Raw genomic sequence first — 112,127 nt, 5'->3', positions numbered from 1 at the left:
ACCCGAAACCCCTTGAAGTGGACCGCAGATTGCGGATTGCTGGATTGGCTGGAACCTACTCCCCCGCCACGGTCATGCGCCCGACCTTCACCGTGGGCGCGGCCACCGGACTCTGCGGGCGGAGGTCGTTGCCGACCATCTCGATCCGGCTCAGCATGTCGTTGAGGTTGCCGGCGATGGTGAGTTCTGAGACGGGGTAGGCGAGCTCGCCGTTCTCGATCCAGATGCCGGCGGCGCCCCTGGAGTAGTTGCCGGTGACGGCGTTGAAACCGAAGCCCATGAGCTCGGTGACGTAGAAGCCGTCCTCCACCGAGGCGATGATGTCCTCGGGGCCGTGTTCGCCGGGGATGAGGTGGAGGTTCATGGGGGAAACCGCCGAGGGTTGCCCCACGCCCCGCGCGGCGTTGCCGGTGGATTTGCCGCCGAGCTTGCGCGCGCTGTAGGCGTCCAGGAGGTAGCTTCGCAGGACGCCGGCCTCGACCACGTCCTTGCGCTGGACGCCGACGCCCTCGGCGTCGAACGGGCGCGACCCCAGGGCCCGCGGAATCGTGCCGTCGTCGACGATGTGGACGAGGTCGGACGCCACGCGCTCCCCGAGCCGGTCGCACAGGAAGGAAGCGCGCTGATAGAGGACGTAGCCGGAAATTGCCTGGGCCACGTGCCGCACCAGGGTGCCGGCGATGGACGCGTCGAAGACCACCGGCACCTCGCGGCTGCGCACCTTGCGGGCGCCCAGCCGCCGGACCACGCGGCGGCCGGCCTCCCGGCCTACCTCCTCCGGAGAATCCAGCGCGTCGCGGCGGCGCGCGGCCGTGTACCAGTGGTCCCGCTCCATGGAGCCGTTGGACGTCGCCACCGGGGCCAGGGAGAGATGAAAGCCGGACGTGGCGTACTCGCCGGCAAAGCCCTGTGAATTGGCGTGGATGACGCGGTTGAACGAACTTGCAAACTCGGCGCCCTCGGAGTTGGTCACCCGCGGGTCGTATTGCAGCGCGTGCTCCTCCGCCGTGCGAGCGGCATCGATGCCGTCCTCGATGGGGAGCCCCTGGGACTCCTGGTCCAGCAGGTCCAGGTCCGGCACCTCGGCGGCCATCTCGCCGGCTTCCGGCAGGCCGCCGAATTCGTCCCGTGCCGTGGCCCGGGCCATGGCGCAGGTCTCGTCAACCAGGCGGTCCAGCGAGGCGCGCGACAGGTCGGAGGTGGAGGTGGCGGCGGCGCTCTGACCGAAGAAGAGGCGCAGCCCGAGGCGCATCTCGTGCGCCTGGCTCACGGTCTCCACCTCGCCGAGCCGCACCTTCACCTGCACGCCCTCTCGCTCGATCAGCGTCACGTCGCCCTGGGAGGCGCCCTTGTCCTTCGCCCGCGCCAGCAGCCCCAGCGCCAGCTCCCGATCCATCGGCAAACGCTCCATGTCCGTCCTCAGCCTTGAAAGCCGCTCGGCCCGCGCACCGACGTGCCGCCCACCACGAGCTGGTCCACCCGGATGGTGGGCAGGCCCACGCCCACGGGCACGCCCTGGCCGTCCTTGCCGCAGGTGCCGATGCCGTCGTCCAGCGCCAGGTCCGCTCCCACCCGGCTGACCCGCGTGAGCACGTCCGGCCCGTTGCCGATGAGGGTGGCGTCGCGCACCGGGTGGGTCACCTTGCCGCCTTCGATGCGGTACGCCTCGTTGGCGGAGAAGACGAACTTGCCGCTGGTGATGTCCACCTGTCCGCCGCCGAAGGAGACCGCGTAGATGCCGTCCTTGACCGAGCGAATGATGTCCTCGGGGTCCTCCTCCCCCGCCAGCATGAAGGTGTTGGTCATGCGCGGCATGGGGACGTGGGCGTAGCTCTCGCGCCGGCCGTTGCCGGTGAGCTCCATGCCCAGCAGGGCGGCGTTCAGGCGGTCGTGCATGTACCCGCGCAGGATGCCCTTCTCGATCAGCATCGTGCGCCGGGTGGGCGTGCCCTCGTCGTCCACGTTGAGGGAACCGCGCCGCCAAGGGATGGTGCCGTCGTCCACCACCGTGCACAGCTCGGTGGCCACGCGCTCGCCGATGCGCCCGGAGAAGGCCGAGGTCTTGCGCCGGTTGAAGTCCGCCTCGAGACCGTGCCCGATGGCCTCGTGCAGCAGGATGCCGGGCCAGCCCGGACCCAGCACGACATCCATGGGGCCCGCGGGCGCGGCCACCGCGTCGAGGTTCACCAACGCCCGGCGCACGGCCTCCCGGGCGCTTGCTTCGCAGCGCTCCGCGTCGACGCAGTCGTCCAGCGCCATGCGCCCGCCCCAGCCGAAGTAGCCGGCCTGGCGGTTGCCCTTGTCCTCCACGATGCAGCGGACGTTGCAGCGCACCAGCGGCTGGAAGTCTCCCAGCACCCAGCCCTGCGACGACGCGACGAGCACCACCTTGTTCTCCAGCGACAGGGTGGCGAAAACGCCCTTGACGCGTGCATCGGCCTTGCGCGCGAACCGGTCCAGGTCCTGCAGGACGGCGATCTTGCGCTCCAGGGGGACGCCGGAGAAGGAGTGGGGCACGGGATAGAGGTCGTGGCGCGGGGCGGCGGGCGCGGGAACCCGCGCCGGGCGGTCGGAACCCCGGTCGTTGGCGATGACGTTGGCCGTCCGCACCGCCGTGTCCAGGTTCTTGATGGTCACGTCGTCGGTGAACGCGTATCCGGTCCTGGCCTCGGCGAGCACGCGCGCGCCGACGCCGTTGGCGGTGGATACCGACGCATGCTTGACCAGTCCCTCTTCCAGGTGGACCTGGTCGTGGGTGCGGTACTCGAAATAGAGGTCGGCGTAGTCCGCCTGCCGGGCCATGGCCCGTCCCAGCACCCGGTCCAGGTCCCGCGCCGTCACGCCGAACCGCTCGTCGAAGAACGCCGCCGGCGAGAACGCGGGCGGACTCCCTTGGCTCTTGTCCAAGACCGTTCCCTTTCCTTATATCGGACTTGCCTGTATGCTATGAGATCCGGTGCCGTCGCTCCCCTCCGCGGCCGGCACAAGAACAGTGTAACGGCAACACGCACAACATGAAAGGATGCGGGGAGCGGCCGGACACGGTTGCGAGGAGTCGATCCGATGGACCAGAAAATCGTTCACGTTGTCGGCACGGGGACCATAGGCGAGCCGCTCATCGGTATCCTGGCGAGCTTCAGGGAAGCCTTCGGTATCGACGAGGTGACGTTCAACAAGCAGACCCCGCGGGTCACCGACCGCTCCAAGATCACGGCGCTCCAGGGCAAGGGCGCCAGGCTGAGCGTGGACAAGGACCACTGGGACGAGTTCGCCAAGCTCGAAATGAAACCGTCGTTCGACTCCGAAGCCGCCATCGAGCGGGCCTCGGTGGTCATCGATTGCACGCCCGTGGGGAACCAGAACAAGGAAAAGTACTATCAGCACTACGCCGGCAAGAACGGCAAGGGGTTCATCGCCCAGGGCAGCGAGTTCGGGTTCGGGAAGATGTACGCCCGCGGCATCAACGACGCCGCCCTCGACCGGGAGGAGGACCGCTTCGTCCAGGTGGTGAGCTGCAACACCCACAACCTCGCGGTGCTCATCGACACCCTGGCCCTGGGGCCGGAGAAGGAAGACAACCTGGAGGCGGGACGGTTCGTGTGCATGCGCCGGGCCAACGACATCAGCCAGGAGGGGGACTTCATCCCCGCCCCGGAGGTGGGGCGCCATGACGACGAAAGGTTCGGCACCCACCAGGGGCGCGACGCCTACTACCTCTTCAAGTCGATGGGATTCGACCTCGACATCTACTCGTCCGCGCTCAAGATCAACACCCAGTACATGCACACCATCCACTTCAACCTGATACTGAAGCGGGCCATCGACATGGAGCAGATCATGCAGCGCATCCGCTCCAACCGCCGCATCGCCGTCACCAACAAGAAGTCCTCGGCGTCGGTGTTCTCCTTCGGGCGGGACCACGGGCTGTTCGGGCGCATCCTGAACCACACGGCCATCGTCACCCAGAGCATCGCCCTGCGCGGGGAGCGCGAGGTGGTGGGCATGTGCTTCACCTCCCAGGACGGGAACTCGCTCCTGAGCAGCATCGCCGCCACCCTGTGGCTGCTGAATCCGGACACCTACGAGGAGCGGCTCCAGCCCATCCGGCCGTACTTCTTCCGGGAGATCTGACCCGGGCCGGCCATCGCCGCCCCGTCCCCGCCACGGCCGCTGTCTACGGCAGCCGCTCGAAGCGGCCCACGTCGCCCACCGCGATCTGGTTGCGACGCGCCACGCCGGCGCGAACCTCCAGCACGTAACGGCTTGCAACCCCGACGCTGACGGAACGGGTGGAGAACGGCACGGTGTCGTGGATGATCCCCACCACCCGCCGGCGCCCGTCCATGAAGATCATGTCCAGGGACAGGGGCGTATTCTTCATCCAGAAGGAATGGTCCCTTTCCTCGGGGAAGACGAACAGCATGCCCTCGTCGTCCCCCAACTCCTGCCGGTACATCAAGCCCCAGCGCCGTTTCTCCGGAGTATCGGCCACCTCCACGCTGAAGGTTGCCTTGACTCCGCCCGCGCCTTCGAAACTGACCGAGGGGACGCGCTCGCACGCGGCTTGCAGACAAAGCAGCAGCACCCAGACCGGCCACAGCCGCCGCACATGACCCACAACTGAGTTGCTGATTCGCATGATCATCGGCGACAGACCTGTCAATTCGGCCGCCCTGGTTGCCGGTACATTAGCGCTGTGCGCTGGTTTCGGCTAAGTTAGGCGGCTGGAGTCGAAAACACCCTCGGAGCCTCCCCAACACCCTCTATATCCAGTCATGATCCAACCTTCGTACCGCGAGTTCGCGGCACTCGCCAAGCGCGGAAACGTCGTTCCGGTGTACGAGGAAACCCTCATGGATTTCGAGACGCCGGTGTCGTTCTACAACCGCCTGAAGAAGAGCCGGCACTCGTTCCTGCTGGAAAGCGTGGAAGGGAGCGAGCGCTGGGCGCGCTATTCGTTCCTGGGCACCGAGCCCGAGCTGGTGTTCAAGGCCTGGGGGCGCGAGGTGGAGGTGACGGAGGGGCGAAGGAAGAAGAAATGGACCTGCGATGATCCGCTGAAGGCGCTCACGGAACTTCTCGGAGAGTACCGGCCCGCCAACACGATTCCGGATCTGCCGTTCACCGGCGGCGCCCTGGGATACGTGGCCTACGACGCGGTGGAACGGCTGCACGGGGTGGCCAATCCGGACCGGAGCGCCAACCGCTATCCCGACGTCTATTTCCTGCTGGTGCGCACGCTGGTGAGCTTCGACAACCTCAAGCACACCATCACGATCATCGACAACGTCCACATCGACACCAACAAGAGCCTGCGCGTCCTCTACGGCGAAGCGGTGGCCCGCATCGAGCGCGTGCGAACCTCCCTGCGGAAGTCGCCCGAAGCCCTGGAGGCCAGAAGCCTAACCGGGACCGGTGGCGGCGTCCGGTACCGTTCCAACGTCACGCCGCACACGTTCCGCGCCATGGTGCGCCAGGGGAAAGAGTACATCGCGGCCGGCGACGTCATCCAGGTGGTGCTGTCCCAGCGGCTGGAGGCGAAGACTCGGGCCGAGCCCCTGGAGATCTACCGTGCGCTGCGCTTCACCAACCCGTCTCCCTACATGTTCTACCTGGAGCTGGACGACCTCAAGATCATCGGCTCCTCGCCCGAGATCCTGGTGCGCCTGACCGGAAGCCGGATCGAGCTCCGGCCCATCGCCGGCACGCGCCCGCGGGGCAAGGACGCGCGGGAGGAACGGGAGTTGGAGGAAGATCTTCTCGCGGACCCGAAGGAGCGCGCCGAGCACATCATGCTCGTGGACCTTGGGCGGAACGACGTGGGGCGGGTGGCCGAGGTGGGCTCGGTGGACGTGGACCAGCTCATGGTCGTGGAGCGCTATTCCCACGTCATGCACATCGTCTCCAACATCAAGGCGGAGCTGGCACCGGGAAAGACGCCGCTTGAGCTGTTCGGCTCCTGCTTCCCGGCGGGCACGGTGTCGGGCGCACCGAAGATCCGGGCCATGCAGATCATCAGTGAGCTGGAGCCGGAACGGCGCGGGCTCTACGCCGGCGCGGTAGGGTACCTGAGCTTCAACGGCAACCTCGACACGTGCATCGCCATCCGCACCATCACCCTTCACAACGGCAATGCGGTGATCCAGGCCGGCGCCGGCATCGTCGCCGACTCCGACCCCGAGACGGAGTACGAGGAGACCCTCAACAAGGCCCGCGGCATGCTCAAGGCCATCGAGCTGGCGGAGTCCTGGCGCAAGGAGCGGCAGCAGACGGCATGATCCTGCTCATCGACAACTACGACTCCTTCACCTACAACCTCTACCACTACCTGGCCGAGCTGGGCGCCGATGTGCGCGTGGCCCTCAACGACAAGATCAGCGCCGACGCGGTGGACGAGATGCGCCCGAACGCCATCGTCGTGTCGCCCGGCCCGTGCACGCCCAACGAAGCCGGTGTCTCGTGCGAGGTCATCCAACGCTGCGGCTCCCGCATCCCCATCCTGGGCGTGTGCCTGGGCCATCAATGCATCGGCGCCGCCTACGGCGCCCGCGTGGTGCGCGCCGCCGAGATCATGCACGGCAAGATGTCGGACGTCACCCACGACGCCCGCACCATCTACCGCTCCCAGGCCAACCCCTTTTCCGCCATGCGCTACCACTCCCTCGTGCTCGACCCGGAGAGCCTCCCCGATGAACTCAGCGTCAGCGCCCGCACCGCCGACGGCGTCATCATGGGCGTCCGCCACCAGCGCCACCCGGTGGAGGGCGTCCAGTTCCACCCGGAGTCGATCCTGGCGGAGGGCGGGAAGACGCTGCTGAAGGATTTTCTGGAGTGCTACGCGTGAGATGTTCGAGCCATACGCCCTACCACCCTACTTGGAATGGGATTCGCCTGGACGACGCAGCGACGATGTCGCACACAGTTTTAGCCGGAATCCCGGAGAATTCGCTGATGTTGAAAGCTCTTGCGAAGAGAAGCGGGCTGCTGTAACATAACCTTGGTTACATTAAAGTATGTGGTCTTCCACATTAATTTGTGTGTACGAGCACCGAGATGTCTTATAGGGAGTTCCTAGTAGAACTTGGGAAGGCTGGGTTGAGCGTCCGTGCATTCGCTGGACTCTTGGGTATGAACCCGAACTCAATCTCCAACTATGCGCGCTCAGGCGAAATTCCTACTCATCTCGCTCTCATCACAGTCCTTATTGTCGGGGTCAGCGAGATGGGTGGAGACTATCGACGGATCCTGTCGAAAGTGGAACTCATTCCAAAGAAGCCACGAGGCGGCGCCCGCCAAGGTCATTTCGGGGGCGACCGTCAAAGCAATCTGGCGCTAGATGGGTGATGCGGTGTCGAAAGGAGCTAAGTCGGCGCCGCGTTTGTCGGCCGATCACTCCGAGTTGCAGTTGCGACCGGCGCGCAGGTGAGACCGATGGCCGACGTAGCTTCTTCGCTCATCGACTTTGGCGCTGATCCAACATCTTTGCGTCTGCTCGATGGAGACGGTCCGGAACTCCTTCCTTACGCCACACTGCTGACGGCCCGCCGTAGTGGAAACACCCCGCTGGGTGTGGTGGAGGCCGTCTACGAATGGCAGGGCACGCCCCTGATTTTCTTGGTCGACTCGGATTCCCTGGAAGACGACGAGCAACTCCATCGCGTACGGCGTCTACTCGCCATGCGCGGAGACGCTCCCTATCTTGGTGTAGTCGCCCCCGGACACCTTAGTGTCTACCGCATTGCTCTGGACAAGAAGTCACTACGGCAAGCCCGTGTGGCTTGGCAGTTGGGGGACAGTGCGAGGTCCGTGGCGTTGGCCCGACTCGGCAACATTCGTCCGCAATCGGCCAGCAGGCAACGCGATTGGATTTCCGGCGTTGTCCTCAACTTGCTCACCGGTTCCACAACCGAGATGATCGAGCGATATGCAGTCTCGGACGGAGACGCGGTCTCGCTCGTTGGCCGCGCACTCTTTACGAGGTTCCTTGCGGATCGGAACCTGCTGCCGGACGGCTTTTCCAGTGCCGCTAGTCTCTTCGACACCCGCGAGTTGGCCGAAGTCACATCGAATTGGCTTGATGAGACGTTCAACGGTGACCTGCTACCTCTCTCGGAAAATATCTTCACGACCTTACCTGATGGCGCCTATCGTGCGTTGGGAGACGTGCTTCGGCGGGCACCGGATAGCCAGTTGTTTCTTGGCTGGGAGCAGAAGTGGGACAACCTTGACTTCGCACATATTCCGGTCGGGGTTCTGAGTCAGGCATATGAACTCTATTTGAGAAACCACGCGCCACGTCGGCAAAGGCGCGAAGGAGGTTATTATACACCCAGACTGATCGCGGATCTGATGGTCCGGGCGTCCTTCCGCGCGCTGGGTAGAGAAGGAGTAGGCAAAACCGCTAAGATTCTCGATCCAGCGGCAGGTGGCGGCATTTTCTTGCTGACAGCGTTTCGCGAATTGATCGCGGAGCATTGGAGAGCCGACAAACAGCGGCCCGACACCAATGCGCTCAGGCGAATCCTCTCTAACCAGATCGTGGGTCTTGACACCAACGAAGCCGCACTCCGGTTTGCGGCACTAGGCCTGTATCTCGCGTCAATCGAGCTGGATCCCAATCCCAGACCGGTCGACAAGTTACGGTTCGACAATCTACGCGGAACCGTGCTGCACAGGGTAACGGCCGAAGAGGAAAGTGCGGGACTCGGAAGCCTAGGGCCTTTCGTCGGAGCCGAGCATGTCGGACAGTATGACCTCGTCATAGGCAATCCGCCTTGGGCAAGCGGCACGAAGTTGCCGGATTGGGACCTTGTACGTCAAACGGTGGCTCGCATCGCGGCGGACAGGAAGGTCACAAACGCATCGCCACCCTTGCCGAACGAAGGGCTCGATCTGCCGTTTGTGTGGCGCGCAATGGAATGGGCGAAGCCAAACGGACAGATCGCCTTCGCACTCCATGCCCGTTTGCTCTTCCAACAGGGTGACGGGATGCCGGAAGCGCGCCAAGCTCTCTTTGAAGCGCTTGACGTCACATCGATCATCAATGGAGTGGAACTGAGGCAAACGAAGGTCTGGCCTCAAGTTTCGGCTCCTTTTTGTATCCTGCTCGCTGCCAACCGAACACCAGGTACTGGGGGCGGTTTTCGTTTTGTCACTCCCCGGATAGAAGGTTCCCTGAATGGCGCTGGCAGCATGCGCATCGATGCGCTGAATGCCGAAGTCGTTCCTTCCCGCCAGCTTATCGAGACACCCGATATCTTGAAAATACTGTTCCGCGGAACGAAAGCCGATTTCGCGATCGTCGAACGGATTCGCGCGTCGGGATTCCCAACACTGGGCGCGTTCTGGCGCGAGACGATCGGTGTCACGGAGGGAGGCCAGTTGCGAGGTAGCGGCAACGGGTACCAAGCGCTTAGACCGAGCAGTCGGGTGCGGCAGGGAGGCGACGGTCGGCCCGGTGTCGATGCGAGCTACCTTTGGGAGCGGCCGGAAATTACGGTCGCATCCCTCGCGAGCATCTTCGTCGATAGCGAAATTCTCAATGCTTTTTCGCTTGATCGCATTCACGATCCCCGATCACCAGATTTGTTCGCTGGACCACTAGTCGTCGTACACAAATCCCCACCTGCAACGACAGGGCGCATTGGTGTGGCGATCTCTGAAGAGGGTATCGTTTTCAACGAGACGTTCTACGGATACAGTCCGTGCCAGCATCCTGATGCCAGCATGCTAGTTCGCTATCTCGCACTCGTTCTGGGAAGCAAACTGGTCACTTGGCTGGCACTTGTCACGAGCGGCGAGTTCGGTTTCGAGCGAGAAGTGATAGAGAAGGCAACGCTGGATCGTATTCCCTTGCCGAATTTTCACAAACTCCAACCATACCAGCTTGTTGAGATCGCGAATTTGACCGACGGCCTGAATTCGGGGGCAGTATCCTGGCACGACGTGGATGAATGGGTGATGCGCTTGTATGGCCTTGGTCCGCGCGACATGCAGGTCATTGCCGATACACTGGAATTCAATCTGCCTTTTGCCACAAACCAACGGAACGCCCAGGCTGTCCCCTCTCCGGACGAAAAAAAGCGGTTTTGCGAGATTCTCACAAGAGAATTGACACCCTGGTGCGAACGGTTCGGCTTGACGCTGACCGTGCGCCAGATTCCTTCTCCGGAGATATCGCCGTGGCAAGGCATCGATGTACGGACAACGTTTCGCGGGGAAGGGGAAGCAGCAAAAGCAAGCGATTGGGAAGGGTTGATTAGAGCAGCTGACGAAGCGGCGGCGTCTGAGGTCCTCGTTCGCGACGGAACCGATGGACTTCTGATCGGGCGGCTCGCTCAACGCCGTTATTGGAGCGAGACGCAGGCCCGGTTGCTTGCCCAGCGCATTATCTGGTCACACGTCGATCTGCTGAAAGGGCCTGCTACCAAATGAAGGGCTCAGCAATTCGCCCGCGACCGGATCAAATCGCCGAATTGACTCGCGGCCTTCGGCTTCCACTGCCGGAGATCGCGAAGGTGCACCTCGAAATCATTGCGGAGGGGTTGCTTCGGGCTTTCAATGATATCCGGACACAGAAGCCGGCTACAGTGGCCTCGGGTAACGAGCCGGAGGTAACTGCCTTGATGGAGGCGCGCCTCAATCGGCTGATCGAACAGGACCCCTTCTGGGGTAACCTTGTCCTTTGCGTCGCACGAGGGAAGGAGAGTCTAAGTTTCAATGGTCTACATCTTGAGAAACGTCCCGACCTATCTATTTATCTGTCCGACAGGACACGACGGTTTCCACTCGTCACGGAAGCCAAGATACTGGATGCTGCCACCTCAAAGACGGAAGCCTTGTACTGTGAACATGGCCTTCGTCGCTTTGTGGACGGTGACTATGCGTGGGGCAGCCGCGAAGCATTTATGATCGGCTACGTTCGTGATGGATCGTCGATCAGCGCCAACCTGACACCGTTTTTGTCGAGGGCTGCAACGCAAGATCCTTCGAGTTATCTAGTAGAAGAGTTCCCGGTCGTTGTGGGACTTGGTTCTTCCGATCTGGCGTGTTCACGACATGGCAGGCGTTTTGTTTACAGCATGCAGTCGCCACCCACACATAAGCCGGGACCGATCTCTGTGTGGCATGTTTGGCTGTCATAAGGGAAGGGTTTGGTGCGTGGTGGTAGTTGGACAGCGGCTTTCAAGAGAACGGTCGAATCCTGCGCCGAGGATAGGTGGGCACGCTCACGTGAAAGTCGAACCGAAGCCCGGTGCCGCGTCGAGGACATCTTCGATACGGCCGGTTCTCAGCAACTCAAGAGGTAGCGCAGCGGTGTCTTCAAACGGCCACTCCTGGGTGAGAAACGCCCACGCCAGTTCGGGGTCTCCCACAGCAGCGGCGACATCCGCCAAGCCGGCGACCACCCGTCCGGGGCCGAGAATCTGTGCCGCGGGGATGTTCAGTCCTCGCTTCGTCGACCTCCAGGCAAGAAGAGTTCTCCTTTCCACCCAGTCATAGATAGTGGTCCGGGAGACCTTAAGCCGCGCCGCCGCCTCGGAAACGCTCAGGATGTCCTCGTCACCACGACGAACGACGAACGGGCGCAGCCTTTCCGGTATGTCAACGACAGCGCTTCGTTCTTCGGCCTCGCATTGCGCGGCGGCCGTTTCCAGGGCGACTGCGACCGCGAGATGCGCCTCACGCGGGTGGTCGCGAACAAAATGCCTGGCACTGCTCGACAACCCCGGGAAACCCTCGGCGAGCAATCCCATCGCCTGCTTCATCGATCCGGTAGACTCGGCCATGTCACCCTCACACCCTGTTTCGTAGCCAAGGACAAGGATACGACACAATGTCCAGTTTGTAAAGAATGTAGGCCATGACAGACCGCGCAGGCGCGCACGTTCGGGCGGCGCTTCAAGCCGACGGAACGCCAACAGTGAGATGTCGAGGCGGGTCGGGCCGCCGCCTGAACTCAGACCTGCTGGGCCGCGTAGGCGCGGGCGCACTCTTCGCTGCAGAAGTAGTGGCCGCCGGAGCGGTAGGCTTCGTTCTTGGGGACGTAGCTCTTGCAGTGGGGGTCCAGGACCATGGACTCGCCCTGGGAGGGGTCGGAGGCGCTGCCTTTGCCTTTCTTCTTGATGCTCGAGTAGAGCAGCACCAGGAACAGGTAGACCAGCAAGCCCAGTATCAGAAACTTGAGGAACATGGCGGCGTACCGTCAATGATCGTCGTGGCTCATGCGCCTCCGGGAGAGGTTCCTTCCCGGATCCGTTTGTCGTCGTCCACCCGCGCCAGCAGTCCCCGGACATCGCCGTCCAGGCGCGGGTGCCTGAGATCCGGCGCGATCTCGCACAGCGGAACCAGCACGAACCGGCGACGGTGAAGTTCCGGGTGCGGGATGGTCAACCCGGGTTCTTCCAAAACCATATCATCGAAGAAAAGGATGTCCAGATCAATGACCCGGTCCGCCCAGCGCACCGGGCTGGGCCGGCGGCCCATCCTCGCTTCGAGGGCCTGGCAGTGCCGCAGGAGCGTCTGCGGTTCCAGGCCCGTGTCGACGGCCACGGCTCCGTTGACGTACCATTCCGAGCTGGCGGCGCCCCACGGCTCGGTGGCGAACCAGCTCGACACCTGCCGCAGCCGGGTTTGCGGCATTCCACCGATCTCCCTGACGGCGCGGCGGCAGTTCGCCTCCTTGTCTCCCTGGTTCGAGCCCACCCCGATGTAGGCGCGATGCCGCACGGGACCGCTACAGGCTCACCTGCCGGAGCCGCTCCACGGCCTCCTTGAGCCGCTCGGCCGGGGAGCACAGGGTCATCCGGATGAAGCCCTCGCCGGGATCGCCGAAGCCGTTGCCGGGGGTGGTGACGATGCCGGCCTCGTCGAGGAGCCGGGCCGTGAAGTCCGTGGAGGTCCATCCGCCGGGCACGGGCAGCCAGACGTAGAAGGTCGCCCGCGGCGCCGGCAGCTCGAAGCCGGCGCGGTGGAGGCCGTCGACCACGGTATCGCGCCGTTCCTGGTACACCTCGCGGATGGGGCCCAAGAACTCCTCGGCGTGCTCCAGGGCGAGGATCGCGGCTTCCTGCACGGGCTGGAAGACGCCGGAGTCCACGTTGGACTTCACCTGCGCCAGGGTCCCCACCAGCTCCGCGCAACCCACCGCCATGCCGATGCGCCAGCCGGTCATGTTGAAGGTCTTGGACAGCGAATGGAACTCGATGGCGACTTCCTTGGCGCCGTCCACCTGCAGGATGCTCGGAGCCCAGTAATCGTCGAAGCCGAGCTCGGTGTACGCAGCGTCGTGGCACAGGAGGATCTTGTGCCGGTGGGCGAACTCCACCGCTTCCTTGAAGAAGCTCAGATCGCACACCGCCCCGGTGGGGTTGTTGGGGTAGTTGATCCACAGCATCTTCGCCCGCTCGAGCACGTCGGCGGGGATGCTCGACAGGTCGGGCAGGAAGCCGTTCTCGCGCGTCAAGGGCAGAAAATGGACGTCGCCGCCGTTGAACCGCGTGCCGATGGCATACACCGGATAGGCCGGCGTGGGCACCAGCACCACGTCGCCGGGGTCGACGTAGGCCACCGCCATGTTGGCCACGCCTTCCTTGGAGCCGATAAGCGACACCACCTCGGTGGCGGGGTCCAGGGTCACGCCGAACCGCCGCGTGTACCAGTCCGCCACCGCCTGGCGGAACTCCATCATGCCCGAACTGCTGGGATAGCGGTGGTTGGCGGGCTCGGTGGCGGTTTCCGTGAGCCTCTGGATGATCCTCCCGGGCGTGGGGATGTCGGGGTCTCCGATGCCCAGGTCGATCAGGTCGACCCCCTTGGCCTGGGCGGCGCGCTTCTTCCGGTCGATCTCGGCGAACAGGTACGGTGGCAACTCCTGGATGCGTCTGGCCTTGTTGAACATTACGGGCGACTCGCTTTCTCGGTTGACGGGCGGGCCTCGGGGCCCTCCCCGTGAACCCGTATCCGGGACCAACTTGAACCCGCCAGCTTACAACATTTCCCGCCCGCTAGTGAAACCCCGCGCCGCCACCCCGTTCGCGGCAACGGGTGGAAACAGTTATATCTTGACGTTCCACCTTCAATTTTCTGACGGAGAACCTAACCATGCCGTTTCACATCGTCGTAGACGGCTACAACGTCATCGGCAGCGAACAGGGTCTTCGCGGCGACCTGGAGCACAAGCGCAACGCGCTCGTCAATGAGGTCGCGGCGTACCAGGCGCGCACCGGCCACTCCCTGACCACCGTGTTCGACGGTTGGCGCAACGGCCGGGACGACGAGACGCGCCAGCAGGTGGGCGACGTGACGGTGGTGTTCTCCCGCTACGGCGAGAAGGCCGACGCCGTCATCGAGCGCCTGGCGCGGGAAATCGGCGACACCTGCATCGTGGTGACCTCCGACCGGGACCTGCGCCGCGGCGTGGAGAGCAGCGGCGCCGTGGCCGTCTACGTCGGCGAGTTCCTGGCGAAGATGAGGGTGCATCCGGACATGCCCGATCCCGAGGACGGCGCCGACGACTCGGAACCGCTTCCGCGGGGGCGGGACGGGCGCAAGAAAGGCAACCCTCGGCGGCTCTCCAAGGCCGAGAGGGTGCGCCGGGAACGCCTTGCCAAGTTGTGACGAGGGCGGCCCCTTTCCACCCCTGCGGCGCCCCCCACCCCCACCCCTGGATTCCCGCTTCCGCGGGAATGACGTCAAGAGGGGTCCGTGCTCAACGAGTGTTGGTACAGCCTGTTCGCTGGAATGACGAACTCTGTCTCAACTCGGCCGGATGCCGCGCAGCCGTTCGCCGCGGCGGCGCAACAGCTCGAGGGTCGTCAAGAGGAGTATCGAGACGCAGACGAGAAGCGTGGCTACCGCGAGGATGGTCGGGCGGATCTCTTCGCGGATGCCCGAGAACATCTTCCACGGGATGGTGCGCTGCTCCACGGAACCGACGAAAAGCACCACGACCACTTCGTCGAACGACGTGATGAAGGCGAACAGGGCGCCGGACACCACGCCGGGAAGAATCAGCGGCATCGTCACCTTGAAGAACGTCTGGACGGGATTGGCCCCGAGGGTGGCCGCGACCTGGGGCAGGGAATGATCGAAACCGGCCAGTGTGGCGGTCACCGTGATCAGCACGAACGGCGTGCCCAGCGCCGCGTGGGCGAGGATGACGCCCAGGTGCGTCGACGAGATTCCGATGAGCGCATAGAAGAAGTACATGCCCGTGGCCGAGATGATCAACGGCACGATCATCGGGGATATCAAGAGCGCCATGAAGGCCGTCTTGAACGGCATCTCGGACCGGCTCAGCCCGAGAGCCGCCAATGTTCCGAGAACTGTCGAGATCAGCGTCGCGAAGACGGCTATGACGAGGCTGTTCCACACCGCGTCCTGCCAGGAAGCCTCGGTGAAGAACTCGCGGTACCACTTGGTGCTGTAGCCGGCGGGATCCAGGGACAGCATTTCCGGGGTGAAGGTGAAGTAGGGCAGCTCGTTGAAGCTCAACGGGATGATCACGAAGATGGGGCCGATCAGAAACACGAAGATGACGGCACAGATCACGCGGTACGCGTAGTGCCATGCCCTCTCCAGCGGCGATGCGTATGTCGGCAGCGGCATGGAAAGGCTCAACCAAGCTTCATGTTGTCGACGCCCACGATCCGGTCGTAGATCAGGTAGAGTGCCAAGACCAGACCGAGCAACAGGGCCCCGAGCGCGGCGGCCAGGCCCCAGTTCAGCGTTTCACCGACGTGCAAGGCGATGAAATTGGAGATGAAGGTGCCGGTGCGGCCTCCCACCAGCGCCGGCGTGATGTAGTACCCGATGGAAAGTATGAACACCATGATGCAACCGGCCCCGACGCCCGCCACCGTATTGGGCATGTACACCCTTACAAACGCGGTGAAGGGTGTCGCGCCGAGCGAGCGGGCGGCGCGCATCAAGGACGGAGGAATCGTCTTCATCACGGAGTAGAGCGGCAGGATCATGAACGGCAGCAGGATGTGAACCATCGCCACGACCGTGCCGAACTTGTTGTGGATCATCTGCAGCCGGCCGTCTTCGGACAGGACCCCGGCAAACACCATGATGTCGTTCAGCACGCCCTCGGTCTGCAAGAGCGCGATCCAGGCCGTGGTGCGCACGAGCAGGGACGTCCAGAACGGCAACAGGACAAGGATCATCAGCAGATTGCTGACGCGGAGCGGCAACGTGGCCAGCAGGTAGGAGACGGGGTAGCCTAGCAGCAGGCACAGCACGGTGATCAGCCCGCTCATCCATAGAGTCCGGTAGAACAGCGTCAGGTAGATCCGGCGCGGCTCCGGCTGCCTGACGATGGCGCCGCGCTCACTCAGTTTCAGGTCGACGGCGGCGAGGAAGTAGGCGTTGGTCAACGCGCCCGACTCCCGATGGATCAGGCGCCAGGTGCTCGGGTCTCCCCAACGCTTGTCGATGGCGATCATCCGGTCCCGGTAGGGAGCCCCGGTGATGCGCGCCGCGCGCCTGCCCGATTTCCTGAACAGGCTCGACATGCCGGGCTTCTCGTAGTTCAGCCGGCGGCCGACACGGCCCAGTGTCCTGTCCTTGAAGGCCGTCTGAATGTCGCGCACCAGGGCTTCGAAGACGGCCTCGTCGGGCAACTTCGCTCGATCGGGATCCCAGTCCTGTATGGCCACGGTCGTGCGCGGCAACACGGACCCGACGATCCGGTTGTCGACGCTGCGAAACAGCATGTGGCCGATGGGGAACAGGAAGAAGACCAGCACAAAGGCCAACAGCGGCAGCACGAGCAGCAGCGCTCGCAGCCTGCTGCGTACCAATGCCCTCTGAAGGCTGATCTTCAGCGGCGTGCCGTCCGCGGTACGCATCACATCGTCGGTTGGCGTGGGCATGCGGATCGGCCGTGGGTTGGGTCAAGCGGGAGAAGCTTGCCGGGCGGGAGCACTCCTGGCCCCCGCCCGGCGAGACGATGCCTACTTGGCGAGCCAGGCGTTGAACTTGTCGTTGAGTTCGGCCTGATGGTCCGCCCACCAGACATAGTCGGAAATGAGGACGGTCTTGGAATTTTCGGGGCTCGTGGGCATGTGCGGCTTCATGTCGACGCCGAGCTTCGCGTGCTTGCCCACCAGACCGGCGGAAGAGTGGCGCGCGGGCCCGTAGGAAATGTACTTGGCCTGGTCGGCCAGCCTTTGCGTGTCCGTGGCGAAACGCACGTATTTCTTCACCGCGGCGATATTCCTGCCGCCTTTCGGCACCACCCATCCGTCCAGATCAAAAGCCTGCCAGTCCCACACGATGGCGATCGGCTGCTTCTTTTCAACGATGGCGGAGAACAGCCGGCCGTTGTACGCCGACGCGATCACGACCTCGCCGTCCGCCAGCAACTGCGGCGGCTGAGCCCCCTTTGTCCACCAGACGACCTGGTCCTTGATGGTATCCAGCTTGGCGAACGCGCGGGCCACGCCCTCGTCGGTGCTCAGCATCTTGTAAACGTCCTTGGCCGGAACGCCGTCGGCGACAAGGGCCCATTCCATGTTGTTGTTCGGCCTCTTCTCCAGCGCCCTCTTGCCGGGAAACGCCTTCAAGTCGAACACGTCGAGCAGGCTGGAGGGCTGCTTGCCCTTGAAGGCATCCGTGCGGTAGCCGAAGGTCGTCGAGTAGACGATTTGCGGAATGAAGCAGTTGGTTCCCCCAACCGTGAGGGTGCCGGCAAAGAAGTCCTTGGATGCCGGCGTGCCGTCGGGAGCCGCGGCCAGCCAGGTGTCGGGCTCGATGGGCTCCACCAGCCCTTCGTCACAAGCGACGATGGCATCGGCGGCGGTCATGTCGATGAGGTCCAACGTCACCTTGCCGGATTCGACTTCGGCCCTCAGCTTCGCCAACGCCCCGGACCCCAGATCGTGATTGACGATCTTCACGCCCGGGTTCGCCGCCATGTAAGGGTCGTGGTAGGCCTGCTGCTGGCTGGCCGTATACGCCCCACCCCACGACACGACGTTCAGACTCTGGGCGTGGGCGCTGCCGGCCGCCAGCACGAACGCTGCCGCGATTGCCAAGGAACTCAGTATTCGCTTCATCGATTTCCTCCAATGCTGTTGTCCCTGTCGTTGGTTGACGGGACGTCCCTTGTCTGCCGCTTCCCTTCCGCGGGACGAATCCCCGGGAACCCGGTCACGCGGGAGCGGCCTCCTTCCCGGACGCATCGAGCGCCCTGCAATCCTCGGGGGCCCAGGAGAGTTGAATCCACGTGCCTTTCGAAAGGGAGGCATGGTGAGGAGCGTTGGGCACCTTGACGATGAACTCTTCCTCTCCGGCCACGGTCAGCCGGGCGCGGATGTGGTCCCCCAGATAGATCAACTCCTCCACGCGACCGTTGACGACGTTCTCCTCGGCCTGTCCATTGGGTTCGATGGCGACCCGCTCAGGGCGCAGGGACAGGCAGGTTGACGCCCCTTTGCCGCTCACGTTGACCTTCAGGGCACGAACCGTCGCCCCATCCCGAAGCACCACCTCGCAATAGTCCCCGTCAACGGATGCCACCTTGCCCCGCAGGCGGTTGTTCTCGCCGATGAATTGCGCCACGAAAGCATTCTCCGGCTCTTCGTAGAGAACGCTGGGCGTGGCCAACTGCTGGATGACGCCGTCGTTGAAGACCGCGATACGGCTGGACATGGTCAGCGCCTCGGATTGATCGTGGGTCACGTAGATCACGGTGACGCCGAGATTCTCGTGGATGCGCTTGATCTCGTACTGCATTTCCTCGCGCAGGTTCTTGTCCAGTGCACCGAGAGGCTCATCCATCAAGACCAGCGCCGGCTCGAAAACGAGCGCCCGCGCCACCGCCACGCGCTGCTGCTGGCCGCCGGAGAGCTGCGCGGGCCGGCGGCTCTCGAAGCCGGACAAACGGACCATGTCGAGTATCCGCTCCACCTTGACGCGGATGTCCGGCTTGGGAACCTTGCGCACCTGCAAGGGGAACGCCAGGTTCTCGGCCACCGTCATGTGCGGGAACAACGCGTAGTTCTGGAACACCATGCCGATGCTGCGCCGGTGCGGCGCGACATGGTTGATGGGCTGATCGTTGAGATAGATTTCGCCGTAAGTCGCCGGCTCGAACCCGGCCAGCATCATCAGGCAGGTGGTCTTGCCCGACCCGGAAGGGCCCAACATGGTCAGGAACTCGCCCGCTTCTATGTCCAGATTGAGATCCTTGATGACCAAGGTCTCGCCGTCGTAACTCTTCTGAACGCGTTCGAACCTGACTATCCTGGGCTTGGTCTCAACCATACGAATACGGCGCCCCGGAGGAACGCACGGGCCGAACGGACCCGGCGCGGCGTGACCGGGGAGTCACACTTCGCCAACTCGGTCCGTTGCAATGAAGGAAAAACCATATACCAGGCTTGGCTGAACGACAACCCCGTACCGGACAGGACGACCAGCGACCGAAGGGTGTCCGGTCCCCGTGGTCGCCGCGGCGAGCACGACGCCGGGGCCCGCTTCAACGCCGGCGTATGATGTTGTGCTCCGGCCCGTAGGGAAACCCGGTGATGTCCTCGGAGCCGTCCTCCGTCACCACCAGGATGTCATGTTCCCGGTAGCCGCCGGCGCCGGGCCGGCCCTCGGGTATCATGATCATCGGCTCCATGGACACCACCATGTTGGGCTCCAGCACGGTCGTGACGTCCTCGCGAAGCTCGAGACCGGCCTCGCGGCCGTAGTAGTGGCTCAACACGCCGAAGCTGTGACCGTAGCCGAAGGTGCGGTTTTCGAGCAGACCGTAGCGCTCGTAGATCGTGTTGAGCTCGGCGGCGATGTCGCAGCAACGCACCCCGGGCTTGATGAGACCGATCCCGGCTTCGTGCACCTCGACGTTGATCTTCCACAATCGCAGGTGCGCGTCCGAGCACTCCTCGGCGAACAGCGTACGCTCGAGCGCCGTGTAGTAGCCGGCGGGCATGGGAAAGCAGTTCAGGCTCAGGATGTCGCCGCGCTCGATCTTCCGCGAGGTGACCGGGTTGTGGGCGCCGTCGGTGTTGATGCCCGACTGGAACCAGGTCCACGTATCCATCAGCTCCACGTGAGGCTGACTCCTGCCGATCTCGCGCACCATGGCCTGGGTCGCGTGCAGGGCCACCTCGTACTCCGGCACGCCGACCCCGACGGCTTCGACGCAGGCGCCGCCGCCGATATCCGCGATGCGCGCGCTCCCGCGGATCCAGGCGATCTCCTCGTCCGACTTGACCATGCGCATGCGCATGGCCGGCTTGCTCACGTCCACCAGCTCCGCCGTGGGCAACGCGCCCTGGAGCTTGCGCAGGTTTTCCGCGGTGACGTGGTCGAACTCGATGCCGACCCGGCAGCCGTCCTGAATCAGCCGTTTCACCGCTACGAAGTAGTTGTCCCGGTGCCAGTCCGTATAGACGAGGTTGTCGCCGAACGTGCGCCGCCAGGGTTGACCGGCGTCGATGTTGGCCGAGATCGTGGTCTGGCCCTCGTGCGTGACCACCAGGCCGTAGGGGCGCCCGAAGGAGCAGTAGAGGAAGTCGCTGAAGTAGTGGATGTTGTGGTGCGAGGTGAAGAGGCAGACGTCGATCTGCCTCTCGGCCATGTGGGTGCGCAGGGCCGCCAGCCGGCGATTCATCTCGCTGGCCGAGAAAGTCGGCTGGACCTTCTCCCCGTTGGGGATCGTCTTGAGTTGCTCCATGCTCGTCACCCCCCAACGCCGCGCCGGACTCCGGCTAGATTCGTCCGGCGATCTCCGGCGAATCCGCGGCGTAGCGGTAGGCGCGGAAGACGTAGTTGCCTCCCTTGTAGCTCGGATGCTCTTCGGAGAAATACGGCGAGACGTACTCCCACACGATTTCGCCGGCCGGTGTGACCTCGAAGAACCGCCCCCAGACACCCTCGCAGATCAACGTGTTGCCCGAAGCGAGCCGCTGCGCGCCGCTGATGAACCAACTGAAGAAAGTCCCCGGCGGCGAGCCCTGATACTGCCAGACGATCTCCCTGGTGGCGGGATCCAGCTCGATGACGCGCGACCCCGCGCCCGGCCCGCCGTAGAGCACGTCCGCGCCGTTGGCGAAGAACAGCAGGTTGCCGTTGTCCAGCATGTGCACGTTGTGCTGCTGGCCGTAGGACCAGTCACAGTGTTCCCACTTGAACGCCTTTGTCTCCCGGTCGATGACCGCCATCAGGTGGTTGTACCGGAAGTTCACCAGCAGGTCGCCGTTGTCCAGCGGCCACACGGAGTTGGCATGGCAGAACTCGACGCGCGCGCAGATGGGATTGATGGGATGGCGGTACATCTCCTCGGATGAGGCGGCCTCCCATTCCCATACCGGATTGCCGTCGCGGTCGATCTCGCGCAGCACGTCGCCGTAGATGCCGTCGGCGTGCTCGGACCCCTCGCGTCCACCCTTCACACGCCGCGCCTGCTCGTCGGACATCAGCTTCCACGACGCGTAGACGGTGTTGCCGTTGGCGCGGCGCCGCTGGTCGTGGTGGTGGAACGGGTCCACGTGCTCCCAGACGATGTTTCCGTCCCAGTCGAGTTCCAGAATGTGTCCGGCCTTGCCGCGCAAGCCGCTCGGGCCGTCGGTGGTCTGAACCGCGGCCAGCAGGTTCCCGTTGGGCAACAGGTGGGCGTACAGTCCGGCAAAGCCCGGCAGGCGCCATTCATGGACGACCCGGCCGTGCAAGTCGATCAGGTGTGTGGCCTTCCGTCCGAGGGGGCTGAAGATCGTGTAGCCCGGCGTTGCGCGGGCCTCGTCGAAGATCGTGAGTCCGGTGACAAGGTGCCGCATACCCGCTCCGGAAACAGGAGTTGGAGGTTCAGTTTTCCGAGAACGTCAGGCCGTCGGCATCGTGGTCGAGCTCCCGGGCCATGAAGTCCACCACCAGGGGAAAGGAAAGCTTGGCGGCATGGGGATGGTACCCTTCAGTGCCGGGGTCCACGAAGCCGTGGCCGCCGAAGGGGAAGAAATGCCACTCCAGCGGCTGCCCGTTGGCGAGGAAGCTCTCCCACACCCGCTGCTGGATGGGCACGGTGGAGATGCGGTCGTCGACGCCGTAGAGGATGATGGACGGACACTTGAACTTGCGCGCGTTGTCGCAGGGATGCACCGGCCTGATCTCCGTGGCGGGTTCGTCGCGGATCGTGGGGTAGTAGCCGACGAAGGCCCGCACCTCGGGGGTCTCGGCGACGAAGTGGATGGCGATGCGCCCGCCCATGCAGTACCCGGACACGGCCACGCGGCCAGCGTCCACGTCGCTCCGCGAGGTGAGATAGTCCCAGCCCTGCCGGATGACCCGCACGAATTCCCCGTCCTTGGTGCGCGCCTGGATCTGCCGGCCCGTGTGGATGTGGGTCACGTCGGGATAGCCCAGCATCGAGTACAGGTCCGGGATCACCACGGTGTAGCCCAGGTGGGCGAACTTCAGCGCCTCGATCTTGATGTAGTCGGTGACGCCGGTGTTCTGGTGCGTCATGAGCAGCGCCGGCCCCGGCGTGTCCCGCTCCGGCGCGGCCAGATAACCGTAGATGCCGTCTCTTTCAGGCGTAAGGACGCGTTCGTGTACTTTCATGGCATGACGTGAGTGACGTGAGAGTGTGTGGTGTAGCCCGTGAGCGGCGTGGATGCGGGGGGTGGATTTGAACCACCGACCTCAAGGTTATGAGCCTTGCGAGCTACCGGGCTGCTCCACCCCGCAGGATGGTTGTAGCCCGTTGGTATGGCGGTGTCAACCGGAGCCGGGGCGGGAGCCTGGATCAGGGCCGGTTACGGCCGGGGGAACTTCTCCAGGAGTTGATCGAGCACCACCTCGGGGACGAACGCGGCCACGTCCCCGCCCAGCCCGGCGACCTCCTTGACCAGCCGGGAGCTGATGTAGAAGGACGACTCGCTGGTCATCATGAAGAAGGTCTCGATGTTCGGCTTCAGCCGGCGGTTCATGGTGGCCATCTGGAACTCGTACTCGAAGTCGGAGACGGCGCGCAGCCCCCGGATGACCACCTTGGCGGAGACCGCCTCGGCGTAGTCCACGAGCAGGCCCTGGAAGCTGTCCACGCGCACGCGCTCCTCGGACTCGAAGACCTTGCGCACGGTGGCCATGCGTTCCTCCACCGTGAACAGGGTGCGCCCCTTGTCCTGGTTGTACGCGATGGCGATGATCACCTGGTCGAAGATCCGGAGTGTCCGGCGCACCAGGTCGATGTGTCCGTTGGTGATGGGGTCGAAGGACCCGGGGTAGACCGCTATGCTGGTTTCAGCCATGTGAAGAACCTAACCTTGGTTGTCGATCCCGAAGAAGGACAGCACCGTATCGCCGTATTGCCGGCGGTCCCGGCACGCCAGTGGACCGTATTGCTCTTCCACCCGCTCCCGCGGACTGTGCTCGGCCACGGCGACGCCCTCCGCCTGGAGGGTCCCGGCCCTTGCGACCGCGGCCAGAGTCTTTCCCACCCAACCGCCGTCATAGGGAGGGTCGAGAAAGATCGCGTCGTACGCCGCACCCTCGTCCGCCAGCCGGCTCAACGCCCGCCCCACCGGGTGCTTCCAGATCCGCGCCCGGTCCGCGAAACCCAGCGCATCCACGTTGCGGCGGATCAGCTTCGCCGCCGCCTCCGATTCGTCCACCAGCAGCGCGGACTCGGCGCCCCGGCTGAGGGCCTCCAGGGACAGGCTGCCGCTGCCGGCGAAGAGATCCAGCACCCGCTTCCCGGCGAGATCCCGCGGCAGGATGTTGAACAGCGCCTCCCGCACCCGGTCGGCGGTGGGGCGGATGGCGCTTCCCTTGGGCGCCGCTATTCTTCTGCCGCGCGCGCTGCCGCCGATGATGCGCACAGGCCACTACCCCGGCAACAGGATGATCTTGCCGAACTGCTTTCCGGTCTCCAGCCGGGTCTGTGCCGCGGCCGCTTCGGCCAGGGGGAAGCTCCGGTCGATGACCGGCTCGACCTTCGCGGCTTCGACGAAGCGCAGCACCTGCTCGAACTCTTCGCGGCTCCCCAGGGTCGACCCGAAGATGCTCAGGTGGTTCCAGAAGATCCGGCGGATGTCCGTGGGCGGGGTGGCGCCGGTGGTGGCGCCGCAGGTCACGAGCCGTCCTCCCTTGACGAGGGAGGCGAGACTCTTGGCCCAGCTATCGCCGCCCACGCAGTCCACCACCACGTCCACGCCCCGTTTGCCGGTGACGTCGCGGATCTCGCGGGTGAAGTCGCGCTGGGTGTAGTTCAAGCCGTAGTCCGCCCCCAGGCTCTGGGCGCGCGCGAGCTTCTCGTCGCTGCTCGAGGTCACCGCCACCCAGGCGTTCATGGCCTTGGCGATCTGCAGCGCGGCAATGGCCACGCCGCCGCCGATGCCCAGGATCAGCACCTTTTCTCCAGGCGCGAGGCGCGCGTTGGTCACGAGCATGCGCCACACCGTCACGAACACCAACGGAAACGCCGCGGCGTCCTCGAACCCGTAGCCCTCGGGGATGGGGAAGCAGTTGTCGCCGGGAATCGTCACGTATTCGGCGTACGATCCCTTCATGCCCTCGCCGAGAACGCGCAAGCGCACGCACATGAAGTCCCGGTCCGTGTGACAGAAGTCGCAGGCGCCGCACCCCACCGGGGGATAGAGACACACCGCGTCGCCCTTCCTGGCGTGGGTGACCTCGCTCCCCACCTCCTCCACCACGCCCGCGCCGTCGGCGCCGAGGATGTGCGGGAACTCCACCTTCATCCCGGTCAACCCCTTGCGGTTCCACAGGTCGATGTGGTTCAGGGACGCGGCCCGCAGGCGCACGATCACGTCCCGCGGCGAGCGCAAGACCGGATCCGGCGCGTCCTCGTAGCACAGCTTGTCGGCGCCGCCGTGCTCGTAGATCTGTACCGCTTTCAAGGTGATGACCTCGGAAGACGAATGCCCGGGCCCGAAGAGGTGCGCCGGGCCTTCACGCCGAAAAGGAAGTGCCGCACCCGCAGGTGCCGGTGGCGTTGGGGTTGGTGAAGCGGAAGCTGGCGCCCTGAAGCTCGCTCACGTAGTCGATGACCGTTCCTTCGAGTTGCTGCAGGATGGGCTTCTCCACGAAGACCTGCAGGCCGTCCAGTTCGAGCACCATGTCGTCGGGCTTGGGGCCGTCGTCGAAGTCCAGCTTGTAGGAATAGCCGGAGCAGCCTCCGGGGGTGACGGACACCCGCAGTCCCCGGCCGTCCAGATGTTCCCGCTCGCGAATCTTCTTGACGTGCGCGACTGCGGCGTCGGTCAAACGAAGAGCCTGTCCTTGACTGTCCACAAGTCCGAATCTAAACAACGCCTCCGGCCAAGTCAAGATTCGCGCGCGCCTATCGCCCGGGCGGTCTCCGCGAAGGCTCGGCAGTCACGCCCCCGTCAGCCGGATTCCCGCCCACGCAAGCCCGCAACGACCTTCGCGGGAAGACCCCCGAAGCCGCCGTTGGACATTACCAGCACGACGTCGCCCGCGGTTGCATCGCGGACCATCGCGGCCGCGATGTCGTCGACGCCCGGCAGGTAGGAGGCCGCTTCGTCCCCGTGGCGGCGGTTGATGCCGTCCACGAGTTCCGCGGGCGAGAGCCGCTGGTCTTCCGGGATCTTCTCCGGATGGTAGAGGTCGGGCAGGAGGACGCGGTCGGCCCGGGCCAGCGCCTCCGCGAACTCTTCCAGGAAAACGCGGCGCCGGCTGGTCTGGCTGCGGGGTTCGAACACCGCCCAGAGCCGGCGTCCCGGCCATGCCTCCCGCACCGCGGCGATGGTGTCGGCCACCGCGGTGGGATGGTGCGCGAAGTCGTCGATGACCAGGACCCCGGCCGCCTCGCCGGCGATCTCCTGCCGCCGCCGCACCCCCTGGAAGGACGCCAAGGCGGAGCGGATGCCGGACGCGCTCAAGCCGATCTCGCGCGCCGTGGCGTAGACCGCCAGCGCGTTCTTGGCGTTGTGGCGCCCGATGAGGGGCAGCTCCACCGGACCTTCGGCATCGCCCTTGTAGCACGGCGTGAACACCGTGCGGCCCCGTTCCGTCCGGACGTCGCGCGCCTGCCAGTCCGCGGCTCCGCTCAGCCCATAGGAGAGAACCGGGCAGGCCGCGTCGCGCACGAGTTCCCGGGCATGGACGGCGTCGTCGCACACGAGCAGGCTGCCGCCCGCGGGGATGATCGCCACCAGGCGGCGGAAGGCTTCCTTCACGTGATCGAGGTCCCGGTAGATGTCCGCGTGGTCGAACTCGAGGCTCGTGAGGATCACCCGTTCCGGCTGGTAGTGAAGGAACTTGGGCCCCTTGTCGAAGAAGGCGCTGTCGTACTCGTCGCCCTCCATCACCACCCAGGACCCGTCGCCGGAGCGGAAGCCGCTGGCGAAGTTCACCGGGATTCCGCCGATGAAGAAGCTCGGGTCCAACCCGGCGGCCACCAGCACCCAGGACATCAACGAAGTGGTGGTGGTCTTGCCGTGGGTGCCGGCCACCACCACCGAACGCTTGCCGTCGACGAGGAACCGGCCCAGGGCCTGGGGCAGGGACACGTAGGGGATGCCCTGGCGCAGGACCGCCTCCGCCTCGGGATTGCCCCGGGACACCGCGTTGCCGATGACCACCAGGTCGGGACGCCGGGCGACATGGGCCTCGCTGAAACCGGGCAGGATGTCGATGCCGATGCCTGCCAGGAACGTGCTCATGGGCGGGTAGACGTTCTCGTCCGAGCCGGTGACGCGGTAGCCCCGCTCGTGCAGCAGGCCGGCCAGGGAACCGGTACCGACGCCGCAGACGGCGACGAAATGAACGTGCGCTCCGGGGCTCAGGCGGGGAATCATGAAAACAGCGCGTCCATGGCCGCGTCGTGCACGCGCGGACGGAACTCCCGGATGACGTCGTTGTCGCGCGACGGGTGCACGCGGTTGGTGAGGAGGACGACGTGCACGTCCCGCTCCAGGTCCCACCAGATGGAGGTGCCGGTGAAACCGAGGTGGCCGACGGTCTTGGGAGAAAAGTGGCGGCCGCTGGATGAACCCTCGGGTGAAGGCGTATCCCAGCCAAGCACGTGGGTCTGACCGGTGATGGGTCGCTCCGCCTCAAGGAACTTGCGCACGATGGCGCTAGGCAGGAAGTCCGGCTCGGCGTCGTCACGGCAGTGTCCGAGAAAGCGCAGGAAACGGTGGATATCCGGCGCCGACGAGAACAGTCCGGCGTGGCCGGCCACCCCGCCCATGGCAAAGGCGTTGTCGTCGTGGACCTCGCCGCAGAGGATCTTCCCGCGCCAGGGGCAGTCTTCGGTGGCGGCCAGGGTATGGACGAGAGCAGCCCGCGGCCCGCATGAAGACGGGCTCAGGTCCACGAAGAACGTCGACGAGAGCCCAAGGGCCGTAAAGATTTCTTCGTGGCAGAACCGGTCCAGCCGTCTCCCGGTGAGCCTCTCGACGGCCTCTCCCAGGAGGATGAACCCAAGGTCGCTGTAACAGACCTGCTCCCCCGGGGCGGCCGCCAGCGGCTCCGCATGGACTCGCGCAAAAATGCGGCCGCGACCCTCTCCGTCATTCCCGCGAAAGCGGGAATCCAGGGGTGGCGAGGCGGGGAAACGCCACTGCAATGCCCCACCACCGCCCATGGATTCCCGCTTTCGCGGGAATGACGATCCGTAGGGTCCCTGCCTCACGAGTTTTGACACGGCCTGTTTCGCAGGAATGACGGAGAGTGGGATGGAGGTCTCGTAGTACGGTTTCCACGCCGGCAGGCCCGAGGTGTGGTTCAGGAGTTGGCGGAACGTTACCGCGGACTTGGGGCCTTCGCTGAATTCGGGAACGACGGCGCTCACCGGGTCGTCGAGACCCACCCTTCCGTCCCGCGCCAGCAGCATCATGGCGGTGGTGGCGGCGATGGGTTTCGTGAGGGAGGCTACGTCGAACACGGTGTCGGGCAGCATCGGGAGGCGAGTGGGGACCAGCGCCCGGCTGCCGTAGGCGCGGTGAAAGAGGACTTCCCGGCTGTTGCCTACCAGGATGACCATGCCGGGCGCAACACCCTCCGACACGCCGCGCCGGCCGGTCTGGTCCAGTGCGCGCCAGACCCGCGCGCCGTCCTCGGGCTGGACGTGGCGCGCCGCCGGCATCAACACGCCGCCTGGGTCGCCGGCTCCACCAGCATCAGCACGCCGTTGCGGCCGTCCAGCTCGGCGTCGAGCCCGATGGGAAGCAGGGTGTTCGGGGTGGCGTGGCCGCAGGGCAGACCCGTCACCACCGGGTAGGGGGCTCCGGCGAAGACTTCGGTGAGAACTTCGGTGACGTCCCGGTCGGCGCCGGTCTCGCAGTCGTTGAAAGCGCCGGTCACCACGCCCGCGACACCGTCGAGCTTCCCGGCCATGCGCAGGTGAGTCAGCATGCGTTCGATACGGTAGGGGCGCTCGCCCACGTCCTCCAGGAAAACGATCTTTCCCGCGGTATCGATCTCGTAAGGCGTCCCCAGGGTGGTCACCAGCACCGAGAGGCACCCGCCGGCCAACGGTCCCCGCGCCGGACCGTTGCCGCCGCGGAGCACGCCGGTGCCCTTGATCTGCCAGATCCGCCGCTTCCCGGTGAGCGCGTCCCAGAACCCGCTGGTGACTCCGCCTTCGAGCTCCCCGGCGAACTCGACGGCAACCATGGGCCCGTGGAAGGCGACGATCCCGCAGCTCTGCGACATCCAGTTGAGCAGGGCCGTAACGTCGCTGAATCCGACGAATATCTTCGGATGGGTGCGAATGAGCCCGGCGTCGAGAGCCGGAAGAAGCTGGATCGAACCGAACCCTCCGCGGGCGCAGAAGATGGCCGCGATGTCGTCCCGCAGGAAGAAGCGTTCCAGCGTTTCCGCGCGCTGCCGCTCGCTCCCGGCCAGGTAGCCCTTGCGCGCGAGGATTCCCTCGGCGAGGAGCACGCGGAATCCGCGCGCCTCCAACGCGCGGACGCCCTTGGCAAGGAGGTCCCCGTACACGGCTCCGGCCGGGGCGATGACCCCGATGGTGTCACCGGGCCTGAGGGGCGGCGGTTTGAGGAGTTTCATGGCGTCTTTACAGGATGTTGCACGCCATTCTGTCAAGTTTCCGTGGGTACGGCAAACAGCGGAAAGGCGCCGCCGGAACCGCGGCGACGTCCGTTTTCCGACAAAAGTTATCCACACCCCTTGACAGTGCCGGGACCGTGCTTAGATTTACCGCCGCACCTCGTGGTGCGCGTCTATCAGTGTATCGGGTGTATCGAAAATCTCGCAGGCGATACTTGAAAAAGGAGGAGCGAACATGAGCATCAGGCCCTTACAGGACCGGGTCATCGTCAAGCGGATCGAGGAAGAGGAAAAGACCGCGGGCGGCATCATCATCCCCGACACGGCGAAGGAAAAGCCCCAGGAGGGCCAGGTCGTCGCGGTGGGCAAGGGCAAGGCCGACGACGGCGGCAAGGTGACTCCGCTGGACGTGAAGGTGAACGACCGGGTGCTGTTCGGCAAGTACGCCGGCACCGAGATCACCCTGGACGGCGAAGAGCACATCATCATGCGCGAGGACGACATCCTCGGCATCGTCCAGAAGTAACCCGCACGCACTTAACCACGCACACTTTGTCAAGGAGGATTCAATGGCAGCGAAAATCGTCAAGTTCGATCAGGATGCAAGGGAGTCCATCGTCCGCGGTGTCAATATTCTGGCAGACGCGGTGACCGTGACTCTCGGACCCAAGGGCCGCAACGTCGTCATCGACAAGTCCTTCGGCGCTCCCAACGTGACCAAGGACGGCGTCACCGTGGCGAAGGAAGTGGAGCTGGAGGACAAGTTCGAGAACATGGGCGCCCAGATGGTCAAGGAAGTCGCCAGCAAGACGTCCGACGTGGCCGGCGACGGCACCACCACGGCCACCGTGCTGGCGCGCCAGATCTTCGCCGAGGGGCTGAAGATGGTGGTGGCCGGACACGATCCCATGTCGTTGAAGCGGGGCATCGAGCGGGCCGTGGAGGCAGTCACCGAATCTCTCAAGAAGATGTCCAAGGACACCAAGGACCCCAAGGAGATCGCCCAGGTCGGCACCATCGCGGCCAACAACGACGAGACCATCGGCGAAGTCATCGCCGAGGCCATGAACAAGGTGGGCAAGGAAGGCGTCATCACGGTGGAGGAGGCCAAGGGGCTGGAGACCTCCCTGGAGGTGGTCGAGGGCATGCAGTTCGACCGCGGCTACCTGTCCCCCTACTTCGTCACCGATCCGGAGCGCATGGAGTGCATCCTGGACGACTGTTACCTGCTCATCCACGAGAAGAAGCTCTCCAACATGAAGGACCTGCTGCCGGTGCTGGAGCAGATCGCCAAGACCGGCAAGCCTTTCGTGATCCTGGCGGAAGACGTCGAGGGCGAGGCGCTGGCCACCCTGGTGGTCAACAAGATCCGCGGCACCCTGCACTGCGTGGCGGTGAAGGCGCCGGGCTTCGGCGACCGCAGGAAGGCCATGCTCGAGGACATCGCCGTCCTGACCGGCGGCAAGCTCATCGCCGAGGAGCTGGGTATCAAGCTGGAGAACGTCTCGCTGCAGGATCTCGGCCAGGCCAAGCGCGTGGTGGTGGACAAGGAAAACTCCACCATCGTCGACGGCGCCGGCTCCAAGGCCGACATCGAGGGCCGCATCAAGCAGATCCGCGCGCAGATCGAGGAGACCACGTCGGACTACGACCGTGAGAAGCTCCAGGAGCGCCTGGCCAAGCTGGTGGGGGGCGTCGCCGTCATCAACGTCGGCGCGGCCACCGAGATCGAGATGAAGGAGAAGAAGGCCCGGGTGGAGGACGCCCTGCACGCGACGCGGGCGGCGGTGGAGGAAGGCATCGTGCCGGGCGGCGGCGTGGCGCTGCTGCGCTCCGTTCCCGCGCTCGAGAAGCTCAAGGTGGAGGACGAAGAGCAGGTGGGCGTGAACATCGTCAAGCGCTGCCTCGAAGAGCCACTGCGCCGGATCGCCACCAACGCCGGCATCGACGGCTCCATCGCCCTGCAGCAGGTCAGGAACAGCAAGGGCAACGTCGGCCTCAACGCGGCCACGGAGACCTACGAGGACCTGTTGGCGGCGGGCATCATCGATCCCACCAAGGTGGTGCGGACGGCGCTGCAGAACGCCTCGTCCATCGCCAGCCTGCTGCTCACCACCGAAGCCATGGTGGCCGAGAAGCCCGAGGACAAGCCCGCCATGCCCCCGATGCCTCCGGGCGGCGGCATGGGTGGAATGGGCGGCATGGGTGGAATGGGCGGCATGATGTAACCCTGCCGTTGCGGCAATTCAAGGGCCTGGAGTCTCCGTAGAGAGGCTCCAGGCCCTTTTCTGTGCACGTGCTGACAAAGCGTGGAGACCCTTGTGCACCGGAACCACCTTGAAACGCGTATACCGTTGGCTTATAATTAATCCCTAAAGGGGATCGAATTATGTCGGCAGCACCTGATATCACCATTCGCGAAGCGGCTGAACTGGCCGGCGTCACGAGAACAACCGTGGAAAAGGCTGTGGAGGCGGACATTATCCAAACCTTCAACGGTCCCGCACGCTTGCGCGGAGGTGCGACACGCTATCTGCCATTGTCCGCGGTAGCGTACTTTGCAGCGTTAAAGCAAGCAAACCTCGTGGATCTCCCGATACGTCACAAAAAGGCGCTTTGGGCCAAGCTCGCCCGCCTCGAGCCCCTGGCTCTCACGGCAATCGAGTTTTCGCCCGGGACCTTCGTGCACTTGGACGAACTGGCGGGCGGACCTTTCCAGACGGCGTTGCGCTACAAGGAATCGCGTGACGCTCACATCGTGTCCGATCCGGACATCCTCGGCGGCACCCCCGTGATACGGGGGACGCGGATGACCGTCTACTCGGTGCTGGGACGTTTGCAGGACGGTGACAGCATCGACGATCTCATGGCGGACAACCCCGATATCCCTCGCGAAGCTTTTGAAGCGGCGGCCATCTTTGCTCGGGCACATCCCCTGCGAGGCCGACCGAGCGGACGTCCATGGCGCAACGTGCCGTGACGAAAGCCGTCACGTTCCATGCGCCTGTTCATTGACGAATGCCTGTCGCCACGGCTTGCCCGCATCTTGAATCAGAGCGGCAAACACGTCGCTCAGCACCCCTTGGACTTCGGTGGCCGTGGAGTGCCCGACCACCGTGTGTTGGAACGATGCATCGCTCAAGAACTGGTAATCGTTACGGCTAATGCACGCGATTTTCGCACACTAATCCAAACCGAAGACATCCACCCAGGACTCATTGTCTTGCCTTGTGTCGGCCGACAACGCTCCGTCGCCCTTCTTCATGCGGCAATCGAGTATCTCGAAGACATGGGGAACCCCATGGACGCCATGGTCAACCATGTCCTTGAATTCGATAACGCGGGAGCCTTTCGCCATTACCCCTTGTCAAGGAGGCACCCATGATTCACGACCGGTGAATCTGGTGCGCGGCTATTCCCGGCCCCGTAATCTCGTGCACCACCTCAGGTGCTGGAAGATTTGACCTGCACCACGAAACTGGCATATTGAAGCGATCAAGGTAACCATGTTCGAGAACCTCACCGACAAGCTGGAGCAGACTTTCAAGCGGCTGCGGGGGCACGGGCGGATCACCGAGGCCAACGTGGCGGAGTCGTTGCGCGAGGTGCGTACGGCGCTGCTGGAGGCGGACGTCAACTTCCAGGTGGTGAAGAGCTTCACGGACTCGGTGCGGTCCCAGGCCATGGGGCAGGACGTGCTCCAGAGCCTGACGCCGGACCAGCAGCTCATCAAGATCGTCCGCGAGGAACTGATCAAGATTCTCGGCGGCGAGGCCGCGGGCGTGGACCTCAAGGGGCGGCAGCCGGTGGTGCTGATGCTGGTGGGGCTCCAGGGGTCGGGCAAGACCACCACCGCGGTGAAGCTGGCGCTGCACCTGAAAAAGCAGCAGAAGCGCACGCCCTACCTGGTGTCGGCGGACGTGTACCGGCCGGGAGCGCGGGAGCAACTGCGCACGCTGTGCGACGACAACGGGCTGCCGGTGTACGACTCGGGCGACAGCGACGCGCCCCTGGAAATCTGTCGGGCCGCCGTCGACAAGGCGAACCAGCGGCTGTGCGACGTGTTGATCGTGGACACCGCCGGGCGGCTGCAGATCGACGAGGAGATGATGCAGGAGCTCGTGGCCATGCGCGCCGCGTTGGAGCCGCGCAACATCATCCTGACCGTCGACGCCATGATCGGGCAGGACGCGGTCAACCAGGCTCAGGGCTTCAACGACGCCCTCGACCTCACCGGAACGATCCTGACCAAGATGGACGGCGACGCCCGCGGCGGCGCCGCGCTCTCGGTGCGCTCGGTGGTGGGCAAGCCGGTGCTCTATGTCGGTGTGGGGGAGAAGGCGGACGCGCTGGAGCCCTTTTTCCCGGACCGCATGGCGTCGCGCATCCTCGGCATGGGCGACGTCCTTTCGCTGATCGAGAAGGCGGAGCAGGCCGTCGACAGGAAGGCCGCGCCCAAGCTCGAACAGCGCATGCGCAAGGGCGAGTTCACCCTGGAGGACTTCCAGACCCAGATGCAGGCCATCAAGAAGATGGGCTCCATCGGCGGCCTGCTGGACATGGTGCCAGGGGGCCGCAAGCTGACCCAGCAGGTGGACATGGGCCAGGCGGAGAAGGAACTCAAGCGGGTGGAGGCCATCATCAATTCCATGACGCTCAAGGAGCGGCGCAACCCCGCGCTGCTGAACGGCAGCCGCCGGCGGCGCATCGCCGACGGAAGCGGCACCACCGTGACGGACGTCAACCGGCTGATGAAGCAGTACATGGAGATGAGGAAGATGATGCAGCGGATGAAGAAGTCCGGCGGCAAGCGCCGCGGGCTCTTGAACCGGTTGTCAACGCCGTTCTAATGAACTAAAAAGGTTGGTTTGCAGAAAGGACCGTGAGGAAGAAAACCGTATGAGCGTAAAGATCAGACTCAGCCGGCACGGCGCGAAGAAGCGGCCTTACTACCGCATCGTGGTGGCGGACGCGCGCGACCCGCGCGACGGAAGATTCATCGAGCAGGTGGGCACCTACGACCCGCGGACTCCGGCGGCCACCCTGAAACTGGACCAGGCCAAGGTCGGTGACTGGATCAGGAAGGGAGCGCAGCCGACCCAGACGGTGCGAAACCTCATAAAGCGGGCGGCCAAGGAAACAGGCGCGGTCGCGGAGACTGCCGAGGCCGCAGCCGGGCGCGCGGAGGCGGCGGAAAGCGCGGCGGTCGCCGAAATCCCGGCGGTGACGGAAGACGTGGCCGTGACGGCGGAGGACGTGGCGGCGGATAGCTCGACCGAAACGGAGAGTCCGGCCGCGACGGAGAGCGTAGCCCCGGCGGAGAGCACGGCTGAAGCGGCAGAGGTGACCCCGGCGGACAGCCCGACCGTAGCCGAGACCGTGGCCCCCGCGGACAGCGCGACCCAGGCGGAAGACGTCGCTCCGGCGGAGAACCCCACCGAAACGGAGACTCCGGCCGAAGCGGAAACCCCGCCCGAAGCGGAAACCGCGGAGGCGCCGAAGGAATAGGCCCGTCCCGGACAACGCTTGCCCACGGCCCCGCCAACGTCCACGCTCCAGGAGACAGGCTTCTTGAAGGAACTGGTACAGTATCTGGCGGAGTCCATCGTGAACCGCCCCGAGGCCGTGGAAGTCACGGAGACGCAGGAAGACGATGCCTCCGTGCTGGAGCTCAAGGTCGCGAAGGAAGACTTGGGGCGAGTCATAGGCAAACAGGGCCGCACCGCCAAGTCCCTCCGAACGATACTGAACGCCGCGGCCGCGCGGACGCACCGGAAGGTCGTTCTCGAGATCGTCGACGAGCAGTAGCCGTCCCCTTCCCTTTGTCCATTCAGCAGATCGCCCTGGGCGACATCGTGGCCACGCACGGCGTGGCCGGCTGGGTGCGCCTGCGGCTGTTCAACCCCGAGGGCCGTACGCTCTATTCGAGCGCACGGGCGGAGTTGACGCGCGGGGAGGGCCGGCTCACCGTTGACGTGGAGCAGGCCAAGCCCCACCGGGGGTTCGCGCTCGTGAAGCTCCGGGGCATCGACGACATGGACGCGGCCCGAGAACTGGTGGGGTACCGGCTGTCGGTGCCCGGCGAACGGCTCGCTCCGCTCGGCTCGTCCGAGTATTACTACGCGGAAGTGGTGGGTTTCGAGGTGCGGGACGCCGGCGGCGAACGCGTCGGCACGGTATCCCGGATATGGGCGAAGCAGGGCGGCGACCTGCTGGTGGTGGCCGGCGCCGAGCGGGAACATCTCGTTCCCGCGGTGCGGGAGGTGATCAGGCAAATCGACGTCGTCGAAAGAACCATCACCATCGACCCGCCCGACGGGCTCCTGGACCTCTGACCGTCCACGCATGAAGCGGGCGGGCGAGGAAACATTCCCATGCATTTCTCCGTCATCACGCTCTTCCCGGGCATCTTCGAGTCGCCTCTGGCGCACAGCATCCTGAAGCGGGCTCGGGAAAAGAACCTCGTGTCCATCGACCTGGTGGACCTGCGCCAATACGCACGAGACCGCCACCGGGTCACCGACGACTACCCCTACGGCGGCGGCCAAGGCATGGTGCTCAAGCCAGAGCCAGTCATCGAGGCCATCGAGGACTGCCGCAGCCGGCTGAAGAAGCCCCGGGTGGTGCTGCTTTCCCCGCGCGGACGCGTCTTCGACCAGGCCGCCGCCGCGCGACTCCTGGAAGACCGGGAGGTGATCCTGGTTTGCGGCCGCTACGAGGGGTTTGACGAGAGAGTGAGGGCCTACACCGACGACATGGTGTCCATCGGCGACTACACCTTGAGCGGCGGCGAGATCCCCGCCCTGGCCGTCATCGACGCGGTCACGCGGCTGGTTCCGGGCGTGCTGGGGAACGAGGAGTCCGCGCGCGACGACTCCTTTGTCGAGGGGCTTCTGGAGTATCCGCAGTACACCCGCCCCGCGGAGTACCGGGGCATGAAGGTGCCGGAGGTGCTGCTCTCGGGGGACCACGAGATGATCCGGCGCTGGCGCCGTCGCATGAGCGTGGAAACCACCGCGCGGACGCGGCCGGACCTGCTGGCGAAGGCCCCGGCGGCGGCCGGGATACCCCTGGCGGACGTCTACGTGGCGCTGCTGCACCACCCCGTGTCCGACCGCCGCGGCGACACGGTGACCTCGTCCATCACCAACCTGGACATCCACGACATCGCCCGCACCTGCCGCACCTACGGTGTGAAGGCCTTCTACGTCGTGAACCCGGTGAAGACGCTCCAGTTGCTGGCCGCCAGGATCATCGACCACTGGGAGCGCGGCTACGGCGGCGCCTACAACAGCACGCGCAGGGAAGCGCTCTCCCTGGCGCGAGTGTGCGACACCCTGGACGACGCGGTGGCGCAAGTGCGGGCGGAATGCGGCACCGCCCCCCGGCTGGTGGCGACCTCGGCGCGGCCCGTCGCCGGCAGGGAACGCACAACTTTTGGAAAAATGCGGGAAATGCTAATAATGGACGATGTCCCTTGCATGATCCTGCTGGGAACGGGCTGGGGGCTGGCGGATGCCGTCTTTGCCCGTTCGGACCTGATCCTCGAGCCCGTCGCGGGCCGGGACGACTACAATCATCTTTCCGTACGAGCCGCCTCCGCCATCATGCTGGATCGTATACTGGGACGGTTGAAGGGAGTGTTCAATGAACGTCATTGACCAGATCGAACAGGAGCACACGCGGGAGATGCCGGCGCTCAAGCCCGGGCAACGCGTGCGCGTGCACGTGCGCATCATCGAGGGCGAAAAAGAGCGCATCCAGGTCTTCGAGGGCGTCGTCATCGCCATCTCCGGGAGCGGCAACCGCGAAACCTTTGTCGTGCGCAAGACCTCCTACGGGGTCGGCGTCGAACGCATCTTCCCGCTCCACTCGCCGCGCATCGAGAAGGTCGAGGTGGTCACCCAGGGCCGGGTGCGCCGCGCCAAGCTGTACTACCTGAGGAACCTCTCGGGCAAACGAGCCCGCCTGGAGGAAGACCGCCGCCCGCGGGCGTCGCGCTGACCGTCCACGGGCACACCGCCCGTTGACGTACGAACTCGCCGCCGGGATCAGGCCGCCGACTTCGCGCCCGCTTCCACCAACGCACCCCTCCCGCCGCCCGCGCGGCACGGACCGTAAGAGTGGATCTTTTCGACACCGTGAGTCCCCGCTCAGCCGGTGACGGCAACACGCCGCTGGCCGAGCGCATGCGTCCGGCCCGGCTGGACGAGGTGCTGGGGCAGGAACACCTGTTGGGCCCCGGCAAGCTGCTGCGCGGCATGGCGGACAGCGGCCGCCTCCAGTCCATTATCCTGTGGGGGCCGCCGGGCTGCGGCAAGACCACCCTGGCCCGCCTCCTGGCGGATGCCTGCGGGGCGCACTGCATCCATTTCTCCGCCGTCAGCTCCGGCACCCGCGACCTCAAGAAGATCCTCCCCGACGCCCGGCGCCTGCAGCGCGGCGCCGTTCCGGTGGTGCTCCTGGTGGACGAGATCCACCACTTCAACAAGTCGCAGCAGGACACCTTTCTGCCGCACGTCGAGGCGGGGCTCCTGACCCTCATCGGCGCCACCACCGAGAACCCGTCCTTCGAGCTCATCTCGCCGCTGCTGTCCCGTTGCCGCGTATGCGTGCTCCATCCCCTGACCGAGGACACCCTCGACCAGATCATCACCCGCGCCCTGGCCGAGCGCGGCCGCGGGCTATGGGACGGAGACATGGAGATGGATCCCGCGGCGCGCGCCTTGCTGGTGCAGCGGGCGCAGGGTGACGCACGGGTGGCCCTCAACGGGTTGGAGGGGGCGGTCACGCTGGCCCGAGCCGGCGGCGACGCGAAGCGTATCGAGTTGAGCCACGCGGAGCAGGCCCTGCAGGTCTCGCCGCTCCAGTACGACAAGGCCGGCGAGGAACACTACAACCTGATCTCGGCCTTCATCAAGAGCCTGCGGGGCAGCGACCCGGACGCCGCCGTCTACTGGATGGTGCGCATGATCGAGGCCGGCGAGGAGCCGCTCTTCATTTGCCGGCGCATGGTCATCTTCGCCGCCGAGGACGTGGGCAACGCCGATCCGCGCGCCCTCCAGGTGGCCGTGGCCGCCAAGGACGCCGTTCACTTCGTCGGCCTGCCGGAGGGGCGCATCCCCATGAGCCAGGCGGCCACCTACCTGGCCACCGCGCCCAAGTCCAACGCCGCGTACCGCGCGCTGCTGGAGGCCACCCGCGACGTGCGCGAGCACGGCACGCTGCCCACCCCGCTCCACCTGCGCAACGCCCCCACCGGGCTCATGAAGGCCCTGGGCTACGGCGCGGACTACCGTTATCCGCACGACGAACCCGGCCACGTCACGGAACAGGAGCACCTGCCGTCCGAGCTCCAGGGCCGCCGCTACTACGAGCCCGGCGACCAGGGGTATGAACGGGTCATCCGGGAGCGCCTCGAAGCCTGGACCGCATTGAGGAAACGGAGCACCACCCGCGGCTAAGCCCTTCTTCGTCATTCCCGCGAAAGCGGGAACGACGCTTCAGGGTGCTTGGCGGCTCTCCAGTTCACGGCGGACGGCCCGCACCTTGTCCAGAAATCGTTCCGTCACTGCCTCGCCTTCCTCCTGATTGCGAATGACACGGGGGGTTATCAGGATGACCAGCTCGGTTCGGTCCGAGCGTTCCAGGTCGGTACGGAAGAGTTGCCCCAGCACGGGGACATCCATCAGCAGGGGAATGCCGACCCGCGTCTTGCGCCGGTTGTCGGTGATGATGCCGCCGATGACCAGGGTCTGTCCGTCCTGAAGCACGGCGGTGGTCTCCGCGTCCCGTATGTTGAAGGCATTGAATGTCTGGTTCCCTACCGCGACCCGTTCGCCGACGTCGCTGACTTCGACCCGCACCTGGAGGTTCACCATGCCGGCATCGCTGACCCGCGGGACGATGGTCAGTATCCGCCCGACGTTCCTGAACTGGATGGTGGTGGTGACGGCCTGCGCCTCTTGCGACACCACGGTCCCGGTGGCCACGGGCTGCTCGCTGCCCACGCGGATCCGCGCCGGCCGGTTGTCCAGCGCCAGCAGATGCGGGGACGACAGCACCTTCACCCGCGTGTCCTGCATGAGCGCGTTGACGAACACCCGGAATTCGCGGCCCGCGTCGACAATGGACGTGAACCCGGATTCGAGGGCCTGAAAACCGGCGCCCGAGGGCGCGCCGGCGGTATTCCCCTCCGCCTCGGAGGGCGGGGGAAAGCCCCCTTTCGACAGGGCATGCTCCACCCCCAGCGCGAACTCGTCGGTGAGCGTCACCTCGGCCACCAGCACCTCCATGAGCACTTGGCGGGGAACGGCGTCCAGCTCCGCCAGCACCTCGGCAAGTTGAAGATATTGCCGGCGCGTGGCCAGGATCACGAGCGAGTTGGTGGCGGGCTCCGCCACCACGCGCACGCCGTCGACGTCTCCGTCCGCCTCCGGAGGGGTACCCATTGAGGACTCCGTACCCGCCCCTGCCGAACCGGACCGGAGGCGGAACGCTCCGGCCGGGCCTCCGCCGGCGGGTGAGGCGCCTTCCGGGACAAGAGATTCCCCGGAGCCGGGGCCTCGTTCGAAGCCCGTGGTTCCCGGGGCGTCGTCCGGTTCCCCGCCGCCGGACAAGCCAGGCAGGTCGTCGAGCCGGCGCCGCGCCGACAGGAACTTCGTCTTCCCGGCGGAGCGCTTCCCGGCACCGTACAACCGGTTGAGCACGCGTGCGAGCGCCACCGCGTCGCCGTTCTCCACGGGCCGGATGAACACCTTCCGCCCCGCGGTCCGGCTCGCGACGTCGAGGCGTTCGAGCCAGCGCCGAACGTAGCGCCACGCCGCCTCGCTGTAGGCGACCACCAGGAGCCGGTTGAGCCTGGGCAAGGGCAGGAACCGGGCGGCGAACGCATCGCCCTGCATCTCGGCGGCGGCGAAAAGGCGCATGGCCGCGGACAACTCGCGCGCGAGATCCTGTGCCGCGGCCGCCCTGGGCTCGTACAGGTCCATGCGCGTGCCCGCGAACACCTCGACGTCGATCAACTCCATGATCTCGACCAAACGGCGAATGTTTGACGGCAGGTCGACAATAACCAGATAGTTGCCGCGCGCGTGCTCGAGTATCGTCCCGCCCTCGCCGAGGAACGGCGCGAGAAGCCCCTTCATGGCCGCCGCCGCAAAGAACCGGACGGGCGCGATGCGCATGGCGAATCCCGCATCCCGGCCGCCGGCGGGTGAAGCGGCCCCGAGCCCCCTGGCTACGGTGGTAATCCGGTAAAGGTCGCCGCGCTTGATGGCGACGGCGTCGTGGATGCGCAGCAGTTCGTGGAAGATCGGCAGCAGGTCGGCACGCGCAACAGACCGGCCGCTGAAGATGGTGACGGCGCCCCGAACGTCCGGGTCGATGGTGAAATTGAAGCGCAGGTGGCGCGCGAAGACGTGAATGACCTCGACGAGATCGGCGCCGTCGAAGTTCAGGGTCACCGTGCCGGCGTCATCGGCGCGCTCGCCGCCGGCGTCCCGCGCCACCGCGCCGGACGCTTCCGCCACCGGCTCCGCCGGCTGGCTCCGCGCCGGCCGGTCGTGCAGAAAAACCCCTGTCAGGAGCCATGCGACAATCCACAGTGTCTTGAAGGTCATGGCCCGTTGGAGACGCAAAATACGGGCCGTTCAGGTTCCCAGGCCGAGAAAGGCGAACTTGAAGCCGACGCGTGTCCGGTCCGGTTTGTTGCGTTGCTCCAAGGACAGGGTCAAGGTCCAGCACCGGCACCCGGAGAGATACTTGATCCCCAGCTCGTTTTGCGTCCACCGGCCCGCGGCGCCGTCGTAGTTGCCGTCGTAGAGCAGCAGCACCCGGTCCGTCGCCCGCAGTACGGCGCCGGCGTGGAAGCCGTTCAAGGCATCCCGCGGCATGCATCGCGGGTCCGAGGGGCAGTCCGCCAAAAGATCCAGATTGGCGTGGCGCGCGAGGGGCGACAGGACATTCGCCCGAATGAACCGGTATCCCAAGGACACGCTGCTGGGTCGCTGGAAATCCCGGTCGGGCACACTCGTTTCCACGGGCGCGACGTCGGAAAGCGAGACCTCCAGGGCGGCCCGCCGGAGGTTCCACGGACCGGGTTCCATGCCCATTTCCAGGGACGCGTACAGGCGTTCGACGGGATCCAGTCGCACGCCGAAGCCCACGTCCGCGAGACCGTCCTCACCCGCGCGCGCCTTGTCGATGTCGAGACTGGCCGTGACAGAGGCGCGAGCGAAGGGCGCGACGGCCGGCGGGGACGCGCCCCCGTCGGGTTCCCGGGAGCCGCCGTCGTCCGGAGCCGGCCCTCGCTTCCCCCCGAGTGCGCCCCAGAAGCGGTTGTTCAATGCCACCGTCAGCAGGTTGCGGCGCCGGATACGGTCCACCGGATCCCAGATCGGCAGCTCGTCCTGATCGGTGGCGGGAATGAACAGGTACTCCACCGCGGGCTCCAGCACGTGCCGGACCCGGTTCCAGCCACCCAGACTCCAGCCGTAGGTCCGGCTCAGCGCCGTGGTCAGCCGCCAGCCGAATTCCACCAGCTCGCGCGAACCGTTGCGGACCACGCGGCCGGTGTCGCCGTGGCGCGCGGCGGTGAACCCGCGTTCGATCGAATCGAGCCGGTAGAGGGTCTCGCGCAACGCCACGCGGGTGTCCATGCGGAAGTGGCGCACCGGAGCCGCGCGCCAGGTGAGCTCGGGCCGCACGTCCACCCGCAAGCCGTCCGACCCCTGCTCGCGCAGGTAGTGGATCAACCCCACGTCCCACTCGAGGCCGAGACCGTACCCGAGCCCGCGGCCGCCGGTGAGGGAAAGGTGGGGGACCCGGTGCAGCGCGTGCTCCCGCGGCTGGACGAGGTCCTGGACGTAGTCCACTCCCCCGGTCAGCGCCATGTCCGTCCCGTGCCACCGAAAGCCGAGCCGTGACGCGCTGTACCGGCTCGAACGCAGGACATCTTCCTCTTCCGCGCCGGAGACGAAGAACTCCGCCAGCTCCCGCGGCGCGACGCTGTCGCTGTACAAGGCGATGTCGCTGAACGTCGCCCACCCGGCCGGAAGCCGATGACGGTGGGTCCAGCGCGCGCTCCAGCGGTCCGGAGGAATCGCCGGGTCCGCGATACCGGTGTCGTGAGCGGGCGTCGATCCGCGCATGCGCTCGCTGAAGTAAAGGAGATCCAACCGGCCGGCGGTGTTCCGATCCAGGACGGTGCGATACTGCGCGCTCATGCCGATGCGCGTCCTGGACTCGACGGCGAAGTCGAAGGTGGCGTCGTTGCTCTTGTCCAGCGCCCAGAAGAACGGTTGCCGGTAGAGGAACCCGTCGCGGCGGGACCAGCCGAAGGAAGGTACCAGGAACCCGGTGGTGCGCTCCGTGAGATAGGGGAACGACAGATGGGGCAGGTACAGTACCGGGACGTCGTAGACGTAGAAGGTGGCCTCATCCACCACCGCCTTCGCGCCCTCCTCCAACCGGAACCTGCCGGCGCCGATGCGCCACGGCGAAGCGCCCTCCTCGCACAGGCACGTGGTGAAGCGTCCGTCGCGGATCTCGTAGGTCTGCCCCGTGAATTTCTCTACCCGGCTTCCGCCGAGACGGATGCCCCCCTCCTCGATGAACATCTCGGCGTCGCGTATCGTGGCCGTCTCGTCGTCGAGGTTCATCTCCAGCTCGGCGGCCCGAATCCGGTAACGGGGATCCTCGAGGCGCACCGATCCCTCCGCCCGCAGCGTGCGCCGCGCATGGTCGAGATCCACCGTGTCGGCGCCGAAGACCGTCGCACCCCGCCGGATCTCCACGCTGCCGCGCGCACGGACCGTGTCCCGGGTCGCCTCGATGGACTCTTCCGCCGAGACCTCGATGCGTTCTCCGGCTTCCGGGGACTGGGCGTGAGCGAGCGCGGCGGGGAGGAGGGTGCACCACAGGACGAACGCGCAGGATATCGGCAGGATGGTCAACCTGACACCGTTCGTCCCGAGCGTAGCGAAGCGAAGTCGAAGGACGCCCACAACAGGCCTTGCAACCTTCTACGGCGCAGACGCCCGGCGTGCTACCGCGCGGGGCCTCCCCGAAGTTTGAGCGCCGTCGCGCGCACCGCGCCCACGAGATACAACGACCCGGCCACGAGGATCGGATCGTCGCACCGCCGGTCCGCCATCAGCCTGGAGATGGCCGCGGCGGGGTCTTCCACCAGCGTGACCGGCACACCCGGCGGCACCGCCGCGGAGAGAGCTTCCGGCGCTGCTCCCCGCGGCGACGGGTTGCGGGTCAACACCACCTCCCGGGACACGGTGCAGAGCGCCTCCAGCATGGACGGCCAACCCTTGTCCCCCATGCTGGCGAACAAGAGGCGCACCTTGCCGTTGCCGAGGAGACCGCGGACCTCGCTCACCAGCGCCTCGACCCCGGCCGGGTTGTGGGCTCCGTCCAGCAGCACCGGGGGTCTTCCCGGCAAAAACTCGAAGCGCCCCGGCCAGCGCACCGACGCAAGGCCCGTGCGGACCGCCTTCGCGTCCGCGGGCAGGACCGCGTTCAGGGTTTCCAGCGCCGCCAGCGCGACCCCGGCATTGTGCCGTTGATACCCGCCGCGCAGGGCCGGACGCAAACCTTCCAGGCGCCACTCCCGGCCGTGATAGTCGAACCGGTCCGGTGGACGCGGGACGACCGAGAAATCCTTGCCCCACTCGCGCACGGGCGCGTCCCGTTCGCGCGCGATGCGGTGCAGCATGCGTCTGGCGGCCGGCGGCAAGGCGCCGAGCACCACGGGCACGCCGGTCTTGATGATGCCGCCCTTCTCCCGCGCGATGTCCCCGATGCGCGTACCGAGGAAGTGTTCGTGGTCGCGGGAGATCGTGGTCACCACGCAAACGCTCGGCCGCACGACGTTGGTGGCGTCCAGCCTGCCGCCCAGCCCCACCTCCACCACCGCCGCGTCCACCGCCCGCCGCGCGAAGTGCAGGAAAGCCATGACCGTGACGAACTCGAAGAACGTGAGCGCGATGGAGGCTTGCCGGGTCCTGCCGGCGACCTCCCGCACCAGGGAGGCCACCGCGGCCTGGGTGATGGGCCGCTTGCCGACACGGATCCTTTCGGTGAACGACTCCAGGTGAGGCGAGGTGTAGAGGCCCACGCGGTGTCCCTGGGCGGACAGGACGGCGTGGATCATCGCCGCGGTGGAGCCCTTGCCGTTGGTCCCGGCGACGTGACAGACGCGGAAGCGGTGCTGGGGATTTTCGAAGAGCGCCAGGACCGCGGACACGCGTTCGAGCCGCAGGTCGAAGCGCAGGCCGGTCTCGCGGCCGCTGAGACCGTAAATGAGATCGAGACTCTTCCGGTACGCGTTCACGACGGGCTCACCCCGCCTTGGCTGCCGCGATGAACTCCTTCATGCGCGGGTGGTCCTTGCGGCCCGGAACGGCTTCGACTCCGGTGCACACGTCCACGCCGAAAGGTTTGAGCTCGCGCACCGCCGTGCTCACGTTGTCAACGCCGAGCCCTCCGGCGAGAATGACCGGCCGCGCCAGGGGAACCGTCAGCCAACTCCAGGTGAACGCGGCGCCCGAGCCCCCGAAGCCCTCGCTCCAGGAGTCGAGCAGGTAGAAGTCCGCCGGATACTCGCCGATCCGTGCCAGGGTCTCCGGGTCGCGCACGCGGAACGCCTTGATCACCTTGAGAGGCCAGCGGGCGCAGTAGTCGCGCGCCTCGTCGCCGTGGAACTGCACGGCGGTGAGGCCGGCGCCCCCTCCTGACCGGCATGATCCGAGCACGGCCTTCACGTGTTGGCGCGACTCGTTGACGAACAGGCCGGCGGTGCAGATCCCGGCGGGCAGATCCCGGAGGATCGCGGCGGCGTCTTCCGGCTCGATGTAGCGGGGACTGGGCGGATAGAAGTTGAAGCCCAACGCATCGGCGCCGTACTCCACCGCCTTGAACGCGTCCTCGGCGCTGGTGACGCCGCAGATCTTAACCTTGACCATGGGCGGCGGCGGCCGTTCCCAGAAGCTCCGCGAGCTTGACTCCCGGATCGGGAGCACGCATCAGCGTTTCGCCCACGAGGAACACCCGGCCGCCGGCGGCCTCGATGCGCTCGACGTGGGCCGCATCCTTGATGCCGCTCTCGCATACCGCCAGCACGTCCGGCGGTATCCGGGGCAGGAGCGATTCGGCGACCGCGAGATCCACCTCGAAGGTGCGCAGGTCGCGGTTGTTGATGCCGATGATGGAGGCGCCGATCCTCAGGGCCGTATCCAGCTCCCGCTCCGAGTGCACCTCCACGAGAACGTCCAGGCCCAGGGAACGCGCTTCGGCGTGCAGGGATTCCATGGCGCCGTCGTCGAGCATGGCGGCGATCAGGAGGACGGCGTCCGCGCCGAAGCCGCGGGCCTCCACGAGATGGTAGGGGTCCAGCACGAAGTCCTTTCTGAGGAGGGGCAGGGCGACCTTCTCGCGGATTTCCGAAAGGTACAGCAGAGAGCCGTCGAAGAAGCGCTCCTCGGTGACCACCGAGAGAGCCGTGGCGCCGCCGGCCTGGTAGCGGGTGGCGATGCCGACGGGGTCGAAGTCCTCGCGGATCACCCCTTGGGAGGGCGACGCCCGCTTCACCTCGGCGATGACGTGCCGGGCGGGGCGGGACAGCGCCTCCCGGAAGCCCCGGCGCGGTTCGTGGTAAAGCGCGCGTTCCATCAGCGCCTCGACCGGGAGTTCACGGCGGCGCGAATCGAGCGACCCGCGGACGTGCGCCGCGATCCGTTCGAGAATGTCGTTGCCCGGGTTTTGGGCGCCGTTACGCTTCATTGGTCAGCCGGATCAGGTGTTCGAGCTTTCCCATCGCGGCTCCCGAATCGATACATTCCCGCGCCACGTCGACGCCTTGTGCGATGGTGTCCGCGCGCTCGCTCACGCACAGCGCCGCGCCGCCGTTGAGCAGCACCACGTCCCGCGCCGGTCCCGGTTCCCCCTTGAGGACCGCCGTGACGATGGCGGCGCATTCCGCCGGGTCGGCGGCCGTGAGCCGCCCGGCCGGACACGTCTCGAAGCCGAACTCCTCGGGGTGAAGCGTGTAGCGGGCAACCTCCCCATCCTTCCATTCCGCCACAGACGTGGGACCTCCGAGCGAGATTTCGTCGAGGCCTTCGTCGCCGTGCACCACCATGGCGCGCTCGCTGCCGAGGTTGCCGAGGACTTGCGCCACGGTTTCGATGAGCGCGCCGTCATAGATGCCGAGGAGCTGATGGCTGGCCCTGGCCGGGTTGGTCAGAGGACCCAGGAGGTTGAAGATGGTGCGGATGCCGAGCTCGCGGCGCGGCGCCACGGCGTACTTCATGGCCTCGTGCATCATCGGCGCGAACAGGAAACCCAGCCCGACCTCGCGCATGCAGCGTTCCACCGTTTCCTTGGGAACGTCGATCTTCACCCCGAGCTCGGCCAGGACGTCCGCGCTGCCGGAACCGCTGGAAACCGCCCGGTTCCCATGCTTGGCCACGGTGATGCCCGCGGCCGCCACCACGAACGCCACCGTGGTGGAAATGTTGAAGGTGTTCTTGCCGTCGCCGCCGGTGCCGCAGGTGTCCAGCACACAGCCCGGGCCTGCCTCGACGTGCAACGCCTTCTCGCGCATCACCCGGGCGGCGCCCGTGACCTCCTCGACGGTCTCACCCTGGATACGCAGCGCCGTCAGGAACCCCGCCACCTGAATCGGCGTCGCCTCTCCCGTCATGACCTGGTTCATGACGTCCACCATCTCCGGCTCGGTGAGGTTGGCGCCGTCCACCAGGCGGGCAATGGCTTGCTGGATATTCATTGGGTCCCCATGATCATCGGGTCGTACTTGTCCTTTTTGAGCCGCTGAAGGTCCACCATGGCCTCCTGGCGGTTTCGGTACTTGCCCACCCGGACCCGGTAGAAGGTCTTTCGGTTGAGTTTCCCGGACGTGACGTAGGCCTCGTATCCGCGCTTCTTGAGTTCCGCCGCCATGCTGTCCGCCCGCGCCCGGGTCTCGGCGGCGGCCACCTGCACGGTCCATGGAGTCTTTCCTTCGTCGGCCGGGGGGCTTTGCGCCGGGGCGCCGGTGTTGGGCGGGGCCGGTTTCGTCAACGTGTCGTAGAAGGTCATCTCCTGGTCGTCGCCGGACGCACCCGGGTTGACCGGCACCGTGACGCCGGCGTCGCCCTTGCTCAGGAGCTTGCGCTCCTCGATGCTCTGTCCGATCAGGATGCCGAAGAAGAAGATGACGGCCGCCGCGGCGACAAAAAGCGATGCAACGCCGAAGAGTTGCCCGCGACTGAAGTAGACGCTGCCGCGGTTCGCCGCCTTTCGATGGTTGGCCATAGACACCAATGACCCGCGCGCCTACGGTTGTCCGAAGGATGTGGCCGCGACGCGCGCCGGCGCGGGACCGCTCTCAGGTCCCGCGCGTGGTGGACGATTCGCCGGCCGCGTCGTCCCCCTCCGCGGGCTCGACGGCGGCCTCGCCGGAGGCCGGCATCAACTCGATGATGGACAGCGGTGCGGCGTCGCCACGACGGCGACCCACCTTGACGATGCGGGTGTAGCCTCCGTGACGCTCCTGGAAGCGCGGCCCCAGCTCGTTGAACAAACGCGCCACGACGGCCTTGTCCTGAACGAAGGCCAGCGCCTGGCGCCGGGCGTGGAGGCTTCCGTCCTTGCCGAGCGTGATCAGCCAATCGGCCCACCGCCTGAGCTCCTTGGCCTTGGCGTCCGTGGTCGTGATGCGGTCGTGCCGCAGCAGCGACGTGGCCATGTTGCGCAACAAGGCGTGCCGGTGGCTCGCGCTACGGTTCAGCTTTCTGCCGGTCTTCAAGTGCCGCATGGCCTACGCTGTCTCCTTCTGCTCGGCCTGCTTGCGGGCTTCCAGCTCTTCGCGGCTCGGGAAGTGGTCCAGTTTCATTCCCAGCTCCAGCCCCAGCTCGCCAAGCAACTCCTTGATCTCGTTGAGCGACTTCCGCCCGAAATTCTTCGTTTTGAGCATCTCCTGCTCGGTTTTCTGAACCAACTCGCCGATGTACTTCAAGTTGGCGTTCTGCAGGCAGTTCTGCGCCCGCACGGAGAACTCCAGGTCCTCCACCGCGCGGAAGAGGTTCTCGTTGAGCGTACCGGCCTCCGTCACCGCCTCGACCTCCGCCATCTGCGGCCCCTCGGCGAACTCGGCGAAGATGGAAACCTGGTCCTGCAGAATCCGCGCGGCGTACGCGAGCGCGTCTTCCGGCTTTTCGCTGCCGTCCGTCCACACCTCCAGAACCAGCTTGTCGTAGTCCGTGCGCTGGCCGACCCGTGCATTGGTCACCGTGAAGTTGACCTTGCGAATGGGTGAGAACACGGCATCCATGAAGATCGTGTCGACCGGCAGTTCCTCTTCGCGGTTGCGCTCGGCGGGCACGTATCCCTGACCCGCGCGCACCACCATGTTGGCGTTCAGGCGTCCTTCCTTGGAAAGGAACGCGATGCGGTGCTCCGGGTTGAGCACCTCCACCTGCGCGCTCCGGACGATGTCCCCGGCCAGCACCTCGCTGGGCCCCGTTGCATCGATACGAACGACCTCCCGATCCGTGTCGTGCAGCTTGAGCCGCACCTCCTTCAGGTTCAGGATGATCTCGGACACGTCCTCCGTGGCCCCGGGGATGGTGGAAAACTCATGCAGCGCGTTCTCGATCTGAACGGAAGTGATGGCGGCGCCCCTCAGCGACGAAAGCAGGATGCGGCGCAGACTGTTGCCGATGGTCTGGCCGAAGCCTCGTTCGAAGGGTTCGCCGGCAAACTTCCCATAGGTCGAGCTCAGGCTCTTCTCGTCAACCTCGATGCCTTCCGGCTTGATCAGTTCGCTCCAGTGCTTGGACATGGGATCTCCAACACGGTTCACCGCCGGTTACTTGGAATACAACTCAACGATGAGCTTCTCGTTGATGGGCGTCGTGACGTCGCCGCGGCTCGGGAGCATCCTGACCGTGCCGGAGAAGTTCTCCCGGTCCACCTCGATCCAGTCAGGCACGCCGCGCCGCTGGGCTCCTTCCATGGCCGTGAGCACGCGCTCGGACTTGCGGCTCTTCTCCGCCACCGCCACGACGTCGCCGACGCCCACGCGATAGGAAGGGATGGTCACCCGGCGGCCGTTGACCCGCACGTGGCCGTGCCGGACAAGAAGGCGGGCATCTCCCCGGGAACACGCGAAGCCGAGACGGTAGACGACGTTGTCGAGCCGCCTTTCGAGGATCACCAGCAGGTTCTCGCCGGTGATGCCGCGGGATTTTTCCGCGCTCTCGAAGCTTCCCCTGAACTGCTTTTCGAGCAGCCCGTACATCCGCTTGACCTTCTGCTTCTCCCGGAGCTGGAGGCTGTACTCGGAAAACTTGAGCCGCCTCTGTCCATGCTGCCCTGGAGGGTAGTTGCGCCGCTCGATGGCGCACTTGTCCGTGTAGCACCGCTCTCCTTTGAGAAACAGCTTCAGGTTCTCTCGCCGGCACAGCCGGCATACCGGGCCATGATACCTTGCCACTAAAGATCTCCTCTCAAACGCGCCTGCGCTTGGGCGGCCGGCAGCCGTTATGGGGGATGGGGGTCACGTCCTTGATCAAGCTGACGTTCAACCCCGCCGACTGAAGCGACCGCAACGCCGACTCCCGCGCCGAGCCCGGGCCGCGCACGTACACCTGTATGGAATGCATGCCGTGATCCATGGCCTTGCGCGCCACATTGTCCGCGGCCTGCTGCGCCGCGAACGGCGTCCCCTTGCGCGAGCCCTTGAAGCCGATGGCGCCGGCGCTCGACCATGCCACCACGTTGCCTTGGGTGTCCGTGATGGTTATGATCGTGTTGTTGAAGGTGGAGTGAATGTGCGCCACCCCCTCGGCGATGTTCTTTCGTCCGCGCCGTTTCCTCGGCGCCCGCGCGTCGCGCGCTCTCTTCGCGGCCTGGGCCATGAATGCTCCTGTTCTGTTTCACCCCACCCTTAGAATTCCTAGGGTATAGGGTCAGACCCTCCGGATAATTCTGGTTTCAACCTACCCCTAAAATTCCTCGGGTATCGGTTGGGGGTCCTCCAAGTGATTCTGGTTTCAACCCCACCCTTATACTTCCTCGGGTGTCGGGTCGGGTCCTCCGGGTGATGTTGGGTCCGCCCTCCATCACCCGGAGGACCCGACCCGACACCCGAGCAAAACCACACTACCCCTTGGACGGCGGCTTCTTCTTCCCCGCGATGGTCCGCCGAGGTCCCATCCGGGTGCGTCCGTTGGTATGGGTTCGCTGGCCCCGGACCGGCAGGCCGCGCCGGTGTCTCAGTCCGCGATAGGTACCGATGTCCATGTGGCGCTTGATGTCCGTGGTGACGTCGCGCCTCAGATCACCTTCCACCTTGATCTCCTGGTCGATGATCCGGCGTATCACCACCACTTGATCGTCGGTGAGGTCATCGGACTTGACCTGGAACTCGATCCCCGCTTCCCTGAGGATGTTCCGTGACGTGGTCGCGCCGATGCCGTAGATGTAGGTCAGCGCGATGTCCATGCTCTTGTTCTTGGGCAGGTCTACCCCAGCAATGCGTGCCATGAATCCTCCTGCTAGTGTCCTGTCCGGTTAATTCGCAGCATGATCCGCGGGTCTTCTTTGCCGGCGGCCGGAGCTACCCCTGCCGCTGGGCGTGCTTGCGGGTGACGCAGATGACCCGTACGACCCCGTTGCGCCGCACCACCTTGCACTTGTTGCAGATCTTCTTGACCGATGCTCGTACCTTCACTTCCGATCTCCCTACAGCCGGCTGAGCACGTACGGCCCATCCGCGGTCACCGCGATGGAATGCTCGAAATGAGCCGCGAGGCTCCGGTCCCTGGTGACGGCCGTCCAGCCGTCGTCCAGGATCGCGATTTCCTTCTTCCCCGCGTTCACCATCGGCTCCACCGCCAGGACCATTCCGGCACGCAACCGATGCCCCTTGCCCGCTTCGCCGTAGTTGGGAACCGGCGGCTCCTCGTGCAGCTTCTTGCCGATGCCGTGACCGACAAACTCGCGCACCACCGAGTAGCCCGAACGCTCGGCAATGCCCTGAATGGTGCTGCCCAGGTCTCCCAGCCGGTTGCCCTCGCGCAGCATCTCGATGCCCTCGCTCAACGCGGTCTCGGTGACCCGCATGAGCCGCTCGGCCTCGGGGCTCACCTGGCCCAGCCCCACCGTCACCGCCGAGTCGCCGTAGAACCCCTCGTACACCACGCCGAAGTCCATCCCCAGGATGTCGCCTTCCTTGAGGACGCGCTTGGAGGGAACGCCGTGCACGATCTCTTCGTTGACGGAGGTGCACAGGCTGTGCCTGAACTCCCTGCCGGCGACCCCGTACCCCTTGAACGCGGGCCTGGCTCCCTTCTCAAGGGTCAGCCGCTCCGCCAATTCGTCAAGCTCCAGCGTGGTCATGCCCGGACGCACCGTCTCCTTGAGCACCTCCAGCACCTCCGCCACGATGACGTTGGCGCGGCGCATCTTCTCGATTTCGGCTCGGGACTTGAGATAGATCATGATCGAGCGCCCGCGATTCCCAAACGTCGAGGCCTTGTCCGGCGCGGCAACCGGCCTTTATCCCCTGCGGCCGCGTATGCGGCCCCTCCTCATGAAACCCTCGTAATTGCGCGAGATCATGTGGGTCTCCATCTGCGAAACCGTGTCCAACGCGACCCCTACCACGATCAGCAGCGCGGTCCCGCCAAAGAAAAACGGAACGTTGAACTGCGAGATCAGGATCGTCGGCAGCAACGCCACCAGGGACAGGTAGATCGCCCCGCCCAGGGTGATGCGCGACAGCACCCGGTCGATGAACTCCGCCGTCCTCTTGCCCGGACGGATCCCCGGCACGTAACCGCCGTACTTCCTCATGTTCTCCGCCACGTCCACGGGGTTGAACACGATGGCCGTGTAGAAGAAGCAGAAGAACATGATCAGGCCGATGTACAGAAGGTCGTGCAGCCATTGCCCCGGCGCCATGGAGCCGGCCAGCGTCTGCGCCCACGGGTTCTGCACGAACTGGGCGACCGTCGCCGGGAAGATCAGCACCGACGAAGCGAAAATCACCGGGATGACCCCGGAGGTGTTGATCTTCAACGGCAGGTGCGAGGTCTGTCCCCCGTACTGGCGCCTGCCGACCACGCGCTTGGCGTACTGTACCGGGATGCGCCGCTGTCCCCGCTCCATGAAGATGATGACGCCCACCACCAGCACGACGAAGAGCACCAGCAGGATCACGAAGAAGATGCTCAACTCGCCCTCGCGCACGAACTGGAACGTGGAGGTCACCGCCGACGGGAGCGCCGCCACGATGCCGGCGAAGATGATCAGCGAGATGCCGTTGCCGATGCCCCGCTCCGTGACCTGCTCGCCGAGCCACATGATGAAGGCCGTCCCGGAGGTCAGCGTCAGCACCGTCATGAGGCGGAAGTTCCACCCCGGCTCGAGCACGATGGCTTCGCCGTTGGGCCCCCGTGTTCCCTCCAGCCCGAAGCTGATCATCAGGCCCTGGATGACCGAAAGGATGATGGTGCCGTAGCGCGTGTACTGCGTGATCTTCTTGCGCCCGACGTCGCCTTCCTTCGACAGCCGTTCCAGGTAGGGAAAGACCACCGTCAGAAGCTGCAGGATGATGGAGGCGCTGATGTAGGGCATGATGCCCAGCGAGAACACCGAGAACTGCTCCAGCGCGCCGCCCGAGAAGAGGTTGAACAGTCCGAAGATCGTTCCCTCGACCTGGGCGAAGAACGCCGCCAGCCCGTCGCGGTCGATGCCGGGCGTCGGGATCGCCACGCCGATGCGATAGACCGCCAGCATGGCCAAGGTGAACAGGATGCGTCGCCTCAGCTCCGGGATGCGGCTCGCGCTCTGGAAACCTTCAAGCATGAGAAAGAACTTCGACCGAGCCGCCCGCGGCTTCGATCTTCCGCCTCGCGCTCTGCGAGAAGCCGTGCGCCTTGACGGTCAGCGGCCTGTCGATATCGCCGCGGCCCAGGATCTTCACCAGGCCGCGCTTGAGCAACCCCTTCTCCCGGAGAGTCTCGGGGGAGACCTCCGCCCCGGCCTCGAAGTCGCCGAGCCCGTCGAGGTTCACTGGCGTGTATTCCGTCCGGAACAGGTTGTGGAAACCGCGCTTGGGCACGCGCCGGGTCAGCGGCATCTGACCGCCCTCGAACCCGGGCCTCACGCCCCCGCCGGAGCGGGACCCCTGGCCCTTGTGCCCGCGGCCGCTGGTCTTGCCGGTCCCGGACGCTTCGCCCCGGCCCACGCGCTTCTTGGCGTGTTTCGTCCCCTTCGCGGGGCGCAATTCACTCAAATCCATGAACCTTTCCTCTTACCGAATCTCGGCCAGCGTCTTGCCGCGCAAGTCGGACACCTGTTCCGGAGACTTGAGGCTCTTCAGGGCTTCGAACGTCGCCTTCACCAGGTTGTGCGGGTTGTTGGAACCGATGCACTTGCTCAGGACGTTGGGGATTCCCGCCGCCTCCACCACCGCGCGCACGCCGGCGCCGGCGATGACTCCGGTTCCCGGAGCGGCGGGCTTGAGCAGCACGTGCCCGGCGCCGTAACGGCCCGTGACCTCGTACGGGATGCTGTCGTCCACCAGGGGCACCCGCAGCAGCGTCTTCTTCGCGTGCTCGACACCCTTGCGTATCGCCTCGGGCACCTCGTTGGCCTTGCCCAGTCCGTATCCGACCACCGAGGCTTCGTCGCCTACCACCACCAGCGCGTTGAAGCTGAAGCGCCGCCCGCCCTTGACCACCTTGGCCACGCGGCTGATGTGGATGACCTTCTCCTTGAGCTCCAGGCCCTGCGCATCGACTCGTTCCAAAGCAACCCCCGAATCAGAAGGAAAGGCCGGCCTCGCGCGCGGCTTCCGCCAATGCCTTCACCCGACCGTGAAAAAGAAACCCGTTGCGATCGAAGATCACCTCTTTGATCTGGCGCGCTTCACACAACTCCGCGATCCTGCGTCCCACCTGCTTGGCCGCCTCCACGCCCTTGGCCTCGTCGGCTCCGGGGGCCTCCCCCGACAAGGTCGACGCGCTCGCCAGCGTCACGCCGCGCTCGTCGGAGATGATCTGCGCGTAGATATGCTTGGAGCTGCGAAACACGCAAAGCCGGGGGCGTGCGTCGCTGCCCTTGATGCGCTTGCGCACGCTGTGCTGCCGCCGCTTGCGATCCAGAACCTTCTTGCTTGTCATCGGCATGCGTTCACCCGATCCCGCCGGCTCATCCGGAACCGCCCATGGCCTTGCCGGCCTTCCTCATGACCATCTCGCCCTGATAACGGATCCCCTTGCCCTTGTAGGGCTCGGGAGGCCGGAAACGCCGCACCTCGGCGGCCACCTGGCCCAGCACCTGCTTGTCGTGGCTCTCGAGGGTTATCACCGTCTGGCGTTCCACCGAGGCGCTCACGTCCTCCGGCAGGCGGTACTCGATGGGATGGGAGAACCCCAGTGTCAGGTGCAGCGACTTGTCCTTGAGCTCGGCCCGGTAGCCGACGCCGTTGATCTCGAGCACCTTCCTGAAGCCCTCGCTCACGCCCTGGACCATGTTGGCGAGCAACTTTCGCGTCAACCCGTGGAGAGACCTCACGGCCTTGGTCTCCGCCTTCCGGCTCACCTCGAGCCTGTCGCCGTCCAGGTTGACCTCGATGCCTTGCGGAATGCGGTGCGCCAGCGTCCCCTTGGGGCCCTGCACCCGAATTTCCGCGCCTTCCATGACAACCTTGACGGTTCCGGGCACGACTATCGGCAGTTTTCCTACACGAGACACGAGACAACCTCTCCAGGAGCGGGGCCCGCTAGCTTATCGAGCAGAGCAACTCGCCGCCGACCTTGGCCTTCACGGCCTCCCGATCCACGATGATCCCCTTGGGCGTGGACAGGACATGCGTGCCGAGCCCTCTGTGCAACGGCTGGATGTCCTTGTAGCCGAGATAGACCCGCCGTCCCGGGCGGCTTACCCGCTTCAGGTGGCTCATCACCGGCTGATGATCCCTGTCGTACTTGAGGTGGATGCGCAGCGTGTCCTGCACCTGCCCGTCCACCTGGATGCGCCGGATCTGGCGCACGTACCCCTCCTCCACCAGCACCTTCATGATGTTTTCCTTGAGGCGCGACCATGGAACGTCCACGGTTTCGTGCTTCGCCATCCCGGCGTTGCGCATCCGCGTCAGCAAATCGGCTATGGGATCGGTCATACTCATGCGCGGCAACCCCTCCTACCAGCTTGCCTTGATCACCCCGGGGATCTCGCCCCGGCGCGCGTACAGCCTGAGGCAGACCCTGCACATGCGGAACCGCCGGTAAAACGCCCGGGCCCTGCCGCACAGGGGGCAGCGATTGTACTGGCGGACCTTGAACTTGGGGGTCCTGGCCGCCTTGATGCGCAGACACTTCTTAGCCACTGGTCCTACTCCCATCCGCGGCGAACGGCATTCCGAGACGGCGCAGCAACGCTCTCCCCTCCTCGTCCGTCGCCGCGGTCGTCACGATGGACACCGTCAGCCCGTGGAGCCGTTCCACCGAATCCGGCCTCACCTCCGGAAAGATGATCTGCTCCCGGATGCCCAGCGAATAGTTGCCGCAACCGTCGAACGAGCGGTCCGAGAGCCCCTTGAAGTCCCTGACCTGGGGAAGCGCCACCTGTATGAGCCGGTCCAGGAACTCGTACATGCGCGTGCGCCGCAGCGTGACCATGCACCCGATGGGATTGCCGCGGCGCAGCTTGAAGTTCGAGATGTCCTTCCGCGCCCGAGTCACCACCGGCCGCTGACCGCTGATGGCGCCCAGCTCCGCCACCGCGGCATCCAGCAGCTTGGCGTTCTGCACGGCCTCGCCGACGCACACGTTGATGGACACGTTCTTGAGCCGCGGCACCTGGTGCCTGTTGCGATAGGCGAAGTCCGCCATCATCGCGGGCACGATCTCCTCGTGGTATTTCTGTTCCAGCCTTACCATCATTGAATCCCAAACTGCGGGCCGTCTAGCCGAGCCCCTGGCCGCAACGCCGGCAGATGCGCACTTTCTCTCCATCCTCCAGGAACTTGTAGCCCACGCGCACCGGGGCGTTGCACGGGTCGCACATGAGCATGACGTTGGAGACGTGGATCGAGGCTTCCTTCTCGACGATTCCGCCGGGCTGCTGGGCACTGCGCGGCTTGGTGTGCCGCTTGACGAGATTCACCCGTTCGATGAACACGCGGCTCTTCTTCGGCAGCACCTTGATGACCTTGCCGGTCTTCCCCCGCTCCCTGCCGGTCACCACCATCACGGTGTCATCTTTGCGGACGAACAGGCTCATCGCTACAAGACCTCCGGGGCCAGCGAGACGATCTTCATGAAGCGTTTCGCGCGCAGCTCCCGTGCAACCGGACCGAAGATGCGCGTGCCCACCGGCTCCTTCTGGTTGTCGATCAGGACCGCCGAGTTGTTGTCGAAGCGAATGTAGGAGCCGTCCACGCGGCTGAGCTCCTTCGCGGTCCGCACCACCACCGCTCTGGCCACGTGGCCCTTGGGCACCTTGGAATTGGGCATCGCCTCCTTGACGGACACGACGATGACATCCCCGACGGAGGCGTACTTCCGCCTTGTCCCGCCGAGCACCTTGATGCACTGTACCCGCCGGGCGCCCGAGTTGTCCGCCACGTCCAGCACCGTCCCCACTTGTATCATCGCCTCGACCTCTGTGTTTTGTGTCAGTCCGCCGCCGCGCCCGTCACCGCACGGTTCAGGACCCGGCTCACGCGCCAGCGCTTCTCGCGGCTGAGGGGCCGGCACTCGGTGATCAGGACCCGATCGCCCACCCGGCACTCGTCGCGCTCGTCGTGGGCCTTCACCCGGGTCCGGCGCCGGAGGTATTTCTTGTACCGCGCATGCAGGACGATCCGCTCCAGCTCCACCACCACGGTCTTGGCCATGCGGTCCGTTCTGACGACGCCCTCACGCTGCTTGGTGACACCACGCTCACTCATGATCGTCTTTCTGCGCCGCGGCTTTCCGCTCCGCGGCCCGCCGGAGCTCTCCGATGATCGTCTCCAGGCGCGCCAAGTCGCGGCGCGACTGGCGCAGCTTCATGGGGCTCTCCAACTGCCCCGTGGCGCGCCGCAAGGTCAGGTGAAAGATCTCGTCCTTGAACTCCGCGCGCTTCTGCTGCAACTCGTCGAGACCCATGTCCCGCATTGCCTTGGCGTCCATTGACTTTCTCTCCCAAGCTCAACGTTCCACGAACGCGGTGGCCAGGCCGAGCTTGCGCGAGGCCAGGCGGAACGCTTCCCTGGCGTCGTCCCGCTGAACCCCTTCCATCTCGAACAAGAGTTTCCCTGGCTTGACCACGGCCACCCACGCATGCAGCGGGCCCTTGCCCTTGCCCATGCGCACCTCGGCGGGTTTCTTGGTGATGGGCTTGTCCGGGAACACCCGGATCCACACCTTGCCGTGCCGCTTCAGGTAGCGGGTCAGCGCGATTCGCGCGGCCTCGATCTGGCGCGCCGTGACGTAACCACGGTCGACGGATTTCAGGCCGTAGTCGCCGAAGGACAGCTCCGACCCGCGCCCGGCGGATCCGCCCCTGCGCCCCTTCTGTATCTTCCGGTATTTGACCTTCTTCGGCTCAAGCATGATTTCACGCCCCTATAATCCCAGGGATGCCTTCTGCTGCTCTTCCTGCTTCGTCAGGATCTCGCCCCGGAAGATCCACGCCTTGACGCCGATGACTCCATAGGTGGTCTTCGCCTCGGCCAGGCCGTAACTCACGTCGGCGCGCAGGGTATGCAGCGGCACGCGCCCTTCCCGGTACCATTCCGTGCGCGCGATCTCCTGTCCGCCCAGGCGGCCGCCGCACTGGATGCGGATCCCTTGCGCGCCCATGCGCAAGGCGCGCGAAACGCTCTCCTTCATGGCGCGCCGGAACGCCACGCGGCGCTCAAGCTGCAGCGCGACGTTCTCCGCCACCAACTGCGCGTCGAGATCGGGCCGGCGCACCTCGTGGATGTTGATGAACACCTCCCGCGGCGAGAGCTTGGCCAGCTCTTCCTTGAGCTTCTCGATCTCCGCGCCCTTCTTGCCGATGACGATGCCCGGACGCGCCGTGTGGATGTTGATCTTGGCCTTGTTGGTGGCGCGCTCGATCTCGATCTTCGAGATGCCCGCGTGGTGCAGCCGTCCCTTGAGAAACTGCTTGATCTTGAGGTCCTCGTGCAGCAGCTCGGGGTAGTCGTGTCCGGCGTACCACTTCGAGTCCCACGACTCGATCACACGCATGCGGAAGACCTTGGGGTGCGTTTTCTGTCCCATCCTCAGACCCTTTCATCCACCACGACGGTCAAATGGCTCAGGCGCTTGCGAATCCGGTTGGCGCGGCCCATTCCGCGCGGCATGAAGCGTTTCCACATACCCCCCTGTCCGACTTCGGCGGTCTTGACGTACAAGAGGTCGACGTCGACGCTCTGCGTGTTCTCGGCGTTGGCCACCGCGGAACGCAGGGTCTTGGCGACGATGCCGGCGCAGCCCTTGGGCACGAACTTGAGGATCGTCAGCGCGTCCTCGACGGACCGGCCGCGAACCTGGTCCACCACCAGCCGCATCTTGCGGGGCGAGACCCGGGCGAACTTCGTGACAGCGCGCGCCTCCATCGCCTATCTCCTCACGCCCCTGGCGTCGCCCCGGCGGTCGCCTGCGTGACTGTGAAACGTGCGCGTGGGCGAGAACTCTCCGAGCTTGTGGCCGACCATGTCCTCGGTCACGAACACCGGGAGAAACTTGCGCCCGTTGTGGACCGCGATGGTGTGGCCGATCATGTCCGGGGTGATGGTGGAGCGCCGCGACCACGTCTTGACCACCCGGCGCGCCTGGGCGCGGTTCATCTCCTCGATCTTGCGCATCAGGTGGTCGTCCACGAAAGGACCCTTCTTGATCGAACGCGCCATGCCTACTGTCCCTTTCTGCGCTTCACGATGTACTTGTCCGAGGGCTTGACGCCGCGGGTCCGGTAACCCTTGGTGGGCTTGCCCCAGGGAGTCTGGGGATGGTTGCCCTTGGACTGGCCCTCGCCGCCGCCGTGGGGATGGTCCACGGGGTTCTTGGCGATGCCCCGGGTCACCGGCCGGCGTCCCAGCCAGCGCGAGCGGCCCGCCTTGCCGTAGGTGATGTTCTCGAACTCGCTGTTGCCCACCTCGCCCACGGTGGCGCGGCACTCGGAGCGGACGTTGCGCAGCTCCCCGGACGGGAGCTTGAGCAGCGTGTAGGAGCCCTCCTTGGCCATCACCTGGGCGGAGGCTCCCGCGCTGCGCACGATCTGTCCGCCCTTGCCGGCCTTGAGCTCCACGTTGTGCACCAGGGTGCCGGTGGGGATGTTCTTCAGCGGCAGGGAGTTGCCCGGCTGAATGTCGATGTCCTGGTCTCCGGCGATGATCCGGCCGCCGACCCTGAGCTTTTCGGGCGCGAGAATGTAGCGCCGCTCGCCGTCGAGGTAGCAGATGAGCGCCACCAGGGCCGAGCGGTTCGGATCGTACTCGATGGCCTCGACCCGGCCCGGCACGCCCTTCTTGTCGCGCTTGAAGTCGATGAAGCGGTAGCGCCGCTTGTGCCCGCCGCCGCGATGATCCTTGGTGATGCGGCCGGTGTTGTTCCGTCCGCCGTGTCCCCGGAGCGGGCGCAACAACGGCTTGTGCGGCGCATCCTTGGTGACCTCGTCGAACCCGAAGCCGGAAGCGAAACGGCGCCCGGGAGAAGTCGGGCGGTGGTTCTTGATGGACATGGACTACGACCCCATCCTTAACCGACACCGAAGAAGTCGATGCGGTCACCCTCCTTGAGGGTCACGTATGCCTTCTTCCACAACGGCAGCCGTCCGGTGTTCCTGCCCACGCGGCGCATCTTGCCCAGATAGCGCGCGGTGCGCACGTCCAGCACCGTCACCTTGAACAGCCGCTCCACCTGCTGCCGGATCTCGATCTTGTTGGCATCCGGCCGGACCTTGAAGATCACCTGGTTGGTCGACTCGGCCAGCATCGAGCCCTTTTCGGAGATCAGCGGCCCGAGAACGGCATCGCGAACGCCTCTCATTGCGACAACCTCTCTTCGATCTTCCCGAGCGCGTCCCGGGTCAGCACCAGGTGCTCGAACCGGAGCAGGTCGTAGACGTTCAGCCCCTCCGCCCTCAAGACCTTGACGCGCGGCAGGTTGCGCGCCGACAACTCGATGCGGTCGTCCCTTTCCGCGATGACGATCAGCGCGTTTTCAACCCCCAGCGCGGCCACGGCCTCGGCCATGAGCCGGGTCTTGATCTCCGGCACGTCCGGCGTCTCCACCACCACGACCTTCCCTTCCGAGGACTTCAGGCTGAGGGCCGAGAGCAGCGCCTGGCGGCGTGCCGATTTCGGGATGCGGTACGAATAGTCCCGCGGCAGAGGACCGAACACGGTGCCGCCGCCGACCCAGATGGGCGAGCGCACGCTGCCGGCGCGGGCTCTTCCCGAGCCCTTCTGGCGCCAGGGTTTCCTGCCGCTCCCCTGCACCTTGCCGCGGGTCTTGGTGGAGGCCGTGCCGGCGCGCCGGTTGTTCAACTGCATGACCACCGCCTGGTGCAACAGGTGGGGGCGAACCGGCACGCCGAAGATGGCTTGCGGCAGCTCGGGCTCGATGCGGCGCAGTTCCATGCCCCTATCCCTTGACCGCGCGGCGGATGAGGACCATCCCGCCGTTGGCGCCGGGTACGGCGCCCTTCACCAGGAGAAGGTTCTGCTCGGGACGCACGCCCACCACCCGCAGGTTCTGCACCGACACCCTCTCGTTGCCCCAGTGCCCCGCCATCCGCTTTCCCTTGAACACCTTCCCGGGATAGGCGCAGGCGCCGATGGAGCCGCCGTGGCGAAAATACTCGTGGGTGCCGTGGGTGCGGGAGACACCGCGGAAGTCCCACCGCTTCATGACCCCCGAGAAGCCGCGCCCCTTGGAGGTGCCGGTGACGTCCACCAGGTCTCCGGGCCCGGCGAGATCCGTCACCGTGAGCTCCTGGCCCACCTCGTAGCCCGAGACGTCGTCCACCCGGAACTCGCGCAGGAACCGGAAGGAACCCTTCTCCGCCTTGGCCATGTGGCCGCGCAGAGGGCGGTTCACCCGCTGGTTCTTCTGCCTGCCGAAGCCAAGCTGCAGCGCGTTGTATCCGTCCCTGGCGACGTCCTTCTTCTGCACCACCACGCACGGGCCGGTCTCCACCACGGTCACGGGGATCACGTTGCCCGTGTCGTCGAAGACCTGGCTCATGCCGATCTTTGTTCCCATGAGACCCATCATATTCGTGACCCTATTGAAGCTTGATCTCCACGTCGACGCCCGCGGCCAGGTCGAGCTTGCCCAAGGCGTCGATGGTCTGCTGGGTGGGTTCGAGGATGTCGAGAAGCCGCTTGTGCGTGCGCATTTCGAACTGCTCGCGTGACTTCTTGTCCACGTGCGGCGATCGGTTCACCGTGAACCTCTCGATGCGCGTCGGCAGCGGGATGGGACCGGCGACCCGGCCGCCCGTCCGCTTGACGGTCTCGACGATCTCCCCCACGGACTGGTCCAGGACCCGATAGTCGTAGGCCTTGAGCCGAATACGGATTTTTTCGTTCACGCCCTCACCCCTGTCGCATCGCGTGGCACGGCCGCGTCAGGCGCGCGCCTCCCGGCCGGCCCGGTCGTCCATCACGCCTTCGGGCACTTCCTCGTAGCGCGAGAACTGCATCGTGTAGGTCGCCCGGCCCTGGGTCCGCGACCGCAAATCGGTCGCGTAGCCGAACATCCGCGACAGCGGCACGCGCGCCTCGATCACCTGGGAGTTTCCCTTGGAGGTCATTCCCAGGACCTTTCCCCGGCGCGAGCTGATGTCGCCGATCACGTCGCCCATGAACTCCTCCGGCACCACCACCTCCACGTCCATCACCGGTTCCAGCAGCACCGGCAAGGCCTTGCGCAGCCCCTCCTTGAACGCCATGGAGCCGGCGATGGTGAACGCCATCTCCGAAGAGTCCACCTCGTGGTAGCTGCCGTCGAGCAGCGTGACCTTCACGTCCACCACCGGATATCCCACCAGGCCGCCGTTGCTCATGGCCTGGACGACGCCGTTCTCGACCGCGGGGATATACTCCTGGGGAATGACGCCGCCCTTGATGGCACTGACGAACTCGGACCCGCTGCCCGTGGGCTGGGGCTCCATGCGCAGGAACACGTGGCCGAACTGCCCGCGGCCGCCCGACTGCCGCACGAACCGGCCCTCCTGCTCCACCGCGCGGCGGATCGTCTCCTTGTACGCCACCTGGGGCTTGCCCACGTTGGCGTCCACCTTGAACTCCCGCAGCAGCCGGTCGACGATCACTTCGAGATGCAGCTCGCCCATCCCCGAGATCAGGGTCTGGCCGGTCTCCTGGTCGACGCTCACCCGGAAGGACGGATCCTCCTTGGCCAGCTTCTGCAGGGAGGTGGCCAGCTTTTCCTGGTCGTCGCGGGACTTGGGTTCGATGGCGATGGCGATGACGGGGTCGGGGAAATCGATGGATTCGAGGAGGATGGGGTTGGCTTCGTCGCACAGCGTGTCGCCGGTCTTGGCGCTGCGCAGCCCGACGGCGGCGGCGATGTCCCCGGCGCAGACCTCGTCGATCTCCTCGCGCTTGTTGGCGTGCATCTTGAGAATGCGGCCGAGACGCTCCCGCTGGCCGGTGGAGGCATTGTAGACGAACGCCCCGGAACTCCGGGTCCCGGAATAGACCCGAAAGAAGGTCAACGACCCCACGAACGGATCGGCCATGATCTTGAATGCCAGGGCGGCGAACGGAGCGTCGTCGGAGGTTTCGCGCACGGCTTCGTCGCCACGGCCGGGAACGGTCCCCTGGATCGGCGGCACGTCCAGCGGCGAGGGGAGGTAGTCGATGACCGCGTCCAGCAAGGGCTGCACCCCCTTGTTGCGGAAGGCCGCGCCGCACAGCACCGGGACGATGTCCAGCTTCAGCCCGGCGCCGCGAATGGCCCGGACCAGCCGCTCCTCGGAGATCTCCTCGCCCTGGAGATAGGCGGTCATGATGTCTTCGTCGCAATCGGACAGCGTCTCCAACAGAAGATCGCGGTAGTCGTCCGCCTGGGCGCGCAACTCCTCCGGTATGGGTGCTTCCCGGTAGCTGGCGCCGAGATTCTCGTTGTCCCAGAGCAGGGCCTTCATCCGCACCAGGTCCACCACCCCCTGAAAGTGGTCTTCCGCTCCCACCGGAAGCTGGATGATCAGCGGCCGGGCTCCGAGCCGGTCCTCGATCATCTTCACCACCCGGAAATAGTCGGCGCCGACGCGGTCCATCTTGTTGATGTACGCGATCCGCGGGACGCCGTACTTGTCCGCCTGCCGCCACACGGTTTCGGTCTGGGGCTCCACCCCACCCACCGAGCAGAACACCGCGATGGCTCCGTCCAGCACCCGCAACGAACGCTCCACCTCGATGGTGAAGTCCACGTGGCCGGGGGTGTCGATGATGTTGATCCGGTGGTCGCGCCAGTGACAAGTGGTGGCCGCGGACGTGATGGTGATCCCGCGCTCCTGCTCCTGGACCATCCAGTCCATGGTCGCGGTGCCGTCGTGCACTTCCCCCAGCTTGTAGTTGATGCCGGTGTAGAACAACACGCGTTCCGTCGTGGTGGTCTTGCCGGCATCGATGTGGGCCATGATCCCGATGTTGCGGGTCCGGTCGAGTGGTATCTGTCTGCTCATGGTCGTTGGCGTCTTCTGGACGACGGCAAAAAAAGGAGGCGGTTCAACCGCCTCCTTCACTGACGATGTCTGTTCTGGTGGCTACCAGCGGTAATGGGCGAACGCGCGGTTCGCCTCCGCCATCCTGTGGGTGTCTTCCTTCTTCTTGACGGCGTTTCCGCGCTGGTTGGCCGCGTCCATCAACTCGGCGGCGAGCTTCTCGTCCATGGACTTCTCGCTCCGAGCCCTGGCGGCGCTGATGAGCCAGCGCAGGCTGAGGGACAGCCGCCGGTCCGGACGCACCTCCACCGGCACCTGGTAGGTAGCGCCGCCCACCCGCCGCGACCGGACTTCCACCATCGGCTTGGTGTTGTCCACCGCCCGCTTGAACACTCCCAGCGGCTCCGTCTTGGCCTTGTCCGCGATGATGTCCAGCGAACGGTACAGGATGCCCTCGGCGGTGCTCTTCTTGCCCCGGTTCATCATGTTGTTGACGAACTTCGTGACGAGCTTGTCCCCGTACTTGGGATCGGGCAGCAGCTCTCTCCGCTTTATTTCACCCTTGCGCGGCATGTCTCTACTTCGGCCTCTTGGCCCCGTACTTCGAGCGGCCCTGACGGCGCTCCTGGACCCCGATGGAGTCCAGCGCTCCGCGGATGATGTGGTAGCGCACGCCCGGAAGGTCCTTCACCCGGCCTCCCCTGATCAAGACCACGGAGTGTTCCTGGAGGTTGTGCCCCATGCCGGGAATGTAGGACGTCACTTCGCTGCCGTTGGTCAACCGCACGCGGGCGACCTTGCGCAGCGCCGAGTTGGGCTTTTTCGGGGTCGAGGTGTAGACGCGCGTGCACACGCCCCGCTTCTGCGGGCACCCCTGCAGCGCCGGGGCCGTATTCTTCTTTCTCTGAATCTCGCGCCCCTTGCGCACCAACTGATTGATCGTAGGCATACACGTTTCCCGTGGTGGTCAGGCCACCTGCAATAAACCGCCGATTTTATCGGAACTTCCGTAAGTTGTCAACTATCAGGCCACTTCCACTTCGGAGACGTCGATCTCCTCCAGTTCCTCGTCGGATTCGATGCTCAGGGCGTTGTACTCGGCCAGACCGGTGCCCGCCGGAATCAGCTTCCCCATGATCACGTTTTCCTTCAGCCCGGAAAGCGGATCGAGCCGGCCGTTGATGGCCGCCTCCGTCAGGACCTTGGTGGTTTCCTGGAACGAGGCCGCCGAGATGAAGCTGCCGGTGGACAGCGACGCCTTGGTGATCCCCAGAAGAAGCGGCTCCGCCACCGCCGGCTTGCCGCTTTCCGCCAGCACGCGCTGGTTCTCTTCCTCGAAGCGCCACTTCTCCACCTGATCGCCCACCAGGAACTCGCTGTCGCCGCTCTCCTTGATGCGTACGCGCCGGAGCATCTGCTTGACGATGACCTCGATGTGCTTGTCATTGATGCGCACGCCCTGCAGCCGGTAGATCTCCTGGATCTCGTCCACGAGGTACTTGGCCAGCGCCTTCTCCCCGAGGATCCCCAGGATGTCGTGCGGATTGGAGGAGCCCTGCATCAGCGCCTCGCCCGCGCGCACCCGGTCGCCCTCGTGCACGCTGATGTGTTTCCCCTTGGAAATCAGGTACTCGCGCGGCTCGCCGATGTCGGGCGTGACCACGACCTTGCGCTTTCCCTTGGTGTCGCGGCCGAAGGACACGACGCCGTCGATCTCGCTGATGACCGCGAACTCCTTGGGCTTCCTGGCCTCGAACAGCTCAGCCACCCGCGGCAGTCCGCCGGTGATGTCCTTGGTCTTGGTGGTCTCCCGCGGGATCTTCGCCAGCACGTCGCCCGCGGTCACCTCCTGATGCTCGGCGACGTTGATGTGGGCGCCCACCGGCAGCATGTAGCGCGCTTCCGCGTTGTTCGGGAGCCGGAGCGTCTTGCCGGCGTCGTCCTTGATGGAAACGCGCGGGCGCTTGTCGATGTCCTTGAAGTCCACGATGACCTTGGTGGAGAGACCGGTGCGCTCGTCCACCTTCTCCTCCATGGTGGTCCCTTCGAGGATGTCGCCGAACTTCACGGAACCGGAGATCTCGGTGATGATGGGGATCGTGTACGGGTCCCACTCCGCCAGCAGCTCGCCCGCCTGCACCGCGTCACCGTCGGGTTTCTTGAGCTTGGCGCCGTAGACCAGCGGGTAACGCTCCCGCTCCCGCTCCCGGGACTTGTCCGAGCCTTCGGGGTAGTCGACGATGGCGATCTCGCCGTTCCGGTTCATGACCACCAGCTCGCCGTCCCGGTCCGTGACGGTGCTGACGTTGATGAGCTTCACGTAACCGTCCGTGCGCGGCTCCAGGGTGGTCTGCTCGGCGCGCCGGCTCGCGGTGCCGCCGATGTGGAAGGTGCGCATGGTGAGCTGGGTGCCGGGCTCGCCGATGGACTGCGCCGCGATGACGCCGATGGCCTCGCCGGCGTTCACCATCTCGCCCCGGGCGAGATCGCGGCCGTAGCACATCACGCACACGCCCTTCTTGGACTGGCAGGTCAGCACCGAGCGTATCCAGATGCGCTCCAGGCCCGCGTCCTCGATGCGCTGCACCAGGGCCTCGTCGATCTCCTGGTTCGCCTTGACGATGACGTCGCCGCTGAACGGGTCCTTGATATCCTCGAGCGCCACCCGCCCCAGGACGCGGTCGCCCAGGGGCTCGATCACCTCGCCGCCCTCCATGAGGGGGGCCATCTCGATGCCGTCCAGGGTGCCGCAGTTATCCGAGGTGATGATGGCGTCCTGCGCCACGTCCACGAGCCGCCGCGTCAGGTACCCCGAATTGGCGGTCTTGAGGGCGGTGTCCGCGAGTCCCTTGCGGGCTCCGTGGGTGGAGATGAAGTACTGCAGGACCGTCAGCCCCTCGCGGAAGTTGGCGGTAATGGGCGTCTCGATGATCTCCCCGGAGGGTTTCGCCATCAGGCCGCGCATTCCGGCAAGCTGCCGGATCTGCTGCGCGCTGCCGCGCGCGCCCGAGTCCGCCATCATGAAGATCGGGTTGAAGTTGGGCACCCGCATGGTGCGGCCATCTTCATCCGTGACGGTCTCCGTCCCGAGGTCGCGCAGCATCTCGTCGGATATCCGGTCGGTGACCTCCGCCCATATGTCCACGACCTTGTTGTAGCGCTCGCCGTCGGTGATGAGGCCGTTGTTGTACTGCTCGTCGATCTCCTGGACGCTGCCGTACGCCTGCTTCAGCAGCCGCTCCTTGCTGGCCGGGATCACCATGTCCTTGAGCGCGATGGACGCGCCCGCCTTGGTGGCGTAGCCGTAGCCCGTGTCCTTGAGCTTGTCGGCGAAGATGACCGTGGCCTTGTTGCCCGCGAGCCGGTAGCTCAAGTCGATGAGATTGCCCAGCTCCTTCTTCTTCATCACGTGGTTGACTTCACGGAACGGAATCTGCGGCGGCACGATCTCGTAGAGCAGCACGCGCCCCACCGTGGAATCGTACATCTGGCCTTCGATACGCACGCGAATCCGCGCCTGGAGGTGCACCTCGCCCTGATCGTAGGCGATGCGGACCTCCGCCGGGCTCGCCAGCACCCGGCCCACGCCCTTGACGTTGGGCCGCTCGCGCGTGAGGTAGTAGAGGCCCAGGACGATGTCCTGCGAGGGCACGATGATGGGCTTGCCGTTGGCCGGCGAGAGGATGTTGTTGGTGGACATCATCAAGGCGCGCGCCTCCACCTGCGCCTCCACCGACAACGGCACGTGGACGGCCATCTGGTCGCCGTCGAAGTCCGCGTTGTAGGCGGCGCACACCAGCGGATGCAACTGGACCGCCTTGCCTTCGATCAGCACGGGCTCGAACGCCTGGATGCCCAGCCGGTGCAGCGTCGGCGCGCGGTTGAGCAGCACCGGGTGCTCCTTGATCACGTCGTCCAGGATGTCCCAGACCTCCGGGCGCTCCTTTTCCACGGCCTTCTTGGCGCTCTTGATGGTGGTGACGTAGCCCCGTTCCTCCAGCTTGTTGTAGATGAAGGGCTTGAACAGCTCCAGGGCCATCTTCTTCGGCAGGCCGCACTGGTGCAGCCGCAGCTCGGGACCGACGACGATGACCGAGCGGCCCGAGTAGTCCACGCGCTTGCCCAGCAGGTTCTGGCGGAACCGGCCGGTCTTGCCCTTGAGCATGTCGCTGAGCGACTTGAGCGGCCGCCGGTTGGGCCCGGTGATGGCCCGGCCCCTCCGTCCGTTGTCGAACAGGGCGTCCGCCGCCTCCTGCAGCATGCGCTTCTCGTTGCGGATGATGATGTCGGGCGCGTTCAGCTCCATGAGGCGCTTGAGCCGGTTGTTGCGGTTGATCACCCTGCGGTAGAGGTCGTTCAGATCGGAGGTGGCGAAACGGCCGCCGTCCAGCGGAACGAGAGGACGCAGGTCCGGAGGTATGATCGGAATCACCTCCAGGATCATCCACTCCGGGCGGTTCTTGGAGCTGCGGAAAGCGCTGAGGACCTTGAGCCGCTTGGCCAGCTTTTTGCGCTTGACCTCCGAATTGGCGTCCCTGAGCTCGGCCTTGAGCTCCCCGGACAGCTCCTCGACGTTGATGTGGCCCAGGAGCTCGCGGATCGCCTCGGCCCCCATCTGCGCGGTGAAGTCGGAGCCGTATTCCTCCAGCGCCTTGCGGTAGCGGGCCTCCGTCAGCAACTCCTTGTACTGGAGCTTGGTGGAGCCCGGGTCCAGCACGACGTAGGACTCGAAGTAGAGGACCTTCTCCAGGTCCTTGAGCGACAGGTCCAGCAAGGCGCCGATGCGGCTCGGCAGGCTCTTGAGGAACCAGATGTGGGCGACCGGCGTGGCCAGCTCGATGTGCCCCATGCGCTCGCGGCGCACCTTCGACTGGATCACCTCCACGCCGCATTTCTCGCACACCACCCCACGATGGCGCATGCGCTTGTACTTGCCGCAGTTGCACTCGTAGTCCTTGGTGGGGCCGAAGATCTTGGCGCAGAACAGACCGTCGCGCTCCGGCTTGAAGGTCCGGTAGTTGATGGTCTCCGACTTGCGCACCTCGCCGTGGGACCACGACCGGATCTTCTCCGGGGAGGCGAGGGCAATCTTGATTCCCTGGAAGCTGAGCGGGTTCTTGGGTTTCTCGAAGAGACTGTATACTTCTTCCATGACGCCTCCTTACTCCACCAACTCCAGGTCGAGGCACAGACTCTGCAGTTCCTTGACCATGACATTGAAGGATTCCGGCAAGCCCGGCTCGAGAAAGTGATCGCCCTTGAAGATGCCCTCGTACATGCGCGTGCGCCCGGCCACGTCGTCGGACTTGACCGTCAGCATTTCCTGCAGCGTGTAGGCGGCCCCGTACGCTTCCAGGGCCCAGACCTCCATCTCCCCCAGCCGCTGCCCGCCGAACTGGGCCTTGCCGCCCAACGGCTGCTGGGTCACCAGCGAGTACGGGCCGGTGGAACGCGCGTGGATCTTGTCGTCCACCAAGTGGTGCAGCTTCATCATGTACATGACGCCCACGGTCACCTTTTCGTCGAAAGGCTCGCCGTTGCGCCCGTCGTACAGCGTGACCTGGCCCGTCACCGGCAGGTCCGCCTTCTTCAGGAGGTTGAAGATCTCGCCCTCGCGCGCGCCGTCGAACACGGGCGAGGCCAGATGAACGCCTTGGCGGTACTTGTCCGCCAGACGGCGTACGTCGGTTCCCGGAAGGGAATCGAGGGCGACCTTGTCCGACTCGTCCTGGCCAAGGCAATCCTTCAGCCGGACCGCGAGCTCGGACGACTTCTGGTCGAGCAGCACGTCGATCTGGCGCCCGAGGCTGCGCGCGGCCCAGCCTAGATGGGCTTCCAGGATCTGCCCGACGTTCATGCGGGAGGGAACCCCCAGGGGGTTCAGCACCATGTCCACCGGGGTCCCGTCCTCCAGATACGGCATGTCCTCTTCGGCCAGGATGCACGAGATCACGCCCTTGTTGCCGTGGCGTCCGGCCATCTTGTCGCCCACCTGCAGCTTGCGCTTGATGGCGACGAGGACCTTGACCATCTTGATCATGCCCGGAGGCAGATCGTCTCCGCTGGTGATGCGGCTGATCTTGTCCTCGAAGCGCATCTTGAGAGAGTCCACCTGAGCCGACGTGCTCGCGATGATGCGGCCCGCCTCGCTCTCCAGCTCCGGGTCCTCCAGCTTGAGGTCCGCCAGGAAGGAGAGAGGAATGCTCTGCAGCAACTCCTCCGTCAGCTCGTCTCCCTTGGCGATCAGCACCTTCCGGTTCTCATCGGTCAGGCGCGCGCCGGCACGGCGGCCCACCAGCAACTCCTTCAGGCGCTTGACCGCGTTCTCCTGGACAATGCGGATCTGGTCGTGCTGGTCCTTGCCGAGGCGCGCCACCTCCTCGTTCTCGATGAGCAGGGTGCGTTCGTCCTTGGGCATGCCCTTGCGCGAGAAGATGCGCACGTTGATGACCGTGCCCTCGACGCCGGGAGGAACCTTGAGCGACGAGTCCCGCACCTCTCCCGCCTTCTCGCCGAAGATCGCGCGCAGCAGCTTTTCCTCCGGCGAGAGCTGGGTCTCCCCCTTGGGGGTGATCTTGCCCACGAGCACGTCGCCGGGCTTGACCTCCGCGCCGATGCGGATCACCCCGCTCTCGTCCAGGTCCGCGAGGGCCTCGTCGCCCGCGTTGGGGATGTCCCGGGTGATCTCCTCCGGCCCCAGCTTCGTGTCCCGGGAGACGCACTCGAACTCCTCGATGTGCACCGAAGTGTAGATGTCCTCCTTGACCACGCGCTCGCTGATCAGGATGGAGTCCTCGAAGTTGTAGCCGCCCCAGGGCATCAGCGCCACGAGCAGGTTCCGTCCCAGGGCGAGCTCTCCGATCTCGGTGGAAGGCCCGTCCGCGACCACGTCCCCTTCGCCGACGTGATCGCCGACACGGACGATGGGGCGCTGGTTGATGCAGGTGTTCTGGTTGGAGCGCTGGTACTTGACCAGACCGTAGATGTCCACCCCCGTGTCGGCATAGGCGCCGGAGGGGGTATCCGCCTTGATGACGATGCGCGTGGAGTCGACGCTCTCGACGACGCCGCCGCGCTCGGACACCACCGTGGCGCCGGAGTCGCGGGCGACGACGCGCTCCATTCCCGTACCCACCAGCGGCGCCTCCGTACGGAGCAGGGGCACGGCCTGGCGCTGCATGTTGGAGCCCATCAGGGCCCGGTTGGCGTCATCGTGCTCGAGGAACGGGATCAGCGAGGCCGCCACGCTCACGAGCTGGTTGGGCGACACGTCCATGAAGTTGACGTCTTCCGGACGGGCCATCACGAACTCGCCCGCCTTGCGCGCGGACACCAGGTCCTGGGTGAACCCGCCCTCGTCGTCGAGGGCCGCATTGGCCTGGGCGATGACGTGGTCCTCTTCCTCCAGGGCGGAAAGGTAGTGGATGCGGTCGGTGACCTTGCCGTCCCCCACCTCCCGGTAGGGCGTCTCGATGAAGCCGAACTCGTTCACCCGCGCATAGGTGGACAGGGAGGCGATGAGGCCGATGTTGGGTCCTTCCGGCGTCTCGATGGGGCACACCCGGCCGTAGTGCGTGGGATGGACGTCGCGTACCTCGAAACCCGCCCGCTCCCGGGTCAACCCGCCGGGGCCGAGCGCCGACAGCCGCCGCTTGTGGGTAATCTCGGACAGCGGGTTGGTCTGGTCCAGGAACTGCGACAACTGGCTCGAGCCGAAGAACTCCTTCAACGCCGCGGACACCGGCTTGTGGTTGATCAGCTCCTGCGGCATGAGCGTGTCGATGTCCTGGAGGCTCATCTTCTCCTTGATGGCCCGCTCCATCCGCACCAGCCCGACGCGGAAATGGTTCTCCACCAACTCGCCCACCGGCCTCACGCGGCGGTTCCCCAGGTGGTCGATGTCGTCCACCGAGCCGTTGCCGTTCCTCAGGGTGATCAGGTAGCGGACGACCTCGAGGATGTCTTCCTTGCGCAGCGCTCCGTGCTCCAGAGGCACGTCCAGCTTGAGCCGGTGATTGAGCTTCAGCCTCCCGACCCTCGACAGGTCGTAGCGTTCCGGGCTGAAGAACAGGTTGTTGAAGAAGGTCGTGGCGGTCTCCATGGTCGGGGGATCGCCGGGCCGCAGGCGCCGATAGATCTCCAGCAACGCGTCGTCGCAGGACTGCATCTTGTCCTGCAGGAGCGTATTGCGCAGGTACGGCCCCGTATCCGCGTCATCGAGAAAGAACAGCTCCAGCCGCTTCACGCCGCTGTCCCGGAGCTGGTCCAGCTTCTCCTCGGTGACGGCTTCGTTGCACTCGACGATGACGTGGTTGGTCTCGGGGTCGACGACATCGTGAGCCGCCACCCGTCCCAGGACATCTTCCCAGGCGATGGGGATCTGGCGGATGCCGGCGTTGTCCAACTGGCGCAAGACCGCGCGCGTGAAGCGGCGGCCCTCGCGCACGATCAGGTTGTTGGACTCGGGATCCCTGACGTCGCGGGTGGCCCTGAGCCCCGCGAGCTGGCGCGGCTTGACGTCGAGCATCGGGCGCTCGGCATCACACACCACCGTGTCGGTCTTGTAGAAGTAGTTGAGAAGCTCCTCGGGCTGCATTCCCAAGGCGCGCAGCAGAACCGTGACGTGGAACTTCCGGCGGCGGTCGATGCGCACGAAGAGGATGTCCCGCGGGTCGAACTCGAAGTCGAGCCAGGAGCCCCGGTAGGGGATGACCCGGGCCGAGTAGAGGAACTTGCCGCTGGCGTGGGTCTTGCCCTTGTCGTGCTCGAAGAAGACTCCGGGAGAGCGGTGGAGCTGGCTCACGATGACGCGCTCGGTGCCGTTGATCATGAACGTGCCGTTGCGCGTCATCAACGGCACCTCACCGAAGTAGACTTCCTGCTCCTTGACGTTACGGATGCTGCGCGCGCCGGTCTGGGCATCGACGTCCCATAGCACGAGCTGCACCGTGACCTTGAGGGGCGCGGCGAAGTTCATGCCGCGCTCGTGGCACTCGTCCACGTCGTACTTGGGCTCCCCCAGCGAGTAGTTGACGTACTCCAGGGAAGCGGTGTCGTTGAAGTCCTTGATGGGGAAAACGGACTTGAAGACCGCCTGCAGACCGATGTCCTGGCGCTGGTCTTCCGGAACGTCCCGCTGCAGAAAAAGGTCGTAGGAGTTCTTCTGGATCTCGATGAGGTAAGGAAGATCGATGATCTTCTTGATCCGCCCGAAATCCCGGCGCAATCTCACATTGTTGGCCACCTGGACCGGCATGGGCTCCCCTTTCGCTCGACCCTGACAAACGGCGCCCGGCAACGTGTCGCCGGGCCGTTCCCGAAGAATACGTTGCTACTTGACCTCGACGCTGCCTCCGACCTCCTCGATCTTCGTCTTGATCTCTTCGGCCTCGTCCTTCGACACGCCTTCCTTGACGTTCTTCGGCGCCCCGTCCACGAGGTCCTTGGCCTCCTTCAGGCCCAGGCCGGTGATCTCCCGGACCACCTTGATGACCTGGATCTTCTTCTCGCCGGAACTGGTCAGCACCGCGTCGAACTCGGTCTTTTCCTCGACTTCGGCGGCCGCCGCCGGCGCCGCGGCCATGGCCACCGGAGCCGCCGCGCTCACCCCGAGCTCCTCTTCCAACTCCTTGACCAGACTCGCGGCCTCCATCAAAGACATGTTCTTGATGAAGTCCTTGACTTGCTCCCGATTCACTTCCATTGGTGCGCTCCCCCTTCAGCTATCGTGATCTACGACCCCGCCCCACCACCCCTGGATTCCCGCCCCCGATCGGCGTCGAGGGCATGCTTTCGCGGGAATGACGGAGAGATGGAGATAACTCTTGAAATGCCTGCCCCTTACTCCTTGCCTTCCTTGAGAGCGTCAAGGAGACGGACAAGCTGGCTTCCCGGCTCCTGGATCGTGCGCAACAGCCGGCTCGCCGGAGCCTGCATCAACGACAGCAACTGCGCTTGCAGCTCCGGCAGGCTCGGCAGCGTGGCCAGACCCTTGACTTGCGCCGGCTCGAGCAGGGTCCCGTCGAGGACCGCGCCCTTGATGGTCAGCGCCTCGTTCGCCTCGGCAAACTTGACCAGCGCCTTCGACAGACCGACCGGGTCGTCGTAGGCGAACACCCAGCCGTTGGGGCCGGTCAGCAAGTCTTCGAGTGCCTGGTACGCGGTGTCCCGGATGGCCAGCCGCACCAGGTTGTTCTTGGCGACCTTGTACTCCCCGGCCGCTTCCCGGACGTCGCTCCGGAGCTGCGTCATCTTGCCCACGGACAAACCGCGATAGTCGGTCACCACCGCCATGGTGGCGCTCCTGAACTTCTCCTGAAACGCGTCGACGACCGCCGTCTTTTCCTCTCGAGCCACGCTGTTCTCCAATCGCCTAGATCGCCATGGTGCGGACTTCCGCGGGGTCGATCCTGACCCCGGGTCCCATGGTCGCGGCCACGGCCATGCTCCTGATGTAGGTGCCCTTGGCGGCGGCGGGCTTGGCCCGGACCAGCGCCCCGACGACGGCCTTGGCGTTGTCCAGCAGCGCGTCGGCCTCGAACGACACCTTGCCGATGGGCAGATGGACGATGCCCGCCTTGTCCACCCGGTATTCGAGCCGGCCGGCCTTGATCTCCGTCACCGCCCTGCCGATCTCCATGGCGACGGTGCCCGAGCGCGGATTGGGCATGAGTCCGCGCGGCCCCAGGATCTTGCCGATGCGGCCGACCGCGCCCATCATGTCGGGCGTGGCCACCACCTTGTCGAAGTCCAACCACCCCTCGGTGATCTTCTTGATCAGGTCGTCGTTGCCGACGAACTCCGCGCCCGCTTCCTGCGCTTCGCGCTCCTTCTCGCCCTTGGCGAAGGCGAGCACGCGCACGGGCTTGCCGAGCCCGTGGGGCAGCCCCACGGAACCGCGGATGTTCTGGTCGGCACGCCGCGGATCGACCCCGAGCCGCACGGACAGCTCGACCGTCTCATCGAACTTCGCCGTGGCGGTTTCCTTGACGATCCGGATGCCTTCGTCCAGCGGATACTTGCGCGCCTGGTCCACCTTGTCGGCGACACTCTGGTACTTCTTGCCCTTCGTTTTCATGGCGGCTCTCCAGCGGATCACACGACCTTGAGGCCGAGACTCCTGGCGGTGCCCTCGACTGTGTTCATCGCGGCCTCGATGCTGGCGCTGGTCAGGTCGGCCATCTTGATCTGGGCGATCTCCCGCACCTGCGCCTTGGTCACCTGCCCCTTGGTCTCCTTGCCCGGCTCCCCGGCGCCCTTCTCGAGTCCCGCCGCCTTCTTCAGCAGCACCGCCGCCGGCGGCGTCTTGGTGACGAAGCTGAAGGTGCGGTCGGCGTAAACCGTGATGATGACCGGAATGATCATCCCCGGCTGATTCTGCGTGGCCGCGTTGAAGGCCTTGCAGAACTCCATGATGTTCACGCCCCGCTGGCCCAACGCCGGTCCCACCGGGGGACTCGGGTTCGCCTGCCCGGCGGGAATTTGCAGCTTGATCTCGCCGATCACCTTCTTGGCCATGGCCAGAACTCCTTACGACTGCCGGCGAAGCCCGCGGGCTAGCTCCGCTCCACCTGAATGAAATCCAGCTCCACCGGAGTCGCCCGCCCGAAGATGCTGATCAGCACCCGCAGCTTGCCCTTGTCCGGCTTGACTTCCTCGACCACGCCGTTGAACTCGGAGAAGGGTCCGTCGATCACCTTGACGCTCTCGCCCACGGAGAAGACCACCCGCGGCCGCGGACGGACCGCCCCTTCCTCCATCTGCTGGGTGATCTTCCGCACCTCCTCCTCGCTGACCCACGGCGGCTGCGTGCTCCCGCCGACGAACCCGGTGACCTTGGGGGTGGACTTGACCACGTGCCAGGTCTCGTCGTTCATCTCCATGTGCACCAGGATGTACCCCGGAAAGAACTTCCTGGAGGACATCCGCTTCTTGCCCTTCACCAGTTCGACGACCTTCTCGGCCGGCACCAGGATCTCGCCGAACCAATCCTTGTGGTCCCCGAGCGCCTTGACGCGTTCTTCCAGGGCGGTCTTGGCCTTTTGCTCGAACCCGGCGAACGTGTGGACGACGTACCAGTTTTTTGCCATGGGCTATCGCTATCCGGTTTCCCGTCTCAACGCCTTGTCTCAACGCATCAGCCATTGCCGCATGTACGAGAGCAGGATGTCCACCAGCCCCAGGTAGATGGCGAAGAAGATCACCACCAGCACGACGACGCCCGTGGCGGCGTAGGTCTCCCGCCGCGTGGGCCAATGGACCCGCTTCAGCTCCTGCCAAGCCTCGCGCACGAAGTCTGTCAGCCTCCCCACGGAGGCGAACGAATCGGTCAGTTTTTCCATCGGCGGCGAAGAACTGGCGGGTCAGGCAGGACTCGAACCTGCAACAGCCGGATTTGGAGTCCGGTGCTCTACCAATTGGAGCTACTGACCCGGCTCCGCTGACTCAGACCCGGATTTCCTTGTGGACCGTATGGGTGCGACAGTGAGCGCAGAACTTCTTGAACTCCAGCTTGTCCGTGGTTTTCTTCTTGTTCTTGGTCGTCGTGTAGTTCTTGCGTTTGCAAACGTCGCAGCCGAGCCCCACCAGGTCACGCATCTTTCACCTCCGCCTACTGCACGATCTCGGTCACGACCCCCGCGCCCACGGTGCGGCCGCCTTCCCGAATGGCGAAGCGCAGGCCATCGTCCATGGCGATGGGGGTGATGAGGTCGACATCGATGTGAACGTTATCGCCCGGCATGATCATTTCCGTCCCCTCGGGCAGGGTGGCGACACCGGTAACGTCCGTGGTGCGGAAATAGAACTGCGGCCGATAGCCGTTGAAGAACGGCGTATGCCGTCCGCCCTCTTCCTTGGTCAGGATGTACGCCTCGGCCTTGAACTTCGTGTGAGGCGTGACGGTCTTGGGCTTGGCGAGAACCTGGCCCCGCTCCACCTCGTCGCGCTTGATGCCACGCAGGAGAACACCGATGTTGTCTCCGGCCTGGCCCTCGTCGAGGAGCTTGCGGAACATCTCGACACCGGTGGCCACCGTCGTCTGGGTTTCCTTCAGGCCGACGATCTCGACCTGGTCCCCCACGTGCAGGATGCCTCGCTCCACGCGGCCCGTGACCACGGTGCCGCGGCCGCTGATGGTAAACACGTCCTCCACCGGCATGATGAACGGCTTGTCGACGTCCCTGACCGGATCCGGTACGTAGCCGTCCACGGCATCCATCAGCTTGACCACCGACTCGGTGCCCAACTCGCTCACCTCGCCGTCGAGGGCCTTCAAGGCGCTGCCGGTGACGACGGGGATGTCGTCGCCCGGGAACTGGTACTTGGAAAGCAGCTCCCTCACCTCCAGCTCCACCAGCTCCAGCAACTCGGGATCGTCCACCATGTCGGCCTTGTTGAGATAGACCACGATGGAGGGGACGCCCACCTGCCGCGCCAGGAGGATATGCTCACGGGTCTGCGGCATCGGCCCGTCGGCCGCCGACACCACCAGGATCGCGCCGTCCATCTGGGCGGCGCCGGTGATCATGTTCTTCACGTAGTCCGCGTGCCCGGGGCAATCCACGTGGGCGTAGTGCCGCTTGTCGGTCTGGTACTCGACGTGCGCGATGTTGATGGTGACGCCGCGCTCCCGCTCTTCCGGCGCCTTGTCGATCTGGTCGAAGGGCACGAAATCCGCCGACCCCTTTTCCGCCAGCACCTTGGTGATGGCCGCGGTCAAGGTGGTCTTGCCGTGGTCGACGTGGCCGATGGTGCCGATGTTGAGATGCGGTTTCGTGCGCTCGAATTTGGCCTTGCTCATCTTTCTTCTTCTCCTCCCGTGGATAATGGCTTGGTTTGATTCAATCCTTCACATACAGGCAAAGCCCAGGAGCGGGCTTGAACCGCCGACCTCGTCCTTACCAAGGACGTGCTCTACCGACTGAGCTACCTGGGCATGGGGCCACGTGACGGAAGACGGACGCCGCCGGCCGTTTACGCCGGGCGCGCCGCTTCCCACGGACATTACTGTGGAGCGGGAAACGGGATTCGAACCCGCGACCCCGAGCTTGGAAGGCTCGTGCTCTAGCCAACTGAGCTATTCCCGCAAAAAACGACTCCTTCGCTCCAGAGTCCTGCAACTGATGGTGGAGAGGGGAGGATTCGAACCTCCGAAGCCGATCGGCGGCAGATTTACAGTCTGCTCCCTTTGTCCACTCGGGAACCTCTCCCCGATTCGCTCTACGAGTTCTTGCGCGGATCGGACGGGCTTCGACCGGCCCCGTTCAACAAGTTCGCTCACGTGGAGCTGGCGATAGGACTTGAACCTACAACCTGCTGATTACAAATCAGCTGCTCTACCGTTGAGCTACGCCAGCGGAACCGTCCGTCGCCGTCGCGCACGCAAGAACAAAACAACGAAAACAAATAACAAAAGGCCACACTTACCCTGCCCCTCTTCCGGAAAACAGGGTAAGAAGGCACATCGGCGAAATAAAGCATCTGGCGGACCAAATGTCAACGGGGAGTATGTCAACTGGGGCCGTCGTCAACAGGCAGGCGGCAGGGCCGCGCCGGTTCGCTGTCTCGCCAACTCATAAGCGAATATACCCCACGCCACGCCCACATTCAACGACCCGACCCGGCCGTCCATGGGGATGGAGACCAGATAGTCACAGCCGCGCCGGACCAGCGGCCTCAGGCCCCGTTCCTCACCCCCCAGGACCACGGCCAGCCTTGCCGGATAAGCGGGCTCCCAAACCCGGTCCGGCGCCCCCGCATCGAGCCCCACCACCCAAAAGCCGCGCTCGCGCAGGGCGGCGAGGGCGCGCGGGAGGTTGGGGACGCGGTAGACTTCAAGATGATGCGCCGCCCCGGCCGATGCCTTGATCACGGCGCCGGTAACCCCCGCGGCACGATCCTTGGGCAGGACGACACGGCGCACGCCCGTGGCCTCCGCCGTGCGGAGAATGCTCCCCAGGTTGCGCGGGTCGACGATGCCGTCAAGGAAAAGAACGCAGTCCGCGGCCGCGTCCGCCGGCCCGGACAGCAGGTCGTTGAAGGTGCGGTAGGCGAACGGGACGGCACGTGCGGCCACGCCCTGGTGCCGGCCGCCGTGCGTCAGGGCGTCCAGCGCCCGTCCATCCATCTCCTCCACACGGCAGCCCTCCCTGTGCGCGACCTGCTCCACCCGGCGCAACGCGGGACCGCGGTTGCCCCGGACCAGGAGGACTTCCATGATGTCGCCGGGAGCGGCGCGGAGCTTCTCCAGAACGGGATGGATCCCGTAGATGAGCACCGGGTCCGGTCGCTGCCCGTCCGGCGTATCCCGCGTTGTGGAATTCATCAAAGAAGGCTACCATTGCCCCTGTGCATCGGACCCTGAGCGCCTATGTGACCGGTCAGATCATCCCGCCTTTCCTGGTAGGCCTCCTCGCCTTTACGCTCGTTTTCCTTGCCGGCCGCATCACCCGGCTCATCGAGCTGGTGGTCAGCCGCGGCGCGCCGCCGGATCAGATCGCGAAGCTCTTCGCGCTGATCCTGCCGACGCTGCTCGAAACGACGATGCCGATGGCGTTCCTCCTGGGAATTCTCTACGGCTGCGGCCGGCTTGCGCGGGACAACGAAACCCTGGCGTTCAAGGCCTGCGGCGTCGGCCCGGTCCACTTCCTGATACCCGTGCTGCTGCTGGGCCTGGCGGTCTCTCTCCTCACCCTCGGACTGTCGATCCTCGTCCGTCCCGCCGCCAACCTGGCCGTCAAGAAAGAGATCTACGCCGTGGCCAAGAACCGCGCCGGCTCCCTGCTCAGGGAGAAGGTGTTCAACGACTTCTTCCCCAAGGTCCTCGTCTACGTCGACAGCATCGTACCGCCGGGCAATACCTTCCAGGGCATCCTGATCATCGATCAACGCGATCCGGCCGCGGAGCATCTTATCATCGGAAGGGTGGCGCTGCTACATTCCGACAGCGACGCCAACACCATCAGCCTGCGGCTGTACGACGGCATGGTCCATGAACGGCGGCCCGACCGGTCGCACTTCAGCCAGACGTCGTTCAACGTCTACAACCTCAACCTGGAGCTGGAGCACCTGCCGGCGCTGGACGACGAATCCGGGAATCCCGAGGAGATGTCCATGCGGAGCCTTCGCGAAGCGATTCGCACGAAGACGGCGCAAGGCGCCGGCGCCATACCGGAAATGATGGAACTGCACCGGCGGTTCGCTTTCCCGTTCGCGCCTCTGGTCTTCGCCGTCCTGGGTCTCGCCATCGTGCTTGCGCCCAATCGTTCGTCCGCCGGGCGTTCCCGCGGCGTTGCCGCATGCATCGCCTGGCTGTTCGCCTACTACGCGCTGTTCGCCGTGGGCACCGCCATGGGGGAGAACGGCAAGATTCCGGCCGCGCTGGCGCTGTGGCTCCCCAACCTGGTGGTGGGGTGCATCGCGGTCTGGCTGTTCATCCGAACGCTCATGGATGCGCCATCGCCGTTCAGCGCCGGCGCCCGGCTTCGCGGCAGCGGCCGGGTGGCGGCGGAACGGCCCACGGTGTAGGACCGGCTCCGATGATCTTTCTCGCGGACCGTCTGTCGGCACCGGCGTTCGGGAGCACCCTCGACATCTATCTGCTCCGGCGATTCGCGGGGGCCTTTTGCGCAACGCTGGCCGTCGTCATCCTGTTGCACTTGATGGGTGACGTGTTCGGCCGCGTCGACAACCTGATGGGCAATGACGCGACCTTGTCCAACGCCGTCCAGTTCTTCCTCTACCGGCTGCCCTTGATGATATCCCGCAGCATCGGCTTCGCGGCCCTGTTCGCCGCCTTCCTGAGCCTGGGCGCGCTGGCGCGCCGGAACGAGCTGGTCGCCGTGGGTGCCTGCGGCATCAGCCTGCACCGGATCGCGGTTCCGTTGCTGCTGGCCAGCCTTGCCATCAGTGCCGGAACGTTTCTCTGGAACGAGACCACGGTTCCACTCGCCACTCGCCAAGCCAAGTTCGTCTACGACGTCAAGGTGCGGAACGCGCAGCTTCAATCGGTCTTCCACGATAGGCAGATCTGGCTCCGCAGCGGTGACTCCTTCATACGCGCCGACGACTTCGACGCGGAGGCGGGGAGGCTGCGCGGTTTGTCGATCTACCGAACGACGCCGCGATTCACGCTCACGGGCCTGATCGAATCGCCCGCGGCGCTGTGGGACGGGAACCGATGGGTCCCGGAGGGCGGCACCGAGTGGCGGTTCCTCGAGGACGGTACCGTGGAACGGCATTCCCTGGGCGGGAGGCTGACCCTGAACGAACGGCCCGACGACTTCCGCGTCTTCACACGCTCGCCCGACGAGTTCAGCTACACCGAGCTGAAGGAGCGTATTCAAGACCTGCGCAGGAAGGGAGTCGACACCTTGCGCGACACGGTGAACTTGCACACGAAGGTGGCGGTTCCGCTGGCAATCCCCATCACCATCCTGCTGGCATTGGCCCTTGCCGTGAAACCGGGGCGAAAAGACAGCATCGCCCTGAACCTCGCACTGAGTGCCGCCATCGGCTTCTCGTACTGGGTCCTGCTGGGCTTTTGCGTGTCTTTGGGGAGGGCGGGCGCGATTCAGCCCTGGGTGGCGGCCTGGTTGCCCAACATGGTGATGGGCTCCCTGAGTCTGTTTCTCTACGCCGGGTCGGACTAGCGCTTGGAGAACTGCGGCCGCTTGCGCGCCTTGTGCCTGCCGTATTTCTTGCGCTCCACGGCACGGGGGTCACGGGTCACGTAACCGGCCTTCTTCAGCGGTGTGCGGTAAGCTTCGTCCACCTGCACCAGCGCTCGGGTGATGCCGTGCCGGATGGCCCCGGCCTGACCCGAGATGCCACCGCCCTTGACGTTGGCGACGATGTCGAAGTCTCCCAGCGTCCGGGTCACGTGAAAAGGCTGGTGCACGATCATCCGCGCGGTCTCGCGCCCGAAGTAGTCTTCGAGCAAGCGGTTGTTGATGCGAATGGTGCCCTGGCCCCGCTTCAGGTAAACCCGTGCGACCGAGGTCTTGCGTCGGCCTGTCGCGTAAAACAGATCTTCCGCCATGAGTGCTGAACCTGCTGGTAAAACTAGACCGTCAAAGGCATCGGCAACTGGGCCTGATGCGGATGCTCCGGACCCGCGTAGACCTTCAGCTTGCCGAGCTGTCCTTTTCCGAGCCGGTTCTTGGGGAGCATCCCCTTCACGGCCAATCGCACCACCGCTTCCGGTTTCTTCTCCCGCATCTCCGACAGCGACCTGACCCGCAACCCGCCGGGATAGCCGCTGTGCCGGTAGTAGCGCTTGTCCGTTTCCTTGGAACCGGTCAGCTTGACGCGCTTGGCGTTCACCACGATGACGAAGTCGCCGCCGTCCACGTGCGGACTGAACGATGGCTTGTGCTTGCCACGGAGAACCCGTGCGATCTCGGTAGCCATCCTTCCAAGCACTTGGCCCTCCGCGTCGATGACGTACCACCGACGCTGGGCCAGAGACTCGGCCTTCGTCATCTGAACCGTGCGCATGCTTGAAACCAATCTGGCGGGGCCGACGAGACTCGAACTCGCGACCTCCGGCGTGACAGGCCGGCGTTCTAACCAGCTGAACTACGACCCCGTATCGAATTAACAGTTTAACCCGTGGGCGGCGGAATTGCAACCCGCGGGCGGGCCGACGGGCCAATGGGCGGTACAGGACTTGAACCTGTGACCCCCGGCTTGTAAGGCCGATGCTCTCCCAACTGAGCTAACCGCCCACAGGCCCCGGGACACCGAACCGAACGCGCTCGACCCGCCATGCCCCATCGAGGGGCGTCAAGCGGGTTGCCGGGATGTCCCTCCGGTCACTGCGGAAGGCTGGGCCTCGGCTCCACGTCCTTCTTCTGGAACCCCGCGGCCGGGGCTTCGCCCGCGTCGTCGTCCAGTTCGGACGCGGAGAATAGCGCATCCGGATCGCTCACCACCAGCGCCCGCTTGAGAACGTCGTCCATGTGCGACACCAGGACCAGCTCCACGCCCTTCAGGATGGTCGAGGGGATATCGTGGATGTCCTTCTTGTTCTCTTCCGGGATGAGGACCGTCTTGATCCCGCCGCGATGGGCCGCCAGCACCTTCTCCTTGAGGCCGCCGATGGGGAGCACGTTGCCCCGCAGGGTGATCTCCCCGGTCATCGCCACGTCGTGATAGACGGGAAGCCGGGTGAGAGCGGATACGAGCGACGTCGCCATGGTGATTCCCGCGGACGGCCCGTCCTTGGGGATCGCCCCCTCGGGCACGTGGATGTGGATGTCGTTCTTCTGATAGAAGTCCTTCTCCAACCCCAGGTCCCGCGCGCGTGAACGGACGTAGCTCATGGCCGCCTGCGCCGACTCCTGCATGACGTCGCCGAGCTTGCCGGTTATCGTGAGCTGGCCCTTGCCCGGCATGATGGACACTTCGGTGGACAGCAACTCGCCGCCCAGCTCGGTCCAGGCCAAGCCGGTGGTGGTGCCGACCCTGTGGCTGTCCTCGGCCATGCCGTACCGGAACTTCGCCGGTCCCAGGTACTTCTGGAGGTTCCGCGCCCCCACCGTCGTCCTGGACGCGCGGTCGTTCTTCACCACGTCCACGGCGACCTTCCGGCAGATGGAGGCGACTTCCCGCTCGAGGTTTCGTACCCCGGCTTCCTTGGTGTAGTGGCGCACCACCCCGAGGATCGCGCTGTCGGCGAGGACGATGTTCTCCTCCGTCAGCCCGTTGGCCTCCCGCTGCTTCACCACCAGGTACTTCTTGGCGATGTTGAGCTTCTCCAGCTCGGTGTAGCCGGCGATACGGATGATCTCCATCCTGTCCTGCAGCGGGCGCGGGATCCCGTCCAGGGTATTCGCCGTGGTGATGAACATGACCTTGGAGAGGTCGTAGTCGAGGTCCAGGTAATGATCGTTGAAGGCCTGGTTCTGCTCGGGATCGAGCACCTCCAACAGGGCCGAGGAAGGATCCCCGCGGAAATCCATGGACATCTTGTCCACCTCGTCCATGAGGAAAACCGGATTGCTCGAGCCGGCCTTCTTGAGCGACTGGATGATCTTCCCCGGCAACGCGCCGATGTAGGTGCGCCGGTGGCCGCGGATCTCGGCCTCGTCGCGCACGCCGCCCAGCGACACGCGGACGAACTTCCTTCCGGTCGCGCGCGCGATGGAACGTCCGAGGGAGGTCTTGCCGACCCCGGGAGGTCCCACCAGGCAAAGGATCGGGCCCTTGATCTTGCCTACGAGGCTCTGCACCGCCAGGTACTCGAGAATCCTCTCCTTGACCTTGTCCAGCCCGTAGTGGTCCTCTTCCAGGACCTGCTCGGCGTCCGTGATGTCCAGCTTGTCCTCGGTGAACTCGTTCCAAGGGAGGCTGAGGATCCAGTCGATGTAGTTCCGCACCACGGTCGCCTCGGCGGACATGGGAGACATCATCTTGAGCTTCTTGAGCTCTTTCTCCACCTTGTCCTTGGCCTCGGTGGAAAGCTTCTTCTGCTTGATCTTCTCCTCGATCTCCTGCATCTCGTTCTTGAACTCGTCCTTCTCGCCGAGCTCCTTCTGGATCGCCCGCATCTGCTCGTTCAGGTAGTACTCCTTCTGGGAGCGCTCCATCTGCTTCTTGACGCGTGAACGAATCCTCCGCTCCACCTCCAGGATCTCGATTTCCGCCCGCATGTGGCCCAGCACCTTCTCGAGGCGTTCGCCGGCGTTGACGGTCTCCAGCAGGACCTGCCGTTCCTCCAGCTTGATCCCGAGGTGTCCGATGATCGTGTCCGCGAGCTTGCCGGGCTCCTCGATGGCGGACACCGACACCACCATCTCGGGCGGTATCTTCTTCTTGACCTTGACGTAGTTCTCGAACGCGCCGTGGACCTCGCGCACAACGGCCCCCACTTCCGCGCCCTGGTCCGCCACGTCCTCGATCTCCTCCACCTCCACCAGGAAGTACTCGGGATGCGTCAGATAGCGCACGATCTTGCCCCGGCGCTTGCCCTCGACCAGGACCTTGACGGTCCCGTCCGGCAACTTCAGCATCTGCACGACGTTGCCTAGCGTACCGATGAGATAGATGTCGTCCTCGCCCGGCTCGTTGGTCCTGGCGTCCTTCTGGGATGCCAGGAAGATGGGCGCCTGCTTCCGGGACGCCTCTTCCAGCGCACGGATGGACTTCTGCCGCCCGACGAAGAGAGGCACGACCATGTGGGGGAAGACGATGATGTCCCGGAGGGGCAGCAACGGAGCCTGCACCGTGCTGTCCGCTCCCTGCTCGTTGTCATCCTTCTTGTCGCTGCGAAATAGCATCGGTACCCCCTTACGCGCTCTCCGCCGCCTTCGAGTAGACTACCATCGGAGGTTCCTTGCGGGTCATGACCTCCTCGGTGATGACCACCTCCTTGAGGTTGGGCTGGGAGGGCATCTCGTACATCACGTCGAGCATGGTGTTCTCCATGATGGCTCTCAGCCCCCGCGCTCCGGACTTCCGCTTCATGGCCTCCCGTGCAATAGCCCAAAGCGCCTCGTCTGTAAAGTTAAGATGCACTCCCTCCATTTCGAACAGCTTGCAGTACTGCTTGGTAAGGGCGTTCTTCGGCTCCTTCAGGATCTGCACCAGCGCTTCTTCATTGAGCTCGTCCAGCGTGGCGATCACGGGCAGCCGCCCGACGAACTCGGGGATCAGACCGAACTTGAGGAGATCCTCGGGCTGCACGTCGTGCAGGGAGCGCACCTCGGGCCGGGCCTCCACTTCCGTACCGTTGCCGCCGAAGCCCAGCCGCCTGCGCCCGGTGCGCCGGCGGATGATGTCCTCGATGCCGACGAACGCCCCGCCGCAAATAAAGAGGATGTTGGTGGTGTCGACCTGGAGGAACTCCTGCTGAGGGTGCTTCCTCCCCCCCTTGGGGGGAACGCTCGCGGTCGTGCCCTCGATGATCTTCAGCAACGCCTGCTGCACGCCTTCGCCCGAGACGTCGCGAGTGATGGACGGGTTCTCCGCCTTGCGCGAGATCTTGTCGATCTCGTCGATGTAGACGATGCCCCGCTGCGCCTTCTCCACGTCGTACTCCGCGGACTGCAGCAGGTTGAGGATGATATTCTCGACGTCTTCACCCACGTAGCCCGCCTCGGTCAGGCTGGTGGCGTCCGCGATGGTGAAGGGCACCTGCAGGAGCCGGGCGAGGGTCTGCGCCAGCAGGGTCTTGCCGGAGCCGGTGGGGCCCAGCAGAAGGATGTTGCTCTTCTGCAGCTCCACGTCCCCGGCGAGCGCATGGTTGTCGATGCGCTTGTAGTGGTTGTGCACCGCCACGGAGAGGATCTTCTTGGCCGGCTCCTGCCCCACCACGTACTGGTCCAACACGCGCTTGATTTCGACGGGTTTGGGCACGCCGGACGAAGCCGCGATCACCTCGTCGTGCTCGCACTCCTCGGCGATGATGTCGTTGCACAAGTCGATGCACTCGTCGCAGATGTAGACGGTGGGACCCGCGATCAGCTTGCGCACCTCGTCCTGACTCTTGCCGCAGAAGGAACAGACGAGATTGCCGGAACGATCATCCCCATGCTTTGGCATTGAGTTTCCCCCTCACCCCTTTGCGGACACGTCAAGGCGGCTGGTGATCACTTCATCCACCAATCCATACTCCAAAGCCTGCTGACCCGTCATGAACAGGTCCCGGTCGGTGTCCCGCTCGATCCTTTTCAGCGACTGGCCGGTGTGCTTCACCAGGATCGCGCCAAGCTCCTCGCGCATTCTCAGGATCTCCCGCGCCTGGATGTCCACGTCCGCGGCGGTCCCCTGAAAACCGCCCAGGGGCTGGTGGATCATGATGCGCGAGTGCGGCAGCGCGTAGCGCTTGCCCTTTTCGCCCGCCGCCAGCAACACCGCCCCCATGCTCGCGGCCTGACCCAGGCACACGGTGGAGACCTGGGGACGGATGTACTGAATGGTGTCGTAGATGGCCAGACCGGCGGTCACCGATCCGCCCGGGGAATTGATGTAGAAGTAGATGTCGCGCTCGGGGTCCTCGGACTCGAGGAACAGCAACTGCGCGGTGATGAGATTCGCCACCTCGTCCACCACGGGGCTTCCCAGGAAGACGATGCGGTCCTTGAGAAGACGCGAGTAAATGTCGTAGGCGCGCTCCCCGCGACCCGTCTGCTCAACGACGAAAGGAATGAAGTTCATGCTGCTTCAACTCTAGCCCCTTTCGGGACCGCCATCAAGTTGTTTCCGACGGATCCGACGGCTCCACCACCGTCACCGCGGCCTGCTCCAGGAGGAAGTCCAGCGTCTTGTCGGCAACCATCTGGGACTGGAGCGTGGCCCTTGCCCAGTCCTGACGGTAATGCTCGCGCACCGAGGCTGCCCGCTCGCCACCGGCCCGCGCCACGGCGTCGATGCGCCCGTCGACTTCCTCCTCGGAAACCGTGATACCCTCGGCGGAGGCGATCTCATCGATGAGCAAGGAGGCCCGAACCCGGCGTTCAGCCGCGGGCGTCAACTCCTCCCGAAGCTCTTCCGTGGTGGGCGCGGGCGCATCCGTCCCCGCCGGCTCCCTTTCGGTCGCGGCCCGCCGCACGAGATACGACAGCTCCCGCTCCACCATGGAAGGGGGCGTGTCCACCGAGTGCGCGTCCAGGAGATGTTCCACGATCTCGTCCTGCAACCGGGTGTTCTGAAACCGCTCGACCTCGTCCTGCAACTGCGCGCGCACCTTGTCGCGCAACTCCTCCAGGGACTCGCACTCGCCATAGTCCTGGGCGAAGTCGTCGTCCAGCGGCGGCAGATCCTTGCGCCGGATGTCGCGCACCGTCACCGTGAACTCCGCTTTCCGCCCCGCCAGCCCGGAGTCGGCTGAATCCGCCGGGAAGTCCACCACGAGGGTCCCCGGCACGCCCTTCTTCATCCCAACCAGTCCACGCTCGAACTCGGGCAAGGCCTTGCCCGCGCCGATGTCCACCGCGAAGTTCTCCGCCGAGCCGCCGGGAAACGCCTCGCCGTCCACCGTGCCGGCGAAGTCGATGAACACGTAGTCCCCGTCCTCCACCTGCTCCCGTTCCTCCACGGGCTCGAGTTGGGCATGGCGCTCCCGAAAGGCCTCCAGCGTCCGTTCCACCTGCTCGTCGTCCACGTCGACGCGCGGCCGGTTGAGCGCAATGCCGCGATAGTTTCCCAACTCGATGTCCGGCCTCACCTCCATCACGGCGGAGAACGTGAACGGCTGCGCCTCGGACAGGTCGCCGGCGTCGAGCCGCGGCTCCGCGACGGGATCGAGGCCCTGTTCCTTCACCGCCTCGCCGAGCGAGGCCTCGACGATCTCGGACAGCGCCTGCGCCTGGATGTCGGCGCCGTACAGCCCGCGCAGGACCTGTTGCGGCACCTTGCCCGCGCGAAACCCGCGCACCTTCGCGCGGCGCCCGAACTCACGGTAGATGCGGGAGAACGTCTTGGCCACACGATCCGCCGGGACCTCCACGCGCAGCTTTCGCTGCGTGGGCGTCAAGACCTCGATGTCACACTTCATGCCTGTATGGGCTTCTGCCATGTTTCATGTCCCTGACGGTTCCCTCGCGTGCGCTTCACAGCGGGGGCGCGGGCCGTTCCCACCCTGGTGCGAGAGGGGGGACTCGAACCCCCACGGTTGCCCGCTAGATCCTAAATCTAGTGCGTCTACCAGTTCCGCCACTCTCGCACAGCGCATTCGCTGGGGTCGTGTGTCCGGCGTGGCGCGTCAACCACCCGTCTCACGAAGCCCGCGGAAGGAATCCCCGGAGACCGGTTTTCTGTGTAACAACCCCGCAAACCGCAAGTCAAGATCGGACCGCCCGCACACGAGCCGGCGGAGGCACGCCAAGAGGTCGGCAGGCCCGGAGGCCTTGTGGGGAGGGAAGAGTGGGCCGCCAGGGATTCGAACCCCGGACCAACTGATTAAGAGTCAGCTGCTCTACCAACTGAGCTAGCGGCCCGCACACGATTGAGGGTGAGTGAAAGTTGGGGTGAGTGAAGGGACTTGAACCCTCAACCCCTGGAGCCACAGTCCAGTGCTCTAACCAATTGAGCTACACTCACCAGAACGCAACCTGCTTCCGACACCGATTGATGGCGCGCCAGAAGGGACTCGAACCCCTGACCCACGGCTTAGAAGGCCGTTGCTCTATCCACCTGAGCTACTGGCGCGCATGGTCGGGGCGAGCCGATTTGAACGGCCGACCCCCTGCTCCCAAGGCAGGTGCGCTACCTGACTGCGCCACGCCCCGTCACGAATCCTTGATTCTACCTCATGGCGCGGCGATATCAAGCCCGTGGATAATCCGTCCCGACGCGCTTACGACGGCGCGCGCCACTCCTGGAGCACGCGCTGCTGCATTTCGAGGATGCGTCCGATGCCGGTCCGCGCCAGGCCGATCAAACGGTTGAGCTGCTCCGCGCTGAAGGGCTGTTTCTCGGCCGTCCCCTGCACCTCCACGAACTTCCCCGACCCGGTCATCACGAAGTTCATGTCCACCTCGGCGCCGTTGTCTTCCGCCGCGTTCAGGTCCAGCACCGCCTCCCCGTCGACCACCCCGACGCTGACCGCGGCCACGCTGTCCTTGAGCAGGCGCTCGGGGACGGTTTTGCGCGCCGTCCAGCCCCGGAGGGCGCACGCCAGGGCCACGTAGGCGCCGGTGACGGAGGCCGTGCGCGTGCCGCCGTCGGCCTGGATGACGTCGCAGTCGAGCCACACCGTGCGCTCGCCCAGGCAGCCCAGGTCCGCCACGGAGCGCAGGCTGCGGCCGATGAGCCGCTGGATCTCGTGGGTGCGGCCGCCCACGCGCGAAGCCTCCCGCGGAATGCGCACGGGCGACGACGACGGCAGCATGCCGTATTCCGCCGTGATCCAGCCCCTGCCGGTCTTGCGCAGGAAGGGCGGCACGCGGTCCTCCAGGGCGGCGGTGCAGATGACCCGCGTATCGCCCATCTCGATCAACGCCGAGCCGTCGGCGTGCTTGATGAAGCCCGGCGTGATGTTGATCGCGCGCAGCTCCTCCTGTCCGCGTCCGTCCGCTCGCATGTCTACGGCAGCCTCCCCACGGCCCGGCCCTGCCGCCCCTACAGGTGGAAGACCACCGTCTTGAGCTCGGTCATCTCCTCGACGGCGTAGCGCGGCCCTTCCTTGCCGAAACCCGACTCCTTGAGGCCGCCGTAGGGCATCACGTCGGCGCGCCACTGGGGCCCCCAGTTGACATGCAGGTTGCCGGACTCCACCTCGCGGGCGAAGCGCATGGCCCAGTCGATGTTCTGGGTGAAGATTCCCGCTGAAAGGCCGAAGACGGTATCGTTGGCCAATTCGATGGCTTCGTCGATGGACGCGAAAGGCGTCACCGCGACAGCCGGCCCAAAGAGCTCGTCACGCGAGAGCCGCATGTCGCGGGAAACGTCGGCCACCACCGTGGGCGCGTACACCGCGCCGTTGCGCGAGCCCCCCGCCAGCACGCGGGCACCCTCGCCCACGGCCTCGTTGACCCATTCCTCCACCCTCGCGGCTTCGGCTTCCTTGATCATGGGACCCACCTGCGTGGCGGTGTCGAGCTGGCTGCCGACGGCCAAGGCCTCGACCTTCGGCGCCAGCACGCCGAGGAAGTCGCCGTAGACGCGCCGGTCGGTGAGCACGCGCTGAGTGGAGATGCACACCTGGCCGGCGTTGGCGTAACCCGTCGCAGCCACCGCCGCGGCCACCTTGTCCAGGTCCGCGTCCGGCATCACGATGAGCGGGCAGTTGGAGCCCAGCTCCATGGTGACTTTCTTGATCCCCGCCACGCGACAGATGTTCTCGCCCACCTCGCGGCTGCCGGTGAACGTGATCTTGCGCACGCGCGGGTCCGCCACCAGCGGATCGCCGATCTCGCCGCCGGAGCCGGTGAGGCACTGGACGCCCTCGGGCGGCAACCCGGCCTCGAGCAGGATCTCGGTCAGCTTGAGCCCCGACAGCGGCGTATCCGAAGCCGGCTTGATGACCACCGCGTTGCCCGCGGCGATGGCCGGGCCGACCTTGTGGCACAACAGGTTGAGCGGGAAGTTGAAGGGGCCGATGGCCACCACCACGCCGCACGGGACGCGCAGCGTGAACGCCAGCTTGCCCGCGCCCGAGGGGTCCGCGTCCAGCGGCACGGTCTCGCCGTGAATCCGTTTGGCCTCCTCGGCCGAAGCGGTCATGGTCTCCACCGCGCGGCGCACCTCGCCCTTGCCTTCCGCCAGGATCTTGCCTTCCTCCGCGGAAATGAGCGTACCCAGCTCGTCCACCCGCTCCGCCATCAGGGCCGCCGCCCGGGTGAGCACCTTCCAGCGCTCGTACGCGGTCATGCGTGCCATGACGGCGGCACCGCGCTCGGCGAAGGCCAGCGCCCGGTCCACGTCGTCGCGTCCGGCCTTGGGCACGCTGTCGATGACGGAATCATCATACGGGTTGCCGACCTCCTGCATCCTCGGGCGATCGACCCACTCTCCGGCAAGAAACATCTTCATGAGCGTGACTCCTTGAACTCCTCCGGCCGCGCGTCATACGAGACCGCGGATGGGTTCCAGCACCGTTTCGGACATTCCCTCCACCATGGTCGAAAGCCGCGGCCGCCCCAGCGCCGCCACCGCGTCCACCGCCGCTTGCTGGCGCGCGCGCATTTCGCGAACGGCGAAGGCCAGCGACCCGAGGCGGTCGAACAGCTCGGCGGCCCGGTCCACGTCCGCCGAGGACGTGGCCTTCCGGTCCTTGTCGAGCGCCTCGCGCAGCCACCGGGCGTCGTCCGGCGCCGCGTTCTCCAGGGCATGGACGGCCAGGACGCTGCGCTTGCCCTCGGCGATGTCGCTGCCGCGCTCGCTCCGGCCCTTGTCCCCGTAGAGGTCCAGCACGTCGTCCTGCACCTGGAACAGGATGCCGAGCTGGCGCGCCGCCTCCGTCAGACCCTCGATGACGCGGCCACCCTGGCCGAGCAACTCGGCGGCGCCCGCCATGGCCAGAACGAACAGGCGCGCGGTCTTGGCTTCGACCATGGCGAAGTACCGGTCCATGGTCGGCCGCGGATCGGCGTGCAAGGCGAATTCCTGCTCCTGTCCGTCGATGACCTTCAGGGTCTCCAGCAGGAGTCTCCGGGCCAGCGCCTCCCGCGACCCGGCGCTCACCGGCGCGCGCTGCGCCAGCAGCACCGCCAGATAGAACATCGCGTCGCCGAGGTCGATGGCGCGCGGCACGCCGAAGCGCCGCCACACCGTCTCCCGGCCCCTGCGCGCCTCGTCCCCGTCCTGCACGTCGTCGTGCACCAGCGTGGCGTTGTGCACCATCTCGCAGGCGGCGCCCATGGCGAGCGTCTTGGCGGGATCCTCTTCCAGGCAGTCCGCCACCAGCAGCGGCAGCAACGCGCGCAGCCGCTTTCCGCCCGTGTCGAACTGGTAGCGGCACATCTCCGCCAGCCCCGAACCGGTCAGCGCGGCCTCGCGAACGACGTCCTCCAGAAGCACGAGGACCTCCGGAAGATAGCGTTCCCGCAAGCGCTCGAAATGCTCCGTGAACGTCCGGGTCGCTGCCGCCCGGCCCGCGTATGCCGCGTCCGCCTGCCCGTCATCGCGCGTCATGATGGAGTCGGGGATACGGAAACAAGGACTCAGCGGAGCTTCAAGCCGAAGGCGACCGGCCCCTTGTCGCCCGCCCGTGTCTGGAACTGCACGCTGTCGCCCTCGCCGAAATCCTCGAACTGGACTCGTGGAGCGCCGCTGCCGCGATGAAAGAAGACATCGTCGCCGCCGTCGTCCGGCTCGATGAAGCCGAATCCCTTGTCCCTGAGGATCTTCTTGATGGTTCCCGTCACTGCATCCGCTCCGTTCTGCCTGAGCCTGCCTGCCTGGGAGCAGGGATAGTGTCGATTCATAATGCGGCGCCGCCGGTGAGTCAACAACGCGCCGCGCCACGGTGGCGCGCAAACGCTCCCGCGGTGCGGGTTTGATTCCCGGGCCGATGTGCTATGGGTGGAGGGAGCGGCGCAAGCCGGGAACGCGCGGCCTCGCCCGCCCTCGGAAAATGTCCAAATCGCTTCACGTCGTCGACCTGCGGCGCCTCGAATACGAGGCGGCGCTGGCGGTTCAACACCGTATCCTCGAGCGCAGGATCCGCGCGGCCGCGGACGACTGCCTCATCCTGGTCGAGCATCCGCACGTCTTCACCACCGGGCGGCGCGACGCGCGCGCGCACGTCCTCGATGCCGGCGAGGTTCCCGTGCTCGCCACCAGCCGCGGCGGCGACGTCACCTACCACGGGCCGGGACAGCTCGTCGTCTATCCCATTATCGATCTCGAATCCAGGCAGCGCCGGGCCGTCCACCTTTACCTGAACGCACTCGAACAGGCCATCATCGAGGTCCTGGCGTCCTTCGGCCTGGACGCGGGGCGCCGGCCGCCGTGGACCGGCGTGTGGATCGACACGCGCAAGATCTGCGCCATCGGCATCGCCGTCAAACGGGGGGTCACGTATCACGGCGCCGCCCTCAATGTGGCGCCGGACCTGGACTACTTCCGCAGAATCGTCCCTTGCGGCCTGGACTGGGCCGAGGTGACCTCCATTGAGCGGGAGGCGCGCCGGGCCGTTTCCATGGATGAAGTCAAGGCCCTGCTGGTGCGGAGCTTCTGCCGGAACTTCGGGTACGACGAGGTGGTGCGGGACGGGATACGGGACGGGGATTCGGACGGGCCGGACGATGATACCGGCCCGCGCAACGCGCCGGGAACGGATGCCGCGGCTACTTCTGGAACCAGTCGGCGTTGATCTGGGTGTACTCCTCCCACTTTTCCGGGAGCGCCGCCTCCTCGAAGATCGCCTCCACCGGGCAGACCGGCTCGCACGCGCCGCAGTCGATGCACTCCTCCGGATCGATGTAGAGCATGTTCTCTTTCTCGAATGTCTCGGGGTCGTTCTTGGTCGGGTGGATGCAATCGACGGGACAGACATCGACGCAAGCCGTGTCCTTCACGTCGACACAAGGCTCTGCAATCACGTAGGTCATTCACTTCCTCCTGGGAATGCCGGCCCCAGCGGGCTCTGAGATTTTCGGTAACAAATCGCCTTTTTCAAGTCAAGCGCGAGGCGCTCAGGAGGCCTGCCGGGCGGCTGTCCCGGCGGTTCGGGGACGCTTGCGCGGGGCGGTGTGGGTGGCGGTGCCGTAGAACGCTTCGGCGCATTCCATCAGGGTCTCGGAAAGCGTGGGATGGGGATGCACGGACTCCGCCAGGTCCCTGGCGGTGGCGCCCATCTCGACGGCGAGCACGCCTTCGCCGATCAGCTCACCGGCGCCCGCGCCGGTGATGCCCACGCCGAGGATGCGCTCCGTCCCGGGTTCGAGCACCAGCTTGGTGAGGCCCTCGGGACGGTCCAGGGTAAGCGCCCGCCCGGAAGCGCCCCAGGGGAACTTGACGACCTCTACGGCGACGTCCCCGGCCTTGGCCTCCTGTTCGGTCAGGCCGCACCAGGCCACCTCGGGCTCGGTGAAGACCACCGCCGGGATGACCACGTCCGCGATGGTGCTCGACTCGCCGGTGATGACCTCCACCGCCACCCGCGCCTCCTTGGTGGCGCGGTGCGCCAGCAACGCGCCGCCGTTGGCGTCGCCGATGGCGTAGATGGCCGGGTCGCCGGTCTGCTGCTCACCGTTGCACTCGATGAAGCCGTTGGCGCCGATCCTCACCCCGGTGTTCTCGAGGCCTAGGTCCTCGTAGCTCGGCGTGCGGCCGACGCTGACGAGCACCCGGTCGTAGGTCTCCTCGCGGGTGTTGCCGTTGACCTCCACGGCCACCTTGATCTTCCTGCCGCTTGTGGCCATGCGCAGCACCTTGGTCTTGAGCCGGACGTCCTTGAACGCCGCCCCGGCCACCTTGGCAACGGGCCGTACCAGGTCGGGGTCCACGCCGGACAGGAGCTGGTCCAACGCCTCCACCATGACGATCTCGCTACCCAGCCGAGCATACACCATGCCCAGCTCCATGCCGATGTAGCCGCCGCCCACCACCAGCAGCCGGCCCGGCACGTCCTCCAGCTCCAGCGCCTCGGTGGAGGTCATGATCCGGCGGTTTCCCAGGTCGAAGGCCGCCGGCATGGCCGGCTTCGAGCCCACCGCGATGATGGCCTTGTCATAGTTGATGAACTGCTGTCCTTCGGCGGTCTCCACCCGCAGGGTGCGGGAGTCCTCGAAGTGGCCGCGGCCGTGGATGCGCTGGACCCCGCGGCGGGCGCACAAGCCCTCCAGCCCGTGAGCCAGCTTGTCGATGATGGATTCCTTCCACTCGCGCAGCTTGTCGAGCTTGACCTTGGGCTTGCCGAAGGCCACGCCCCGCTCCGCCGACAGTTCCGCCTCGTCGATGACGTGCGTGGCGTGCAACAGCGCCTTGGAGGGGATGCAGCCGCGATTGAGGCACACGCCGCCCAGGCGCTCGTCCCGCTCCACCAGGAGCACCTTCTTGCCCAGGTCCGCCGCATAGAATGCCGCGGCATAGCCTCCCGGGCCGGCGCCCACGACGACGATTTCCGTTTGGATGGGTTCCACGGATCTCCTAGTCGGGCTTGATGTCGTTTTCGGCGTATTCTTCCAGGCAGCGCACGATCTCGCGCAGGAAGCGCGCGCCGTCGGCGCCGTCGATGACCCGGTGATCGTAGGAGAGCGCCAGCGGCAGCACCAGCCGCGGCGTCACCTTCTTCTCCCGGACCACCGGACGGAGCACGCCCCGTCCCATTCCCAGCACCGCCACCTGCGGGCTGTTGACGATGGGCGTGAAGTGGGCGCCGCCGATGCTTCCGAGATTCGAAATGGTGAAGGTGGCGCCCTGCATCTCGTCCGCCGACAACTTGCGCTGCCGGGTCCGCTCCGCCAGCTCGTCGAGCTCCCTGGACAGCTCCAGCAGGTCCTTCTTGTCCACGTCGCGGATCACCGGCGCGATGAGGCCGGCCTCGGTGTCCACCGCCACGCCGATGTGGACGTAGTCCCGTGTGACGATCTCCAGCGCCTGGTAGTCGATGCTGGTCTTGAAGGCGGGGTACTTCGCCAGCGCGGACACCGCCGCCTTGATGGCGAAGGAGGTCAGCGTCAAACGGGCGCCCGCCTTCTCGTAGGCGCGCGCGTGCCGTTTCCGCAGCGCCATGAGGTCGGTGATGTCCGCGTCGTCGAACTGGGTGACGTGCGGCACCGTGGTCCAGGACTCGGTCATGCGCTGCGCGATGGTGCGCCGCAGCGGCGACATGCGCTCGCGCTTGCTCGGCCCCCACATGCTGAGGTCCAGGGTCCGCGGGACGTCGGCCTCGGGGGCGGCGGCCGGAGCGGCAGGCTTGAGGGCCATTTCCTGAAGCCCCTGGATGTAGGCGCGCACGTCGGCCATGACGATGCGCCCGCCGCGCTGGCTGCCCTTCACGCGTGTGAGATCGATGCCCAACTCCCGCGCGATCTTGCGTATCGTGGGCGAGGCCGGCGGCGGCGCGCCGCTGCTGGAAACGTGCACGTGTGCCTCCGGCGCGGCCGCGGCCGGAGCTTTTCCATCTACGGCGGGCGCCGGGGCCGGCTCTTCCGCGGAGGCGGGCACTTCCGCGGCCGGCGCCGCCGCTCGCGGCGCGTGCGGGGTTGCCGCCGGTCCCTCCTCGATGGTCACCAACACCTGACCCACCGAAACGACCTGGCCCACCAGGACATGGACCCGGACGACCGTGCCCGCAACCGTGGACGGAATGGGCGCCACCGCCTTTTCGTTCTCGAGCTCCAGCAGGGTCTGGTCCAGTTGAACCTGCTCGCCTTCGACGACGAAGACGTTGACCACGGTGCCGGAATCGGCCCCTTCAGCCAGTTTGGGAAGCGTTACGTCCATGAGATCTAGGTTGCCATTCCGGGATGAGGCTTGGACGGATTGTAGCGCAGCTCGCGCAAGGCCCTTTCCACCACCGTCTTGTCGATCTTGCCCTTCCGGGCCAGGGCGTGCAGCGTGGCGATGACCACCGATTCGGCGTCCACCTCGAAGTAGCGCCGCAACCGCGCGCGCGTGTCGCTGCGCCCGAAGCCGTCCGTCCCCAGGGTGACCAGCCCTCCGGGCACCCACGGCGCGATCTGATCCGGGACGATCTTCATGTAGTCCGAAACCGCCACGAAGACCCCGGTCTCGGGCTCCAGCAGCGACTCCACGTACGACTTGCGCGGCTCCTCGGCGGGGTGGAGGAGGTTCCACCGCTGGGCCGCGTGGGCGTCCCGGCGCAGGAGGTTGTAGCTCGTGGCGCTCCACACGTCGGCGGCGACCTCGTAGCGTTCTTCAAGGATCCGCTGGGCGCGCAACGCCTCGAACAGCAGCGGACCGCTGCCCAACAGGTGCGCGCGCGCCTTGTGGCCGGAGTCGGAGCGATTGAACCTGTAGAGCCCCTTGACGATGCCTTCCTCCACCCCGGCGGGCATGGGCGGCATCTCGAGGTTCTCGTTGTAGAGGGTGAGGTAGTAGAAGACGTCCTCGCGCCGCTGGTACATGCGCCGGAGGCCCTCCCGGACGATGACCGCCACCTCGTAGGCGAATGCCGGATCGTACGTGAGCAACGCGGGAACGGTGCTGGCCAGCACGTGGCTGTGGCCGTCCGCGTGCTGCAGGCCCTCCCCGTTCAGGGTCGTGCGTCCGGCGGTGGCGCCGAGCAGGAACCCCCTGCAGCGGCTGTCCGCCGCGGCCCACATGAGGTCGCCGATGCGCTGGAAGCCGAACATCGAATAGAACGTGTAGAACGGGACCATGGGCGTGCCGAAATTGGCGTGGGCCGTCCCCGCGGCGATGAAGGAGGACATGGCCCCGGCCTCGCTGATCCCCTCCTCGAGAAGCTGCCCGTCCTTCGCCTCCTGGTAGAACAGCAGCGTCTCGCGGTCCACGGGCTCGTAGAGCTGGCCCTTGGGTGAATAGATGCCCACTTGGCGGAAGAGCGCGTCCATGCCGAAGGTGCGCGCCTCGTCCGGGATGATGGGCACGACGTTCCTGCCGATGCCGGGATCCCGCAGGAGCTTGCTCAAGAGCCGCGCGAAGGCCATGGTGGTGGAAGCGCGGGTCTCCGCGGAACCCTTGTGGAACTCCTCGTAGGTCGCCGCTCCCGGTACCGCCAACGGCTCCGTCCTGGCCGCCCGGCTGGGCAGGAACCCTCCCAGGCTCTTGCGCCGCTCCAGCAGGTAGCGGGTCTCCTCGCTGTCCAGGGGCGGACGGTAGAACGGCGCCTCCACCACGTCCTCGTCCGGCAGCGGCACGCCGAAGCGCGTGCGGAAGTCGCGCAGCTCCTTTTCGTTGAGCGCCTTCTGCTGGTGGGTGATGTTGCGTCCCTCGCCCGCTTCGCCGAGGCCGTAGCCCTTCACCGTCTTGGCCAGGATCACCGTGGGCGCGCCCTTGTGCCCCAGCGCCGCGGCGTACGCCGCGTACACCTTCTGAGGATCGTGCCCGCCCCGGGCCAGACGGCGGATCTGATCGTCACTGAGATGGTTGACCATCGCCAGCAGCTCGGGGTGGGTGCCGAAAAAGTGCTTCCGCGTATAGCTGCCGGGGGCCACCACGTACTTCTGGTAGTCGCCGTCCACCGCCTGCTCCATCCGCTCCGCCAGGAGCCCCTTGGCGTCGGCCTCCAGCAGCGGGTCCCAGTCCGACCCCCAGATCACCTTGATGACGTTCCAGCCGGCGCCCCGGAACAGGGCCTCCAGTTCCTGGATGATCTTGCCGTTGCCGCGCACCGGCCCGTCCAGCCGCTGCAGGTTGCAGTTGACCACCCAGACGAGGTTGTCGAGGTTCTCGCGCGCCGCCAGGGAGAGCGCGCCGGTGGCCTCGGGTTCATCGGACTCGCCGTCGCCCACGAAACACCACACGCGCGGTTCCCGCGCCAGCAGTCCCCGGGCGCTCAGGTAGCGGGCGAAGCGCGCCTGGTAGATGGACAGGATGGGCGCGAGCCCCATGGACACCGACGGAAACTGCCAGAAGTCGGGCATGAGGTGCGGGTGCGGGTAGGACGGCAGTCCGCCCCCCTTGGCCAGTTCCTGCCGGAAGAGGTGGAGCTTGCGCGGGCTCATGCGGTGCTCCACGTAGGCGCGCGCATAGTTGCCCGGCGACGCATGCCCCTGGAAATAGACCAGGTCGCCGGGCGCGCCGTCGTCGCCGCCGCGCAGGAAATGGTTGAGGGCCACCTCGTAGAGGTTGGCCGCGGACGCATAGGTGGAGATGTGCCCGCCGATGCCCGGCTGCAAGCGGTTGGCCTTGACCACCATGGCCATGGCGTTCCAGCGCACGTAGCTCTTCACCTGGCGTTCGATGCGGCGGTCGCCGGGATACGCCGGTTCCTGCTCCCTCGGGATGGTGTTCAGGTACGGCGTGTTCAGGCTCGTCACCGGGGCGCGCTGGCGCTCGCGGATGCGCGCCAGCAGTTGCGCGAGCAGGGCGTCGACCCGCTCGGGCCCCTCGCGCACGACTCCCCCGAGCAGGGACTCGAGGGAATCCAGCAGCCGGTCGTTGGACCGCGCGCCGGCCGCTCCCGCTCCCGGCTCCGACACGGCGCCCGTCTCCTCCGCCGTCGCGGCGTTGGGGGGAGTCCTGACTTCTTTGGCGTTCATGATCTTCAGAGATATTATAAGAGACAACCGCGGATGCAACACGTGAGGGAGGCAACATATTCAGCCCCGCCCACGTGTGTCAAGTCCTTATGCAATGCATCGATCTGACGCTTCCCACCCCCGAAGCGAACCTGGCGTGCGACGAGGCGCTGCTCGACGAATGCGAGGCCGGCGCGGATCGGGAGGTGCTCCGGTTCTGGGAGTCTCCCCGGCCCTTCGTGGTCCTGGGCATGGCCAGCCGGCGCGAGCGGGAAGTCCACCTGGCGGCTTGCGAGGCCCGCGGCATCCCCGTCCTGCGGCGCTGCACCGGCGGCGGCACCGTGGTACAGGGGCCGGGCTGCCTGAGCTACACCCTGGTGCTGCGCATCGCGGGAAACGCCCTGCTGGAACGCATCGATTCCACCAACGCGTTCGTCATGGAACGCCACCGGCGCGCGCTGGCCGGAGCCACCGGCCTGCCGATCCGGCGGCAGGGAACCACCGACCTGGCGGTGGGGCAGCGGAAGTTCTCGGGCAACGCCCAACGGCGCCGGCGCCGCTGCCTGCTGTTTCACGGCACCTTCCTGCTGGATTTCCCGATCCCCTTGGTGGAAGAGTTGCTGCCGTATCCGCCCAAGGCGCCGGCCTACCGCGGCCGCCGCGCCCACGGCGCGTTCCTGGCCAACCTGAGCCTGCCGGCAGCGGACGTCAAGGACCTGCTGCGACGCTCCTGGGGCGCCACGGATGGCGGCGGCGTTTCCGCCGAGGCCATCGCCTCGCTCGTGGCTCGCAAGTATTCCGCACGAAGCTGGAACGAGCGCTGTTGATGGAGTGCCGAACCGCCGGTCACACGGGCGTCAGCCAGTGGCGGTACCCCTCGGTCCGCCCCCGAATGACGTCGAAGAAAGACTGCTGCAGGTCCAGGGTCACGGGGCCCGGCTTGCCCTCGCCGATGATGCGGTCGTCCACCTCCCGTATCGGCGTGACCTCCGCCGCCGTGCCCGTGAGGAACGCCTCGTCGGCGATGTAGAGGGCATCGCGGGAGAAACGCTCCTCGTTCACCTGGTACCCCTTGGCGCGTGCCAGCTCGATGACGCTGGCCCGGTTGATGCCCGGAAGAATGGAGGTCACGGGCGCGGTCCTGAGCTGCCCGTCCTGCACGATGAAAAGGTTCTCCCCGCTCGCCTCGGAGACGCACCCCTCGGGGTCGAGCATGATGGCTTCGTCGTACCCCGCTGCCTTCACCTCGTGCTTGGCCAGCACCGAGTTGACGTAGTTGCCGGAGATCTTGCTGTTGGTCATCATGACGTTGACGTGATGCCGCGTATACGAGGAGACCTTGGCGCGGATACCTCGCTTGAGCCCCTCGTCGCCCAGGTACGCCCCCCATGCCCATGCCGCCACGATCACCCTCACGGGATTGTTGAGCGCATAGAGTCCCATCTCGCCGTCGCCCACGAACGCCAGCGGCCGGATGTAGCACTCCTTCAGCCGGTTCACCCGGATCACCTCCAGCACCGCCTCGGTCATCTCGTCGATGCCGTAGGGCAGCGGCGTGCCGAGGATGTGCCCGGAATCCCGGAAGCGCCGCAGGTGCTCGGCCAAGCGGAAGACCGCCGAACGTTCCTCGTCCAGGGCGTAGCAGCGAATCCCCTCGAAGTACGCCGTACCGTAGTGGAGCGCGTGGCTCATGACGTGGACCTTGGCGTCATCCCAATTCACCAACTCGCCGTCCACCCAGATCTTCTCGCTCCTCACGGCCATCGACACTCTCCGGCGCGGTCCGCGTTCCCATTACGCCCGCGCATTAAAACGACAAAAGGCCACCACGCCGACGCCATGGTGGCCGCCAACACCGCTTCGTTTCGTGTCGTGGTATTTCTCCAGATTTCGGGCGCGATGTCAATCTTCGCCCCACCACCACCCCTGGATCCCGCTTCCGCGGGAATGACGATTCGTACGCCCCGGCGCGGGACGGCGCGGAGTTACTTGCCCCAGTCGCGCGAGTAGCGGAAGTCGCGGTCGATGGTGCGGTGGGAGACCTTGGCGATGACCGGGAGGCGGCGCTTGAACTGCGAGAACTGGATGCGGCGGGCGATGTCGTCGATGAACTCCGGAGTGAACCCGGCGTCGATCAGCTCCGCGCGGCCGTAGCGCTGGTCCACCATGAGATAGAGCAGCTCGTCCACCTCGCGGTAGCTGAAGCCCAGCTCGGCCTCGTCGGTCTGCCCGGTCCACAGGTCGGCGGAGGGCTGCTTTGTGATGATGACGTCGGGGACGCCCACGGCCTCGCTCAGCGCCCACACCTGGGTCTTGTAGAGGTCCCCCAAGGGGTTCAGCGCCGACGCCATGTCCCCGTGCAGGGTACCGTAGCCCAGCAGCAGCTCGGTCTTGTTGCTCGTGCCGGCCACCAGCGCGTCCCAGCGCGCGGAATGGTCGTAGAGGATGGTCATGCGCTCGCGCGCCATCTTGTTGCCCCGGCGCTTGGGGTCGGCGCCGGGGAAGGCGGCGAAGTAGGCGTCGATCTGCGGCGTGATCTCCACCGTCTCGGAGCGGATGCCGCTCGCCTCCACCACCAGGCGCGCGTGCTCCAGGCTCTCGGCGCTGGAGGTCCGGTAGGGCATCATGATGCCCAGCACCTGGCCGGGACCCAGGGCCTCCGCCGCCAGCATGGCGCTCAGGCTCGAGTCCACCCCGCCGGAAAGGCCCACCACCACCCGTTCGAGACCGACCTTGCACACCTCGTTCTTGATGAACGCCACCAGGATGCGGCGCATGAGGGAGACGTTGGTGGGAATCATGGGCTGCTCTAACGGCGAATACGCTCCAGCTCACGGATGGTGAGGTCCACGTCCTCGTCGCGCATGAGGGGCGCGCGCGTGCGTTTGCGGCGCACCGCCTCGTGGGACACTTCCCCGGTTACGAACGCCTCGTCGTAGTAGCCGGCCTTGCACACCGTTTGGCCGAAGGGGTCGAGGATGCCGGACCCGCCCCAGAAGCCCACGCCGTCCTCGAAGCCCACGCGATTGGCATGCACTACGAAGAGGCCGTAGGTCTCGGCGTAGCTCCGGGTGATCAGCTCCCAATAGCGCGCGTTGTCGTCCTGGTCCGCTCCGTCGGTGACACCGCGCAGGGGGCTCGAAGACGGACAGATGATGGACAAGGCCCCGTCCAGCGCCGCCAGGTAGACCGTGGACGGATGCCAGAGATCCTCGCAGATGAGCAGCGCAAGCCGTCCGTGGCGGGTGTCGAAGGCGCGCACCCGGTCGCCCCGGGCGAAGTAGCGCTGCTCGTCGAACATGCCGTAGGTAGGCAGGTACACCTTCCGGTGGACGTGGCGGACCTCGCCGTCCTCCAGGTAGACCGCGGCGTTGAAGTAGCGGTGGTCCGGGCTCTCCAGCACCAATCCGGCCACCAGCGAGATTTCCCGGCTGAGCGTCCGGAGCCGCTCCATCTCAGGGCTTTCCAGGCGGACGGCCACGTCCGGGACCATGTCGCGCAGAAAGTAGCCCGTGAGGCTCAGCTCCGGGAACACGAGGACATCCACGCTGGCGGCCTCGGCCTCGCGCACCCGGGCCTCGTAGAGAGCCATATTGGCGCCCAAGTCACCCAACCTGGGGTTGATCTGCGCCATGCCGACACGGAACGACATGAAGGAGGGGGCTAGCACATTTCCGCGGAGGGAGGAAGCGAGCTTGTGCCACGGCAAGGGGCGTCCGCGACGTTTGTGGCATTGGGCAAGCCAATTGGCTACATCAAGACCCATGTACGGGCTGAGGGATCGGGTAGAGGCCAAGGCGGCCGAAGTGTTCGGCGCTGGAACGCGAATTACGGGCCTGGAGGCGCTGGCCGGGGACGCGTCTTCCCGCCGCTATTTCCGCGCCGGACTCGACGCGCCAGGCGGCCCGTCCTCGGTCATCGTCATGAGCTGGAACGACTCGGGGCTGCCGATCTCGTCGGAGGAACTGGCGGTGTTCGACAAGCCCCCGGAGGAGCTTCCTTTCCTGAACGTCCACCGGTTCCTCGAAGCGGTCGGGGTCCGGGTGCCGACGGTTTACGGCCATTCGGCGGAGCAGGGCCTGATGCTGCTGGAGGACTTGGGGGACACGAGCCTGTGGGACCGGGTGCGGGAGGCGCCCGAGCCGGAGGTGCTCCAGTGGTACCGCAAGGCCATTGACGAGTTGCTGGTGCTGCAGATCGGCGGCACCCGAGCCCGGAACGACCAATGCCTGGCTTTCCGGCAGGCCTTCGACCAACGGCTATACCTTTGGGAGTTCGATCACTTCATCGAGTACGGCCTGGAAGCGGGCGGCAAGGGAAGCTTGCCGGCATCCGAACGACGCCGCCTGGAACAAACCTTCGAGTGCATCGCCGGGCGTCTCGCGAGCCAACCACGCGTGCTCAACCACCGCGACTACCATAGCTGGAACCTTATGGTGCACGACGATGCCGTGGTGGTCATCGATTTCCAGGACGCCCTGCTGGCGCCGGCACAGTACGATCTCGCGTCGCTGCTGAACGACCGGGAGACGGATCAAGTTGTCACGCCGGCAGTGGAAGAGCAGCTAATCGACTACTATCTCGAACGCCGGCAAGAATGGGGCGAGTCTGCGCGCGGCCGCGACGAGTTCGTGGAGTCCTATCTGCTCTCCGCCCTGCAGCGGGACTTCAAGGTGGTGGGCCGTTTTCGCTACCTCGACCTGGTAAAGGGAAAGCCCGGCTACAAGCGATACATCGCCCCGACATTGAGACGCATCGGCAGGAATCTCAGGCGGGCGCCGGGGTTGGAACGACTTCTCCCCGTCCTGGCGGCGCACTTCCAGGAGGTCTCGTGAAGGCGATGCTCTTCGCCGCCGGTCTGGGCACCCGGCTCCGGCCCCTCACCGACAACCTGCCCAAGTGCCTCGTCCCGGTCAACGGCCGCCCCATGATCGACTACCCGCTGATGCTGCTGCGCCACTACGGAATCCGCGAGATCGTGGTCAACGTCCACCACTACGCCGAACGGGTGGAGGAGCACCTGGGCGACGGCTCGCGTTTCGGCGTGGACATCGCCTATTCCCGGGAACCCGTGCTGCTGGACACGGGCGGCGGCCTCCTGGGAGCCAGGAGGTTCCTGGACCAGGACACCTTCGTGATCATGAACAGCGACGTGCTGATCGATCTCCGGCTCGACGAGGTGCTGCGGTTTCACCGCGTTCGCGAACCCGCCGCGACGCTGGTCCTGAGAAAGGACCCGTTGGCCGACAAGTACGGGGCCATTTGGACGGATGTCGAGGGAACAATCCGGAAACTGCTACACCACAACGCCCCGGGCGCCACGCCGGCCGCACTGGAGCAGTACATGTTCACCGGAGTCCACGTGGTGGAGCCCCGGATCTTCCAGTACATGGAAGGTCCGGAGCCCTTCAGCATAACCCGCACCACCTACGCCCGAATGCTCGCCCGCTCCGAGCGCCTTTGCGGCTTTCCCTTCGACGGCCACTGGCAGGATATGGGAACCCCGGAGCGGCTGGCGGCGACGGACACGCAGTTGCGAAACGGCAGCCTCAGGCCCCACTATCTCTATATATAGGCGGAGACCGCGCCCTGTACTAGTTGTCCTTCTTCTGCGGGTCCCGCCGGGAATCCAGGTACTCGCTGAGGCTTTGATCCTCCTCGGCGTCATAGAGTTCACGGTCAACGCGGTGCAGCAAGAGTTCACCCGACTGAATGATCCGGCGCTTCTCCACGACACCCCTACGGGCCAATGAAATGCTTCGCCGGAGGGCGCGGCGCACGATCCCTCTGGAGTCCCAGAACTCCTCCGGGATTTCCTGGTAGCCCTCTTTCGTCGCCTTGGCCAGCAACGTCAGACCTCCCTTGAAGCTTTCCAGGCCGGCCTCGTCGGCGCCCTGCTGCATCTGCGTCAAACCCAGGACGATCCAGCCGATCTCGTCCTCACGATTCAGGGCCAGCGCCCGTTTCAACACTTCGAAGGACGAGCCGTACCTGCCCGCATAGTAGTAGGCGCGCCCTAGCTGCGTGAGGCTGTCCTTGTATTGCGGGTTCCTGCGGACCACATACTCAAGGTGCCCGATGGCCTTCTTGACGTCGCCGCCCCGCTGCGTCTTGCCCAACTCCAGCAACGCGTCGTTGTAGTTGCCACCGACGCCGATACCCGCGGGTCTCCAACAGCCCGAAAGGGACGTCACCAGAATACTCGAAGCCACAACCGCACCGAGCAGTCCCCAAGTCACGTGCCCGAATCGCGCCATTTGCTCCCCCATGAACCGTTGTTTCACCAACCGTACCCCAACCCAGTCTCGAGCCAGTCACAGGCACGTATAAGAACCAATGCTACGGAACCCGCAAGATTCTTCCCATGCCGCCGTTGCGAGTATCTATTCCACTTGTCGCGGTTCGTCAAGCGAATCCGGTCTCCCTTTCGTCCAAACAAAAACAGGGCCGCCCCATGACGGAGCGGCCCTGTTTGCCATTCGGTTCGGGATAAACTGCTAGAACCTGTACTCAAGGATGATCGAGAAGACGTTGTAAGAGTCTTCGCCATCTTCAGTTACGACATCCTTGAAGTTTTGGCCGGGGCAGGCACCCTCACAACCGAGTGTATCCCACACACCGTGGACCTGCATCCAACCGCCGGGAACATTGTAGACGACCGCCACACCGCTGTTGGTCACCTCGGAGTTTCCGCCGTCATAGTCGATATCGGTCAAGTTGTAGAGCGGAGATATGTAGACACCGCCTTCACTCTTGCTTCCGCCCATCATTCCGCTCTTGGGCCCCCACAGCCATACCCGTGCCGCAAGCCGAATGTCCGAAGCTTCGGCATCAACGGTTCCGCCCGTCTCCCTCTCAAAGGTAGCGTAATTGGCTGAGAGCGACAACCACTTCAACGGCGACCAACCCACGCCGTGGGACACATACGTGGTGTCGGACTTCGTCGCGCCGATATTGATCAATCTCGGCCTGGCCCCCTGCCGGGTCCTGGCACCCACACCGGTATTCGTGTCGGTATGTGCTTGGTAACCCAAGCTGTACGAAAGGCTCGCCAAGGAGAGGCCGCCCATTCCCTTGGCTCCTGCGAGGGGCTTGAGACCCAGCGCGAAACCTACGCTATTGCCGTCGTCTCCCCCGCTTGTTTCGCTCTGGTTGTCCTGCCCCCACGCCAGTTGCAGGTGACTGATCTTGGCAATGCCCATGCCCGGCAACTTCTTCCAGGACAGCACAAAACTTCCGTCCTGCTGTCCGCCGATGCCCATGGTATCCAGAAACGGGCTGTCATCGGTACGGAAAGCGCCTGCTTGCGTATTGCCACTAAAGGACGGACTGAGGCCCCAACCGAAGCTCGGGAGCCACGGGTTCAACTTGTCGAAGTTGACGTAGCCGTCGCCGCCGAAGGTGGTGCCATCGCTACCATCGTTGAGGAGCCATGTGACCGCGTAAAACCCCTGCTGGGACGTGACGTTGATCGTCGGCCGAAAACGCCGCACGTAAAGCTCCAGGTTCTGGTAGCCGGCCTCTGGATTCTCGTTGCTCAGCCAGATGGCGTAGTAGGCCTGCAGCCTCTGCGTGAAGCGAATGCTCCAGTTGTTGTCCGCCGCAGCGATCGTCAGACCACCACCCGCCTTATACTTGAACGACGGCCCCTTCATCTCGGCCGCGAGAGCACTCTCCTGATTCTGCTTCAGTTGCGCCAACTCTCGTTCCAGGGCTTGGATCCTCGTATCCACGTCAGACGCCTGGACCGGCGATGCCGCAAGCACCAACCCTGTCGTTAAAACCAAGGCACTTGCGAAACCGAGCGCCTTCTTCAACACGTTGTTCATGACCCCCTCCTTGGTAATCAGAGTTATCTGCAACAGCAAGCGAATCTGCTTAAGGCTTTCTACTTTTTTGACGGTATCCATGCAATTGTCCCTAGGTAGGGTTTTCTGCCCGGTAGCGGTGCATATCAGGCAAAAACCAGGACTAAGGTCCTAATTTTTCGGTAAGTCCGAGTGCTTTTTTTGGTTACTGACATCCATCCCCGTCAACGAGACAACGGGCCGCAGCAATCTCGATCTGCGCCGTCGTTTTTCGCCATCGTACCACGGCATCCGAAGCTACGCCACCGAAGAACACGCTGATCCTCCTTCTGCCACCCTCCCGGCCGGTACCTGACAAGCGCCCGAAACGGCACCGTAACTCTGATTACCAAGGAGGGGGTCATGAATAACGTGTTGAAGAAGGCGCTCGGTTTCGCAAGTGCCTTGGTTTTAACGACAGGGTTGGTGCTTGCGGCATCGCCGGTCCAGGCGTCTGACGTGGATACGAGGATCCAAGCCCTGGAACGAGAGTTGGCGCAACTGAAGCAGAATCAGGAGAGTGCTCTCGCGGCCGAGATGAAGGGGCCGTCGTTCAAGTACTCCGCCGGCAAGGGTCTCACCATCGCCGCGGCGGACAACAACTGGAGCATCAATTTCGGTCAGAGGCTGCAGGTCTACACCAGCATGTATTTGACCAATGACGACCCCGAAGGGGGATTCCAGAATGGCGTGATCCGGATCCGGCGCTTCCGGCCCAGCATCAACGTGACCTCGCAGCAGGGCTTCTACGAGGTCAAGTGGACCTTCAGCGGCAACACTTCGGTGGCCTTCGACGGTGACGCGTACCTTCACTTCGAGAAGACCAACCCGTGGCTCCCGACCGTTGGATTTGGCTACAACCCTTCGTTCAACGGTAACAAGAACCAGGGTTATGGCCGCACAGAGGACTCGGCGTTCATCAACGCGCTGGCTATGGGAGGTGGTCAGGACGGTAGCGTGGTGTTGAATTGGGGCAAGCTCCCCGCCATGGGCATCAGCAAGATCACTCACCTCGCGCTCGCCATGGGTATTGACGAGCAGGACGAGTACGGCCGGACACCGTGCCACATGGGTACCGACTCAGCCGGCAAATGTAGGGGGCGTTCCGATGGTCGTAGTATGGCCTTCGGTCTCGGCATTAAGCCTCTAGCAAACGCGAAGGGTATGGGCGGTTTCAACGTATCGAGCTTGGCGTACAATTTCGCGTACGAGTCGATGAGTGATCTCAGGGAAGGCCCGGGTAAGGTATACGGTCCGACCACACAAGAGCGCATTACTTTCGTTGACGGTGGCGCGGTGTTCGGTGACCACACCTACACGTACCACAATCTTACTTGGCAGCCCCTGAAGTGGTTCGGCATTTCCGCGCATGTGGCTGACTACGAAGCCGATGCCGCCAGCGGACGCGCGGCCGACGACATTAAGGCTTCCGAAGTCCGCATCGCCGCGCAAGTGTGGTTGTGGGGTCCCAAGAGCGGCATGATGGGCGGAAGCAAGGCGGAAGGCGGAATCTCCGTCTCCCCGATGTACTCCGTCACGGAGATCGATTCGAATGGTCAGGAAGGCAACAACAACGGCGTCGCGGTCGTCTATAACGTCCCGGGTGGCTGGATGCAGATCCATGGCGTGTGGGACAGCATCAGTTGCGAGCATGAAGGCTGCTCGGTCGCTACGGCGGACGAGGGCGACAACAGCGCCAACGTCTTCACCTTGATCGTCGAGTACCGGTTCTAGCACCTACGCCTAAACTGGGCCGCGGAAAGGGCCGTTCCACCTTCGGAACGGCCCTTTTTTCTGCCACTCTGCCGTCCGCAGATAGCCGAAGAACGTACCGTCACGGTTTCAACCCGTCCTCTTCCGAACCTGCTTTCCGGCCCACCAAACGCCACGATTGCCGGACCGGTTCCGCAGCCTCCAACCTCTGTGATGCCTCTTTGCTCCCAGCTCAAGTTTGCGCCTCGCTTCAAACTTGACCGGTTGCCTAAAATCTTTTCTTTTGTAAAATCCGTCCAAAAAACGGGACTGGAGCGTTGGGACCAAGGCCCACATCCTGGAACGTAAGGGATGTGTCGATATCCAATGGACCTCGCAATGACCACCGAATCCGACATCCACAACCTCGTCCTGTCGTCGGCGGTTGCGCCCAACACGCGACTGGCCTACCGCAAGGGTTGGTCCTGCTTCACCGACTATTGCAGAAGGGAACAGGTCACGGACCCACTGTCCGCCTCCCCCGAAACGGTTGCACGTTTTCTTCTCGACTGCGCTACGCGGCCCCGTTCCGGAAGCGGCCTGCCGCTTTCCATGGGCACGGTTTTCCTCTACAGCAGTGCGGTCGCCAGACGATTCGCCGACGCCAACAGGCCGTCGCCGACACACCACCCCACCGTCCGAGCCACTCTCAAGGGCTTGAGCCGGCTCGCCGGCGCGGTACCGCGAAGGGTCAAGGCCCTGCGTGAGGGGCACGTCAGCGCCATGATCGCCCGATGCCCCGACTCGGTGATCGGCTTGCGTGACGCCGCCGTCGTGGCACTCGGTTTCGCGGGCGCCTTGCGCCGGTCCGAACTCTGTGCGTTGCATGTCGACGACGTCGCCATCATCCCATCCACCCCACCACATCCCCGACGGATGTTGCTCACCATCCGCCGGTCCAAGACGGATCAGACCGGCAGGGGCCAGACGATAGCCATCCCGGAAGGCAAGACGGTCAAGCCCATCGATCGAGTGCAGGCGTGGCTCTCGGTGTCGGGCATTACGCAAGGACCCTTGTTCCGCACCATGAGACGTGGCGGAGCCGTGCAAGACAAGCCTCTGCATCATTCGGACATCCCGCGCCTGGTCAAACGCTACGGTGCGCTGATCGGGCTGGACCCAAGGGAATTGTCCGGGCATTCGTTGCGGGCGGGGTTCGTCACCAGCGCCGCGGCGCACCACGCACGCCTCGACAAGATCATGGCCGTGACCCGCCACACCAGCACGGATACGGTCATGAACTATATCCGCGACGCGGATGCATTCTCCGACCACGCCGGGAACGCCTTTCTATAGGCCAACCGGCCGATCACCGGGCAAGCTTCGCCGTGATCGGGACCGTGGACCGGCTGTCAGGACGTTGACATCAAACCTGCCGAAAAGGATAGTGTCTGTGCGACGGGCGAACTGATCTGATTGGCGGGTGTTTTTCGTGACCGACTCCATCAAGATTGTTCTGGCTGACGATCAAAACCTGTTCAGAGAGGGTCTGAAAAGGATTCTGGCTCAGGAACGGGACTTTCTCGTGACCGCGGAGGCTGCGCGGTCGGAGGAAGTCGGACCCGCCGTGGCGGAGGGGAATGCGGACGTCCTGCTCCTGGATCTCAAATTGCCCGGCCGCGGAACCGTACAGACCCTCCTGCAACTGAAAGAGGATCATCCCGACAACAAGACGATGATACTCACGGCTTCCGGGGACAGGGAAAGCATCCTCAACGCGGCCAAGGCGGGAGCACGCGGCTACATGTTGAAGGACGAGACGCCGGAAACCTTGCTCCAGGCGATCCGCACGATTCACGTTGGCGGCGTATGGATCGACCAGGATCTCCCCGGTGCCACCGACTTCGCCGTCATTGCCTCCCACACCGGCGTGGAGCCGCCTCGGGAGGATGGCGACCGGCTGCAAAGCTTGACCAAGCGCGAATTGGAGGTCCTCAAGCTCTTGGCCGAGGGGCTAAGCAACGACGAGATCGCCGCCCGCACCTTCATCAGCGAGCGTACCGTCAAGGCCCACGTGAGCAGTATCTTCGCCAAGCTCAAGGTGGACAACCGGGTCAAGGCCGCCCTGGCGATTCTGCGGCGGGGCGTCCCCTCCCCGCCGCCGCCCGCTTCCCCCTCTCCTCGTCGACCCGGTGGATCAGCGCGAGGCCGATGACGAAGAAGACCAGCACCACGGCCATGCCGGCGCGCTGTGAAGCGAAGAGACGCGTCAGTTCCCCCAGCAGGAAGGGCCCCATGAAGGCCGTGGCCTTGCCCGAGAAGGCGAAGAGCCCGTAGAACTCGTTCTTCTTGTCTTCGGGCACGAAGCGGCCCATGAGCGAGCGGCTGGCCGCCTGGTTGGGGCCGCCGCACAGGCCGATGAGCAGGCCCGCCGCCCAGAAGAGCGCGCGCCGGCCGGTGAGCAAGGCCGTCACGGCGGCCGCGATGAAGCCCAGCAGGCTGATCTGGATGGTGCGCTTCCCCCCCAGCCAGTCGTCCACGAAACCCAGGCCGAAGGCGCCGGCGCCCGCGGCCACGTTGAGCACGAGGCCAAAGAACAAGAGTTCCTCGAAGGTGAAGCCGAAGGTGCCGGCGGCGTAGATGCCGCCGAAGGCGAAGATCGTGTTGAGTCCGTCGGCGTAGAACAGGCGGGCGAGGAGCAGGCGGAAGATGTCCGGGTAGCGGCGGATCTCGCGCAGGGTGCGGGCAAGCTGGCGCGCGGAATCCGCGAGCGGCGCGCCCGTGGCGCCACGGCGGGCGGGACGCTCGCGCACCCACAGGAACAGCGGCAGGCTGAACACGGCGAACCACCCGGCCACCAGCAGGTTCGTGGCGCGGATGTGCTGGTAGCCTTCCTTCGAGAGGCCGAACCAGGGCGTCTCGGTGTCGACGAAGCCCACCAACGCCAGTCCCAGGGCGCTCAGGCCGCCGACGTAGCCCAACGCCCAGCCGTAGCCCGACACGCGCCCGATGCGGTCCGGCGGGGCGATGTCCGGCAGGAAGGCGTTGTAGAAGACCCCGCCCATCTCGAAGGCGATGTTGGCCACCGTGAACCAGAACAGCGCCTTGACCACCTCTCCGGGCATGGCGGTGTAGAGGACGGTGGAGCCGAGGACGGCCACCAGCGTGAAGAACCCGAGGAAGCGCTTGCGGTAGCCGCCCCGGTCGGCAAGGGCGCCCAGGAACGGGGACAGCAGGGCCACCGCAATGGCGGTGATGCTGACGCTCCGGGACCACAGCCACGTGCCCGTCACCTCGTCCG

116 protein-coding genes, 13 tRNA genes and 1 pseudogene are annotated in these 112,127 nt (G+C 65.4%); 27 read left to right on the top strand and 103 right to left on the bottom strand.

The annotated features are described in order from the left end of the window. Positions 1 to 55 precede the first annotated feature (55 nt). Together OXU42_06400 and tldD are read right to left on the bottom strand one after the other, a co-directional pair. Entirely contained in the window at positions 56 to 1,411 is a 1,356-nt protein-coding gene (locus OXU42_06400; GenBank protein MDE0029011.1) for a metallopeptidase TldD-related protein, read from the bottom strand. An 8-nt stretch (positions 1,412 to 1,419) separates the two neighbouring features. Then, positions 1,420 to 2,907 carry a metalloprotease TldD gene (gene tldD / locus OXU42_06395; GenBank protein ID MDE0029010.1) on the bottom strand — a complete coding sequence of 496 codons (1,488 nt, stop codon included), beginning with the start codon at positions 2,905 to 2,907 and terminating at the stop codon, positions 1,420 to 1,422. A 156-nt stretch (positions 2,908 to 3,063) separates the two neighbouring features. On the opposite strand from tldD, the gene OXU42_06390 reads away from it, so the two are divergent. Further along, positions 3,064 to 4,131, top strand: coding sequence for a hypothetical protein (locus tag OXU42_06390; protein MDE0029009.1), 1,068 nt, complete (start codon positions 3,064 to 3,066; stop codon positions 4,129 to 4,131). Between the two features lie 43 nt (positions 4,132 to 4,174). Here the strand turns inward: OXU42_06390 and OXU42_06385 are convergent, their stop codons facing one another. Further along, entirely contained in the window at positions 4,175 to 4,645 is a 471-nt protein-coding gene (locus OXU42_06385; protein MDE0029008.1) for a DUF192 domain-containing protein, read from the bottom strand. Positions 4,646 to 4,775: 130 nt separating this feature from the next. On the opposite strand from OXU42_06385, the gene trpE reads away from it, so the two are divergent. From trpE to OXU42_06360, 5 genes are all read left to right on the top strand, one after another. After that, positions 4,776 to 6,278: an anthranilate synthase component I gene (trpE, locus tag OXU42_06380; protein MDE0029007.1), complete on the top strand. Its 1,503-nt coding sequence runs from the start codon at positions 4,776 to 4,778 to the stop codon at positions 6,276 to 6,278. After that, positions 6,275 to 6,844 carry an aminodeoxychorismate/anthranilate synthase component II gene (locus tag OXU42_06375; protein MDE0029006.1) on the top strand — a complete coding sequence of 190 codons (570 nt, stop codon included), beginning with the start codon at positions 6,275 to 6,277 and terminating at the stop codon, positions 6,842 to 6,844. Before trpE ends, OXU42_06375 begins: the two co-directional genes overlap by 4 nt. Positions 6,845 to 7,053: 209 nt before the next feature. After that, positions 7,054 to 7,344 (top strand): XRE family transcriptional regulator, encoded by a 291-nt coding sequence (locus OXU42_06370; protein MDE0029005.1) that lies wholly within the window; start codon positions 7,054 to 7,056, stop codon positions 7,342 to 7,344. Positions 7,345 to 7,431: 87 nt separating this feature from the next. Then, positions 7,432 to 10,434, top strand: a complete 3,003-nt coding sequence (locus OXU42_06365) for an N-6 DNA methylase (protein MDE0029004.1) — start codon at positions 7,432 to 7,434, stop codon at positions 10,432 to 10,434. 83 nt (positions 10,435 to 10,517) lie between these two features. Continuing rightward, the gene (locus OXU42_06360) at positions 10,518 to 11,144 is read left to right on the top strand and encodes a hypothetical protein (protein MDE0029003.1); all 627 of its coding nucleotides are present in this window, start codon (positions 10,518 to 10,520) and stop codon (positions 11,142 to 11,144) included. A gap of 84 nt (positions 11,145 to 11,228) precedes the next feature. Here OXU42_06360 and OXU42_06355 read toward each other — a convergent pair whose 3' ends face one another. From OXU42_06355 to OXU42_06340, 4 genes are all read right to left on the bottom strand, one after another. Further along, the gene (locus OXU42_06355; protein ID MDE0029002.1) at positions 11,229 to 11,789 is read right to left on the bottom strand and encodes an excisionase family DNA-binding protein; all 561 of its coding nucleotides are present in this window, start codon (positions 11,787 to 11,789) and stop codon (positions 11,229 to 11,231) included. Positions 11,790 to 11,959: 170 nt separating this feature from the next. Then, positions 11,960 to 12,193 carry a PP0621 family protein gene (locus OXU42_06350; GenBank protein MDE0029001.1) on the bottom strand — a complete coding sequence of 78 codons (234 nt, stop codon included), beginning with the start codon at positions 12,191 to 12,193 and terminating at the stop codon, positions 11,960 to 11,962. Positions 12,194 to 12,222: 29 nt separating this feature from the next. Then, a complete protein-coding gene (gene folK, locus OXU42_06345) occupies positions 12,223 to 12,705 on the bottom strand; it encodes a 2-amino-4-hydroxy-6-hydroxymethyldihydropteridine diphosphokinase (protein MDE0029000.1) in 483 nt (160 codons plus the stop codon). Between the two features lie 31 nt (positions 12,706 to 12,736). Beyond that, a complete protein-coding gene (locus OXU42_06340) occupies positions 12,737 to 13,900 on the bottom strand; it encodes an LL-diaminopimelate aminotransferase (protein MDE0028999.1) in 1,164 nt (387 codons plus the stop codon). 203 nt (positions 13,901 to 14,103) lie between these two features. Between OXU42_06340 and OXU42_06335 the strand changes: the two genes are divergently transcribed. Next, on the top strand, positions 14,104 to 14,619 hold the full coding sequence (locus OXU42_06335; protein MDE0028998.1) for an NYN domain-containing protein: 516 nt from the start codon (positions 14,104 to 14,106) through the stop codon (positions 14,617 to 14,619). A 138-nt stretch (positions 14,620 to 14,757) separates the two neighbouring features. Here the strand turns inward: OXU42_06335 and OXU42_06330 are convergent, their stop codons facing one another. The 15 genes from OXU42_06330 to OXU42_06260 all read right to left on the bottom strand — a co-directional run bounded on the left by OXU42_06330 (position 14,758) and on the right by OXU42_06260 (position 29,016). Continuing rightward, positions 14,758 to 15,609 carry an ABC transporter permease gene (locus tag OXU42_06330; protein MDE0028997.1) on the bottom strand — a complete coding sequence of 284 codons (852 nt, stop codon included), beginning with the start codon at positions 15,607 to 15,609 and terminating at the stop codon, positions 14,758 to 14,760. A gap of 8 nt (positions 15,610 to 15,617) precedes the next feature. Further along, complete coding sequence (locus tag OXU42_06325) at positions 15,618 to 16,880, bottom strand: ABC transporter permease (GenBank protein ID MDE0028996.1); 1,263 nt, start codon at positions 16,878 to 16,880, stop codon at positions 15,618 to 15,620. 81 nt (positions 16,881 to 16,961) lie between these two features. After that, entirely contained in the window at positions 16,962 to 18,065 is a 1,104-nt protein-coding gene (locus OXU42_06320) for an ABC transporter substrate-binding protein (GenBank protein MDE0028995.1), read from the bottom strand. A 94-nt stretch (positions 18,066 to 18,159) separates the two neighbouring features. Beyond that, positions 18,160 to 19,275: an ABC transporter ATP-binding protein gene (locus OXU42_06315; protein MDE0028994.1), complete on the bottom strand. Its 1,116-nt coding sequence runs from the start codon at positions 19,273 to 19,275 to the stop codon at positions 18,160 to 18,162. A 214-nt stretch (positions 19,276 to 19,489) separates the two neighbouring features. Then, on the bottom strand, positions 19,490 to 20,695 hold the full coding sequence (locus tag OXU42_06310; protein ID MDE0028993.1) for a M24 family metallopeptidase: 1,206 nt from the start codon (positions 20,693 to 20,695) through the stop codon (positions 19,490 to 19,492). Positions 20,696 to 20,729: 34 nt separating this feature from the next. Next, positions 20,730 to 21,794 (bottom strand): aryl-sulfate sulfotransferase, encoded by a 1,065-nt coding sequence (locus OXU42_06305; GenBank protein MDE0028992.1) that lies wholly within the window; start codon positions 21,792 to 21,794, stop codon positions 20,730 to 20,732. Between the two features lie 28 nt (positions 21,795 to 21,822). Continuing rightward, positions 21,823 to 22,575 (bottom strand): dienelactone hydrolase family protein, encoded by a 753-nt coding sequence (locus tag OXU42_06300; protein ID MDE0028991.1) that lies wholly within the window; start codon positions 22,573 to 22,575, stop codon positions 21,823 to 21,825. A 49-nt stretch (positions 22,576 to 22,624) separates the two neighbouring features. Then, positions 22,625 to 22,701: transfer RNA gene (locus OXU42_06295), tRNA-Met, on the bottom strand. Between the two features lie 68 nt (positions 22,702 to 22,769). Beyond that, positions 22,770 to 23,264 carry a pantetheine-phosphate adenylyltransferase gene (coaD, locus tag OXU42_06290; protein MDE0028990.1) on the bottom strand — a complete coding sequence of 165 codons (495 nt, stop codon included), beginning with the start codon at positions 23,262 to 23,264 and terminating at the stop codon, positions 22,770 to 22,772. A 9-nt stretch (positions 23,265 to 23,273) separates the two neighbouring features. Further along, on the bottom strand, positions 23,274 to 23,834 hold the full coding sequence (gene rsmD / locus OXU42_06285; GenBank protein ID MDE0028989.1) for a 16S rRNA (guanine(966)-N(2))-methyltransferase RsmD: 561 nt from the start codon (positions 23,832 to 23,834) through the stop codon (positions 23,274 to 23,276). Between the two features lie 6 nt (positions 23,835 to 23,840). Then, a complete protein-coding gene (locus OXU42_06280; GenBank protein MDE0028988.1) occupies positions 23,841 to 24,875 on the bottom strand; it encodes a zinc-binding dehydrogenase in 1,035 nt (344 codons plus the stop codon). 52 nt (positions 24,876 to 24,927) lie between these two features. After that, positions 24,928 to 25,242, bottom strand: a complete 315-nt coding sequence (locus OXU42_06275; protein MDE0028987.1) for an iron-sulfur cluster assembly accessory protein — start codon at positions 25,240 to 25,242, stop codon at positions 24,928 to 24,930. 122 nt (positions 25,243 to 25,364) lie between these two features. Beyond that, positions 25,365 to 26,798, bottom strand: a complete 1,434-nt coding sequence (gene mpl, locus OXU42_06270) for a UDP-N-acetylmuramate:L-alanyl-gamma-D-glutamyl-meso-diaminopimelate ligase (GenBank protein MDE0028986.1) — start codon at positions 26,796 to 26,798, stop codon at positions 25,365 to 25,367. After that, positions 26,795 to 28,090 (bottom strand): serine hydrolase, encoded by a 1,296-nt coding sequence (locus OXU42_06265; protein MDE0028985.1) that lies wholly within the window; start codon positions 28,088 to 28,090, stop codon positions 26,795 to 26,797. Before OXU42_06265 ends, mpl begins: the two co-directional genes overlap by 4 nt. Continuing rightward, on the bottom strand, positions 28,090 to 29,016 hold the full coding sequence (locus OXU42_06260; protein ID MDE0028984.1) for an LD-carboxypeptidase: 927 nt from the start codon (positions 29,014 to 29,016) through the stop codon (positions 28,090 to 28,092). Before OXU42_06260 ends, OXU42_06265 begins: the two co-directional genes overlap by 1 nt. Before the next feature lie 235 nt (positions 29,017 to 29,251). On the opposite strand from OXU42_06260, the gene groES reads away from it, so the two are divergent. The 11 genes from groES to OXU42_06205 all read left to right on the top strand — a co-directional run bounded on the left by groES (position 29,252) and on the right by OXU42_06205 (position 38,480). Next, entirely contained in the window at positions 29,252 to 29,542 is a 291-nt protein-coding gene (gene groES / locus OXU42_06255) for a co-chaperone GroES (protein MDE0028983.1), read from the top strand. A 43-nt stretch (positions 29,543 to 29,585) separates the two neighbouring features. Further along, positions 29,586 to 31,244, top strand: a complete 1,659-nt coding sequence (gene groL, locus OXU42_06250) for a chaperonin GroEL (protein ID MDE0028982.1) — start codon at positions 29,586 to 29,588, stop codon at positions 31,242 to 31,244. Between the two features lie 161 nt (positions 31,245 to 31,405). After that, positions 31,406 to 31,996: a DUF433 domain-containing protein gene (locus OXU42_06245; GenBank protein ID MDE0028981.1), complete on the top strand. Its 591-nt coding sequence runs from the start codon at positions 31,406 to 31,408 to the stop codon at positions 31,994 to 31,996. Between the two features lie 18 nt (positions 31,997 to 32,014). Beyond that, entirely contained in the window at positions 32,015 to 32,401 is a 387-nt protein-coding gene (locus tag OXU42_06240) for a DUF5615 family PIN-like protein (protein ID MDE0028980.1), read from the top strand. A 121-nt stretch (positions 32,402 to 32,522) separates the two neighbouring features. Then, a complete protein-coding gene (ffh, locus tag OXU42_06235) occupies positions 32,523 to 33,866 on the top strand; it encodes a signal recognition particle protein (GenBank protein ID MDE0028979.1) in 1,344 nt (447 codons plus the stop codon). A gap of 49 nt (positions 33,867 to 33,915) precedes the next feature. Continuing rightward, positions 33,916 to 34,524, top strand: a complete 609-nt coding sequence (gene rpsP / locus OXU42_06230) for a 30S ribosomal protein S16 (protein MDE0028978.1) — start codon at positions 33,916 to 33,918, stop codon at positions 34,522 to 34,524. A gap of 63 nt (positions 34,525 to 34,587) precedes the next feature. Further along, positions 34,588 to 34,824: a KH domain-containing protein gene (locus OXU42_06225; protein ID MDE0028977.1), complete on the top strand. Its 237-nt coding sequence runs from the start codon at positions 34,588 to 34,590 to the stop codon at positions 34,822 to 34,824. A 14-nt stretch (positions 34,825 to 34,838) separates the two neighbouring features. Next, positions 34,839 to 35,351 carry a ribosome maturation factor RimM gene (gene rimM / locus OXU42_06220; GenBank protein ID MDE0028976.1) on the top strand — a complete coding sequence of 171 codons (513 nt, stop codon included), beginning with the start codon at positions 34,839 to 34,841 and terminating at the stop codon, positions 35,349 to 35,351. A 39-nt stretch (positions 35,352 to 35,390) separates the two neighbouring features. Beyond that, the gene (gene trmD, locus OXU42_06215) at positions 35,391 to 36,677 is read left to right on the top strand and encodes a tRNA (guanosine(37)-N1)-methyltransferase TrmD (protein ID MDE0028975.1); all 1,287 of its coding nucleotides are present in this window, start codon (positions 35,391 to 35,393) and stop codon (positions 36,675 to 36,677) included. Continuing rightward, positions 36,664 to 37,020 (top strand): 50S ribosomal protein L19, encoded by a 357-nt coding sequence (rplS, locus tag OXU42_06210; protein MDE0028974.1) that lies wholly within the window; start codon positions 36,664 to 36,666, stop codon positions 37,018 to 37,020. Before trmD ends, rplS begins: the two co-directional genes overlap by 14 nt. 185 nt (positions 37,021 to 37,205) lie before the next feature. Continuing rightward, positions 37,206 to 38,480, top strand: coding sequence for a replication-associated recombination protein A (locus OXU42_06205; protein MDE0028973.1), 1,275 nt, complete (start codon positions 37,206 to 37,208; stop codon positions 38,478 to 38,480). Positions 38,481 to 38,519: 39 nt separating this feature from the next. Here OXU42_06205 and gspD read toward each other — a convergent pair whose 3' ends face one another. The 54 genes from gspD to rlmB all read right to left on the bottom strand — a co-directional run bounded on the left by gspD (position 38,520) and on the right by rlmB (position 79,054). Next, positions 38,520 to 40,637, bottom strand: a complete 2,118-nt coding sequence (gene gspD, locus OXU42_06200) for a type II secretion system secretin GspD (protein ID MDE0028972.1) — start codon at positions 40,635 to 40,637, stop codon at positions 38,520 to 38,522. Between the two features lie 30 nt (positions 40,638 to 40,667). Beyond that, positions 40,668 to 42,971 (bottom strand): LPS assembly protein LptD, encoded by a 2,304-nt coding sequence (gene lptD / locus OXU42_06195; protein ID MDE0028971.1) that lies wholly within the window; start codon positions 42,969 to 42,971, stop codon positions 40,668 to 40,670. A 92-nt stretch (positions 42,972 to 43,063) separates the two neighbouring features. Continuing rightward, positions 43,064 to 44,359 (bottom strand): bifunctional folylpolyglutamate synthase/dihydrofolate synthase, encoded by a 1,296-nt coding sequence (locus OXU42_06190; GenBank protein MDE0028970.1) that lies wholly within the window; start codon positions 44,357 to 44,359, stop codon positions 43,064 to 43,066. A 7-nt stretch (positions 44,360 to 44,366) separates the two neighbouring features. After that, entirely contained in the window at positions 44,367 to 44,990 is a 624-nt protein-coding gene (locus tag OXU42_06185) for a phosphoribosylanthranilate isomerase (protein ID MDE0028969.1), read from the bottom strand. Beyond that, positions 44,977 to 45,807: an indole-3-glycerol phosphate synthase TrpC gene (trpC, locus tag OXU42_06180; GenBank protein ID MDE0028968.1), complete on the bottom strand. Its 831-nt coding sequence runs from the start codon at positions 45,805 to 45,807 to the stop codon at positions 44,977 to 44,979. Before trpC ends, OXU42_06185 begins: the two co-directional genes overlap by 14 nt. Beyond that, entirely contained in the window at positions 45,797 to 46,813 is a 1,017-nt protein-coding gene (gene trpD, locus OXU42_06175) for an anthranilate phosphoribosyltransferase (protein MDE0028967.1), read from the bottom strand. Before trpD ends, trpC begins: the two co-directional genes overlap by 11 nt. After that, positions 46,810 to 47,340 (bottom strand): SPOR domain-containing protein, encoded by a 531-nt coding sequence (locus tag OXU42_06170; GenBank protein MDE0028966.1) that lies wholly within the window; start codon positions 47,338 to 47,340, stop codon positions 46,810 to 46,812. Before OXU42_06170 ends, trpD begins: the two co-directional genes overlap by 4 nt. A gap of 73 nt (positions 47,341 to 47,413) precedes the next feature. After that, positions 47,414 to 47,842, bottom strand: a complete 429-nt coding sequence (rplQ, locus tag OXU42_06165) for a 50S ribosomal protein L17 (GenBank protein MDE0028965.1) — start codon at positions 47,840 to 47,842, stop codon at positions 47,414 to 47,416. Between the two features lie 3 nt (positions 47,843 to 47,845). Beyond that, a complete protein-coding gene (locus tag OXU42_06160) occupies positions 47,846 to 48,868 on the bottom strand; it encodes a DNA-directed RNA polymerase subunit alpha (GenBank protein ID MDE0028964.1) in 1,023 nt (340 codons plus the stop codon). Between the two features lie 27 nt (positions 48,869 to 48,895). Further along, on the bottom strand, positions 48,896 to 49,522 hold the full coding sequence (rpsD, locus tag OXU42_06155) for a 30S ribosomal protein S4 (protein ID MDE0028963.1): 627 nt from the start codon (positions 49,520 to 49,522) through the stop codon (positions 48,896 to 48,898). A gap of 13 nt (positions 49,523 to 49,535) precedes the next feature. Continuing rightward, entirely contained in the window at positions 49,536 to 49,946 is a 411-nt protein-coding gene (rpsK, locus tag OXU42_06150; GenBank protein MDE0028962.1) for a 30S ribosomal protein S11, read from the bottom strand. A 244-nt stretch (positions 49,947 to 50,190) separates the two neighbouring features. Continuing rightward, positions 50,191 to 50,574: a 30S ribosomal protein S13 gene (gene rpsM, locus OXU42_06145; GenBank protein MDE0028961.1), complete on the bottom strand. Its 384-nt coding sequence runs from the start codon at positions 50,572 to 50,574 to the stop codon at positions 50,191 to 50,193. 73 nt (positions 50,575 to 50,647) lie between these two features. Then, entirely contained in the window at positions 50,648 to 50,761 is a 114-nt protein-coding gene (rpmJ, locus tag OXU42_06140; GenBank protein MDE0028960.1) for a 50S ribosomal protein L36, read from the bottom strand. A gap of 11 nt (positions 50,762 to 50,772) precedes the next feature. Continuing rightward, complete coding sequence (gene map, locus OXU42_06135; GenBank protein ID MDE0028959.1) at positions 50,773 to 51,531, bottom strand: type I methionyl aminopeptidase; 759 nt, start codon at positions 51,529 to 51,531, stop codon at positions 50,773 to 50,775. Between the two features lie 57 nt (positions 51,532 to 51,588). Continuing rightward, positions 51,589 to 52,899, bottom strand: a complete 1,311-nt coding sequence (gene secY, locus OXU42_06130; protein MDE0028958.1) for a preprotein translocase subunit SecY — start codon at positions 52,897 to 52,899, stop codon at positions 51,589 to 51,591. After that, complete coding sequence (gene rplO / locus OXU42_06125) at positions 52,892 to 53,335, bottom strand: 50S ribosomal protein L15 (protein MDE0028957.1); 444 nt, start codon at positions 53,333 to 53,335, stop codon at positions 52,892 to 52,894. The genes secY and rplO overlap by 8 nt, the downstream gene beginning before the upstream one ends. A gap of 12 nt (positions 53,336 to 53,347) precedes the next feature. Then, positions 53,348 to 53,845: a 30S ribosomal protein S5 gene (gene rpsE / locus OXU42_06120; protein ID MDE0028956.1), complete on the bottom strand. Its 498-nt coding sequence runs from the start codon at positions 53,843 to 53,845 to the stop codon at positions 53,348 to 53,350. A 13-nt stretch (positions 53,846 to 53,858) separates the two neighbouring features. Further along, entirely contained in the window at positions 53,859 to 54,224 is a 366-nt protein-coding gene (gene rplR, locus OXU42_06115) for a 50S ribosomal protein L18 (GenBank protein MDE0028955.1), read from the bottom strand. A gap of 22 nt (positions 54,225 to 54,246) precedes the next feature. Next, the gene (rplF, locus tag OXU42_06110; protein ID MDE0028954.1) at positions 54,247 to 54,792 is read right to left on the bottom strand and encodes a 50S ribosomal protein L6; all 546 of its coding nucleotides are present in this window, start codon (positions 54,790 to 54,792) and stop codon (positions 54,247 to 54,249) included. A gap of 28 nt (positions 54,793 to 54,820) precedes the next feature. Beyond that, on the bottom strand, positions 54,821 to 55,225 hold the full coding sequence (gene rpsH, locus OXU42_06105; protein MDE0028953.1) for a 30S ribosomal protein S8: 405 nt from the start codon (positions 55,223 to 55,225) through the stop codon (positions 54,821 to 54,823). Between the two features lie 15 nt (positions 55,226 to 55,240). Next, the gene (locus tag OXU42_06100) at positions 55,241 to 55,426 is read right to left on the bottom strand and encodes a type Z 30S ribosomal protein S14 (GenBank protein MDE0028952.1); all 186 of its coding nucleotides are present in this window, start codon (positions 55,424 to 55,426) and stop codon (positions 55,241 to 55,243) included. Further along, complete coding sequence (gene rplE / locus OXU42_06095) at positions 55,419 to 55,979, bottom strand: 50S ribosomal protein L5 (protein MDE0028951.1); 561 nt, start codon at positions 55,977 to 55,979, stop codon at positions 55,419 to 55,421. The genes OXU42_06100 and rplE overlap by 8 nt, the downstream gene beginning before the upstream one ends. Positions 55,980 to 56,004: 25 nt before the next feature. Further along, entirely contained in the window at positions 56,005 to 56,322 is a 318-nt protein-coding gene (gene rplX / locus OXU42_06090) for a 50S ribosomal protein L24 (protein ID MDE0028950.1), read from the bottom strand. Positions 56,323 to 56,324: 2 nt separating this feature from the next. Next, positions 56,325 to 56,693 (bottom strand): 50S ribosomal protein L14, encoded by a 369-nt coding sequence (gene rplN, locus OXU42_06085; GenBank protein ID MDE0028949.1) that lies wholly within the window; start codon positions 56,691 to 56,693, stop codon positions 56,325 to 56,327. Between the two features lie 23 nt (positions 56,694 to 56,716). Further along, a complete protein-coding gene (rpsQ, locus tag OXU42_06080) occupies positions 56,717 to 56,995 on the bottom strand; it encodes a 30S ribosomal protein S17 (GenBank protein MDE0028948.1) in 279 nt (92 codons plus the stop codon). Continuing rightward, positions 56,985 to 57,215 carry a 50S ribosomal protein L29 gene (gene rpmC / locus OXU42_06075; protein MDE0028947.1) on the bottom strand — a complete coding sequence of 77 codons (231 nt, stop codon included), beginning with the start codon at positions 57,213 to 57,215 and terminating at the stop codon, positions 56,985 to 56,987. The genes rpsQ and rpmC overlap by 11 nt, the downstream gene beginning before the upstream one ends. 18 nt (positions 57,216 to 57,233) lie before the next feature. Next, positions 57,234 to 57,638: a 50S ribosomal protein L16 gene (rplP, locus tag OXU42_06070; protein MDE0028946.1), complete on the bottom strand. Its 405-nt coding sequence runs from the start codon at positions 57,636 to 57,638 to the stop codon at positions 57,234 to 57,236. Positions 57,639 to 57,650: 12 nt separating this feature from the next. Beyond that, positions 57,651 to 58,313: a 30S ribosomal protein S3 gene (gene rpsC / locus OXU42_06065; protein MDE0028945.1), complete on the bottom strand. Its 663-nt coding sequence runs from the start codon at positions 58,311 to 58,313 to the stop codon at positions 57,651 to 57,653. Positions 58,314 to 58,315: 2 nt separating this feature from the next. Beyond that, positions 58,316 to 58,651 carry a 50S ribosomal protein L22 gene (rplV, locus tag OXU42_06060; protein MDE0028944.1) on the bottom strand — a complete coding sequence of 112 codons (336 nt, stop codon included), beginning with the start codon at positions 58,649 to 58,651 and terminating at the stop codon, positions 58,316 to 58,318. A 3-nt stretch (positions 58,652 to 58,654) separates the two neighbouring features. After that, positions 58,655 to 58,945: a 30S ribosomal protein S19 gene (gene rpsS / locus OXU42_06055; GenBank protein MDE0028943.1), complete on the bottom strand. Its 291-nt coding sequence runs from the start codon at positions 58,943 to 58,945 to the stop codon at positions 58,655 to 58,657. Between the two features lie 2 nt (positions 58,946 to 58,947). Continuing rightward, positions 58,948 to 59,775 (bottom strand): 50S ribosomal protein L2, encoded by an 828-nt coding sequence (rplB, locus tag OXU42_06050; GenBank protein MDE0028942.1) that lies wholly within the window; start codon positions 59,773 to 59,775, stop codon positions 58,948 to 58,950. 17 nt (positions 59,776 to 59,792) lie between these two features. Next, positions 59,793 to 60,083 carry a 50S ribosomal protein L23 gene (rplW, locus tag OXU42_06045; protein ID MDE0028941.1) on the bottom strand — a complete coding sequence of 97 codons (291 nt, stop codon included), beginning with the start codon at positions 60,081 to 60,083 and terminating at the stop codon, positions 59,793 to 59,795. Beyond that, on the bottom strand, positions 60,080 to 60,676 hold the full coding sequence (gene rplD, locus OXU42_06040) for a 50S ribosomal protein L4 (protein MDE0028940.1): 597 nt from the start codon (positions 60,674 to 60,676) through the stop codon (positions 60,080 to 60,082). Before rplD ends, rplW begins: the two co-directional genes overlap by 4 nt. A 4-nt stretch (positions 60,677 to 60,680) precedes the next feature. After that, positions 60,681 to 61,310: a 50S ribosomal protein L3 gene (gene rplC, locus OXU42_06035; GenBank protein MDE0028939.1), complete on the bottom strand. Its 630-nt coding sequence runs from the start codon at positions 61,308 to 61,310 to the stop codon at positions 60,681 to 60,683. 13 nt (positions 61,311 to 61,323) lie between these two features. Next, positions 61,324 to 61,632 carry a 30S ribosomal protein S10 gene (rpsJ, locus tag OXU42_06030; GenBank protein ID MDE0028938.1) on the bottom strand — a complete coding sequence of 103 codons (309 nt, stop codon included), beginning with the start codon at positions 61,630 to 61,632 and terminating at the stop codon, positions 61,324 to 61,326. A 36-nt stretch (positions 61,633 to 61,668) separates the two neighbouring features. After that, on the bottom strand, positions 61,669 to 63,750 hold the full coding sequence (gene fusA, locus OXU42_06025) for an elongation factor G (GenBank protein ID MDE0028937.1): 2,082 nt from the start codon (positions 63,748 to 63,750) through the stop codon (positions 61,669 to 61,671). A gap of 81 nt (positions 63,751 to 63,831) precedes the next feature. Then, the gene (rpsG, locus tag OXU42_06020) at positions 63,832 to 64,302 is read right to left on the bottom strand and encodes a 30S ribosomal protein S7 (protein MDE0028936.1); all 471 of its coding nucleotides are present in this window, start codon (positions 64,300 to 64,302) and stop codon (positions 63,832 to 63,834) included. Positions 64,303 to 64,306: 4 nt separating this feature from the next. Next, complete coding sequence (rpsL, locus tag OXU42_06015) at positions 64,307 to 64,678, bottom strand: 30S ribosomal protein S12 (protein MDE0028935.1); 372 nt, start codon at positions 64,676 to 64,678, stop codon at positions 64,307 to 64,309. A 75-nt stretch (positions 64,679 to 64,753) separates the two neighbouring features. Continuing rightward, the gene (gene rpoC / locus OXU42_06010) at positions 64,754 to 68,881 is read right to left on the bottom strand and encodes a DNA-directed RNA polymerase subunit beta' (protein ID MDE0028934.1); all 4,128 of its coding nucleotides are present in this window, start codon (positions 68,879 to 68,881) and stop codon (positions 64,754 to 64,756) included. Positions 68,882 to 68,890: 9 nt separating this feature from the next. After that, positions 68,891 to 72,985, bottom strand: coding sequence for a DNA-directed RNA polymerase subunit beta (gene rpoB, locus OXU42_06005; GenBank protein ID MDE0028933.1), 4,095 nt, complete (start codon positions 72,983 to 72,985; stop codon positions 68,891 to 68,893). 75 nt (positions 72,986 to 73,060) lie between these two features. Further along, entirely contained in the window at positions 73,061 to 73,426 is a 366-nt protein-coding gene (gene rplL / locus OXU42_06000; GenBank protein ID MDE0028932.1) for a 50S ribosomal protein L7/L12, read from the bottom strand. 143 nt (positions 73,427 to 73,569) lie between these two features. Continuing rightward, positions 73,570 to 74,085, bottom strand: coding sequence for a 50S ribosomal protein L10 (gene rplJ / locus OXU42_05995; GenBank protein ID MDE0028931.1), 516 nt, complete (start codon positions 74,083 to 74,085; stop codon positions 73,570 to 73,572). Between the two features lie 16 nt (positions 74,086 to 74,101). Further along, complete coding sequence (rplA, locus tag OXU42_05990; protein MDE0028930.1) at positions 74,102 to 74,806, bottom strand: 50S ribosomal protein L1; 705 nt, start codon at positions 74,804 to 74,806, stop codon at positions 74,102 to 74,104. Positions 74,807 to 74,823: 17 nt separating this feature from the next. Then, positions 74,824 to 75,246, bottom strand: coding sequence for a 50S ribosomal protein L11 (rplK, locus tag OXU42_05985; protein ID MDE0028929.1), 423 nt, complete (start codon positions 75,244 to 75,246; stop codon positions 74,824 to 74,826). Between the two features lie 38 nt (positions 75,247 to 75,284). Continuing rightward, positions 75,285 to 75,818 carry a transcription termination/antitermination protein NusG gene (nusG, locus tag OXU42_05980; protein ID MDE0028928.1) on the bottom strand — a complete coding sequence of 178 codons (534 nt, stop codon included), beginning with the start codon at positions 75,816 to 75,818 and terminating at the stop codon, positions 75,285 to 75,287. A gap of 39 nt (positions 75,819 to 75,857) precedes the next feature. After that, positions 75,858 to 76,070, bottom strand: a complete 213-nt coding sequence (gene secE / locus OXU42_05975; protein ID MDE0028927.1) for a preprotein translocase subunit SecE — start codon at positions 76,068 to 76,070, stop codon at positions 75,858 to 75,860. Positions 76,071 to 76,084: 14 nt separating this feature from the next. Then, a tRNA-Trp gene (locus OXU42_05970) sits at positions 76,085 to 76,161 on the bottom strand. Positions 76,162 to 76,173: 12 nt separating this feature from the next. Then, positions 76,174 to 76,326, bottom strand: coding sequence for a 50S ribosomal protein L33 (gene rpmG, locus OXU42_05965; protein MDE0028926.1), 153 nt, complete (start codon positions 76,324 to 76,326; stop codon positions 76,174 to 76,176). Between the two features lie 13 nt (positions 76,327 to 76,339). Continuing rightward, complete coding sequence (tuf, locus tag OXU42_05960) at positions 76,340 to 77,530, bottom strand: elongation factor Tu (GenBank protein ID MDE0028925.1); 1,191 nt, start codon at positions 77,528 to 77,530, stop codon at positions 76,340 to 76,342. Between the two features lie 62 nt (positions 77,531 to 77,592). Then, positions 77,593 to 77,665 (bottom strand) — tRNA-Thr (locus OXU42_05955). Positions 77,666 to 77,739: 74 nt separating this feature from the next. Next, positions 77,740 to 77,816, bottom strand: a tRNA-Gly gene (locus OXU42_05950). Between the two features lie 37 nt (positions 77,817 to 77,853). Further along, a tRNA-Tyr gene (locus tag OXU42_05945) sits at positions 77,854 to 77,939 on the bottom strand. 72 nt (positions 77,940 to 78,011) lie between these two features. Then, positions 78,012 to 78,086 (bottom strand) — tRNA-Thr (locus OXU42_05940). 170 nt (positions 78,087 to 78,256) lie between these two features. After that, entirely contained in the window at positions 78,257 to 79,054 is a 798-nt protein-coding gene (gene rlmB, locus OXU42_05935; protein MDE0028924.1) for a 23S rRNA (guanosine(2251)-2'-O)-methyltransferase RlmB, read from the bottom strand. Between the two features lie 23 nt (positions 79,055 to 79,077). On the opposite strand from rlmB, the gene OXU42_05930 reads away from it, so the two are divergent. Further along, positions 79,078 to 80,256 (top strand): LptF/LptG family permease, encoded by a 1,179-nt coding sequence (locus OXU42_05930; protein MDE0028923.1) that lies wholly within the window; start codon positions 79,078 to 79,080, stop codon positions 80,254 to 80,256. An 11-nt stretch (positions 80,257 to 80,267) separates the two neighbouring features. Next, a complete protein-coding gene (gene lptG / locus OXU42_05925; protein MDE0028922.1) occupies positions 80,268 to 81,380 on the top strand; it encodes an LPS export ABC transporter permease LptG in 1,113 nt (370 codons plus the stop codon). On the opposite strand, the gene rpsI is transcribed toward lptG, so the two are convergent. The 17 genes from rpsI to OXU42_05840 form a co-directional block, all read right to left on the bottom strand. Beyond that, positions 81,377 to 81,769, bottom strand: coding sequence for a 30S ribosomal protein S9 (rpsI, locus tag OXU42_05920; protein MDE0028921.1), 393 nt, complete (start codon positions 81,767 to 81,769; stop codon positions 81,377 to 81,379). The two genes, lptG and rpsI, sit on opposite strands and share 4 nt — an antisense overlap. 23 nt (positions 81,770 to 81,792) lie before the next feature. Further along, positions 81,793 to 82,212 carry a 50S ribosomal protein L13 gene (gene rplM, locus OXU42_05915; GenBank protein ID MDE0028920.1) on the bottom strand — a complete coding sequence of 140 codons (420 nt, stop codon included), beginning with the start codon at positions 82,210 to 82,212 and terminating at the stop codon, positions 81,793 to 81,795. A gap of 29 nt (positions 82,213 to 82,241) precedes the next feature. Continuing rightward, a tRNA-Asp gene (locus OXU42_05910) sits at positions 82,242 to 82,318 on the bottom strand. A gap of 66 nt (positions 82,319 to 82,384) precedes the next feature. Then, positions 82,385 to 82,457: transfer RNA gene (locus tag OXU42_05905), tRNA-Val, on the bottom strand. Between the two features lie 87 nt (positions 82,458 to 82,544). Then, positions 82,545 to 85,010: an endopeptidase La gene (gene lon, locus OXU42_05900; protein ID MDE0028919.1), complete on the bottom strand. Its 2,466-nt coding sequence runs from the start codon at positions 85,008 to 85,010 to the stop codon at positions 82,545 to 82,547. A gap of 10 nt (positions 85,011 to 85,020) precedes the next feature. Beyond that, the gene (gene clpX / locus OXU42_05895; protein ID MDE0028918.1) at positions 85,021 to 86,274 is read right to left on the bottom strand and encodes an ATP-dependent Clp protease ATP-binding subunit ClpX; all 1,254 of its coding nucleotides are present in this window, start codon (positions 86,272 to 86,274) and stop codon (positions 85,021 to 85,023) included. Between the two features lie 12 nt (positions 86,275 to 86,286). Next, the gene (gene clpP / locus OXU42_05890; protein ID MDE0028917.1) at positions 86,287 to 86,889 is read right to left on the bottom strand and encodes an ATP-dependent Clp endopeptidase proteolytic subunit ClpP; all 603 of its coding nucleotides are present in this window, start codon (positions 86,887 to 86,889) and stop codon (positions 86,287 to 86,289) included. Positions 86,890 to 86,923: 34 nt separating this feature from the next. Further along, complete coding sequence (gene tig / locus OXU42_05885; GenBank protein ID MDE0028916.1) at positions 86,924 to 88,249, bottom strand: trigger factor; 1,326 nt, start codon at positions 88,247 to 88,249, stop codon at positions 86,924 to 86,926. Positions 88,250 to 88,313: 64 nt separating this feature from the next. Continuing rightward, positions 88,314 to 88,396 (bottom strand) — tRNA-Leu (locus OXU42_05880). Between the two features lie 201 nt (positions 88,397 to 88,597). Continuing rightward, positions 88,598 to 88,670, bottom strand: a tRNA-Lys gene (locus tag OXU42_05875). 26 nt (positions 88,671 to 88,696) lie between these two features. Beyond that, positions 88,697 to 88,773, bottom strand: a tRNA-His gene (locus OXU42_05870). A 31-nt stretch (positions 88,774 to 88,804) separates the two neighbouring features. Continuing rightward, positions 88,805 to 88,881: transfer RNA gene (locus OXU42_05865), tRNA-Arg, on the bottom strand. A gap of 3 nt (positions 88,882 to 88,884) precedes the next feature. Further along, positions 88,885 to 88,961: transfer RNA gene (locus tag OXU42_05860), tRNA-Pro, on the bottom strand. A gap of 68 nt (positions 88,962 to 89,029) precedes the next feature. Beyond that, positions 89,030 to 89,755 carry a ribonuclease PH gene (rph, locus tag OXU42_05855; GenBank protein MDE0028915.1) on the bottom strand — a complete coding sequence of 242 codons (726 nt, stop codon included), beginning with the start codon at positions 89,753 to 89,755 and terminating at the stop codon, positions 89,030 to 89,032. 38 nt (positions 89,756 to 89,793) lie between these two features. After that, positions 89,794 to 91,206 (bottom strand): aldehyde dehydrogenase family protein, encoded by a 1,413-nt coding sequence (locus OXU42_05850; protein MDE0028914.1) that lies wholly within the window; start codon positions 91,204 to 91,206, stop codon positions 89,794 to 89,796. Positions 91,207 to 91,239: 33 nt separating this feature from the next. Next, the gene (locus OXU42_05845) at positions 91,240 to 92,307 is read right to left on the bottom strand and encodes a polyprenyl synthetase family protein (protein MDE0028913.1); all 1,068 of its coding nucleotides are present in this window, start codon (positions 92,305 to 92,307) and stop codon (positions 91,240 to 91,242) included. 29 nt (positions 92,308 to 92,336) lie between these two features. Next, positions 92,337 to 92,540, bottom strand: coding sequence for a cold shock domain-containing protein (locus OXU42_05840; protein ID MDE0028912.1), 204 nt, complete (start codon positions 92,538 to 92,540; stop codon positions 92,337 to 92,339). A gap of 209 nt (positions 92,541 to 92,749) precedes the next feature. Here OXU42_05840 and lipB point away from each other — a divergent pair, with 209 nt between their 5' ends. After that, positions 92,750 to 93,490, top strand: coding sequence for a lipoyl(octanoyl) transferase LipB (gene lipB, locus OXU42_05835; protein ID MDE0028911.1), 741 nt, complete (start codon positions 92,750 to 92,752; stop codon positions 93,488 to 93,490). Here lipB and OXU42_05830 read toward each other — a convergent pair. The 4 genes and pseudogenes from OXU42_05830 to aceE form a co-directional block, all read right to left on the bottom strand. Beyond that, positions 93,468 to 93,728: pseudogene (locus tag OXU42_05830) on the bottom strand (ferredoxin family protein). The gene lipB and the pseudogene OXU42_05830 sit on opposite strands and share 23 nt — an antisense overlap. Before the next feature lie 84 nt (positions 93,729 to 93,812). Further along, on the bottom strand, positions 93,813 to 95,261 hold the full coding sequence (lpdA, locus tag OXU42_05825) for a dihydrolipoyl dehydrogenase (protein MDE0028910.1): 1,449 nt from the start codon (positions 95,259 to 95,261) through the stop codon (positions 93,813 to 93,815). A gap of 7 nt (positions 95,262 to 95,268) precedes the next feature. Further along, the gene (locus tag OXU42_05820; protein MDE0028909.1) at positions 95,269 to 96,567 is read right to left on the bottom strand and encodes a 2-oxo acid dehydrogenase subunit E2; all 1,299 of its coding nucleotides are present in this window, start codon (positions 96,565 to 96,567) and stop codon (positions 95,269 to 95,271) included. 5 nt (positions 96,568 to 96,572) lie between these two features. Beyond that, entirely contained in the window at positions 96,573 to 99,308 is a 2,736-nt protein-coding gene (gene aceE / locus OXU42_05815) for a pyruvate dehydrogenase (acetyl-transferring), homodimeric type (GenBank protein ID MDE0028908.1), read from the bottom strand. Between the two features lie 89 nt (positions 99,309 to 99,397). Here aceE and OXU42_05810 point away from each other — a divergent pair, with 89 nt between their 5' ends. After that, entirely contained in the window at positions 99,398 to 100,114 is a 717-nt protein-coding gene (locus OXU42_05810) for a lipoate--protein ligase family protein (GenBank protein MDE0028907.1), read from the top strand. Between the two features lie 19 nt (positions 100,115 to 100,133). On the opposite strand, the gene OXU42_05805 is transcribed toward OXU42_05810, so the two are convergent. From OXU42_05805 to OXU42_05795, 3 genes are all read right to left on the bottom strand, one after another. Beyond that, on the bottom strand, positions 100,134 to 101,051 hold the full coding sequence (locus tag OXU42_05805; GenBank protein MDE0028906.1) for a branched-chain amino acid transaminase: 918 nt from the start codon (positions 101,049 to 101,051) through the stop codon (positions 100,134 to 100,136). A gap of 221 nt (positions 101,052 to 101,272) precedes the next feature. Beyond that, positions 101,273 to 102,088 carry an NAD+ synthase gene (locus OXU42_05800; protein MDE0028905.1) on the bottom strand — a complete coding sequence of 272 codons (816 nt, stop codon included), beginning with the start codon at positions 102,086 to 102,088 and terminating at the stop codon, positions 101,273 to 101,275. A gap of 8 nt (positions 102,089 to 102,096) precedes the next feature. Next, complete coding sequence (locus OXU42_05795; GenBank protein MDE0028904.1) at positions 102,097 to 102,939, bottom strand: carbon-nitrogen hydrolase; 843 nt, start codon at positions 102,937 to 102,939, stop codon at positions 102,097 to 102,099. Positions 102,940 to 103,033: 94 nt separating this feature from the next. On the opposite strand from OXU42_05795, the gene OXU42_05790 reads away from it, so the two are divergent. Together OXU42_05790 and OXU42_05785 are read left to right on the top strand one after the other, a co-directional pair. After that, the gene (locus tag OXU42_05790) at positions 103,034 to 104,122 is read left to right on the top strand and encodes a phosphotransferase (protein MDE0028903.1); all 1,089 of its coding nucleotides are present in this window, start codon (positions 103,034 to 103,036) and stop codon (positions 104,120 to 104,122) included. Between the two features lie 5 nt (positions 104,123 to 104,127). Beyond that, the gene (locus tag OXU42_05785) at positions 104,128 to 104,862 is read left to right on the top strand and encodes an NDP-sugar synthase (GenBank protein ID MDE0028902.1); all 735 of its coding nucleotides are present in this window, start codon (positions 104,128 to 104,130) and stop codon (positions 104,860 to 104,862) included. 19 nt (positions 104,863 to 104,881) lie between these two features. Here the strand turns inward: OXU42_05785 and OXU42_05780 are convergent, their stop codons facing one another. Together OXU42_05780 and OXU42_05775 are read right to left on the bottom strand one after the other, a co-directional pair. Beyond that, positions 104,882 to 105,544 (bottom strand): hypothetical protein, encoded by a 663-nt coding sequence (locus OXU42_05780; protein MDE0028901.1) that lies wholly within the window; start codon positions 105,542 to 105,544, stop codon positions 104,882 to 104,884. 240 nt (positions 105,545 to 105,784) lie between these two features. Further along, positions 105,785 to 107,197, bottom strand: coding sequence for a hypothetical protein (locus OXU42_05775; GenBank protein ID MDE0028900.1), 1,413 nt, complete (start codon positions 107,195 to 107,197; stop codon positions 105,785 to 105,787). Between the two features lie 300 nt (positions 107,198 to 107,497). Here OXU42_05775 and OXU42_05770 point away from each other — a divergent pair, with 300 nt between their 5' ends. The 3 genes from OXU42_05770 (at position 107,498) to OXU42_05760 (ending at position 111,041) form a co-directional block, all read left to right on the top strand. Beyond that, positions 107,498 to 108,868 carry a hypothetical protein gene (locus OXU42_05770; protein MDE0028899.1) on the top strand — a complete coding sequence of 457 codons (1,371 nt, stop codon included), beginning with the start codon at positions 107,498 to 107,500 and terminating at the stop codon, positions 108,866 to 108,868. A gap of 357 nt (positions 108,869 to 109,225) precedes the next feature. Continuing rightward, positions 109,226 to 110,182 (top strand): site-specific integrase, encoded by a 957-nt coding sequence (locus OXU42_05765; GenBank protein MDE0028898.1) that lies wholly within the window; start codon positions 109,226 to 109,228, stop codon positions 110,180 to 110,182. A gap of 136 nt (positions 110,183 to 110,318) precedes the next feature. Continuing rightward, a complete protein-coding gene (locus OXU42_05760; protein MDE0028897.1) occupies positions 110,319 to 111,041 on the top strand; it encodes a response regulator transcription factor in 723 nt (240 codons plus the stop codon). Here the strand turns inward: OXU42_05760 and OXU42_05755 are convergent. Next, positions 110,941 to 112,127: MFS transporter (locus OXU42_05755; protein MDE0028896.1), on the bottom strand; the 1,187-nt coding region annotated here is incomplete at its 5' end. The two genes, OXU42_05760 and OXU42_05755, sit on opposite strands and share 101 nt — an antisense overlap.

This window comes from Deltaproteobacteria bacterium (genome assembly GCA_028818775.1).
In the GTDB taxonomy this organism is placed as follows: domain Bacteria; phylum Desulfobacterota; class Binatia; order UBA9968; family JAJDTQ01; genus JAJDTQ01.
Note: the sequence above shows the minus strand (reverse complement) of the source record. Positions and strands in the feature narration are given on the sequence as shown.

Coding starts and splice junctions, on each gene's coding strand:
- OXU42_06400 (MDE0029011.1), bottom strand. CDS start 1,411: ATGGAGCGTTTGCCGATGGATCGGGAGCTGGCGCTGGGGCTGCTGGCG.
- OXU42_06390 (MDE0029009.1), top strand. CDS start 3,064: ATGGACCAGAAAATCGTTCACGTTGTCGGCACGGGGACCATAGGCGAG.
- OXU42_06385 (MDE0029008.1), bottom strand. CDS start 4,645: ATGATCATGCGAATCAGCAACTCAGTTGTGGGTCATGTGCGGCGGCTG.
- trpE (MDE0029007.1), top strand. CDS start 4,776: ATGATCCAACCTTCGTACCGCGAGTTCGCGGCACTCGCCAAGCGCGGA.
- OXU42_06375 (MDE0029006.1), top strand. CDS start 6,275: ATGATCCTGCTCATCGACAACTACGACTCCTTCACCTACAACCTCTAC.
- OXU42_06370 (MDE0029005.1), top strand. CDS start 7,054: ATGTCTTATAGGGAGTTCCTAGTAGAACTTGGGAAGGCTGGGTTGAGC.
- OXU42_06365 (MDE0029004.1), top strand. CDS start 7,432: ATGGCCGACGTAGCTTCTTCGCTCATCGACTTTGGCGCTGATCCAACA.
- OXU42_06355 (MDE0029002.1), bottom strand. CDS start 11,789: ATGGCCGAGTCTACCGGATCGATGAAGCAGGCGATGGGATTGCTCGCC.
- OXU42_06350 (MDE0029001.1), bottom strand. CDS start 12,193: ATGTTCCTCAAGTTTCTGATACTGGGCTTGCTGGTCTACCTGTTCCTG.
- OXU42_06340 (MDE0028999.1), bottom strand. CDS start 13,900: ATGTTCAACAAGGCCAGACGCATCCAGGAGTTGCCACCGTACCTGTTC.
- OXU42_06335 (MDE0028998.1), top strand. CDS start 14,104: ATGCCGTTTCACATCGTCGTAGACGGCTACAACGTCATCGGCAGCGAA.
- OXU42_06330 (MDE0028997.1), bottom strand. CDS start 15,609: ATGCCGCTGCCGACATACGCATCGCCGCTGGAGAGGGCATGGCACTAC.
- OXU42_06325 (MDE0028996.1), bottom strand. CDS start 16,880: ATGCCCACGCCAACCGACGATGTGATGCGTACCGCGGACGGCACGCCG.
- OXU42_06320 (MDE0028995.1), bottom strand. CDS start 18,065: ATGAAGCGAATACTGAGTTCCTTGGCAATCGCGGCAGCGTTCGTGCTG.
- OXU42_06315 (MDE0028994.1), bottom strand. CDS start 19,275: ATGGTTGAGACCAAGCCCAGGATAGTCAGGTTCGAACGCGTTCAGAAG.
- OXU42_06310 (MDE0028993.1), bottom strand. CDS start 20,695: ATGGAGCAACTCAAGACGATCCCCAACGGGGAGAAGGTCCAGCCGACT.
- OXU42_06305 (MDE0028992.1), bottom strand. CDS start 21,794: ATGCGGCACCTTGTCACCGGACTCACGATCTTCGACGAGGCCCGCGCA.
- OXU42_06300 (MDE0028991.1), bottom strand. CDS start 22,575: ATGAAAGTACACGAACGCGTCCTTACGCCTGAAAGAGACGGCATCTAC.
- coaD (MDE0028990.1), bottom strand. CDS start 23,264: ATGGCTGAAACCAGCATAGCGGTCTACCCCGGGTCCTTCGACCCCATC.
- mpl (MDE0028986.1), bottom strand. CDS start 26,798: ATGATTCCCCGCCTGAGCCCCGGAGCGCACGTTCATTTCGTCGCCGTC.
- OXU42_06265 (MDE0028985.1), bottom strand. CDS start 28,090: ATGCCGGCGGCGCGCCACGTCCAGCCCGAGGACGGCGCGCGGGTCTGG.
- OXU42_06260 (MDE0028984.1), bottom strand. CDS start 29,016: ATGAAACTCCTCAAACCGCCGCCCCTCAGGCCCGGTGACACCATCGGG.
- groES (MDE0028983.1), top strand. CDS start 29,252: ATGAGCATCAGGCCCTTACAGGACCGGGTCATCGTCAAGCGGATCGAG.
- groL (MDE0028982.1), top strand. CDS start 29,586: ATGGCAGCGAAAATCGTCAAGTTCGATCAGGATGCAAGGGAGTCCATC.
- OXU42_06245 (MDE0028981.1), top strand. CDS start 31,406: ATGTCGGCAGCACCTGATATCACCATTCGCGAAGCGGCTGAACTGGCC.
- OXU42_06240 (MDE0028980.1), top strand. CDS start 32,015: ATGCGCCTGTTCATTGACGAATGCCTGTCGCCACGGCTTGCCCGCATC.
- ffh (MDE0028979.1), top strand. CDS start 32,523: ATGTTCGAGAACCTCACCGACAAGCTGGAGCAGACTTTCAAGCGGCTG.
- rpsP (MDE0028978.1), top strand. CDS start 33,916: ATGAGCGTAAAGATCAGACTCAGCCGGCACGGCGCGAAGAAGCGGCCT.
- trmD (MDE0028975.1), top strand. CDS start 35,391: ATGCATTTCTCCGTCATCACGCTCTTCCCGGGCATCTTCGAGTCGCCT.
- rplS (MDE0028974.1), top strand. CDS start 36,664: ATGAACGTCATTGACCAGATCGAACAGGAGCACACGCGGGAGATGCCG.
- OXU42_06205 (MDE0028973.1), top strand. CDS start 37,206: ATGCGTCCGGCCCGGCTGGACGAGGTGCTGGGGCAGGAACACCTGTTG.
- gspD (MDE0028972.1), bottom strand. CDS start 40,637: ATGACCTTCAAGACACTGTGGATTGTCGCATGGCTCCTGACAGGGGTT.
- OXU42_06185 (MDE0028969.1), bottom strand. CDS start 44,990: ATGGTCAAGGTTAAGATCTGCGGCGTCACCAGCGCCGAGGACGCGTTC.
- trpC (MDE0028968.1), bottom strand. CDS start 45,807: ATGAAGCGTAACGGCGCCCAAAACCCGGGCAACGACATTCTCGAACGG.
- trpD (MDE0028967.1), bottom strand. CDS start 46,813: ATGAATATCCAGCAAGCCATTGCCCGCCTGGTGGACGGCGCCAACCTC.
- OXU42_06170 (MDE0028966.1), bottom strand. CDS start 47,340: ATGGCCAACCATCGAAAGGCGGCGAACCGCGGCAGCGTCTACTTCAGT.
- rplQ (MDE0028965.1), bottom strand. CDS start 47,842: ATGCGGCACTTGAAGACCGGCAGAAAGCTGAACCGTAGCGCGAGCCAC.
- OXU42_06160 (MDE0028964.1), bottom strand. CDS start 48,868: ATGTCCAAGCACTGGAGCGAACTGATCAAGCCGGAAGGCATCGAGGTT.
- rpsK (MDE0028962.1), bottom strand. CDS start 49,946: ATGGCCCAGGCCGCGAAGAGAGCGCGCGACGCGCGGGCGCCGAGGAAA.
- rpsM (MDE0028961.1), bottom strand. CDS start 50,574: ATGGCACGCATTGCTGGGGTAGACCTGCCCAAGAACAAGAGCATGGAC.
- map (MDE0028959.1), bottom strand. CDS start 51,531: ATGATCTATCTCAAGTCCCGAGCCGAAATCGAGAAGATGCGCCGCGCC.
- secY (MDE0028958.1), bottom strand. CDS start 52,899: ATGCTTGAAGGTTTCCAGAGCGCGAGCCGCATCCCGGAGCTGAGGCGA.
- rplO (MDE0028957.1), bottom strand. CDS start 53,335: ATGGATTTGAGTGAATTGCGCCCCGCGAAGGGGACGAAACACGCCAAG.
- rplR (MDE0028955.1), bottom strand. CDS start 54,224: ATGCCGATGACAAGCAAGAAGGTTCTGGATCGCAAGCGGCGGCAGCAC.
- rpsH (MDE0028953.1), bottom strand. CDS start 55,225: ATGAGTATGACCGATCCCATAGCCGATTTGCTGACGCGGATGCGCAAC.
- rplE (MDE0028951.1), bottom strand. CDS start 55,979: ATGGTAAGGCTGGAACAGAAATACCACGAGGAGATCGTGCCCGCGATG.
- rplX (MDE0028950.1), bottom strand. CDS start 56,322: ATGAGCCTGTTCGTCCGCAAAGATGACACCGTGATGGTGGTGACCGGC.
- rplN (MDE0028949.1), bottom strand. CDS start 56,693: ATGATACAAGTGGGGACGGTGCTGGACGTGGCGGACAACTCGGGCGCC.
- rpmC (MDE0028947.1), bottom strand. CDS start 57,215: ATGGACGCCAAGGCAATGCGGGACATGGGTCTCGACGAGTTGCAGCAG.
- rplP (MDE0028946.1), bottom strand. CDS start 57,638: ATGCTTGAGCCGAAGAAGGTCAAATACCGGAAGATACAGAAGGGGCGC.
- rpsC (MDE0028945.1), bottom strand. CDS start 58,313: ATGGGACAGAAAACGCACCCCAAGGTCTTCCGCATGCGTGTGATCGAG.
- rplV (MDE0028944.1), bottom strand. CDS start 58,651: ATGGAGGCGCGCGCTGTCACGAAGTTCGCCCGGGTCTCGCCCCGCAAG.
- rpsS (MDE0028943.1), bottom strand. CDS start 58,945: ATGGCGCGTTCGATCAAGAAGGGTCCTTTCGTGGACGACCACCTGATG.
- rplB (MDE0028942.1), bottom strand. CDS start 59,775: ATGTCCATCAAGAACCACCGCCCGACTTCTCCCGGGCGCCGTTTCGCT.
- rplW (MDE0028941.1), bottom strand. CDS start 60,083: ATGAGAGGCGTTCGCGATGCCGTTCTCGGGCCGCTGATCTCCGAAAAG.
- rplD (MDE0028940.1), bottom strand. CDS start 60,676: ATGGAACTGCGCCGCATCGAGCCCGAGCTGCCGCAAGCCATCTTCGGC.
- rplC (MDE0028939.1), bottom strand. CDS start 61,310: ATGGGTCTCATGGGAACAAAGATCGGCATGAGCCAGGTCTTCGACGAC.
- fusA (MDE0028937.1), bottom strand. CDS start 63,750: ATGAGCAGACAGATACCACTCGACCGGACCCGCAACATCGGGATCATG.
- rpsG (MDE0028936.1), bottom strand. CDS start 64,302: ATGCCGCGCAAGGGTGAAATAAAGCGGAGAGAGCTGCTGCCCGATCCC.
- rpsL (MDE0028935.1), bottom strand. CDS start 64,678: ATGCCTACGATCAATCAGTTGGTGCGCAAGGGGCGCGAGATTCAGAGA.
- rpoC (MDE0028934.1), bottom strand. CDS start 68,881: ATGGAAGAAGTATACAGTCTCTTCGAGAAACCCAAGAACCCGCTCAGC.
- rpoB (MDE0028933.1), bottom strand. CDS start 72,985: ATGCCGGTCCAGGTGGCCAACAATGTGAGATTGCGCCGGGATTTCGGG.
- rplA (MDE0028930.1), bottom strand. CDS start 74,806: ATGAAAACGAAGGGCAAGAAGTACCAGAGTGTCGCCGACAAGGTGGAC.
- rplK (MDE0028929.1), bottom strand. CDS start 75,246: ATGGCCAAGAAGGTGATCGGCGAGATCAAGCTGCAAATTCCCGCCGGG.
- nusG (MDE0028928.1), bottom strand. CDS start 75,818: ATGGCAAAAAACTGGTACGTCGTCCACACGTTCGCCGGGTTCGAGCAA.
- secE (MDE0028927.1), bottom strand. CDS start 76,070: ATGGAAAAACTGACCGATTCGTTCGCCTCCGTGGGGAGGCTGACAGAC.
- rpmG (MDE0028926.1), bottom strand. CDS start 76,326: ATGCGTGACCTGGTGGGGCTCGGCTGCGACGTTTGCAAACGCAAGAAC.
- tuf (MDE0028925.1), bottom strand. CDS start 77,530: ATGAGCAAGGCCAAATTCGAGCGCACGAAACCGCATCTCAACATCGGC.
- rlmB (MDE0028924.1), bottom strand. CDS start 79,054: ATGAATTCCACAACGCGGGATACGCCGGACGGGCAGCGACCGGACCCG.
- lptG (MDE0028922.1), top strand. CDS start 80,268: ATGATCTTTCTCGCGGACCGTCTGTCGGCACCGGCGTTCGGGAGCACC.
- rpsI (MDE0028921.1), bottom strand. CDS start 81,769: ATGGCGGAAGATCTGTTTTACGCGACAGGCCGACGCAAGACCTCGGTC.
- rplM (MDE0028920.1), bottom strand. CDS start 82,212: ATGACGAAGGCCGAGTCTCTGGCCCAGCGTCGGTGGTACGTCATCGAC.
- lon (MDE0028919.1), bottom strand. CDS start 85,010: ATGCTATTTCGCAGCGACAAGAAGGATGACAACGAGCAGGGAGCGGAC.
- clpX (MDE0028918.1), bottom strand. CDS start 86,274: ATGCCAAAGCATGGGGATGATCGTTCCGGCAATCTCGTCTGTTCCTTC.
- clpP (MDE0028917.1), bottom strand. CDS start 86,889: ATGAACTTCATTCCTTTCGTCGTTGAGCAGACGGGTCGCGGGGAGCGC.
- tig (MDE0028916.1), bottom strand. CDS start 88,249: ATGGCAGAAGCCCATACAGGCATGAAGTGTGACATCGAGGTCTTGACG.
- rph (MDE0028915.1), bottom strand. CDS start 89,755: ATGCGAGCGGACGGACGCGGACAGGAGGAGCTGCGCGCGATCAACATC.
- OXU42_05850 (MDE0028914.1), bottom strand. CDS start 91,206: ATGAAGATGTTTCTTGCCGGAGAGTGGGTCGATCGCCCGAGGATGCAG.
- OXU42_05845 (MDE0028913.1), bottom strand. CDS start 92,307: ATGACGCGCGATGACGGGCAGGCGGACGCGGCATACGCGGGCCGGGCG.
- lipB (MDE0028911.1), top strand. CDS start 92,750: ATGTCCAAATCGCTTCACGTCGTCGACCTGCGGCGCCTCGAATACGAG.
- OXU42_05820 (MDE0028909.1), bottom strand. CDS start 96,567: ATGGACGTAACGCTTCCCAAACTGGCTGAAGGGGCCGATTCCGGCACC.
- aceE (MDE0028908.1), bottom strand. CDS start 99,308: ATGAACGCCAAAGAAGTCAGGACTCCCCCCAACGCCGCGACGGCGGAG.
- OXU42_05810 (MDE0028907.1), top strand. CDS start 99,398: ATGCAATGCATCGATCTGACGCTTCCCACCCCCGAAGCGAACCTGGCG.
- OXU42_05805 (MDE0028906.1), bottom strand. CDS start 101,051: ATGGCCGTGAGGAGCGAGAAGATCTGGGTGGACGGCGAGTTGGTGAAT.
- OXU42_05800 (MDE0028905.1), bottom strand. CDS start 102,088: ATGATTCCCACCAACGTCTCCCTCATGCGCCGCATCCTGGTGGCGTTC.
- OXU42_05795 (MDE0028904.1), bottom strand. CDS start 102,939: ATGTCGTTCCGTGTCGGCATGGCGCAGATCAACCCCAGGTTGGGTGAC.
- OXU42_05785 (MDE0028902.1), top strand. CDS start 104,128: ATGCTCTTCGCCGCCGGTCTGGGCACCCGGCTCCGGCCCCTCACCGAC.
- OXU42_05780 (MDE0028901.1), bottom strand. CDS start 105,544: ATGGCGCGATTCGGGCACGTGACTTGGGGACTGCTCGGTGCGGTTGTG.
- OXU42_05775 (MDE0028900.1), bottom strand. CDS start 107,197: ATGGATACCGTCAAAAAAGTAGAAAGCCTTAAGCAGATTCGCTTGCTG.
- OXU42_05770 (MDE0028899.1), top strand. CDS start 107,498: ATGAATAACGTGTTGAAGAAGGCGCTCGGTTTCGCAAGTGCCTTGGTT.
- OXU42_05765 (MDE0028898.1), top strand. CDS start 109,226: ATGACCACCGAATCCGACATCCACAACCTCGTCCTGTCGTCGGCGGTT.